Raw genomic sequence first — 115,343 nt, 5'->3', positions numbered from 1 at the left:
CTCGTCGATGCCCAGCAGAGGCATGGACCGGCCGCCGGCCCCGACCAGGTCGGCCTGCAGCAGTGCCGCGAAGGCGAGCCGGATCGCGCTGGCCGGCCAGTCGGCCAGTCCGGCCAGCGGCTGCAGACCGTGCTTGCCGGCCAGGGCCAGCGCCTCGAAGAACGAGTCTCCGCCCGGCTTGGTCCACAGCGCCGCGCGGCCCTGACCAGCCAGCACCCGCTTCTGGAAACCGGTGAGCCGGTTGGGGTCGCCCGAGCGCGGGTGCACCTTGATCAGCTCGTCCGGGGTCGCGGAGGGCGGCACCTGCCGGCCGGCGTCCCGCTGGGTCCGCTCGAGCACCGGGGCCAGCCCGACGGCCGGCGCCTTGCCCTTGACGGTGGTGGTCCCGGTCAGCACCTGCCGCCACTGGCCGACCAGGTTCTCGGCGGCCTCCTGATCGAACCCCTCGACCTCCCCGGCACCGGTGACGGCCTGCAGGAAGCGGTGCAGGATGCCGAAGGCGGCCGCGTCGGAGGTCATTCCCCCGACGGTGGACATCGCCCCGGCCCGCAGCACGCCGGACCGACCGAACGGCAACAGGGCCGGCACCGCGGTCTGCGGCACCGTGGCCAGCAGCACCCCCGACCCGTCCTGCACCAGCACCAGGTCCGGCCGGTCGCTGTCGACCGGGAACCGGTGGCTCCCACCGGTGGCCGTGATCACCCGGATCGGGTGGTCCAGGAGCTTCGCGGTCAACTGCAGCACGGCCTGGACGCCGGGGTCCGGCTCGTCCTTCAGCCGCAGGCCGTCGACGACGGCCCGCGGCACCTCGTCCACCGGGAAGTCGTCGTCGATCCACCGGTTGACGTCGGCGGCGATCTCGTCGGTCAGGGTCCGGATCCCCAGGGCCGGCCAGGACTCCCCCGCCCGCCGGTCGTCCAGCAGCATGCCGGCCAGCCGGATCGGCCAGGCCAGCGGGCTGACGTCGGTGGTCAGCAGGTCGGCCGAGGAACGGTAGAGGCCCGCGGCCACGGCCGCGCCGAGCGGGCCGGCCAGAGGCGAGCGGACCGGAAGAAGACCCAGCCCGTCCAGCAGGGTCCGGGCCGCCGAGGTGATCGTGGCCGGGCCCGGCTCGACGTCCCAGGACAGCGTGCCGATGAATTCCTTCATCGCGGCCGCGGCCGCCTCCGGATCCGGCCGGGGAGCCCGGAAGTCCCGGTACTCGCCGACCGCACCGTCGATCGCTTCGCTGTCCAGGTCGTTCGCGGCCCGGGGCGCCGGGACCAGCTCGGTGCTGCTCGGGTCGGCCTGCTCCGGCTCCTGCTCCGGTTCCTGGGTCACCGTCTCGCGGGCCGGAAGGGCGCCCCGCATCATGGGCTCGTCCTCGGCCGGGGCCGGCTCCGGTTCCGCCGTCTCCTTGGGCCAGGGCAGCGGGCGGGAGAGCAGGTACTCCTCGACGAAGTACCCGGCGAAGTCCCGGCTGCTGAGAACCCGCCAGTCCCGGGTCTGCGTGAGGTGCAGGACGTCGGCGATCCGGCTGAGCACCTCCGGCCGGTAGCCCTTGATCAGCCGGTCCCAGCCGTGCTCGGAGGTCCCCGGCACGTACTGGTGCTCCTCGATCACCGCCTCGGCCTGCTTCATCAGCTTCTGCCGGCGACGGCTCGAAAGCTGCTGCAGGCGTTGCTCGACCGACGGCAGGTCCATCGGCAGCGCGCGCAACTGAGCCGGGGTCTGCGGCGTGCCCTCGCCCCGCCGGTCCCAGTCCAGGTCCGCCGGCGGGTTGTCGAGCTTGGCCTCGTTGGGCAGGTTACGCGGCGGCACCCCGCGGTAGCTGCTGGACGGACGGGACGGCTGCGCGGCGGAGACCCTCGGCGGCAGTGCGAGCAGGACCTCACCGGCCTGGAAGGTCGGCATCCCGTCCCGGTCGAAGGCCAGGTGCATGGGGGCCGTGGACTCCGACTCCGAGGCCGACGAGAACACCTGACTGCCGATCTCGCGGGTGGAGAGCCCACCCACCAGCCGGGGCTGGTGCTTGCTCCGGATCACCAGCTTGGTCGGCTCGTCACTGGAGGTGATCGTCAGGCCCTTGTCCGGATGCCGGTTCAGCTCGACGGTGACCCACTTCTTGGACACCATCTGGGCCAGCTTGCGCGGCTCCAGCGGCTCGCTGGTGATCGAGGTCTCCTGCGTTCCCCACAGCCTGGCCAGGTTCTCCGGGTCGGTCAGGTTGACCAGGGCCTCCAGGTTGCCGCGGGCCCGGCGGGACATGTTGGTGGCCGTCACGTCGACCGTGGTGCTGGTTCCCTTGCCCTTGGCGGCGCTGCGGGTAGGCGCCACGATCGGCAGGAGGTCGGAGAAGGCACTGGTGCGCAGCAGATTGTGCACCGCGGACAGGACGTCCTTCTGAAGTTGCGCGAGTTCGCTGCGGGACGGCGGCTTCGGCGACTTCACCATCGCGGTGGCGATCGTGCCGGACACGGTGTTGGTCACCTGCAGGACCTCGAGGTCCGGCTCAGGCACTTCCTCCCCGGCCTCGCTCTCGGACTCCTCCTGAACGTCCGGTTCGATGGGGGCCTGGTCCGGGCGCGCCCCGCCGAAGCCGCGACCCCGGGAGACGCCGAGACCGTCCACCATCGTGCGGATCATCTGCTGCAGTGCCAGAGCGGTCACGGACCCGGAGTGCAGCTCGCTCGCCGGGCTGACCGCCAAAGCCAGCCCGACGATGTCGGTCAGCCGCTCCAGCCGGACCATCCCGGCGGTCGCGTCCCGGCTCGGTTCCTCACCGGTGCCGGCCTTCAGGATGGACCGGACCAGCCCGAAGTTGTCCCGGACCTTCTCGGGAGCGAAACTGCCCAGCGTGGCCGAGGCGTTCTGGGCCAGGTCCACCAGCAGGGCGTCGAGACTCGGCACCGCCTGGTACGCGGTCCACAAGGTTACGATCGCTTCCCGCACCTGCTGGTCGTCGATCTGCCGCGCCTCCAGCCGGGCGAGCTGGTTCTTATTGCCCGGGCGCAGCGGCTTCTCCCCGTTCAGGGGCTCGGGCACGCCCTCGCGGATCATCCGGTTGATCTTGCGCAGGGCGGCGTGCCCGTCCGTGACCTGCTGGTTCAGCCGGGCGGTGTGGGCGTCCACCCGGTCCAGCACGGCCTGTACCGACGGCGAGACCAGACTGGAGACCAGCCGGTTCGCCTGATCAGCGATGAACTGCGGCTGGACTGCGGAGACGCCGTCGACGACGAAGACCCGCGCGAGGCCGGTCGAGGCCGGCAGCGTGTCCAGATGCTCCGCCGGAGAACCACTTTCGGACCGGGGGTCGGACCAGACCGTGGGGTCCCGGTCCTGACCCCAGAGGTTGATCAGCCGCTGCTGGGGCAGGCCGTGGTCGAGGAAGACCCAGGCCACCGATCGGCCACCGAGGTACTGGAGGACCTTGGCCACCGCCGGGAGCCATTCGGCCGGCACCTCGGACAGGGTGTGGACGCCGGCCCCGAACACCTGCGGCAGCTGGTGCAGTCCCGCTTCCCCGGCCGGGTGGCCGCTGTCCGGCAGGGACGCGTTCGTGCGGATCGTGCGGGCCAGCTCCAGACCCAGGTCGAGATCGCTGGGGTCCGGTACCGGCTGCGGCTCCAACTGCGGCTGCGGCTGCGGCCCGGGTTCCGGTTCCGTCACCAGGGCCGGGGGTTCGAAGCGTCCCTCCGCCTCGGGGTGCACCGAGGGCCGCCAGCTCTTGATGGAGCTGGGCTCGTTCTGCGCGGCGCGCGAATCGAAACCGAGTGTGACCGGCGCTGTCGCACGCCGGTCGATCGCGGCCTGGACCTGCTGGCTGAAGTCCCGGTACCGCTGAAGTTCGACCCACTCCTCGTACAGTTCGTCCAGCGGCAACCGCCTCGCATCGGCCTGATCGGCGAGTTCGGCGTTGTCCAGCCGCCACTGCTCCACGGCCGCCGCGGCGTCCGCACCGTTGTTCGCCAGCACGCCCCGGCCGAGATTCAGGTCCTGCAGCTGGGCCAGCTCGTCCGCCACCACCTGAACGTCCGGGTCGACTCTCGCCGGCCGCTTGCCCGCGCGGTTGACGAAGCCACGGACGTAGGCGGCGAAGTCGGCGTGCTCAGCGGCCAGGTCCTGGGTGAACCAGTTGACTGCCAGGGGACGGATGTCGACCCCGAAAATGCCCGCCTCGCGGCGCAGCCGACTGGGCAGACCGGCCTCGGCCGTGGCCAGAACGTCCTCGGGGAGAACGGTATCCGGTTCGGCCGGAGCCTGCCGGGTCTCCCCGACGGCGGGCTGCGGGGCGGGCTGGGGAGTGGTCTGGTTGAGGAGCTGAAGGGTGTCCTCGTCCTCCCCCGCCTCCGCGGCCTGCTCGGCGATCTGGACCAGCTGACGGATCGAGTCCTCGAAGTCCGCCTCGGCCCCGGCCTGGACCGCTTCGTCGAACCGGGTCTGCAGATCCATTCCCAGCGCGCCGGCCCGGTGGATCAGGTCGGTGGGCAGCTTCAGGTCGTCCAGCTGCGGGACCAGGGCCGGCAGGCCCTGCTCGACCCGGCGGACGGCATCCTGGACCAGGCCCGCGTAAATCGTCGTGAAGGTCTCGTCGACGGCAAGCCTCTTGGCCTTCCGATAGAGGAAGTCCAGCGGCACCTCGTGGTCGACGGCCTCGGCGATCAGCTCGGACGGCAGACCGTGGTCTGCCGTGGCCCCCGGCACCAGGACCGACGTCCGTTGTGCCTCCCGGCGCAGCTGCCGGACCATCGCGGGGTCACCCGCCAGCGTTTCGTCGACCCAGCTTTCGAAGTCCTGTCCGGAGGCCTGGGCCCGTTCGAGCATCCAGTCGATCGGGAGGTGAGCCTGAACCGCCCGCACGGACTTCATCCGGCCGAGAGCGACCGAAGCCCTGGCCCGGGCCGGCCGGGCGGCCGGAGGGACCGCTGGGACGGGCGCCGCCGAGTACAACGGCAGCCCGCTCAGGGCCAGGACGATCTCCTTCAGGTGCTCCTGGGTCCTCCTCGCCAGATAGTCCCACTTCCATTGCTGGATGCTGCGCTCGACCTCTTGGTGCGCGGCCGCGGCCTGGTCCAGGGCGCCGGCCATCAGCGCGTCCGAGAGGAGGGCCGGCTCGAGCACCTGCTGGGCGTGCGCCTCGAGGTCCGCCGGCCGGCCGAGACGGCGCAGCCGCCGGGCCATCTCGAGCAGGCTCACGTCGAGCAAGCCGGCCGCGCGCTGGATCGGCGACGGCAGCTGGTTCACGGCCGCTTCGTCGACGAAGCGCTCAGCGCCCTCCCAGGCGTACACGCGCGGCCCGCGGGAGTGGCCGGCCCGGGTGTCTCTCGGGAACAGGATGACCATCTCGCGTCGGGGCCGGGCGTCCAGCTTCGCCCGGAAGAAGTTGCCGATCCGGCCGTCAGAGAGAACTTGCCGGCTCCAGAGGAGCGTGACGGTGTCCCGGTGGTCCTTGGCCGCGCGAGACGGCAAGGACAGGGACACCTCCTTGCCGATCGGTGGCGGGTTGTGCAGCCAGCTCCAGAGTTTCTGATGTGTCTGCATCCGCAGATCGGCGCTGAACTGCGGATGCTTACCCGTCCCGAGCGCCGTCAACTCGCCGGACAGGGCGCCCGGGCCGGCGAACCGGAAATTGCTCCAGTGCCGGCCGGTGGCCAGCACGGGGTAATTCAGGTCGGTAAGGGCACGCTGGATCACGTCCAGACCGGCCTGAACCGCGTTCACCGCCGGGGCTTCACGCACCGGGCTGTTCCAGTGCGGCTGACCCTCGATCAGGGTGACCGTGTCGTCGCGGACCACGTTGATGAAGCCGTTGTGCTCGCGGCTGACGATCCGGCGCCAGCCGTCCGGACGGGACCCCCCGTGGACGTTGTAGACCAGGTCGACGGCCCCGCGCGAGGCGAGGGCCCGGGCCTGCTCCGACGTCATCGCGATGTGCGGCGTTATTCGAATGCGGCGGGCCCGGGTCCCGTCCCGGGCGACGAAGCGGGTACTCGCCTGCTGAATCCGGTCCGGGTCGTAGTTGCGTGGGTCCAGTGACCACACCAGCCACACCCTCTCGCCGGGGCCGGTCCCGCCTGCCCCGGCGAGGCCCTGCTGGTCGAGGAACCAGGTGATGTCGCGCACAGCCTCGCGCAGCGCGTGGGCCGTCGCCGAGCCGGCCTTCAGCTCGGATTCCGGAACCTGGCTCAGGACCGTGCGCACCAGCGCGTTCAGCTGCCGGCGGAGCACGTCCCCACCGGTGAAGACCGAGCCGTAGTCGCCGGTTCCACCGCGCACCAGGGCCTGGGCCAGATCGCTGACCAAGCCGGACCGGTCCGGGCCGGCGATCGCGACGGTCCCCGGAGTGCCCAGCGCCTCGACCCACTCCTGCCACCACGGCGGGAAGATCTGGCCCGGCGCCGGGCGCTCAGGAAGCAGTTCGTCGGACTCGGGATCGATCAGCAGCACCCGTCGGCCGTGCAGAGACCTCTGGACCGCCTCCACGGTCCACTCCCGCGGCGTCCCGGCGTCCCGCTCGGCGACCTCCTGGAACAGGTCCTCCAAGTCCCAGCTCAGTTTCCCGGGCAGGTCGTAGGCGGTGGGCCGATGGTCCAGAGGGGTGGCTGACAGCAGATCCGCGAGCTCCTCGAGCCGGACCTCGCCGCCCAGCCGGGTCGGCGGCAGGACGTGCAGCGTCCACCCCGGTTCGGTGGGATCGGCGTTGTGGTCGGCCTCTTCCTGATCGGTGGCGTCCGGATAGACGTCAGCCGGGTGCACCCAGGCACCGTCCCGGGTCGGGCTGAGCTCCAGCGTGGGCGCGGCCGTCTCGCGCACCGCATCGAACCGGCCGACCTGCTCCGCGATCCGCGGGTCGGGGGCCGGGACGGTGTCCCGGACCGGCTCGAAGTCCTCGGACAGGTCGATCGGGGTCGCCGGCAGAATCCGGGGCGCCTCCTCGAGGTCCTCCACCGGGCCGAAGGCGATCTCGTCGACCAGCGGCAGCCTGTTCGCCCCCGGAGCGGTCACCACCACGGACGGGATGTCCTGGCCGAACGGGACCTCGTCGATCTGTACCGGGGAACCGGGCATCGGCCGGGCCACCCGCGAACCCGGCACGACCTCGACGATCGGGGTCGAGGTCGGGCTGGTCACCATGATCGTCGGAATGCCGGAGCCGTCGGAGTGCAACGACTGCACCGTCCCAGGCGCGGCGACGGCGCCCTCAGGCTCCTCCGACCCGGTTTCGCTGCCCTCCGAGCCCGGGTGCAGCTCGACCACGTGCAGCCCGGACGGTTCTTCCTCGGCCGTCGGCCGGTTCGGGGCGGACGGGCGCCGCAGCGCCGTCACCGGTTCCCGGGTCTGCGGCCGGTACGGGCCGACCGCGGTCTCGTCCTCCTCCGAGACCTGCCCGTCATCGGCGTCCAGCAACTGCCGGGCGCTGATCAGCTCCCGGCTGGAGACCGTGGCCTGGTTCGATCCGGTCTGGGTGGCCGGCTCGCTGTCGAACGACTCGGTCTCGAACTGCGCGTCGGTGTCGGAGGTTCGAGGCGGCTGCGAGCCGATGGCTTGCGGGTTGCCGCCCGACATCCGCATCCGGCCGCCGTTCAGCATCCGGGTGACCAGCGAAACCGCCTGCTGCACAGTGCGTGCGGTGTCCGAGGAGAAGTTCTGCTCCGCAGCGGGAGCGACGGCGAGGTGCTGCACGGGTAGGACGAGAAGCTCCGGCCGGAGCATCGAGCCGGCGGCCGACATGTGCTGGTTGCTGCCGCCAGTGGCCTCCGTCACTACCCGTTCACTGACGTCCCGGACCGCGTCGGCCTGATCGGCAGGCACGCCGGCCAGCAGACCCCGGCTGCGGTTCAGCCAATTCGTCCACCAGGCCGCAGTGGCGGCGTCCTTCGCAGGTTCCGGCAGGCGCACCTCGAGGTCCTGAGTCAGCACCGAGAGGGCGTGCGCGGCCGAGATCGCCCGCTGCTCCTGCTGCGCCGGGGTGAAGTCGGAGGTCGGGACGTTCACCTGGTCGAGGACGTCCAGGATGAGCTGGTACCGCCGGTCCGGGTCGGCCGACGTGAGTTCCCCGGCCTGGGAACCGAATCCGTGCTCGGTCAGGATCCGGGTGGCCGTGTCGAGCCCGGCCTGCCACTGCTCCCGGCCGGACCGGTCGGCCCGGATCGCCACCGCGCTGTCCAGCTCCGGCAGGGCAATGTCGCTGAGCACCTGATCGGTGTGCAGGACCGGCGACGCACCCGGGTCCGCGGACGCCACCAGGGCGATGATCTGGCCGGCCCAGACCGGTGCCGAGTCCTCGGCCCCGGTCCGTACCAGGACCGTGAAGACGGCCCACTGCGGCGTCCCGGAGGTGACCGCGACCTTCCGGCTGATCTCGACCACGACGGCAGGGTCGGACCCGAACCGCTGGGTCCGCACCTCGAGGGTGGCCAGCGAGCCGATCCCGGTCAGCGGGTCCGGAGAACGCTGCCCGGCCGCGGCCATCCCGTCCCGGACCATCTGACGGACCTGCTGCTCCAGACCCGCGTCGAGGTCCAGGTGCTGACTGGTCACCAAAAGGTCCGGATCGACGTCGATCTGAGTCTCGACGTCCGGATTCAGCTCGCTGAAGATCTGGTCGATCACCGAAGCCGGCGCCGGGCTCGGGAGCGCCGGACCCTCGATGGGCGACCAGACGTACAGATCCTTGGTCATCATGCCGGGCCGGTTGGGAGCCACCTGTCCACCGCCCCCGAGCCGGCGGGGCAACTGGTGGATCAGGGCGTGCCCGAGGTCGGCGCCGAGCCTGATGACCTCACCGCCGCCGCGGGGCACGTAGAACCAGTTGCCTTCCTGCCCGTCGACGGTCTTGGCGAGAAGCCTCTCCTGCTGGTGAATCTGATCTGAGGTGAAGACGAAGGCGCGGTCGTCCAGCCGGGCCAGTTCCTGGACGTAGGCCTCGTCCATCCCGGCCATCACGAGATACGCCGGCCGCTTCTCCAGCCGGCGCAACTGAGACATCCGTTGCTGCAGCGCCGCAGCGGACAGGTTCTCGTCCACCACCTCGCCCCTCCCGCCGGGCCGGCCCGAGGTAAGGACGACCTCCTGCGTACTGGGCCGGTAAGAACCGGCCAGGGGGGAGAAGTCGCCGTACCGCTGGAGCGCGGCCGCGGCCCGCCACTGCTGCACCTCCTGCGAAGCCTGGACGCTGTCGGGTGCGAGCACGTGGTGACTTACATGCGGCAGGAACGCACCGTGAGTGATCGGGACGCCCTCGGACGGATGCAGCATCCGCAGGGCGACGGCGAGTTCGGGGTCGAGCAGCGGCTCACCGGCATGGGGCATGTGCCAGGAGGTCGTCCACTCCCCTTCGCCGTAGCCGAGTTCGCTGTCCAGGCGGCCGTTCCTGCCCTTGATCGACAGCGTGACGATCACACCGGTCAGCAGCTGGGCATAGTCGTGCGGCCCCCGGGTCACCACCGGGTCGACCAGGCGCTCAGCCGCGTTCGTGCCGTAGTCCCAGCTCCGGCCGGAAGTCACGTACGGCGTCACCGCGAAGGTGCTGTTCCTCACGTCCTTCGGAGCATCGGCAGCCGGCTTGTCCCGGGCCGAGATCTCAGGCCCACCACCGGTGTTCAGCGAGCTGCTGCTGCCGAAGCCCTGGCCGATCCCGTTCTCGTTCATCGCGATCAGTTCGCTGGTGTGGTTCATCACGTCCAGCCACTGCGTCATCACCGCGTCGGTGAACTCGACCTTGATCGTCAGATCGCCGAGACCGGTCGTCAGCTGGCCGTTCTCGCGCACCACGGGCGGGAACTCGTGCCCGTCCGCGGCCAGGGTGCGATGCAGGTTGGCTTCCATGTGCCCGTTCGAGAACATCACGAACAGGGACTCGAACGGCATGCCGGTCGCGGTCATCAGCGATCGGATCGCGCTGGGCACGCCGGTGCCCCGGGCCAGCGCCGCCAGGACCTGATCGGTCAGGCTCTGCAGGGCCCGGTTGTCGACCGCACCCATACGCAGCAGCCCGGACAGGACATGACGGGGCTGGAGCGGGAGCACCTGAGGGGCAGCAGCAGAGGCCGCAGGCCAGTTGATCTTCTGCGCCCAGGGGCCGGTGAGCGGTTTGCGGGCGGGCAGGACCGAGCCGCCGCGCGGCAGCAGCACATCCGCGACCTGGACGCGGTGGCTGATCACGGTGTGGTTGCCCACCCCGGCCGGCAACTTGGTGTTCGGGTCCAGGTACAGCTTCAGGCCCAGGTCCAGCAGGTTGCCGGTGAGCGCGTTGAGCAGCTGGTCGGGCTTGGACAGCTCGACGTCCCGGAAGAAGTAGACCGACCAGCGCACCTTCGGGTTGGTGAAGAAGTGCGCCTCTCCCCCGAGCACCAGGACATCGCGGGTCCGGAAGATGTCGGCGCGGGTCATGATCTCGGAGACGTAATGGTCGCCCTCGGACCCGGCCTGCCAGTAGGCGCCCCGCACGTGCTCGGCCCGGTCCGGGAAGTCACCGGTGCCGACCCAAGGAGTGACGGCGGCGTTGTGGGTGTCGGTGAACCGGCTCACGTTCCGGTGAGTGCTGAGGAAATATTTTGCTACGGTCGTCTTTTCGGTATGCGTGTAGGTGAAACCGGGGTTGCGCGCCTCGCCCGGCGGCACCCATTCCTCGTCGGCGCGGATCAGCATGGTGACGTGCTTCATCGCGTCGCCCACGGTCCGGGCCAAGTGGGCGATCAGGCCGGGCCCGCGGGCGGCAGTGATGTGCGCGAGCACCGAACTCGGCCGGCTGATGCTCAGCAGTTCCTGCGGCAGGGCCGAGCGCTTCAGGGTGCGCTTGCCGTCGGCGACCTTCCACTCGCGGTTCAGGAGGTCCTTGTCGAACGCGGTCAGCGCGTCCTGAAGCATGGTCATGACCTTGCCGAACTCGGTCTCGTTCAGCGGGCCGAGATCACCCACCTGGTCCCGTGCGGCCAGCAGCGGGACCTGGTCGATGGTGTAGGTGGGCTGCACGTGCGGCGGCGGCTGCATCTGCGGGATCTGCGCCGGGTGCCAATTCAGCGCGCCACCGGGGATGAAGGTCTGAAGCCGGTCCACCGTGACCTTGGCCAGGAATTCGGGGGTCAGCCAGTCCGGGATCTGCTCGGTCAGCAGGTTGGCGTAAGAGTTGATGGCAATCGTGTCCGCGACCAGGTGCGCCCGCCGGGGGCGGTGCTCGCGGGCTCCATGGGTGAGCCAGACGCCGGTGAGGAACTCCTGCGAACGGATGTCGGTGCGGGTGATGTTGCGGATCGCCTTGGACCCGGTCACGCCACCGTAGGCCTCCTCACCGGCCAGGTCGGTGATGCCACCCATCCCGGTGTGGGCCGCCGAGTGGAACTCCGTCCCGATCACCGTCGGCTCGGTGTCGGCCATCATGCTGTGCATGATCGGGGCGCGCCCGGTCTCGCCGTGCCACTGGTACGGCCGGATGATCTGGATCAGGACGCCGGAGTTGCGGCCGAACGCGGTGCCGTCGATGACCGTGACGATCTGCAGGACGCCCGGGCCCACCATGCTCGCGCCGAGCATCCGTTCCTCGGTGATGTGGGCGTCCAGGACCTCGAGATAGTCCTCCGGCGAGATGCCGACCTTGTCCAGCGCGTCCTTGGCCGCCTGGTAGATGTGCGGGACACCGAGAACCTCCAGGCTGCTGTCGGCCGCCGGGTAGCTGCCTGCCTGGACGTCCTTCAGCAGGTCGAACTGCGCCCCCTCGGCGCCCAGGTCGACACGCCGGGTGAAACCCTTCCCCAGAACGGGTTTGGCCAGCTGAATGATCATTGCCGCGTCGGGGCCGGCCGGGCGGGTCTGCCCTTCCGGGACCTGGTAGCGGGTGAGAGCCGCCTCGCTGCCGGTACGGCTGACCGTCTGCGGCAACGACATCGGCTGAAACTGGGCCAGGTTGGCCAGCTGCAGCGCGCCGTGCCGCAGGAAGGTGGACAGCAGGCCACCGGTCGACGCCGAGGCCACGGACGGGACGAAGGTCAGTTCCTCACGGTGGTGCCACTTGCCGGTGAAGGTGTATGAGCGGCCCGGACCCTCGTAGGTCATCCCGCGGTCGGAGATCCACGCCCCCATGCCGACGTACATGGCCCGCCCGGACGTCCGTGCGTAGTTGTAGCCGCCGGTCACCTCGGCGTCGGTCAACGAGAAGTTCTCCGGCGGCGTCACCCCGAAGATCCCCCGCCCCTGCCCCCGCCAGCGCTGTGAGACGGTCTGCCGGGCGCCTAATGCGTCGTACTTGATCGGGTAGTGGTCGATCCGCACCCAGGGCAGCTTGGTCGCGGTCCAGTCCTCACCCTGCTCCAGCCACACCACGGTCCGGGCCCGCACATGGCCGCCCAGGACCGGCACCCGCCGGGTCACCGCGAAGTGATGGCTGAGCATGTGGATGGTGTGCGAGATGCCGGTCGGAATCGAGAACTGCTGCCCGATCCAGCGTTTGAACTCGTGCCACTCCTGGCTGTTCTGGCTCATCCGGGTACCGAGGGCCGGATCCGTGGCGGCGTCCTGGTACCCGGCCAGGACAGCGCCCACGATCCGCTCGAAACCACCGATCAGGCTGGGCATCGAGCCGCCCCGACTGAGACCGAACAGGATGCCCAGCGGGGGCAGCCGGTCGGCCACGTTCTCGCCGTCGACCGGGACGACCTCGGTGCCGTCCTCCCGCAACTGCTGGGGCGGCAGCCCGGCGGACACCCGCCGCAGCTCCCGCTCGTGCCGGGCGGACTGCTCCTTCGTCACGTTGACGTGGGTCTGCAGCCCGTAGTCCAGCGTGCCGTCGGCCGCCCTGCGGGACGAGCGGAGCTCCACCTTCAGCCCAGAATCCCAGCGGTAGACCGTGCTGTCGGCCGGACGGCCCTCGTACCGCCAGGAGCCATCGCCGTCCGAGGTCGAGATGCTCAGGTTCACCGAGCCGATCCCGGCGCCGGACAAGTCGCCGCCGAAGCGGAGCGCCGAGTCCTCGCCGACCGGGATCGACTTCCCCGTCAAGGTGGTCCGGGCGCCGATCGCAACGGCCGAGGCGAACGCCACCGTCCCACCCGCCCAGACCAGCCGCCGGGCGTCCAGCTGGTGGTATCCCTTGCTGGCGTCGATCCGCTGGACCGAGTCCGGCAGGACGCTCAAGTCCAGCTCCACCCAGTCGTCGGAATCCTGGCGGATCCGCAGCGCCGGGCTTTGATAGCCCGAGCTCATCAGCTGCAGCTTGAGCAGGAACAGCGTCTTGTCCTCGAACAGCCGCTCCACGTCCTGCCGGAACGTCTCGTCCGCATCCGGGAAGCGCGCAAGGATCTGAGCGACTGGGCCCTGCGGCGTCCCCAGTTCGGTCACGCCGATCTGCTCGATCACCGAGTCGACCCGCCACAACGGGCCCAGGAGGTTCTGACGCATGGTCGCGTCGGCATCCTCGGGCAGGCTGATCGTGCGCTCCGGGACCGGGTCGGTCAGTGCCTCCGGATCGGTCACCAGCGGCGAGTCGTCCTCGGCGAACCCGAGCAGGACGTCGACCGGCCAGTTCCAGGTCACCGGCTCGGTTCCATCGGCCGGGGTGAACTGCACGGACCAGTGCGAACCGGCGGTCGGTTCGGTGTCGGCCGACTGCGGCACCTCGAAGTAGGCCATCCGGTCGCGCCAGCGCTGCCAGGCGGTCTGCAGCACCCCGCCCCCGAAGACGCTGTACCCCTTGTGCTGCTGCAGGTCCAGGGTGGGTCCGAGCTTCACCCCGAGCAGCCCGGGCAGCTTGGAGATCAGGCGCACCGGCCCGACCGGCGGGTCGAGGTACCGGTCCTCGGTGAAACCGCCGAACCAGGACGGGGTGATCAGCTGCGGCAGGTCCAGAGCCTGCGCGGGGCGGGCCCCGACCTGGACCGACTGCGCCTGCTCGGGCGTCTTGTAGCCGGCCAGCGACCGGGTCAGGGCCGGGTTCAGGCGGATCACCACGGAGCCGAGGCCCGGCACGGCCACCGTCAGACCACCGGGCAGGGCCAGTCGGCGGGCCAACTCGTGCCGTGGGTCGATCAGGTCGTTCCGGCCGAACTCCTTCATCAGGGCCTGTGCGATAGCGGCCCGGATCGCGGGGGAATCCGGGAAATCCAACGGGACCGCCTCGGCCGCCAGGAAGCTCACATCCCGGTCGAGGTCGGCCGCCGCCCCGGGCGGAAGCCGGTTTTCCTCCTTCTTGTTCGGAAGCCAATGCGTGCCGATCTGGCTGATCTCACCCCACTCGCCGAACGGGATGCGCAGCTGAGGCGCGGCCGGCGGGGTCTGGCCCTCGGCCAGGTTCGCGACCGCCGTGGCGTGCTTGCGCACCGCCCGGTCATAGCGGGCCATCTCGGCCAGCACCCGGCCCGGCATCCGGCGGGCCACCGCGGGCGGTTCGACAGCCGGCTCGGTCAGCGACTCGGGCTCGGCGTGCGGGTCCGGGACGTCCTGGCTCAGGACGACTTCCGGCTCTCCCGGCGGCAACTGCCCGATCAGTTCCAGCTCGGCCTCGAGCAGGTCCCGCAGGTCCACCAGGTCGTCGACCGCCTGGGCATCCATCGGCACCTGGCCGAGCTCGTCCAGCTGCTGCGCGAACAGGGCGACCGTCTCCTGGTCGAGCCCGGCCCGGGCCAGGCCGGCCAGGTCCGCGCGCAACTGGTCCAGGACGGCCAGCGACGTGGTCCGGACGTGGTCCGCGGCCGCCGTGTACATCTCCCCGACCACTCGGTCGACCTCGGCCAGAGCGTCGCGCACCTGGTCCAGGCGGTGGTCCTGCCCGGGCCGCCAGAAGTCCGCGAGCAGCGTGTCCGCCGCCCGCAGCGCCGCCGCGACTGCCAGCGCCTGCTGGTTGCGGATGTTCTCCGGCAGAACCTGGACGGCGGTGGACAGGTCGGCCACGGCCAGCGCCCGGTCCGAGGTCAGCGATTGCGCCGAGGCGTGCAGCGACTGCCCCGCGTCTCGCCACTTGTCCCGCAAGTCGCTCAGCGACAGCGGCCCCTGAACCGGTGTGGTCTCTCCCGTCGGCAGGGCGGTCGCCAGCTCCACCAGCAGCCGGATGTCGTCAATGGTGACCGCGGTTGGGTCGGCCGAGTCGCGGATCTCGTCCTTGAACAGCCGGAGAAGGTCGGCCGTCGACACCTCGGCGCCCGCCGCTGGACGCCCCTTTCCGCTCGACAACTGACGGACCGCTTCATGCAGCCAGCTCAGCCCCCGCAGTTCGGTGGTACCGAAACTGTCCTCGCCGAAGACATCCAGAGCCAGGCGGCTCAGGGTCAGCAGAGTCGGCAGGGCGTTGCGGGCCCGGCCCTGACTCGTGCTGGTGAACATCTCGCTGATCGTGCTTGCGCTGCGACCCAGACCGATCTGGGCCGACAGCCTCTCCGGCCAGTTCGACGCCAGCGCCTGGCCGCCTCGCAAGGGCTCGGCCACGCGGCTCAATTCGGTGAACGCCTGGTCGTGCTGCTCGGTCTGGACGTAGGTGGCCGGCAGACGCATCAGCGTCCGGGCCAGACCGCGCGTGGCGTTCACCGGTCCGGCCGGCGCAGTTTGCGTAGCAGTGACCGATCCGGCGCCGGTCTCACGCAGGACTGCCTCGATGCTCATCGGAGCGATCCGCTCCGGCTGGGTCGTCACCAGCGGAACGGAATCCGTTCTTACGTTGGACGATTCGGATCCGGCTGTCCGGGAGGTCACTGACGGGTTCAGCAACTGCGCGGCGTAGGCCCGGGACGGGCCGCTGAACGGCAGAGTCAGAGTATGGTCGGCAAAGGCCTTCAGGCTCGCGTTGGCGCTGACCATGACCTGAGCGTCGACCAGGTCGCTCAGATCGAAGTGGGCCGCCGCCAATTCCTCGGCCTGGGTGATCCACTGCTCCGGGTCGGCCTGGGCGTCCGGTCGGGCCAGTGCGGCGAAACCGTTTCGGGCCGCCGTCATCGCGGTGGTGAACCGTGGGCGGACCCGGTCGGTGGGGGCCGTCCGCAGCAGGGCGTCGATCAGGGGGACGGCGGCCAGATCACCGGCCAATGTACGGTACTCGGCCAGCAGGCCGTCGTCGGTCACCGCGCGCTGGTCACCGGCCGTCGACAGCCGCCGGTTGTATTCGTCCACCAGGCTGATGGCCTGCTGGATGTTCTCGCCGATGTTCTCGCCGATCGACCCGTTGCGCGCGGAGATCTGGTCGAGGGTGGCCAGGGAGGCGGTCGCGGCCACGTCGCCCTCCAGGGCCTGCCGGACCAGCGTCATCACCTTCGCCCGGGCGGCGACCGGGTCGGCCACGACCGTCCCCAGGTTTTCCGGCAGTTCCCGATGGGCCTGGATCAGGGCGTCCATGGCAGCGCGGGCCTGATCCAGGCGCCCAGTGGTGGCAGCCGGGGTGTCGGCCGGGCCGGTGAGCTGGAGCGGCTGGAGACGGGAACGGGCCGACTGCAGCTCGTTGCCGTCGGTCCCGACGGTCGGGTCGGTGTACTCGTCCCGCATCGTCAGCAAGTGCGCGAACTCGTGCACGTACGCGCTGCGGGGCTGGCCTACGACCCAGGCGAATTGATCCATCCGGATGTCCGGCCCGGGACGGACCACAGAGATCGGCCGGGGCGCCGGCAGATCCTGCGTCGGCCGTATCGCCGTCACCTCCAGCCGGTCGCCCACCGGACCGGTCCGGAACCGGAACTGCGGGTCGTTGAACGTCTCCTGGATACCCGCTGCCAACTCGTCACGGATCTGCTCGAGCTCCTGCACGCTCACGCCCGGACCGGCCGTTAGTACCACCGGGACCAGCACGCGGGTCGTGGGGGCCTCGGCACCCGGCAGGAGGTATCGCTGCACACCGAAAGCCGACATGACCGTTTCGCCGGTTGCCGGATTCGTCCAGTTGATGCTCCTCGGCACCACCGGCACGGACTCGACCTGCCCGGCATCGGCCAGCTCGATCGGTGCGGGGAGGTCGCCGGTCACCTGACCGAGCAGGTCCAGGTAGCGCGAGCGATAGCCGCCGGACGGCAGGCCCGCCGCCTCCCCAGCGATGTCGGTCATGGCCAGGCCGGTGGCCTTGTCCACCACGGTGGGCGCAACGACCCGGCCGCCCTGCGTTCCGGTGAGCTGCTCGTAATGAGTCCCCGCCAGAGCGCCGGGGATACCCGTCGAGATCCCCGGACGGGGCCCACGGGCCGGTGGCGAAACGAGGGGCGTGTTCAGGCCTCGCCCCCCTCGGGCCCCGCCTCGCGGTGGCCGGGGCGGGGGCCGCCGGCGCGGCGTGGTCGAACTTTCCGGGCGAATCCGCCCGGTCTGGCCGCCGAGAGCGACCTGAGCAAGCTGGGTCAGCATCCACCACGCGGACTGGTTGTGAACGTCCAGATGGAGGGTGTGGGTGGCGGCGTCCACCCGGCCGGCACCGTGGGTGGCCCGGACCGTCCAGCCCGCGTCCTGCAGCTGCCGCAGCAGATCGTGCCCTTCGTCGTTCTGCTCTGCGAACTCGTCCAGGCGTAGCGCCCGCCGCGCTGCGATTACGCGGCCCTCATCGTCCAGCATCGCCCGGACCAGAACACTCCGGTTTCCCTGACGCAGGCGATAAAGGGTGTAGCCGGCAAGCATCAGGTCGGGCCGAAGAGCCTTGCCGACTCGGACGCCATCTGCGACGAAGGCTTCGGCTGCGCCCTCGCCCGCGAAACCCCACTGCGCCGCAAGCTGTCCGAAGTACCGCCGGTCGCTGGTGGTCAGCGGGCCGGCCATCCACCGGGTCCCGCCACCGGGTGCGGCCGTGGGCCGTAGCCGGCGCACCTCGAGACCGTTCCCCGGATCGACCACCTCGAATTCGCCGGTGTTGGTGAACCGGCCCGAAACTGTTCGCTCGGCCCCGCCTTCGAGGATTTCGGTGGCGATCGCCAGCGGCTCGCCGTTCGGCGTCACCGGGCTCCACTGCGGATCCGAGCTCACCCAGGGCTGGAAGGTCACCGGGGTCTCCTGCGAGGCCAGAGACCAGCCTTGCCGCTCGAGACGCCCCTGCGCAGTTGCCCGCATCTCCTCCCGCGGCTGACGGTAGTCGCGGCGCGCCGCGGACGAACCCGGCAGGGGAATCAGGCCGTATTCGTTTTCCTGAATCTGCTGAACCCTGGGGTTGACAGCGTTCATCGTCTGCAAGTACGGCTGAGTCGACTGTTCCGCCGTGTAATAGGCGAGGAGGTCGAGAGCGCCGGGCACCGGGGACTGGTTCTCCCGTTCATCCAAGAAGACGAAGTCCTCGCCCTGCCCGATCTGGACGCGCATCGTCCCCCGCGGCCGCCCGTCGGGACCGAACACATCAAACCTACGCAGGCTTGCCGGCTGCTCGGTCTCCGGTGTCCGGGCAACCACATATGAACCGTCGACCGCCACGCCGACGGTGCGCGGCGGGAACGTGCCGGTTACCGGCCGCATGACCGCTTCCAAGGTCGGCAGCACCGTTGGACCGGTCAGCGCGGAGTGAACTCGTTGATCGGCGAGGTCGTAGGCCCTCAGCAGATCGGCGAGCAGCCCCTGCTGCTGATCGGCCGGAGCCGCCGACGAGGCGGACAGACGCACCAGCGCCGACGTAACCCCGGAAAGTGCCGCCCGGGCCGCTCCCACCGACTCCCCCTGGGCGGCGGGCCGGCTGTTCAAGGCATCGATCGCGGTCTGCAGCAGGTCCGGCCAGTGCCGCCCGAGGTGGTCGGCAGCCGCCGCCACATCCGGCACGGCCCGGAGAAGAGACCCAATGGTGTCGACGGACTGCGCAGTCGTAGCCGGAGTCCCCTCCGGCGGCAGATAATGCAGGCCTCCCAGAGCCCCGGTGATGCCTTCGGAAACTCCCGGCTGCGGAGCCCGGGCCGGACGGAACTGCTCCGATTCCGGTTCGTAGGAGAACCACTCGGCATCCTGGCCCGATCCGGCCGACATGGTGTCCGCGTCCGTCGGAGCGTAGGAGTCCAAGGCCGTCTGCGCAGCAGCCTGTTCCATGGGCCAGACGGCATCCTGGCCGCCGGCCAGGCGCCCGGCCAGTTCATCCAGGGTGACGGTGCCGTTGAAGTCGTCATTCATGTACAGCCAGCGCACCGGCTTGTACCCGTGGTCCATCAGCAGTTTCGGCAATGACAGGAGGATGCCGACCCGGGAGTTCCCGTCCGGGAACAGGTGTGCGATGTGCAGGTTGCGCACGCCCCGCGCGATCGCCCGCAACACCTGGGGCGTCTGCCCGTTGGCGGCCGCGATCTCCGCGTACATCGTGTCCAGGATGGCGTCCGCGATGAGCGGGGCTTCTTCCTGGGTGTACTGCGTCACGTAGATCCGGTCCTTGAACCGGCCGGTCCGGGTATAGCTGAACTGACCGCCATCATCGGCGTAGGCGGTGAAGACGATCGGCCGGTTCTCGGGGGCGGTCGTTGCGGCCCGCGAGCCGCTCATCACCAGGGGGCGTCCGTTGACCCGCTCGTTCCTCAGCTCCGGAACCAGCTCGGCGTCGTCGGGCAGCGGTGCCGTGGTAGGTACCTGCGGGCTCGCCGGCGACCACTGCGAGACGAACGGTGTCTGATCGCCGTCGTCGCGGGTGCTCACGCCCTGGGTCGCGACCTCGTGCATGAACTTCAGGTAGTCCGCGGTGATGCGCGCGCCCGGGGCCTGATTCAGGAACATCTCGACTGCACGCTGCATCGCGGCCTGGAATCCGGGCTGCTCGTCGTGATCGTAGTAGGACCCCGGGTTCTGCGGGTAGTCCTCGGCCGCGAACTCCTGGTCGTGGTCCCAGAGATAGATCTTCCAGTGTTCCTCCGGGTCCAGGAACTCCGACAAGGTCCTCGGCTGCGGAACGAACTGACTCGACGACTCTCCCGGGGTGAACGCGGCCCCCTGGAAGGACATTGGCCAGTCCGAGGCACGGCCACTACCGCCCGCAAGACCCGAACGCCGACTCGTCCCCAGATCCTGGGCCAGGGTGATGGACAGGGCCTCGGCCGCGTCCCAGCCCTCCCGGTGGTACTCGGCCGCGACCGCCCGGACCATGTCGTCGTAGACCCGCGGACGGGCCGTCTCGATCGCGATCGGCAGGTGGCTGTCGGTGGTGACGATCTCGGTGGCGATCTCCAGTATCACCTGAGCGGCCGCGGCGGGCAGCTTGCCCAGCGTGGTCTCCGCCTGATCGAAACGTGCCTGCACCGGCGGGGGTACGACGATCCCGCCCGGCATCTCGGGGCCGGTCAGCCCCATCGCGTTCCAGAGGCTCTGCGCGAACCGGGCCGCGTAGATCACCGGTGGCCGCCCGACCGGCCAGGTGGTCAGCGGGTTCTGGCCGGCCAGACCTGCGCCGGGCCGGACCAGGTCGAGCACCAGGTGCGGGTCGGCGTCCCAGATGCTTCCCGGTTCGGGCACCCACTGGATGTCGACCTCCAGTCGGTCGCCGTCCAGCGGACCCTCCGTGAAACGCAGGTCCGGCTGGTCGTTCAGGTATTCCCGGAGGCCGGTGCGTAGATCGTCCAGGGTCTGCAGGACATCCTCGGTGGAGACGTGGGAGCCCGGGGTGAAGCCGGTCCGGACGATCAGACGGGTGGTCGGGCCGTCACCGGCGTCGTACCGCTGGACGGCGAACGGCTTTCCGTCGAGGTCGTGCACCGGGACGCTGGTCAGGTCGTGCAGGTCGTCGATCCGGGTGACCGCGATGCCCGGGTCGATCAGGGAACCCAGCTCGCTCAGATGGGCCGGGGCCAGGTTGAGCGGGTTGGCCCAGGAAGCCGGGGCCGCCGGGGCGGTGGTCGGGGCAGTGGTGGGTACGAGGAGCTGGAGCGTGTCGATCAGCAACTGTGAGCGGGCCCGCACCAGGTCGCTGAACGCGGCCATCGCGTCGGCGCCGTCGGTGGTCAGGATGGGTGCGTCGCCCAGCTCGACCCATTGACGGACGAAATCGGCCCGGATCCCGTCGATCGGGGCGACCGGGTCACGCAGGTCGATCAGGTTCCCGGTCTCGGCGAAGTCGCCGGGGAGCGGCTGCGGCTCGAGAAGAGGCGATCCCTGCGGAATTCCGGCCGTGAGGTCGGCGAAGGCAATGGCGGCCTGCTGCGGCAGTGACTGCGGGACGTCCGCCTGCGGCATGGGCAGGGGCGTCAGGCCGGCCCGGCCGAACTGCTGCTGCATCGAGGTGATCAGCGCATCGCCCATCGCGACCCGGATGGCGTTGCGGTCCAGCCAGGCCTGAAGGTTGTTGCCAGCCGCCGGGATCTGCTTGTCCAGGGTGGACCACTGCTGGGTGAACGCGTTCTTCAGCGCGTCCAGGGAAACCCCGGAAGCGTCCGGATAGGAGCTGCGGGCCTGGAATTCGGCCAGCGCGAAGGCTGCGTCGGGGGTCAGCCCGCCCGGAGGTGGCCGGGGCATGCCGTCGCCGGGCAAGTCGACGGTCTTGGGCGCCGAGTCCGGAGCCGGCCCGCCGTTGAGCGGATGGCTCTGCGGAGTGACGGCGGTGGGCTGATAGTCGGGGTGGTTGGGCTGCAACTGAGGCACCCACTCACGCAGGGCCGCCTCCTGATGGGCCAGGTCGGCCTGGGCTTCGGTGAGGTCGACCTGGGACTTGGCCTGCGCGGCCGGGTCCTGGATGGTCTGGGCCTGGTCGTGGGCCTGCTGGGCCTGCTCGACGGTGGCGTGGGCGTTGCGGTACTGGATGACGGCGGTCCGCACGCGGGGGTCGGTGAACAAATCGTCGCCGGCACTGTTGTACATCGTGTAGTCACCCGGTGCGCCACTTCGCCCGGCCCGCTTGATGGCCTGCACGTCCACGTCGTGCGAGACCGCCGAACGCCCGGTCCCGGACATGTGCAGCCCACCCAGCTCCAGAGCGGCCTGACTGGGCTGGATATCGGTGCCGCGGCCTCCCTGCATATTGACCACCAGGACCTTGCCCACGGCGCCGGCCTCGTCGGTGATCCGCTTGAACTCCGCCTCCGCCTTACCGCCCTGCGTGGCCATCCACCGCGCATCCACCGCCACGTGCGGCACATCATTGCCCAGCAACGCCGAGATCTTCGCGACCTCACTGTTCTTCGTTGCCACGATCAACTGCGGCCGGCCCTCACCACCGGCCCACGTGGTGCGGATGTCCTCGGCCAGAGTTTCGAGTTTGGCCTGCTCGTCGGCGAAGAACTTGTCCTGACCCTGGAGCTGCGAGGTGTAGTACTCCGCGATCTCCCGTACCGCCACATCGTCACCGCGGCTGGAGAACTTACCGAACACGTCCTCGTGCCCGCGGGCGGTACCGGAGGCACCGGTGATGTGGTCGTAGCTGCCACCGGTGTGCTCGGGCTGGAACAACTCAACCGTGCTGACCCGTGCGTTGCTGTCGATGTCGGCACGGATCTCCAGACCGTGCTCGGCCTCCAGAGCCTGGGCCAGGCTCGCCCGGTTCTCCGCCTCGTTGCCGTGCCAGCGTGATTCGGACGACTTCTCCGCATCGAACATCACCTTGTGGGTGGACTGATCGATGATCAGGACCTTGCCGTCGAAGACCAGGTAGTGGTCCTCCGCCCGGTAGTCCCACCTGGCCACCGCGGCCATCTCTATCCGCGAGATCTCGATCGGCGTGAGGTCCCGCCCGGCCAGGTCCCGGACCGTGGCCTGCCCCTGCGCGGTCAGCTGCAGCGGTGCCTTCGGCGTGTCCTCGCTCCGGCCGAACTTCTCCGGGTTCAGGCTCCCGTCCTCCAACGCGGAGTCCAGCAGCGACTTGGCCCACCGCACATTCTCGACCACTTCCGGCCGGGCCTTCAGACCCGCGCCCTCGGCCAGGATGAACTCACCGGTGGTGAAGACCAGTGCCTCGTCCACCTCGTCGACGAACGCCCGGTCCCCCGGAACCTGGTTGCCCTTCAGCTGCGCGAAGGCCAGGTTCCCCACCGTCCCGATGAATACCGTCGGCGCCGGCTCCCCGTCCGCGGTCAGCGGCTGCGGGTTCGGCTCGTCCTCCTTCATCAGGCGCACGTTGATCCCGTGTGGTTCCAGCAGCTGGACGTACTCCTGGAACTCGCGCCCGGCCAGCGAGTCACGAGTGGTCACCACCTGCACCGCCTTGCCCGGGGTGTGCAGCGACGCGACCACCGCATGGGCGAAGAACACCCACGACTTGCCCTCGCCGGCCGACATCTGGACGAAATCACGTGCCCCGAAAGCCTCCACGGCGTCCAACTGCGTCCACCGCAACGACTTACCCGTCCCCCGACGGATCATCTCGTACACCGCCGCCTGCGAGTCCTCCTTGCTGCCGTTGTGCAGCAGATCCGTCAGCTCCGGTGCGGTCACCTGATCCAGACCGCGATCCGCGATCCCGCTCAGCGCCTCCGCGAGCTCCGGGCGGTCGTTCAGCGCGGCCAGCTCCGCCTCGAACCGGACGGCGGACTGCGGCTCCTCCTGCCACACTCCCGTCTCGTCCGGTCGCCAGGTCACATCCCCGTCCCGGCTGCGTACGTGGTACGCCATGACTGCCCCGTCACCACCCGGCCGGTGGTCCATCACCGCCTCGGCGCCCGGCTTGAGCACGAACTCGAACCCGTCCGGTCCCTCCAGCGTCACCGCATGCAGCTCGCGGACCAGCTGGACGCCCTCGGGCTTCTTCGCGCCCACTCCCGCTGCCCCACGGCCACCTTCGGTCTCCACCGGGGGGACGGTCAGTTCGGTGAGCTGCGGCTGCGGTTCCTGGTTCGTGGACAGGTCCTTGGCCTGGTCCGGGCCGCCGGACGTGCGGATCTGCTCCTGCAGCGCTGTCATCCGCTCCGAGAACGTCACCGGGTCGTACAGATCGGTGGACGTGCGCAGCAGGCGGTTGCGGTCCACCGGGCCGGTCGCGACGTCGACCTCCCGCAAGATGCTCTCGAGCTCGGTCCGCTGGGTCCGGGACAACCCGCTGCCCGCGTTCTCCGGGACCAGGATGTCGGCAGCCCGGTCCTGTCGGACGAACGAGCGGTAATCACCCAGTGCGGTGACGATCTCGTCGAGGTTCCTGCTGGCGCGGGCATTCTGGACGTCCTGCACCCGCCCGGACCATTCGGCGCGTTCGACCCCGAGCGGCGCGAGCCGGTCGAACCCCTGCTCGACGTGCGCGTCGAAGGCGGTGAGCTGTTCGTGCAGCTGCTGCACCTCGGTGAACGAGCGGAAGTCCTGCAGGCCGCCGGCGGCACCCTCCCAGTCCTGCCGACTCAGTGCGTCGTTGACGATGTCGACGAAGGCCGAGCGCTGCTGGCGGTCGGCCTGCAGGTCCCGCGCGGCCTGGTCGAGCTGCCTGACCTGCTGCTGGAGCTGCGCCACCTCGATCTGTACCGGATCGGTGAGGGTCTCCGGACGCGGCGGGGCCTGGGCGATGTCGCTGCGCACCTGGGCCTGGAAGCTCGGGTGCTCGCCGTAGCGCACGTAATCGTGGAAGGACGTCTCCACGTCGACCTGGGCGGTGCGAGCACTGTCCAGAAGGTCTGGTGGGAGCAGAATTTCGGCGCCGGAACGTTCGTGCAGGGGCGCGCCCGTGGCGCTCAGTCCGGAGAGCTGGTCCTGCAGCCCCTGGACCAGCGCCGTCTCGGCCCGCTCAAGCGCGGCCGGGTCCAGTTCGGGGGCACGGTGCAGCCCGCCGGGCCGGACAACATCCGGGAAGTGCTGGATGCCGGTGTTGAGGAACTCGTGCTCGAGAGTGGTCAGGGCCAGGTCCGGGTTCGGGCCCAGCTGGTCCAGATCGACGATCCGGGTTTCCTGCTGAAGCGTCTCCTGCAGCTGGCCGGTCCACGCGTCGCCCCGCTCGGCGAGGTCGAGCCACTGATCCGGGTGCGACTGGAGCATCTGCTGGTAATCCGTGGCCCATTTCGCGGCGCCCTCGCTCTCGCCGGTGAACTGCGAGTTGTCCAGGTGCACCGCGGCCCGCTGCTCGACCGTGTCGAGGAAGGCGTTCTTGGCGACGTCGACGGTCTTCTCGGGGACGCCGCGGTCGGCCCACACCTGGACCTGCGTCTGGAGGTCGTGCTCGGCCTGGGGACGCGGGTCGGTGAGCATCTGCTCGGGGGTGCGGATCGGGGGCGCCGACTCCGGCCGGTGAGTCTCGACCGGCGGGCGCTCCATCGTCAGCTGGACGTCGCCGATGCTCTCGGAACCGGTGCGCACGTTCTCGTCGGGGACCGACGTGGTGGCCGACGAACCGGGACGCTCGCCAGTGGTGCTCGTCGCGTCCGCGAGGTCGATCAGGTCGCTCTGTGACGCCGAGTCGGACAGCCGCACGTCCGTGTCCCCGGACTCCGTCCGTAGGTAGGGACGCGGATCGCTGAACGGGTTGCCGTCGAAGTCGTCCGGCCGGAAATCGGGGCCGGTGTCGTTCAGCGCCTCGCCGAAGGCATCCCCGGCGGCCTTCTCGTCGTTCAGCCAGCGATTGACATTGACGTCCCGGGTCCACATCTGGCTGTAGTCGAACGCCGCGTCCCGCCGGTAGTCCTGGGCCAGCCGGTCACTCACCGACTCGGACAGGATGTACCCGTTGAACTCTTCTCCCCGCAGGCCCTTCCATTCGCCGGCGGCAGTCTCCAGGGCCTGCTGCAGTCCACGCTCGTCCGCCAGCGAGGACCGCAACTGCTCGTCCAGGCCGGTCAGGCTCCGGTCGAACTCGTTGACCCGGTTCTGCCAGGCCGTCTCGTCGTTCTGGCGGCTCTTGAACGCGTCCGTCCCGGGTGCGGGCTCGGTGCGGCGGGCCTCCTGCTGGATGACTTCGCTCTCGAACTCACCCGGGCGGTCCCAGGTTTTCGCGGCCGCGTCCCGCAGCCGATCGACGGCGACCTTGCGAACCCGGTCCAGGGCCTCCGGGGTCAGCCGGGTGCCCTCGTTCGCCCAGCTGTCGTGGACCCGCGTCACCTGGTCCTCGGCGAGCTGACGGAACGCGAGTTCGTCCTTCAGCTTGTCCATCCGCGCCGGGTCGGAGGCGCTCAGGAAGTCCTCGTTGGAGCGCCAGTCAGCCGGCACCGCCCGGAAGTCGTTACGCAGGTCGGCCATCGAGGCGTCACTCAGGTTCTGGTAGCGCACCGGCTCGGGGGCCGGGGCCGCGCGCCCACTTTGGTCACCGAACAGGGCCTCCCGTGCGGGGTCGCTCGCCGGCGGCCCGGACCGCCCGTTCAGCTCGCCGAGAGTCCGGTCGAACAGGTCGTTCAGGTACTGCGAGACCTCGCGCGTCTCGTGCTCGGCGGCCATCCCGTCGCGGATGTCGGAGACCAGCCGGTCCCGGGTGCTGGACGGCACGTCGAAGGTGTTGTTCTCCAGCGATCGGCGCACCGTGGCCGGGTCGCCGGCCGAGGTCCTGATCGCGTCCTGGAAAGCATCCCGGTAGGACGCCTCCGCGTTGTTCCACGCCGCGTCCCGGGCCGGGTCACGCGGCGTTTCGGCCAGGGCGGCCGGAGTTCCGTCCGATTCGGTACTGATCCGGTCGGTGCCTCGATGGCCGAACAGCTCGGGCAGGTCGATCGCGTGATCGAAGTCGGCCCGGAAGGCATCGACGGCGCGGTCCTCGGACACCGCCGCGGTGAACTGGTCCGGCAGGTCCGCCACCCGCGCGTCGACGATCGTCTTCCAGGCATTGTCGCGCCACTGCGGGGACAGCGTGCCCCCGGAGTCGTTCAACGCCTCGAAATACTCCTGCCGCAGGTCCGTCTCGACCCGGTCCCACAGGCTCTGCTGGGTCTTCTCCGCCGGAGCGTTCTCGTGGTTCTGCCCGAACGTTTCCGCGGCGCGGTCGAAGCGCGCCCGCACGTCCCGCATCTCCAGGCCGAAGCCTTCCTCGGCCACCAGCTTGGCCTCGGCCTGCGTCATCCGCGCGTTCCGGACCACGGCATAGTCGGCGTTGGCGTCGTACCGGTCCGGGCGGTTCTGGTACGTGCGGCTCTGCTCGGGCTGACTGTGCGGCGTCTGGAACGGGTTCTCCATCGGCGCCATCACGCCGGCATCGTCCGGGCGGTCGTGACCGGAGGGCCCGTTCGAGCCGTTCAGGTCATGAGAACCGTTGGAGCCGTTCAGGTCGTGCAAACCGTTCGACCCGTTCAGGTCGTGCAAACCGTTCGAGCCGTTCAGGTCGTGCAAACCGTTCGAGCCGTTCAGGTCATGGGAACCGTTCGAGCCGTTCGAGCCGCTGTCGGTCGGGGTCCGAAGGCCGTCCAGACCGCCCTCGGTGCTGGGACGATCGGCGAACCCGGTACCGGTGTGGCTGTCGGGACCGGCCTGAACCGGGGCGGATTCGTTGAACCCCCGGTCGCCCAGCAGGTCGCGCGACACGACCGGAGGCGGTGCGGCCTGGTCGAGCTGGAACTCCGAGCCGGACTCGAAGGATTCGAAGGAGACCGGTGACCGGCCGCGGTCGATGTTCCCGCCCAGCAGCGGGGCAGAATCGTTGTCGAGGTCCAGCAAACGCTCATCGAAACGGTCATTCGAGGGGGACGGTTCCGAACTGGTCCGCGGACGATCGTGGACGCCGATGTCCGGACGTGACCCCGAAGAACCCGATCCACCGAACAAGTCCGTGTTCGGTGGCTTCTCGGTGAACGACAACCCGAACTCCGCGTCCGGGGAGAACACGGACGACTTCTCGTTGAAGCCCTCGTCCAGGCTGAAGGAGTCACCCTCCGGGGACTTCTCCAGCAGCGGCGTCGTGTCATCACCGAGGTCACGGTTGTCGAAGTTTCGGTCCGTCGACGACGTGGCCGGACGATTCCCGGTCACCGGATCCGGATCCGGCCGCGCGGCCGACGGCGGCTCGGCACCTCGAACCTCCGCCGGGCGAACCGTCGGCCCACCCACTTCGCCGCCCCCGGGGCGATCCACGAATTCGCGCATCCCGGCGAAGAACTCCGGGTTGGGCAGGTTCGCGAAGTTGCGGTTCAGCTTGATCGGCTCGATCACGAACGTCCGGCCGCCATGACTGATGATGCCCATCAGCGCGCCCGCACCGAACGCCGCCGGACCGGTCTCGAACTTGTGGTCCGGTCCGAAGATGAGGTTGTAGAAACCCATCGTCAGCGTCATGTTGATACCGCCGGAGACCGCCGAGGTGGCCATCCCGGCCAGCTTGAACGGCAGGTTCCCGCCCAGGTTCTTCTGCAGGTTGCGCGACAGCACCATCGGCAGGTCCCGCGACAGGGCCTTGACCATGTTCGCGCCGAGCACGTCCTTGTACGGGGCCAGCACATGATCGAGCTCTCTGAACATGGCCTTCGGCTCGGTGCGGACCCAGTTCTGCATGAACGCCTTGGCGAAGTCCTCGCCCAGATTCCGGGCGATCGCCTTGTCCACGAACAGGTGCGAGAACTCGTTGTCGAACGCCTTGCCCATGTTCGCGATGAACGACGCCCGCGGACCGGTCTCGATCGGCGCCTTCACGTCGTTGCCGAACGCCTTGCCGTAATTCGACTCGTACCGACCGGTGAACGTCTCCCCCAGATCCTTGTTCACCTGGTTCCGGAACACCGTCGGCAGCTCCTGCGACCCGAACTTGCCGGCCGAGCCACCCAGGTCTCCCAGGCCCTTGCCCCCGGCCGACGTCAGCGGCTTCACCACCGGCGGTGCATCGACCCCCTTGCCCACCACCGGTTTCGGCTCCGGCTTGGGGAACCCCTTCAGCAGGTCCGGGGTATGCGCAACGAAGTTGTCGGCGATGTCCTTACTGAACAGCGACGCCCCGGCCGCACCGATCTTCGGCTCCGGCTTCGGGATCGGCTTCGGCAGCGTCTTGGTCAGATCATTGCCGAACAACTTCGCGAAGTCCTTGCCCACGAACTTGCCCAGGATGCCCCCCAGAGCACCCGCCGCCGGACCCAGCAGACCACCGATGATCCCACCGATCGCCCCGAACTCCACCGCCTGCAACGTCAAGCTGGTGTCCCAGTTGTGCCGGTTGCCCTGGCCCATCTGGATCAGCTGGATGATCGCGTCCATCGCCAGGCCCATCGCGATCCCGAACGCGACCTGCATGATGATCGACGCCAGAACTCGCGCCACGATCTGCTTCAACGCGAAGTTCGCCATCATTCGCGCCAGCGCCATCTCCAGCGGCGCACTCCAGTTGAACCACGCCGTCGCCGCCAGGAACGCCAGCTCCGCGGCCAGCCAGGCCACGACCGCGATCATCATCCACTTCATGTACTCGACCTGAAGCGCGACCTTACGCGCGAACTGCGCCAGTTCCTGGGCCCCCTGGGCAGCCGCGCCCAGGAAGTCGTCCCCACTGATGAACTGCTTCATGTTCGCGACGAACTGATCCGCCGCCTCACCCTCGAAATTCGTGGTGATCTCGTTCACCACATCGGTGAACAACGACTTCAGCTCCAGCAGATCCGCCGAAGCCTGGTCGTACAGATCACCCACCGCCCGCAACGAATCCTCGTTCGCCTCGGGCGGCTCCATCCCGCTGATCGCCTTCATCAGCCCGGACAGCTCGGGGGGAAAAACTATTGCCATGAGTCGCTTTACCTATTACTTCTTCTCGGCGTCGTCGACGTTCCAGGTCTGGCCGTGTTCGGCCGCCTCCTTGACCCCGTGGTCCAGGTAGTCCGACGCCTCCTCGCCACGGGTCCCGGTCACGCCGAACAGCTCGGCGATCTTGCCGACCAGGTCGGTGATGTCCTGCGTGGGCTTGTCGACCTGCTTGTGGTAAGCCTGCGCGGTCTTGTCCTTCTCGCCGGCCGCTTCCTTGTTGGCCTCGTTGATCCTCTCGATCCGCTCCTGCAGCCGCTGGGTCACGTTCGCGATCGAATCGAACTGGGAGAAGCGGGCCTTCAGGTTGTCCGGGGTGGAGAGTACGTCAGCCACGGTCGCCCTCCTTCTTCCCGGCGGTCTTCGCCGCGGCGGTGGGATCGGCGTTGAGCAGGCCGAAGATCTCGTCCAGGTCGGAGCCACCAGCCAGCGAATCACGCAGCTCGGAACCGAATCCGGACATCTCACTGAACGCCGCCTGGGCCTTGGCGGCCGCCTTGTCCCGGGCCTTGTTGAACGTCTCGACCAGGATCGAGGCCAGCTCGGCGGGGGCCATCGAGCCGTAGTCGTTGCGGTGGAACTTGATTCCCTTCACTTCCCCGTCGATGCCCATCGTCACGGTCAGCAAGTGGTCCTTCGGCTCGGCCGTGACCGTGACCTTCTGCAGATCCTGTTGCGTCTGCTGGAGTTTCGCACGCTGTTCGGTGAACTGAGCCATGACCTGCTCGATCTGCTCGTTGAAGGGTGAGCTCATCGTCCCAGCACTCCTGACGTAGTCGACGAATCCGTGCCCCAGGTGTCCTCGTCCTCCGTCACCCAGGTCTTCTTGCCGCCCTGCCCTTGCCCCTGCCCGCCACCGGCCCCGCCGCCACCGCCGCCGGACATCGGCGGCATCATCTGGCCCTCACCGGTTCCCGTGCCACCGCCGGTGGTGGCGACCCGGTTCATCAGCTGGCTCTGCTCGGCCGCCATCTCGGCAGCCGGCAACCCGACCTTCTCCCCGGTCGCGCTCGTGGACGTCATGGGCCCGGTTCCCTTGACCGTGCTCGGTGTGGTGGCCGGCCCCAGTCCCTTGCCGGAGCCGAGACCACCGAAGCCGCCTCCACCACCGTCGGCCCCGCCGCCCCCACCACCGGCGGAGGAGTCCAGGCCGGACAGCCCGGTGTGGCCGGAGGAGAGCGGGTTCTGCTGGAAGACCGGTGCGTCCAGGCCACCACCCTTGCCGCCGGGGACGGATCCGGTCGTGCCGGTGAGAGAGCCGCTTCCGCCGGCCAGGGAGTGCCCGCCGGTACTACCGGAAGCGCCGGAGCCCCCGGACCCACCGGAGGGCAGGTTGCCGGACGGCAGGCCCCCCAGCGAACCGCTGCCGGCGGTCGAGCCGGTCGGGCGCGACCCGGTCGGAACCGTGATCGGCTTGCCGTCGCTCCCGGTCAGGGTCTGCCCGCCCGGGCCGGTGACGGTGCCGTTCGGGTTGACCAGCGAACCTTCCGGTACGGTGACCGGCCGGCCGTCCGGCCCGGTCACGATTGATCCGTCCGGACCGGTGATGGTGGTCGGCAGCTCGGGGATGTCGGGGATCTGCGGCGTGGCGACCGCGCTGCCGGCGGTGCCGCCGCTGTTCGGGTTGGTCAGGCTGGACCCGCCGGGAACGGTGACCGGCGTGCCCCCGGGTCCGGTGATCGGCTCGCCCTCGGGACCGGTGATCGAGCCGTCCGCGTTGATCGTCGAGCCCTGCGGCACGGTGACCGGCTGCCCGCTGGTGTCGGTGACCACCTGACCGGTGGGAGCGGTGACGGTCGTGGTGGGCTCCAGGCTGGAGCCGTCCGGCACCTGGATCGGCTGCCCGTCCGACCCGAGCACCGGCTGACCGTCCGGCCCGGTGATGGTCCCGTCGGAGTTCACCACGGACCCGTCCGGGACCAGAACCGGCTGACCGTTCGAACCGGTCACCACGTGACCGTCGGGACCGACGATCTGCTCGGGCGAGCTGCCCGCCGGCGTGTTCGGGACGTTCGCGGTCACCGTCGAGCCGTCCGGCACGTGCACCGGCTGGCCGTCCGCGTCCAGGATCGGCTGCCCCTTGGGACCGGTGACGGTCCCGTCGGAGTTGACCTTCGACCCTTCCGGCACGGTGATCGGCTGACCGTCGGCGTCCCGCACCACCTGCCCGTCCGGGCCGGTCACGGTGGTGGTCGGCACCAGGGACGAACCCCGCGGCACGGTGATCGGCTGGCCGTCAGCGCCGGTGATCGCGTGCCCGTCCGGACCGGTGATGGTCCCGTTGGCATTGATCTTCGAGCCGTCCGGGACCCGGATCGGCTGTCCGTTGGCCCCGGTGACCACCTTGCCGTCCGGGCCGATCACCTCTTCCGGGGATCCCGCCTGAGCACCCGAGGAGGTGGTCGGGTTCCCCGCCAGGGCGCTGCTCGGGACCAGACTGGAGCCGGTGGGCACGGTCACCGGCTTGCCGTCGGCGCCGGTGACCAGCTGACCGTCGGGGCCGGTGATCGTCCCGTTCGGGTTCAGGGTGGAGCCGGAGGGCACGGAGATCGGCAGGCCGTTGGCGCCGGTGACGATCTGCCCGTTCGGGCCCACCACCTCTTCCTGGCCGGTCTGGCCCATGGTCGGCGGGCCGACCACGCCCCCGGTCCCGCTCGTGATCGGGGATCCGTTGCTGCTGATGAGATTTCCGTTCGGGTCGATCGTGGTTCCCGGCGGCACGGTGATCGGCAGGCCGTTGGCGCCGGTCACGGTCTGCCCGCTGGGACCGGTGACGGTCCCGTCCGGGTTGACCGACGATCCGGGCGGGACCGCGATCTCGTGGCCCAGGCTGAGCGTGCCGGTCGCCAGGGCGTCCGGGGCCTGGGTGCTCTGGATCCGGTCGAGCATCTGCTGCGCCGACCCGTTCGCTCCACCGGCCTGGTCGGCCTGCTTCTTGGCCTGGTCGATCTGCTTCTGCGCCTCGTCGGTGGCCTGGGTCGTGGCCTGCTCGGCCTGCTCCTGGGCCTTCTTGATCTGGTCGTCGGCCTTCTGATTGGCCTGGGCGATCGCCTCGTCGGCCCGTTTGTTGGCCTCGTCCGCCTGCTTCTGCGCATCGTCGGCCTGCTTCTGGGCCTTGTCCTGGGCGTCCTGGGCGGCCTTCTCGGCGCGCTGGTTGGCGTCATCCATCTTCTTGGAGTCGTCCTGGGCCTGCTGGTCCGCTTTTTCAGTGGCCTGCTTGATCGCCTTGTCGGCCCGGTCGTTCGCCTCCTGCGCCGCCTTCTCGGCGTCCGCCTGGGCCTTCTTGGCCACCTCCTCGGCCTTGGCGATCGCCTTGTCCCGCTCCTCGTTCGCCTTGTCGATCGCCTTCTGGGCGTCGTCCTGGGCCTTGGCGATCGCCTTGTCCCGGTCGTCGTTGGCCTTCTGGATCGCCTCGTCGGCCTTCTTCTTGTACTTGTCGATCTGCTCCTGGGCGTCGTCGGCTCCACCAGCGCCCTTGCCCTTACCCCCACCCGGCGGCCTCGGAACGGTGAAGTCCTTCTTCGGCATCTGGTTGATGGTGTTCAGATACGACTCGTCCAGCGGGGGCAGCAGGTCCTTGAGCGTCTTGTCCAGGTCCTTCACCGCGTTCAGCCACTCGTCGTGCGCGGTGTTCATGAACTTGCCCCAGAACTCCGGGGTACCCGGCTCCGGATAGCCGGTACCGGACCAGTCGACCATGATCTTCTTCCAGCCGCTGTCCTTGAACACCTTGTACTCGGTCTCACCCATGGTCTTGGGCGTCGGGATCTTGTCCAGGATGTCCCGCTTGAAGACCTTGTTCAGCGCCGCCGTGGGGCTGTTGCTGATGGCCCACAACGAGATGGCGCTGGAGACCTGCCGGGCCGTGCTCGCCAGCTTGTTCGCGTTGGCCAGCAGGTCCCGGTCCACGTGCTTGTCGGCCAGACCCTTGTAGACGATGTCCATCTGGTCGGCGAAGTACTTCACGTTCTGCTTGAGCACACCGGCGGCGGTGCCCTGCAGATCCGCCCCCTTGGCGTTGAGTTCGTTGGCCCATCGGGCGAACTGAGCCGACCAGTCCCTCATCAGGTTCATCACGCCGGTCACCGCGTAGGAGGCCGCCTCCAGGCTCTTGGCGCTCGTGGAGTCGGTATCACCCCAGTTGGCGATGGTGTCCAGGTACTCGACCGGGCCGCCGGTGAAATTCTGCCATTCGGCGTGCTTGTCGTTGAAGTACTCGTGGTTCGCCCGGTACCCGAGGCCGTAGTAGAACCAGTAGTACTGCGACGGGGTGTGCGTCGTGTAGGTGCTGGTGTACTGGTTGTAGTAGCCGTACGTGTAGGTGGTGGTGGTCGTCGTCCCGGGGATGATGAAGAACAGCGGAAAGAACTTCCAGGAGTCCATTTCCGCGCTCCAGTTACCCTCGACGATGTTCTGCGAGTATCCCTGGCCGTCCTTCATCCACTTGTTCTTGTCCTTGCCCCCGTCCACCACCGCCTGACGGTCCGGAACGGCGTCCGTGCTGCCGGCGAAGATCTTCAGGATCTCCTCATACTTGTTCAAGGCCACGACGCACCTCCACACCTTGCACGGGCCGGCCCGGCCAGAAGTTCATCGCCCCAGCACCCCGGCCGTCTTGTCCTTCGTCCCCCAGGCGTCCTCCTCCTCGGTGACGTGAGCCTTGCTGGCCCGCGCGCCGCCCTGAGAACCGCCGGCCCCGCCGCCACCACCGGACATCGGCGGCATCATCTGGCCCTCGCCCGAACCGGCCGAACCACCGCTGGTGGCAACCCGATTCATCAGCTGGCTCTGCTCGGCCGCCACCTCGGCGGCACCGAGACCGGGTCGTTCGGCCGGGGTCGCGCCCATCGTCGAGGTCGCCGTGGCGGTCCGGGTGCTTGCGCCCACCCCGCCGGGCAGACCGCGGCCGGTATTGCCCAGACCGCCCAGGCCACCGAGTCCTCCGGGACCACCGATGGCGGCCGAACCGCCGCCCCCACCGCCGCCCGGACCGGACATCGAGGTGTGCCCGGAGGAGAGCGGAGACTGCTGAAAGGACGGCTGGTCCAGGCCGTTATGGGCACCCAGGGCGGAACTCGGGGCGCTGGGGGTGAGGCCGGGTGCGATACCGGCGAACGCGCCGCTGCCCAGGCTACTGATCGAGGTACTGGTGGTCGCGGTCGGGTGCGAGCCGGTCGGTACGGTGATCGGCTTGCCGTCGATGCCGGTCAGGGGCTGTCCGCCGGGACCGGTGACGGTACCGTTGGCATTCACCACCGACCCCTCGGGGACGGTGATCGGCTGCCCGTTCGGCCCGGTCACGATGGACCCGTCGGGGCCGGTGATCGTCGTCGGCGGGGTGAAGCCGGCCCCGGTGTCCACCGAGGTCGAGGTGAAACTCTGCGGGATCTGCGGGGTCTGCGGGTTCGCCGCGGTGTTGCTGACGCTGGTGCTGGTGAGGTTGGAGCCGCCGGGTACGGTGACCGGGGTGCCGCCGGGCCCGGTGATGGCCTCGCCCTCCGGGCCGATGATCGAGCCGTCCGCGTTGATCGTCGAGCCCTGCGGCACCGTGATCGGCTGACCGTTGGTATCGGTGACCACCTGCCCGGTGGGTGCGGTCACCGTCGAGGTGGACTGCAGGTGCGAGCCTCCCGGCACCTGCAGCGGCTGCCCGTTCGCCCCCAGCACCGGCTGGCCGTCGGGCCCGGTCACGGTTCCGTCGGCGTTCACCACCGAACCGTCCGGGACCAGGACGGGATTGCCGTTCACCCCGGTCACCACGTGGCCGTCCGGGCCGACGATCTGCTCCGGGGCGCTGCCCTCGGGGGTGTTCGGCACGTTCGCCGTCACCGTCGAGCCCTCCGGCACGTGCAGCGGCCGGCCGTCCGAACCCGTGATCGTCTGGCCCTTGGGGCCGGTGATGGTGCCGTCGCTGTTCACGTGCGAACCCTCGGGCACGGTGACCGGCTGCCCGTTGGGGTCGGTCACCACCTGCCCGTCCGGACCGGTCACCGTCGTCGTGGAAACCAGCGACGAGCCCGGCGGGACGGTGATCGGGTTACCGTTCGCGTCAGTGACCGCCTGCCCGTTGGGACCGGTGATCGTACCGTTGGCATTGATCTTCGAGCCGTCCGGGACCCGGATCGGCTGACCGTTGGCCCCGTTCACCACCTGGCCGTTCGGCCCGATCACCTCGTCCGGGGAGCCGGCGTCCACCCCGGACGACGTAGTCACCTGGCCGCCGATGCCGGGGACCAGGGACGAGCCCGGCGGGACCTTGAGCGGTTGGCCGTCGGCACCGGTCAGCAACTGACCGTCGGGACCGGTGATGGTCCCGTCCGGGTTCACCGTCGAGCCCGGCGGGACCGAGATCGCCAGCCCGTCGGCACCCGTCACCGCCCTGCCGTCCGGGCCGACCACGCGGTCATTGTCCGGGTCGGTGGTGGTCGTGGTGGACACCCGGACCGGGGCCCCGGTGGCGTTGTTGACCAGGTTGCCGTTCGGACCGACGGCCGTGCTCGGCGGCACGGTGACGGGCTGACCGTTGGCCCCGGTCAGGATCTGCCCGTCCGGGCCGGTGATGGTGCCGTCCGGGTTCACGGTCGATCCCGGCGGGACGCTGGTCGCACCGAGCGCGTCCGGGTTCACCGACGTACTCAGGAACGCATTCTGCTTGTTCTCGAAATCCTTCTGGACATCGTCGATCTGCTTCTGGGCCTGCTCGGTGGCCGCATCGTTGGCCTGAGTGGCCCGGCTCTGGATCTGCGTGATCTGGGCCTGGACCTTGTCGTTGGCCTGCGAGATGGCCAGATCGGCGCGCTGGTTCGCAGCGTCCGACTGTTTCTGTGCGGCGTCGGCCGCGGCCTGGGCCTTGGCCTGCGCCTGCTCGGCGGCCTGCTCGGCCTTCTTCTGAGACGCTTCCTGCGCGTCCGCGTTGGCCTGGCTGTGCTGGTAGGCCTTGTCGTTGGCGGCCTTGATCGCCGCATCCGCCCTCTCCTGCGCCGCCTGCTGCGCGTTGTAGGCGTCGTCCTGCGCCTTCTTGGCCACCGCCTCGGCCGCGGCCTGAGCCTTCTCGCGCTCCGCGTTCGCCGCGTCGATCGCCGCCTGGGCCCGGTCCTGGGCCTCCTGAATCGCCTTGTCCCGAGCCGCGTTCGCCGCCTCGATCGCGGCCTGCGCCTGGGCCTGGATCTTGTCGATCTCGTCCTGGACCTTGTCCGAGTCCACCCCGTCGTGGTTGGGGGCCGGCGTGATCGGCCGCGGAGTGGCGAAGTCCTTTTTCGGCAGCTGCCTCGTGGTGTCCTGGTACGCCGTGTCCAGGGCCGGCAGAGCAGCCTTCACGGTGGCGTCCAGGCTCTTCACCCGGCTCAGCCACTCGTTGTGCGCGTTGGTCAGCAGCTGCCCCCAGAATTCCGGGGTGTTCGGATCCGGATAACCGGTGACCGCGTAATCCACCATGGTTTTCTTGTAGTTGCTGGTCTGGAACGCCGCGAACTCGGTGTGCCCCATCTCCTTGGGGTCGGGAATCTTGTCGAGGATGTCCCGCTGGAAGACGGTGGCCAGGGCGTCCTGGGGAGTGTTGGTGGCGGCCCAGGTCCCGATGTCGCGGGCCACCTGGATCGCCGTGGTGGCCAGGGTGCTGGCGTTGCTCAGCAGGTTCGCCTGGGCCTTGGAGTCCACCAGACCCTCGTGCACGATCTTCATCTGAGCGGCGAAGTGGTTCAGTTGCTGCTTCAGCACGCCCGCGGCCGTGCCCTGCAGATCGGCGCCCTTGACGTTGAGTTCACCGGCCCACTTGGCGAACTGACTCTGCCAGGTCTCCATCAGCGCGGTGATGCCGGCTACCGCGACCGAAGCCGCCTGAAGGCTTTTCGAGCTCGTGGTGTCAGTGTCGCCCCAGGCCCCGACGGTGTCCAGGTACTCGATGGGCGAGCTGGAGAACTTCAGCCACTCCCCGGCCTTGTCGTTGAACCAGTCGTGGTTCACCCGGTAGCCGAGCACGTAGGCGAAGTTGTAGAAGGTGGTCTGCGTCCCCTTGGTGGTGATCGGGATGTTGTTGTAGTACCCGCCGTACGTGGTGCTCGAGGTGTCCGCGACGTCCTTGAACGGGATCGAGTAGACCTTCCACTTGTCCGCGGTGAAGTTCCAGGTGCCTTCGCTCAGCAGGACGTTGTGGTGGATCCCGTCCCCGTCCTTGATCCACTTGTTCTTGTTCTGGCCACCATCGACGACGGCCTGACGGTCCACGATCGTGTCGCCGGTCCCGGCGAAGATCTTCAGGATCTCCTCGTACTTGTCCAAGGGCATGATCGCTCCTCACCCATATTCTCTGCGTTGCAGGCGAGGCCCGCCGGAAGCACCGGACCGCCGGCCGCCACCGATGACTGTGGTTACGTGGTGGCCGGAGGGGCCGTCGTCGTCGAACCGTTGACGTCACTCAGATCGGTGCGCATCTGTTCGGCGGTCAGGCCGGCCTCCTGGTCCACCGAGTCGATGATGTCCGACACCGTCAGCAGGTCGGTCTGCATCTTCTCGGCGTTGTCCTGAAGACTCAGGACCACCTTGTTCACGTACCCGGCCACGTTCGTGAAGTGCGAGCGCAGGGTTCCGGCACTGGCCAGCTGCGTGCCGTTGCCGGGGAGAACCGTAGTGAAGTGCCGGGACGGGCTGAGCGTCGGTCCGCTTCCGGCTCCCTCGCTGAAATCCGCCATCTGCTGGACGTGAACGTTCGAGTTGAGCTCGTCCAGGAAACCCTTGAGGTTCATCGTGGCGAAGTTCTTCAGCAGATCAGTATTGATCTTGACGATTCCGCCAGAGGCAAAGGCGTCCTCTGCCATGGTCAATCACCACCTTTCGTGCTTCGGTCGGCCGGTGAACGGGTCCACCGTCAGCTCATGATGTTGGCGCCCTGGGTGTCACCGCGGTTGATGGCCTCGATCATCTTGGACAGGATCGTCGTTCCGCTGCCGAAGTTCGCGCCCATCTGGCCGGAGGCCGTGGACAGCCACTTGAGCTTGTCGGCGGTCCGCTCACGGGTCTGACCGGAGAGCAGATTGAGGTTGGCGGTCGCGATCCGGACGAAATCGTCGACGGCAGTGTCCATGTCGCGGGTCGCCTGGGCCATCGTGTCGATGTCGGCCTGCACGCCGGGGTTGAGGAGCTTGATGTCAGCCATGGTCAGTTCCTTCTTCGTGAATGAGGCCGCGGTGGGCGGGGATCAGGAGCCGGACAGGGTGGTGAAGGTCAGGTCGCTGGTCGGGGTCCAGCCGCCACCCTGCTGACCCGCGTCCGAGACCGCAGTGTTGATGGTCTGATTCGCGTGGGTCAGGTGCTCCTCGATCTCCGTCGCGGTGTTGGAGATCTTGTGGTAGTTCTCCTGCCACTCGTTGATCCGGTTCAGGAACGGCGTGGCCGCCACGTCGGACTGGAAGTGCGAGGAGATGTCCTGCCGGATGCCCTCGACCGTGGAGCTGGCCTTGGACATGTTGCCGATCTGCTCGTTCAGGGCCTGGAAGAGTCCGGCCATCCCCGCGTCATTGTTCTCGAAAATCTGTGCGCTCATAGCGGATTCCTCCATCGGTGGACGATCGTGGCTGGTTCGGCCGGCAGGTCGCCGGCCTGGACACGTTAGGCCGGTGGTACCGGCGAGGTCATCGCTGCCGGAGCACTTTGCCTGTTTGTTTCCGGGCTTCGACCCGGAATTGCGTCCCCACCCGGGCCGGCGCCCGAGGGTGGCTTGGTGGAGTCGGCCAGGCAGCCCGCCCCGGGCGGCCCGGACTCGACGGCGGCAGCCCCGGCCGTGACCGCGCTCGGCGTCAGGACCGGCCCGGTCGGCAGCAGGTTCAGCCAGCTGGTCGGCAGCCGGGCCGGATCGATCGCGCCGTAGCCGAGCGCCTCCAGCGAATCGTTGTCCGGGACCGGGTACTTGACCCCGGAGTCGGTGACCAGGAAGTAGGCCGAGCCGCTCCCGCCGCCGGCCAGCGTGGCATTGACCAGGGCACCGCCGCCGGGGCGGACCGCGATCGATTCGGCCGGAAGACAACTGGCGGTCACGCCCGGCTCGTTGTCCGGAGTTCCCCCGGCCAGCCGGTCCACGTCCACGATCAGCAGCGTGCCCGCGCCCTGGGTGGTACCCGGCCGAACCTGCTGGCAGACGGCCTGGTTCAGGTCAACCTGACGGGCGACCGGCACCGCGTCCGGCAGTGCGCCCTGGTGGGTCAGCGCCGCGGTCGCCGAGGGGGGCGCCAGGTGACCGGCCAGATCGTCCGGCCCCAGCGCCACCGGGACGATATCACCCCCGGCATAGGCCTTGGACTGAGTCACCGGGTCCGCCTTCAACAGTGCGGCCAGGGTCGGGGTGAGCGCGACCAGACCCTGCTCGGTGAGGAGGTACTGGTTGCGCGAGGCGTCGGTGAAGAGCTGGCCCAGCCGGGTCGGCCGGCCAGCCAGTTCCGGCCCCGGTGAACCGGTTCCGGCCGTCGTCGGGACGGTCAGGTCCGGGCCGGCCGGGACCACGTCGAGGAAGGACGTGGTCACCTCGGGCAGGTCGGACCCGGCCGAGCCGACCGCCTGAATGACGTTGTCGGTCTGGTCGATGCGCAACCGCTGCCCGTTCCAGAGCAGATAGTCGTGGCCGTCCGGGCCGGCCACCGGCACCGCGTCGCCGCGGCCGAGTACCCGCCCGCCCGGGGCCGATCCGATGAACAGGGCCAGCCGGCTGGTCACCGTGCCGGTGTCGTCCCGGCTGCGGACGTTGCAGGCCATCCACGGGTCGCCGGACAGGTCGTCGGTGGCCGGCAGCGAGTCCGGAGCACCGACCAGACCGATCGGGACGCCGCGGGGCGCCTCTCGCAGCGATTTGGCGTTCGCGTTGACCACCGACATCTGACTGCCCGCGAGCAGTTTCGCCGAAGCAAGATTGAGAACCGGGTGCAGCGTGCCGTTCATGCTGAGGAACCGGGCACCGGAGTCCTTCTCCATCACCAGCGCGCCGGCCTTCTGCCAGCTGGTGTTACCGCCGGGCACGATGAAACCGAAAAGCGTTATCACCACGCCGATCAGGCCGGCCACGATCAGCCCGCCGAAAATGCCCCTGGTGGTGCGCGACACCGGCTGGTCGAGGCCGTCCGGTTCGAGCCGGAGCACGCCGGTGGTCAGCCGGCCCATCACGAAGGTGTGGGCCTGTACCTGGTCACGCCGGGACTGCACGGCACCTCCCAGAGAGACGGGGGTTCAGGGTTCGGTCAGCCACCGAGACCTCGCATCCGGTGGTAGAAGCCGAGCGTCACGAACAGCAGCGGCAGCAGGCTGACCGCGACCAGGGTGTGGGCGATTTCGCCGGCCCGGGCCCAGTGCGGGATCATCCGCCGGCCCGGGATGGTGCGGGCCGCCAGCGTCAGGCCGCCTCCGGCCGCGAGCAGGACGACCACCAGCAGGATTCGCCGCAGGTCAGTCCCCACCCAGGCGTAACGGACGACCAGCAGGCCGATACCGAGCGCCCCAGGCACCACCACGGCCAGACGCTGCCAGGTCGCCCCCAGGGTGCGGCCGTGCAGGATGGCCAGGATGCTGAGCGCCGCGCCGAGGGTGAGGTCCCAGCGGCTGGAGGCCATCGGGACGAGGACGCTCAGGCAGCCGGTGTAGACCACGCCGAGGGCGGACAGCAGGGCGGTCAGGTAACCGTCCGCATAGGCGGTGCGCTGCAGCACGTACGGGCTGGGGTGCGGGTCGATGCCTTCCTGCAACTGCTCCGCGGTGGCCGGCAACGGGGGCAGGCGCAGGCCGGAGAGCCAGAAAGACCATCCGGGCACGAAGATCCCGGCCAGGACCACGATCAGCGCGGTGACCTCGGCGGTGTGCTCGGTGGTGGCGGAGTAGAACATGCCGGCGATCGAGGTGAGAACGCCGACGGCGCCGCAGAAGAGGAAGAGAGGGGCCGAGGCGCCGACCGCGGCGTAACCCAGGGCGGCGGTGCCGACGGCCACCATGCCGGCCGCGAGCAGCCGCGCGTGCAGGGCGGTCGGGCCGTCGCCCTCGGGCACCAGGACCGCCATCGGGACCAGGTAGAACAGGGCGGCCGTGGCCAGCAGCGTGCCGATCACCGCGTCACCGAGGGCCCGGGAGACCGAGAGCGCTCCACCGAGCAGGCCGACCGCCGCCAGGACGGCCACCGTGTTGCGGGCCACCTGCGGCCCGGGCAGCGCCAGCACGCCCGCCCCGAGGACCAGCGTCGCCAGCATCACGCCGAGCAGCAGGCGCCGGGACAGCTCCGGCCGCCAGGAGTCCGCGCGGGTCTTCAGGCTGCTCATCACACCGTCGACCAGATCGTCGAAATGCACCGCGGGCATGGCTTCCCGTTGCGGGCGCAGGTACAGCACCTCGCCGTCGTGCAGCCCGTGCGCGTCGGCCGTACCGGTCGGGGCGAGCGGCTCCTCACCGAGCCGCTGCAGCACCCAGCCGCCGTGCTTGAGGCCGCTCTCGTCCAGATCCGCCCCGGCGTAGCTGACCACCGCGGGCAGCAGGTCGGCGAGCTGGATGTCAGTGGGGACGGCCAGGTCGAAGGCGGTCTCGGGAGCCCGGATCGAGAGCCGGCAGAGACCGGCCAGGGTGTTACCCCCGAGGCCCACCTCCGAGACGGGCTCACTGGTAACCGACACAGCAACCTCCGGACTGCTCGTACGGATCCGTACCGGCTGAGGACCGGCTTTCAACGTGCTCACGGGCAAATAAGGATGAAGAGATCGATAACCGACGGCGAAATGTGCGTCTGTCCGGAGATCGCTGCCCATCCGTACGCCACCGGTGCCTGTGGTGAGGAACCCACCCCGGCTCGCCCGAGAATGCACATATCGGGCCGTCGCAGAACGACCGCGCGCCCGCCCCCGGTCAGGAAGGCTCCCATCACCGTGAGCGTAATTCTCTTCAAACGCCCGCCCCGGCGGCAGGGCCCGCGCATGCCCGGCGGTGAACTGCAGTTGCAAGAACCCCCGGCGCTGCCGGAGGAGAACAGCGGTCTCTCCTCGATGATGTATTACGCCCCGACCGCGCTCGGCTCCATGGGCATGGTGCTGATCTTCATCCGGCCCGGTCAGAGTGGACCGCTGATCTACATCGCGCTGGGCCTGATGGGTCTGTCCGCCGTCGCGATGATGTTCACCCAGCTGATGAAGGGCGCCAGCGACCGCAAGCGGAAAATGCGGGACGAGCGCCGGGACTACCTGCGGTACCTGTCCCGGATGCGCCGCCAGGTCCGCAAGGCAATCGACCAGCAACGTGAGTCGCAGGCCTGGGGGCACCCGGACCCGGACTCGCTCAGCTCGGTGGCCCGCACCTCCCGGCTCTGGGAGCGCCGCCCGGTGCACCCGGACTTCGGTGAGGCCCGGATCGGCATCGGCCCGCAACGACTCGGCCTGACCCTGGCCCCGATGCAGACCAAGCTGATCGAGGACCTGGAACCGCTCAGCGCGCACGCCCTGCGGCGCTTCATCCACGCCTACGGCACCGTGGCCGACCAGCCGATCGCCGCCTACCTGCGGGCCTACGCCCGGCTGGTGCTGCGCTGGGACGACCCCACCGACCTCGCCGTCTCCCGGGCCATGGTGCGGGCCCTGCTCTGTCAGCTCGCGGTCGCCCACTCCCCCGACGACCTGCAGATCGTCGTCATCGCCGGGGACGACCGGCGGGACGAGTGGGAATGGACCAAGTGGCTGCCGCACTCGCTGCACCTGCACGAGACCGACGCGGCCGGTCCGGTCCGGCTGATGATCGACAACTCCGGGCGGCTGGAGAACCTGCTCGGGGCGGACTTCGCCGGCCGGGCCCCGTTCGACCCGGACGTGCCGCCCAGCCCGGACGAGCCGTACACCGTGATCGTCCTGGACAGCGACGAGATGCTGCACTCCAGCCACCGGCTGATCGTCCAGGGCTACCGGAACGCAGTGCTGATCGACATGTCCCGGACGGTCGCCCCGAAGACGGCCCGGCGCTCGCTGGTGCTGAAGGTCAAGCCGGGCCGGCTGCACATGGTCGACACCGATCCGGCCGGCACCGAGACGCTGACCGACCTGGGGTCCCCGGACAGCCTGGCGATCGGGCCGGCCACCACCGTGGCCCGGACCCTGGCACCGTTCCGGATCAGCACCTCCACCGAGATCGCCGAGCCGATGTCCAGCGACCTGGAACTCACCACGCTGCTGGGCATCCCGGACCTGTTCAGCCTCGATCTGGCCCAGCTGTGGGCCAGGCGCCGGTCCGGTCCGGGACGGCTGCGGGTACCGCTCGGCATCACCGCCGACGGCACGCCGATGGAACTCGACATCAAAGAGGCCTCGCAGGGCGGGATGGGACCGCACGGCCTGCTGATCGGCGCCACCGGCTCGGGCAAGTCCGAGCTGCTGCGCACCCTGGTGCTGGCCCTGGCCCTGACCCACTCGTCGGAGACGCTCAACTTCGTCCTGGTCGACTTCAAGGGCGGTGCGACCTTCCTCGGCCTGGACCGGTTGCCGCACACCTCGGCCGTGATCACCAACCTGGCCGACGAGGCCGGGCTGGTCGACCGGATGAAGGACTCGCTCGAGGGCGAGCTGATGCGCCGGCAGGAGCTCCTGCGCTCGGCCGGCAACTACAGCTCGGTGTTCGACTACGAGGCGGCCCGCGCCTCCGGCGCCTCCCTGGAACCGCTACCCAGTCTGTTCCTGGTGGTGGACGAGTTCAGTGAGTTGCTGGCTGCCAACCGGGAGTTCATGGACGTCTTCGTGATGATCGGCCGGCTCGGACGCAGCCTCGGGGTGCACCTCCTGCTTGCCTCCCAGCGACTGGACGAGGGTCGTACCAGCCAGCTGGAGTCGCACCTGTCGTACCGGATCGGTCTGCGGACGTTCTCGGCGATGGAGAGTCGCGGCGTGCTCGGCGTGCCCGACGCCTACCAGCTGCCGTCGCAGCCCGGCAACGGTTTCATCCGCACCGACGTCACCACCCTGACCCGGTTCCGGGCCGCGTACGTCTCCGGTGCGTACCAGCTGCAGGCACGCGTCGAGGCGGCCGTCGTGGCGGCCAAGGTGATGGCCTACGGCGTCGACTACGTGACGCCGGCCGCACCTCCCACCCCACCGCCCGGGGCCACCCCGGTCAAACCTGAGGTCCAGGCCAATCTGCGCAGCCTGCTCGAGGTCGCGGCGCAACGCCTGCTCGACTCCGGTCCACCGGCCCACCAGGTGTGGCTGCCGCCGCTGACCGTGCCACCGACCCTGGACGAGCTGCTGCCACCGCTGGCCCCGGACCCCGAACGCGGCCTGAGCACGGTGGAACGGCCGGGCCAGGGACGGCTGAAGGTACCGGTCGGGTTGATCGACCGGCCCTTCGAGCAGGTCCGCGACCTGCTGATGGCAGATCTGTCTAGCAGCGGCGGGCACGTCGGCATCGCCGGGGGCCCGCAGAGCGGCAAGAGCACCCTGGTCCGGACGATGATCGCCGGCCTCGCGCTCACCCACTCCCCGCGCGAGGTGCAGTTCTACTGCCTGGACTTCGGCGGCGGCACCCTGACCGGACTGGCCGGCCTGCCACACGTCGGCGGGGTGACCGGCCGGCACGACATCGAGCGGGTCCAGCGCACGATGAACGAGATCACCTCGCTGATCACCCGCCGCGAGCACCTTTTCGCCCAGCACGGCATCGATTCGATGACCGACTTCCGGCGCCGCCGGGCCGAGGGGCAACTGCCCGACGAGCCTCACGGGGACGTCTTCCTGGTGGTCGACGGCTGGAACACGATCAAGCAGGACTTCGACGCCCTGGTGCCGACGTTCACCCTGATCGCCGGGCGTGGCCTGAACTACGGCGTGCACCTGATCGTCTCCGCCGGCCGGTGGAGCGAGGTCGTCACCTCGCTGCGCGACCAGCTCGGTACCCGGTTCGAGCTGCGGCTCGGTGACCCGGTGGACTCGCTGATCAACATGCGCGCGGCTCGGACCGTCCCGAAGCGGCCGGGTGCGGGGATCACCGAGGAACTACTGCACTTCATGATCGGTCTGCCCCGGATCGACGGGAACCCGGGCGTGGACGACCTCAGCCAGGGAGTGGCCGGGCTGGTCGACAGCGTCCGGGAATGGTGGTCCGGCCCGCCCGCGCCGCCCGTGCGGATGCTGCCGTTCCAGGTCGAGGCGGCCACTCTGCCGATGCCGACCGGGGACATGAGGATCGCGATCGGGCTGGAGGAGAACGAGCTCGCACCGTTCTGGCACGACTTCGAGCTCTCCCCGCACCTGATCGTGATCGGCGACGCCGAGACCGGGAAGACCAACCTGCTCAAGCTGATCGCGGCCGGTATCTCCCAGCGCTACGACCCCGCCCAGGCCCGGGTGGCGGTGGTGGACCTGCGGCGCGAGCTGTACGACGCGGTGGACGAGGGGCACCGGCTCGGGTACGCGGTGTCCGGTGACATGGTCCGCCAGATCGTCGAGGGGACGGCCCGGGCGCTCGCCACCCGCGTGCCCGGACCCGAGATCACCCCCGCCCAGCTGCGCCGGCGGGACTGGTGGAAGGGCCCGCAGATGTTCTTCGTCGTGGACGACTACGAGCTCATCTCCGGCGGTCTGGACAGCCCGTTCGCCCCGCTCCTGGACTATCTGTCGCAGGCCACCGAGATCGGGTTGCACCTGGTCGTCGCTCGCAGCGCGAACGGGGCGGCCCGGGCGATGAGTGACCCGCTGATGCGGCGTCTGCTCGAGGTCAACACGCCCACCCTCCAGCTGTCCTGCCCGCCGTCCGAGGGTTACATCGTCGGCAGCGTCCGGCCCCGTCAGCTGCCGGTCGGCCGGGCCTTGCACATCACCCGGCGAGGGACCATTCAGGTTCAGACGGCGGTGGCCACGCCGAGGGAACCGGAAGAGGAACTGGACGACAGAGCGGTGCGGCCGAACAGCGAATCGTCGCAGTAATCATGGAAACCGGCCCCCGGTCCCGCACCGGGGGCCGGTTTCCCTGATGACCGATCAGATCGATCGATGGACGGGCGGCGAGGCCGCTCGGGGACGCCAGCCACGGGCCCGCCCACGGGTCACCGTGATCACCGCGCCCAGGGCCGCCAGCGCGGCGATGGTGGCAATGGCGGCCATGGTCAGGCTCGGGTACCAGACCGGATCGATGTCCGGCGCCGGAAGCGGCGCCACCTGAGTGGTGGGAACCTTCGGCGGTAGAGCTGTTGCTCCCTCACCCGGCAGGATCTGCGAGAGCGCCGCGTACGGGTCGACCACCGGGTCACCCGGCGAAGCCGGGTACGCCGTGGTGATCAGCCGACGGGTGCGCTGAGCCAGGGTGAGACCCGGGTGATACGCGTCCATCAATGCCGCTGCACCCGCGACCAGGGCGGTCGCGTAGGCCGTCCCGCTCCCCACGAAAGCCCCGCCACCGGGTCCGACGCTCAGCACGACATCACCGGGTGCGGCCAGGACGGCGTCCACCATCGGCTTGGTGGTGCTACTGGAGTCGGACGCGGCCTGGGTGGTGGAGTTCGCCACCGAGATCACGCCCGGCAGCGATCCCGGGTAGACCGGGCCGTCCAGGTTCTGGTCGTCCGCCGCGGCTGGAGCGAAAACCATTGCGTCATGCTCAATCGCGTTCTTGACCGCGGTTCTCAGCTTGGCGCTGGAGCGGGCCGAGACCACCGAGACGTCGATGATCTGGGCCTTCGCCCTGACCGCCGCGTCGATCCCCTTGGCCAGCACGTCCGGGCTGGTGGCACCGTTGTCGTCGGTCACCGTGACGGAGTAGACATGGGCCTGGGGGGCGATCCCGACGACCGTGGTGCCTCGCTGCGGACGAGCCGCGATCAGGCCGGCCACGAAAGTGCCGTGCCCGATGCAGTCCCTGCGGGTCTTCCCGCCGCGAACGATGTCCTCGCCCGGCGTCACCTGTCCGTCCAGCTGGGGCAGGGATCCCTTGCTGAGGCCGGTGTCGAGCACCGCCACGGTCACGCCCTCGCCCTGGCTGAGCTGCCAGGCCTGGGACGGCATCAGAATCTTCTGCGCCGCCGAGGCGACCGTGACCGCGTCCTTCGACGACTTGGCGCAGCCGGCCTGCGGATCGAGCACCGCGGAGATCCGCGGGGGCAGGCCGTCCGGGGTGGTCGCGGATCCGGCCGCCATCGCCGGCCCGGTCGCGGTGAGGAGCAGCCCGGCAGCCGCCGCCAGCCCGAGACCGGTGTGCGCCGACCGCGACCTCACGAGACCAGCACGTTCAGGTCGGACGCCTCCAGACGACGCAACTCGTCCATGCTCGGGGCCGAGATCCGGTTCAGCCGCGCCGCCTGGCGGGTGATCATGTTCTCCAGCACCTGCCGGGCGTACCGGGCGTTGCCGAACGTCGGGCTGTTCGCGACCCCGGCGAAGTGCGCGGTCAACTGCCCGCGGGCGGAGTCGGCCAGCTCGTACCCGGCCGCCTGGGCGTGCCGGGCGACGATCTCCGTCAGCTCGTCCGCGGTGTAGTTCTCGAACACCACGTACCGCGAGAACCGGGACGAAAGGCCAGGGTTCGAGGCCAGGAACTGCCCCATCTCCGCGGAGTACCCGGCGACGATCACCACCACCTCGTCACGGAAGTCCTCCATCAGCTTGACCAGCGTGTCCACCGCCTCGCGACCGAAGTCGCTGGAGCTGTTCGACTGGGTCAGGGTGTAGGCCTCGTCGATGAACAGGACACCGCCCCGGGCCCGGTCGAACGCGTCCCGGGTGAGCTGCGCGGTCTGCCCGACGAACCGGCCGACCAGGTCGCTGCGGCTGACCTCGACCAGCTGACCGCGCGGCAGCACGCCCATCGCGGCCAGTAGCCCGGCATAAAGCCGCGCCACAGTGGTCTTTCCGGTACCGGGCGGCCCGGTGAAGACCAGGTGGTGACTCATCAGCGGGGCGGGCAGGCCGGCCTGGGTGCGGCGGCGCACCGCCTGCAGCAGCTCGACCAGGCCCTCCACCTCGGTCTTGACCCGGGCCAGGCCGATCATGTTGCGCAGCCCGGCGAGCAGGTCCGGCAGGGCACTGTTGGCGTCTCCGAGTTCGCCCTTGGCCAGCGGGATCCCGACGTCCTGGGGCAGCATCAGGGGCAGGTCCTCCTCGGTGACCGACTCCTGCTCGGCCAGCCGGGTCGCCTGCCGGTCGATCATCTCCTCGAAGGTCTTCCGGGCGGCCCGGCCGTTACCGAACGACTCGTCCTTGACCATCCGCGAGAACGCCTGCGCCAGCGCCTGCGGGACACCCTCGGCGAGCTGGTAGTCGTGCGCCCGGCAGAACGACTCGACGATCGTCACCAGTTCGGCGTCGGAGTAGTTCTCGAACTCGATGGTGCGGCTGAACCGGGACGCCAGACCGGGGTTGGACTGCAGGAAGGCACGCATCTCGGTGGAGTACCCGGCAGCGATCACCACCACGTCGTCCCGGTGGTCCTCCATCAGCTTGACCAGCGTGTCCACCGCCTCGCGGCCGAAGTCCGGGCCGCTGCCACGCTCGGCCGGGCTGAGTGAGTACGCCTCGTCCACGAAAAGCACCCCGCCGAGCGCCCTGTTGAACACCTCAGTGGTCTTGATCGCCGTACCGCCGACGATCTGGGCGACCAGGTCGGCCCGGGCCACCTCGACCAGGTGCCCGCTGCGCAGGGCGCCCAGCTCGGCCAGGATCGCGCCGTAGAGCCGGGCCACCGTGGTCTTACCGGTACCGGGCGGCCCGGCGAAGATCAGGTGCCGGCTCATCGGCAGGGCCGCCATGTTCGCCTGGGCCCGGCGGCGGGCCAGCCGGTTCAGGTTCACCAGCGACGAGACCTGCTGCTTCACCCCGGCCAGCCCGACCAGTGCCTGTAGCTGAGCCATCGGGCCCTCCAGGTCCGGCCGGGCCGGTGCCTGCCCGGCCAGGTCCAGCCCACCGGCGTCCGCGGTGACCGTGCCGTACGCGTCCGGGACCCGGTTGTCCCGGCTGGTCAGGTTCTCGATCGACTGCCGCTCACTCGGAATGGTTTGCCGCACACCGCTTCCACGGTTGCCGGTGACCGTGGTATCGGTCACCGAGACGGTCTCGGCCGACTCCAGCCGGACGCCGTCCCCGCCGTTGTCGGTGACCTCGCAGCCACCCACCGCGGCCCGGGCGCCGGAAGACACCAGCACCCCGTGACGCCGGCTGCGCCGGATCCGGGAACGGGACAGGGAGAGATCCCCGCCCGGCTCGACCACGGCGCCGTCCTCGACCGATCCGGTGATGTCGCAGTCGCGCAGCACCGCCAGCCCACCCTCGCCGACCAGGACTCCGCTCTTGGCCGCGTCCCGGATGGCCATCTGCCCGACGTGCGGGCTGCCCCCCTCGGCGATCCGCAGCCCGGCCCCGCCGGCGTTCTCGATCTCCAGGGTCTGCAGCCGTCCGCGGCTGTTCTCCACCACCTCGACACCGTGCCCGGCGGTCTGGGTGACGTCGGTCCGGCGGATCATCGGGTTCGAGCCCCCGCGCACCCGGATCCCGACCCCCGCGACGTCATTGACCCGCAGGCGGTCGAACTCGGCCACGCACTCCTCGTCCAGGAGCACCCCGGTGTCCGACCCGTCCTTCACCACCAGCCGGGTGAACGTCGGGCCGGACGACCCGCCGACCCACACCCCGGCCTTCTTCGAGCCGCTGACCTCGCACTCCTCGAACGTCCCGCGAGACTTCGCGCTGACGTGAATGCCGAAGCCACCGGACAGTTCACTGCGGCAGCGCCGCAACAGCGGATCGGTGCCGTTGGTGAGCGCGATGCCGGTCCCCCGGCTCCGCGAGACCACGCAGTCTTCCAACACCACGCGGGCCTCGCTGCCGAGGTAGATCCCGACCGAGGCGTCACTCACCCGGGTCCGCAGGATCCGCGTGCTGCTGGACTGCTCCATCGCGATCCCGGGCTTGTCGGTGGCGGAGATCTCGCAGTCCTCGATCGTCCCCCGGCCGGCCCCGTTCACACACACCCCGTTGCCGCGGGCGTCCCGCATCACCGAGTGCCGGACCGTGGTCTTGGCGTTCTCGGCGATCACCACCGCCGAGGTGTCCAGGTGCTCGATCACGCAGTCCTCAATCACGCTGCCCGCGTCCGAGGTGTCCACGATGCCCGCGCCCTGCGCATTCGTCACCCGGCAGCCGCGCATCGCGACCGAACCCTGCGGCCGCGCCACCACCGCTGCCCAGGAGCCGCCGATCACCTCGCAGTCGTCCATCGCGGTCTGGCCCCGGGTGATCTCCACCGCGGCCACCTCCGGGTCCTGGCCCTGCATGACCAGCCCACTGAGCTTGACCGCCTCGGCCACCACCCGGACCACCACGCCCCGCCGGGGCGAGATCCGCACACTGCCGCGCGCGTCGTCCGCCGCGATCGTGACGATCTTGGAGATCACGAGGTTCTCCTCGTACCGCCCGGCCCGCACCGAGATCACGGCTCCCGGACGGGCGCTCTGCAGTGCCGCGCCGATCGTCCGGTAGGCATCCGCCTGGTCCGTCGAGACCACCAGAACCTGAGTCGTCACACCGTAGCCTTCCTCGAAACGGCGCAAGGGCGGCCGTAATACGCGATGTTGGGGAAGCCGGGGCCGACCCGGGCAACCAGAACTCCCCGACCTTGGACGGCGCTCACAGGATGCCTGCCCGCAGGGCGTAGGCGACCGCGTGCGACCGGTTCTTCAGGTGCAGCCGGGACATCAGGCCGTAGAGGATGCCCTTCACCGTCCGCTCCGAATACAGCATTTTCCGCGCGATCTCGGCGGTGTCGCGACCGTCGGCGATCCAACGCAGCACGTCGACCTCACGCCGACTCAGGCCCCCGGGGGTCAGGCCGAGCGGCGCCAGCAGTTCCCGCTGCAGCTCGGCCACGTCCGTCACCAGCCGGGCCTGGACATCCGGGGGCAGTTCGCTGCCGCCCCGCCCGGCCGTGACGACGGCCTGGGCGAACCGGTCGGACGTGGCCTCCGCCCACCACAGCACCGAGACGGCGCCGATCTCGACGGCCGCCAGCAGGTCGAGATCGCCGAACCGCTCGAGGACCAGGACGAACCTCGGGTCGCCATCGCCGGCCGCCCGGCGCATCTGCTCCATCACCCGGGGAGTGACGGTGGTCGCGACGACCGCGACGACATCCGCGTCCGCCAGCCGGTCGGTCGGCAGCAGCTCGATGTCCGGGCGCCGGGCCACGTGCTGCGACAGGCCCGCGTAGGTCAGCGGATCGGAGGCCTGGATCACCAGGTGGACGCGACTGATCGACGGCACGACGAAGGCCGAGTCGGGTCGGGCCGGGCGGACCGCCCGAGGAGCCAGGGCGTCCTTCACCGGCGCCTCGCAGGTCCGTGCATCACCGTGTGGATCGCCGTGCTCAGCACTGAGCACGTCGGTGAACACCACTTCGGCATCGAGTATCGTCTCCCTTCGCACACGTGGGTCAATCGCTGTCTCGACATGTGCACGCGCGGGAAGCCGTCCAAGGTTCAATCGGCTCGGCCGGGCGTGACACCGATCAGGCCGGAACCGCCGATCTCCCCGGGCCGGCGGTCTCCGGGACCAGCCAGACCCCCTCGCTCTCATCCGATTGCTGCAGGAAGCTCAGGACCCGGTGCAGGGCGACGTCGGAGACCGGCGGCGGAAGCTCCCCGGAAGCCCGGACATGCTCGAGCAGATCCGGTTCGGGGGCCAGCCCGTACCACTCCAGGTAGTAGCTCACGGTGTCGGTCCAGACCCAGTGGCCGTCGGTGCGGAAGGTCAGGGGAACCACCGACGGACGCTCCGGATCGAGGATGTCGGCCATCGTGGCGCTGCTGGTCAGGACCGGGAGTGCGGCGTCGAGGTACTCCAGCAGGCGCTCCAGCTCAGGGATGTCCTCGATCAGCGGGTGGTCGGCGTCGAACGCCGGCCCGGTCTCCGGGTCGACCGTGTCGAAGACCCGGGCCAGCTGGATCGGGTGCGCGGCCTCGGCCGCCCACAGCAGGGCGGCGTGGGCGCAGGCGGCGGTCTGGTAGACCGGGACCGGCCGGTCCTCCTGGCAGACCTCCACCTGCGGGGCGTCCTCGCCCGCGGCCAGCAGGGCAAGCTGGATCCGGGCGGCCAGTCGGGGCAGCTCGTCCGGATCGGCGTCGGCCACCACGCTGACGACGAACACCCGCCGGGGGGCCGGCCAGGGTGCGTCGTCGATCGGGGCGCGCCAGGCCCGCCACAGGCCCGCAGCCGTCGTCTCGGCCGCGACCGCCACGACCGCGGCCGCATCGATCTGGTCATGAACGACCTCGGCCGGTTCAGTGGTCAGGTCGAGCGTCACCGGAACGAGCTGGGGCGGGTCGTCGGGAATGATCCGTACGGGCGAGAACACCCAGGGCAGTGGGCGGGTATCGTCCGGGCCGACCAGCTCCAGGTCGGCCAGCGCCTCGAACTCCTGGCCGTCGGCGATCAGCTCGTTCATCATCAGGGCGGCGTCCGCCGCAGTCATGGGTACCTGGCCGGTCAGGGCGAAGAATCCCAGGGCCTGGGCGACATCCGCCGACTGTCCCTCGGCCAGCCAGCCCCGGGCCTCGCTGATCAGGTCGTCCGAAACGGTCCCGGCCACCCGCAGCAGCAGTTCGTGCCAGGCTTGGGCAGTCGCCCGACCGGTCCCGGCCGGCGGCCCCCCGGGTTTCTCCTCAGGCATACCCATCCCCAACGTCGGTCAGCCTCTTCACCGTGAGCACGGCCACAGCTCGCCGGGAGTTCACCGTGCGGATCCGGGACCGTGCGATGGACGACCCGATACGTTTCGCGACGCCCCGTCAACTCTGGAGATCAAGCCTTCGATGCGAATCCTCTTCACGTTCGCAGGCGGCCCCGGCCACTTCCTGCCGATGCTCCCGATCGTCCGCGCGGCCCGGCGCCGCGGCCATCACCTGGTCGTGGCCCACCGCGACGACCCCCTGGTCATCGACGCGGTGCAGGCCGAGGGCTTCACCTCGGTCCCGATCGATGCCGCCCGCGTCCTCTACCCGGGCATCGTCCCCATCCTGGAAGTCACCCGGGATGTGGCCGAGTCCTACGCCCGGGACAGCTTCGGCGGTCCCATCGCTCGCGAGCGGGTACCAGGGCTGCTGGAGCTGATCCGTTCCTGGAAGCCAGATCTGGTGGTCCGGGACGAGATGGACTACGGCAGCGCGATCGCCGCCGAGGTGGCCGGGCTGCCCCTCTCCACCGTGCTGGTGATCGCCGCCGGCGGACTGGTCCGGGCCGATCTCCTGGCCGGGCCGCTGAACGTCCTGCGCGCCGAGTACGGGCTGGCACCGGACCCGGACCTCAGCCGGCTGCACGGCGACCTGGTCTTCTCCCTATCCCCGCCACGGTACCGCGACCCCGCCAATCCCCTTCCCGGAAAAACTCTCTCGCTGCGCGCAAGCACGCCGCCCCCGCCCGCCGGAACCGACCTGAACGATCCCCCCACTCGTTCCGCCGGCCGTCCAACCGTCTACTTCACCCTCGGCACGGAGTTCAACACCCAGTCCGGGGACCTGTTCCCGCGGGTTCTGAGCGCTTTGCAGAACCTGGACATCCACCTCATCGTCACCGTCGGGCGACAGCTCGATCCAGACCGTTTCGGCCCTCAGCCGCCCAATGTTCATATCCGTCAGTATGTTCCGCAGTCTCTCCTGCTGCCGAGCTGCGACCTGGTGGTCTCGCACGGCGGGTCCGGCAGCGTCATCGGGGCCCTTGAGCACGGGGTACCGCTGGTGCTACTGCCGTTGGGCGCCGACCAGATTCATAACGCTCACCGCTGCGAGGACCTCGGAGTGGGCCTGTCCGTGGACGCCATCCGCGCCGACCCGGCACAGATCCGGTCGGCCGTCGAATCCGTACTGGCCGAACCCGGCTACCGCGAGGCGGCCCAGCAGTTCCGTGCCGAGAACGAGCTGCTACCGGACGCGGACGAAGCGGTGCGCGCAATGGAGGACCTGGTGCAGACCTACCGAAACAGCTGACAGGTTTTCGGTTCTCCGCGCGAGCGCACGACTCATGGCACTTCGCCGGGCTGTTACCAGGACTGGGCGCCGCTCTCGCCCAGGAGGAGCGAATGCGTGACGTCTTTGACGATCGCGGCCCAATCCGCTGCCCCCGGTTCGACCCCTTCAAGCCCCGACGAGCTCCCCCAAGACCGTCTGGTCCAGACTCACGAACCTGGGTGTCAGGATGCGCGACAGCGACAGCCGAGACCGATGACCACATGCCCGGCCGCGGTCGCCGGGTCAGCTCATCCATTCTCGCGGATGCGCGTGCCAGCGAAGGATCCCGCTCTCGTTCAGGAGCAGCGGATCGGAGAAGTTTCCTACGCTATCGACCAGCGTAGGAAACTTCTCCGGCCGGCTGGCGGAGTCCTGGCCAAGACGACGCCGCCACATCTCGTAGGTGCCCCGGCGATCTCGACGACCCGGGCCAGGACCTCGGCGATGTCGTTGCTCAGGTGTGTGGCCATCAGATCGGCATCCACGGTGGGGCGCCGGGCATTGAGCGCGGCCAGCAGCAGACCGCCTTTGAGGACGAACCGGTCCCGATGCGCGCTCGTGGCCAGCCGAGCGAGTACCGGAGGAAAGGCGATCTGAGGGGAACGGGCTCCCCGAGGGACGGCGATACTCACGGCTGCGGGCAGTTCGCCGGTGAGGTCCCAGACCGACGCTGCCGAGACCAAGCAGATCGTGGCGCCCGGAGCCCGACGAGCCACAGCGAGAAAGTCGGGGCAGGACGGCGCAGGGCGTCAGCTTGCCGGAAGACACCCCTGGAGAGTTCCAGGATCTGCCCAGCATCGCGCCACTGGTACACATCGCGCTGGTGGATGCCGGCCGGGCGAGCGTCAGCCGGCGTGAAGGTCGCCGGCAGCGCACCTCGACCCCCCCATGGACCTAAACCAAGCCACCTGAGGTCGAGGTGGCAAGGATCATGTCCAGCGCGAACCTCGTCCACCCCGAGCGCACCAAACAAGTCCCCCCAAACGAGACAGAGGGACCGTCATTGACGGTCCCTCTGTTGCCTTCTCCCTTGGCCGCATGGAGCACGGCACAAGTTCGAACAAGGTTTCTCTGGTGGAGCTGAGGGGATTCGAACCCCTGACCCCCTCCATGCCATGGAGGTGCGCTACCAGCTGCGCTACAGCCCCGCCCCTGAATCGGTTGCCCTGCTCAGGAAGCTCCATGAGCATATCCCACTCCGGGGACCACCCATGACCACCCCCTGAGCAGGGGCCGGTTCAGTAGCTCAGATCACTTCGCGTAGGTCTCGAACTCGGCGATCTTCGGGGTGCTCGAGGAGGAGACGATCTCGAAGGTCAGCTTCTTGGTCGAGATCGGGGTGAAGGTCTTGGTGCCCGAGTTGGTGCCCGTGGAGATCGTCTTGCCGTTGGTCTCGTCGATCAGCTTCCACGAGGTGATCTTGCTGCCCGAGGCTTCCTTGATGACGATCGAGCCGACGGTCCTGGCGCTCGACCACTTCACCGAGACGTCGCCGGTGCTGCCGCTGGGCGACCAGTAGGTGCTCGTGTTGCCGTCGATGACGTTGCCGAAGCTGGAGCCCGAGGCCTTGCTGCTGCCGTCGGCGCCCGCACCGATCGAGAGGTTGGTGCCCGACGGGGCGGTCGTGGCGGTGACCGGCGGCGTGGTGCTCGTCACCGGGGGCGTGGTGCTGGTGACCGGCGGGGTGGTGGAGCCCGCGGCGCTGGTGGTGGGAACGCTGGTCGGCGTGCAGGTGCCGTCCGAGACCTTCAGGCCCGTGCCGGCCCCGGCAGTGGCCTTGACCACGGCGGGGACGCAGGAACCGGCGTCGAGCGTCGCCGTGTAGGGCACGGTGACGGTGCCGGTGGACGCCATCGAGGCGCCGGCCGGCTTGTTCTCGCTGTCGGCCGCGGTCCAGGTGACGTTGTCGAGCACGTTGCCCGAGGTCTGCCACGTACCACCGAGATCGGTGTAGAACGTGCCCAGAACGTTCTTCGAGTCCTTGAAGTAGTTGTTCTGGACGAGTGCCTTGCCGCCGTTACGGGGGTTGATCCCGGACTTGGTCAGGCCCTCGTAGTAGTTGTTGTAGATGTGCGCGGTGGCGGCGCGCAGCAGCGGCGTGCGGGAATCGATGTTCTGGTAGTAGTTGTGGTGATACGTGATCGGGCCGTTGCCCGTGTCCGTGTCACTCGAACCCACCAGACCGGCCCGGCCGGAGTTCTTCAGGATGCTGTAAGACAGCGTCACGTACTTGGTTCCGGCCTTCATGTCGAAAAGGCCGTCGTAGCCCTCGTCCTCACCGCCGGAGGCCTCGAGGGTGAGGTGGTCGGCCCAGACGTTGGACACGGTGGACTCCATACCGACCGCGTCACCGCCGTTGGAGGTCGGCGAGCCGGACTTCTTCACGTTCTTCACGTGCAGGTTCTGCAGGATGATGTTCTTGGAACCACGGATGTGGATACCGATCTGGTCGAACACCGCGCTGCTGCCGACACCGACGAGAGTGACGTTGCTGATGTCTTTCAGCTCGATCACACCGGCCGCCGTGCTGCAGCCGCTGCCGGAGACCTTCGCCGTGTTGGCCACGGTGATCGTGCCCGCGACCTGGATGGTGATCGGCGTGCTGGTGCTGGCGCGGCCACACAGCGCCTCGTGAATCTGCGTGCCCGTGGTGGCCTTCACCGTGGTGCCGCCCGCCCCACCGGTGGTGCCGCCGTTCTGTGCCGCGAAGCCGGTCGCGCCGCTGGGCTCCGCCGCCGTGGCGCCCTGCAGGTTCACGACCGCGACGGTCGCCCCCGCAGCCACTGCAATGGCAGCCGCGCCGCCAACACCCAGTACGCGCTTGCCCCGTCGCTTCATCGTGGTGATCCAGCCCTTCGTCGCCGTCCGGTCCCGCCGCCTGCGGGTTCCTGTCGACGACTCAGACGGGCCACCGGGCGCGAAAGTTGCCCGATCAGGTGAGATTTCCGAGAACTTGTTGCGAACGCCGAAAACCCGAGGCCGGCCCCCACCTAACCTTTTGCGTGAGTAAAGCAGACGTCAACATGAGCATGATCGCGAGCTCTCCTTCATCGAGAGCATGCTCTCGGAAAAGGAGAGCTTCAGGTGGCCGGGCCGCCCCAGGCCCAGCTCCCGTCGGGGACGGGTTCGCGGCTGATCTCCTCGGGGTCCTCCTCGAAACTCACCTCGGGGCTCTCGTCCACCTCCTCGATGCTGGTCGGCCGGATGACCTCCGGCGTTACCCGGGGCGGGCGCAGGTGCACCGGAAGCTCGGTGGAACGCAGGAGGATCGGGCTGAGCAGCCACCGTTCGCCGTGCGGGCCGCGCACCCGGACCAGGGCCCCGGCGCTCATCCGGAAGCTGGGGTGCCCCTCGCCGCCGACCGTCATCGCCGTGCCGAACCGCAGCAGTTCCCGGCGCTGGCTGTTGAGCACCCAGGTGTCGCCGACGGACGACGTCTCCCCCAGCAGTGGCATCGTGAAACCGGCGTGGTCGGCGCTGCTGAAGCCGAAGATCCCGGAGAACGAGAGGTTCTCGTTACGGAAGCGGCTGACCTGGTCGACCGCGCCGTCGTTATTGACCTCGATGTGGTCGATCGCCACGTTCAGGCTGTCTCGCACCGGGACCGCGCCGTACATCACCAGGTCGATCGAGACGCCCGAGACTCCCCGCCCGGACAGGAAGGGAGCCGTGGCGGGGTGGCGGACGAGGGTCAGGTCACCGGCGTGGACGAACTGGTTCAGCCGCAGGAACATGCCCTCGCTGGAGTCGTTCGTCTCCGGCAGCGAATTGCGCAGCCGGGTGCCGCCCACCTCGACCAGGACCTGGCGCAGTTCCGCGATGCCGTCGAACCGGTAAATCTGCACCGGCCGGGTCGGCTGCCACACCGGCTGGTTGAGCAGAGACCGCCAGGGCGCCGGCACCGGATCGAGATTGATGACCACGTCACCATTTCCGGGGGACGGGGGTTGCTGGACCGCCGGGATCGCGCTCAGCGGATCGGTGTCCAGCAGCAGGGGGGCGGGGACGTTCGGGGTCACCGGGTCGGGAGCGGTCTCCTGGTTGCTGAACCGGATCGTCACGTCGGCGCCGACCGTCTCCCGGTCCGACATCGTCCTCAGCAGGTCGAGCACCGGCGAGGTGAACGTGACCAGGTTGCCGTCGGTGACCCGCCACGCGGCCGACAGCACGATGGCCTCGGCCGCCACCCGCAGCACCCGTCCGACCAGGTGCGGCATCCCGAGCAGGGTCAGTGTGACCGCGAGCTGGGTGGCCACGGTGAGCACGGCCCGCCACCGCATCTCGCTCGTGACGCTCACGTCGAAGTCGTAGGGCACCTCGAACTCGCTGGAGTCGTGCATGCTCCGCTGCCAGGTCCGGGTCTCCCGGTTGGAGCGTTGCAGGTGGGTGAGGTCGACACGACGGCTGGCGTTCGCCGACGGCGTCAGCGAGTGCTCACCCCGGAGGATGCCGCCGCGGAGACTGAACGCGTGGGACCGGGACGATGTGGTCCCCACCTGAGTCGGGCCGGAGTCGCGCAGAGCGGTTCCGGAACCGGTGATGTGCGAGAACACGTTGTCCATGCCTCCGACAGCCACCGCGCGGCCTCGGAGGCTCCCCAGGCCGGCCGGGTTCCGGGGACGTGCCGTCAGGGTGATCGTGACCGTCCGCGGGCCGGACCACGAACGGTAGGTCTCGTGGAACTGGACCTTCCCGTTCGGCCCGGCGTTCACCAGGGTGCGCTGCCCGAGGGACGAGGCGTGCTCGTTGATCCGGGTGAGCAGACCGGGCGCATAGGTGGAAGTACCAGGACGGGTGATACCCGGCGCCACCCGCAGCAGCCGCCGCAGGATCGCCTTCTCCAGGGCCCGGCGCCCACCGGCCGGCTTCGTCTCGGTGACCGTGCCGTACCCGATCTCCCCGCCGCTCGCGACGTACCAGGTGGGCAGCTGCTGCGTCATCGCCGGCGCCGGGGTCAGGGCCGGACGGGCCCCGGGCAGCCGGCCCAGGTCCGGGTAGTTCTGCAGGTCGTTCTCGACCAGGTAGAACTCCACCGCCTCGTCCAGGTCGACGGCCCGGCTCCGGGCCGCGGGCGCGGTGAGCCCGGGCACCTGCGAGCCGATCAGGTTCCGGAACCCGGTGCGCACCGTGACCACGTACGTCACCCGGGCCAGGAAGCGCTGGCTGACCACGTCGTCCTCCACCGTCACCCGCATCACGGAGGTGCTGTCGCTGTGCACCTCGCTGCGCCGGCCGATCCGCCCCGCCTGGTACTGCCCGGTCAGCAGCACCGGGTCGTCCGGGTACCCCGACATCGACGGGCCGGTGTGCCCGGCCCGGGAAACGGTTTTCGCCTCGGAATGGGTGACGATCGACTGGAGCCAGCGCTCGCCGTCGAGTTTCGGGGGTTCGGGCAGGGCCCGCCCCTGGGTGAGGTAACCGCTGATCTCGATCTGGACGTCCTGGCCCAGCGCCCAGCCGGCCGTGGCCACGCCCTCGACCACCAGCGTGTCCCGGAACAACCGGAACTCCCCGGCCAGCAGGTGTTCCGGGGACAGAGCGGTCTGGATCACCTCCTGGGCCACGGAGTCCTCGCGGGTCAGGCTCTCCCCCACCACCGAGCGGCGGATCCAGCGGCCGGTGCCGCCGACCCCGTCCAGCACCGATGACAGCCAGTTGGGGGTGACAGAGGACGAGGTGGTGGACGAAGTGACTGGGTTGGTGGACGAGGTGGCTGGGTTGGTGGACGAGGTGGCTGGGTTGGTGGACGAGGTGGCTGGGTTGGTGGAGCTGGCCGGGCTGTTCAGGGGGACGCCCGGGGTGCCGTCCGGTACGCCGAGCAGGGAGCGGACGGTGCGTTGCAGGGCTCCGGCTCCCTCGACGCGGTCCACCAGCGCGGTCTCGGGCAGGATCAGCACCCCGGCGGCGCGGGCCTGGGCCGGGGTCGTGGCATCGAGCCGGGTCCGGTCCTGGGCCGTGACCGCGCGGGGCGTCGGCGCCACCGGCCGGGGAGCGCCCGAGGGCGTGGTCGTGGTCCGGAACGTCGGCACGCCGAGTTTCGCGACGCCGTGGTGCGGCCCGGTCCGGCGTGGGCTGCCGTAGCCGTACGAGATGGTCATCCGGTGCGTGACCGGCACCTCGTACCGTTCCGTGCCCTGCGAGGTGGGCGAGAGCAGGTAGTACTCGTGTCCGGTGCCGGCGGCCGAGTTCCGCGCGGTGGCCCGGCTCCCGCTGTGCGTGTAGTTCCAGCTGAAGTTCGTGCCGGTACCGGAGGCGGCCGAACCCCCGGTGCCGCCGAGCCCGTCGCCGGCCTCCCCTCCCTCCCCCGCGTGACCGGGGGCGATGACCTGTACGTCGTGGCCGGCGTCCGCCACCGTGCCCTGGGCCGAGACCCCGACGTTCCAGTCCGACGGGGTCTGGCTGAACGACTCCTCCCCCGGCACCGTCGAGCCGACGAAGTTCAGGGTCTGGGCCTTCGGCATCGGAAGCCCCTGCCGCACGCCCACCTCCGGATCGGCCGGGTCGAGGTACCGGCGTCGGGTGTGCAGGGTGACGGAGATCCGGTAGCTGTCGAAGGTCCCCGGCATCTCGAACACCGTCAGAGCGCCGCCGTCGATGGCGTCGTCCAGCCCGGCCCGCCGGCCGGCCCGCCCGCGCGCCTGGTCGAGCTTCTTCTGGTTCTGCAACCGCGCCGCCGCGACCGGGTCCGGGCCGACCACCGTGCGCACCGCCGCATTGTCGGTCAGGTGCTCGCCCAGGGCCCGCAGGGCACTGATCTCCGGACCGCCCGGAAGGAAACCCTTCTCCCGCAGAAACGTCTCCACTTCGTCCCACAAGGTCTCGGTGCCCGTCACGTCGAGCGGCGTGGTCGACATGCCCAGCGACCGCAGATGCAGCAGTTCCGGCGGCAGGTAACGGGTCTCGCGGGGTCCGGTGAGTGCGGCCCGCGGCGGGACCTGCAGGGTGGCCGGGTAGGCGGTGCCGCCGTCCAGCCGGGAACCGGCCGGCGGAGGCAGCGCGGGTCCCTCCGGACGCATCAGGGTCACGGTGAAACTCAGCCGGGTGACGCCCCGCGGGATCACCCCGGCGATCCGCAGCGAGCGCACCACCCGGGCGCTGCCTCCGGAGGTCAGGGTGTGTACGTAGTCGTAGTCGGTGCCGCCGCCGACGGAGAACTGGCCGACCGGCGTCTGCTGTCCCTCGGGGGCGAACAGGAACCCGACGTTGACGGTCAGGCCCGAGGCGTTCGTGGTGGTGGTCGCCAGCTGACTGCGCAGGGACCGCACGACGTACGACTCCAGGATGCCGTTGCCGACCGGCGGCCCGGCCGGGGTCAGCTCGTCCAGCAGGCGCACGGCGATCCGGAAGTAGCCCACGACGGTGCCCGCCCGGGTGTACAGCAGGGGCGTACCCGCGGTGTTGCCCTCGAGCATGAGCGGGACGAGGCCGGGCAGCTGGTCCTCGGCGACGAAGAAGTTGCGCAGGTCTTCCCAGGAGGTGTCGGACAGCGACGCGAGCTGGTCGCTGAACGAGTCGGCCAGGTCGTCGAAGAAGACGCCGACGTTCGGCAGTCCTTCCACCCCGAGCACCGGGGTGTCCTCGAGCATCGTCAGCTCCGGCATCGGTGGCGTCGGGTCGAGCGTGTCCGGCGATACCGCGAGGTGTTTCGGGAACCAGACCGACATCCGCGGGTCGGAGGTCAGCTCGTTCGCCGCCGGAGTCAGCGCCTGCCAGTCCGCCTCGGGCAGCGACTGCCCCGAGACCAGTTCCGGCAAGCCGCTGTTCAGGATCTGCAGCTGCCACTGCATGCGGTAACTGTACTTCCACGACCGTTCGCGGCTGCGCATGATCGTGTAGGCCTGCACGCTCACCGACGTGGTGATCTGCCGGGTCTGCTGGTTCATCACCACGGTGAACTGCGGGGTGAGCACGATCCGGCGCAGGTGCGGGAACCCGTCCACGGTGAACGAGTGCGAGTACTGGTACCGGCCGCCGCGCATGTTGCCCGACGACGACACACTGCCCAGCTCGGGCTGCCCGAACATCCAGCGCTGCACCCCGACCGGCGGGCCGTCCGGCAGGTCGTTCAGACCGGACTCCTCCAGCCGCGGGTCGCTGGTCACGAAACGCAGCACCGCCGGGTACTTGCGGCCCCGGTGGGTCACCGGCAGCGGCATGCCCGCCCGCGACGCCAGCGGCCCGGCCTTGCGCTGGAACCAGGCGTCGGTCAGCACCTCGCTCACGGACTTCCGGAATTCCGCACTGAATCCCCGGTTCCGCTCGACCTCGGTGACGACCTGGTCGCGCAGCCAGGCCGCCATCTCCGGTGGTACCGAGGCGAACGAGAGCGGGCGGGCCCCGTCGCGATTCTGGCCGAACGAGATCACCGTCGGGCTCAGTACGGGCTGCGGCATCTCGGTGATCTTCGGGCCCTCGGGAGAAGACGGCGGGGCGGTCCCGGAGTCGGATTCGGGCAGCTCCTCGATCCGGAGGTCGTCCCGGCCGTCCTGGACATACACCCGCCCGGCCTCGGAACCGGTGTCGTCGAGACCCGCGTTCAGAGTCTCCAGACCGGCGACGGCCGCCTCCAGCTCGGCGACCCGGTGGGCGAGGTCGGTGATCACGCCGGTCGCTTCGCTACCCAGGACCCCGCCGGCCTCGCGCCGGGCCTGGAGCAGATCGGCGGAACGCTCGATCGCGGTGACGGCCCTCCCGATCCGGGAAACGGCCTGCCCGGTGACCGAACCGGCGATGCTGACAACATCGTCCTTAATGGATTCCTCACCGATGCTCTCGGTTCCGTCCGGGTCCAGGCCGAAACTGGCTGCCAGCTCCGGCGGCAGGATCGGTTCCGGTGAGATCTCGCTGTCCTGGCCGGTCTCCAGGGACCGGACGACGTCTTCCAGCTCGCTCACGGCCAGTTCCAGCTCGGCCAGGCCACGCTCAGCCCCGGGACCATCGATGTTACCGGAGGCCGGATGCGTCCCCCATTCTTCGATCGCCAGCTCGACCGCACCGACCGCCCCCGCCAGCCGGCTCAGTGTCGGCCCGGACACCACCGGACCCGACGGACCCGAACCCGACTGCCCCGAACCTGAAGCCACCGGCCCGGACTCCACCGAGGTAGCCGTCACCCGCGTGGCCGGTGCCCCACCCCGCAGCCGCTGCGGCCAGCCCAGCCGGTCCAGGATCTGCTTCGCCTTCTCGATGCTCGACGAAACCCCCGGCACCGGCGCGTTCTGAAGGTCCAGCAGGTGCTGGGCCACCAATTCGGGCGTCGGCTTCCGGCGAGTGATGCCGTCAGGAATTGCCGGGGCGCTTCGATCGCGGGTGCGCCCGACCAGGTAGTCGTACTGACTGTTGACCTCGGCGAGCACGTCACCGAAGCCGGGGATCGCGAAGCCCGGACCGGGGGCAGGAACGAAAGGCGTCTCGGTGGAACGCAACAGGATGTTGGACAGGACGAACCGGGTGCCCTTCGGGCCGACCACCCGGAACAGCACCGCGGACTTCAGCCGGTTGCCCCGCAGCCCACCCACAGACATCTCCATCGGCGTCCCGAAACGAATCATTTCGCGGCGCTGGGTGTTCGAGGTGCTGACGTCTCCGGCGCCGCTGGTGCCCCCGAGGATCGAGAGGGTCGGGCCCGTCCGTTCGGCGTTCTTCTTGATCCCCGTCGCCGTCGTGAGACTGGTGACATTGGACAGCGTCGTGGTGTTCGTGACCCCGTCGTTGGACACCTCGATCCGGTCGACCGCGACGTCGCGGCTGCTCCGCTCGACCTCGGGCGAGTACAGCAGCATCTGGATCTGGGTACCCCGGGCCCCCGGCGCGGACAGGAACGAGGCCGTCGACGCCGGGTCGGTCGTGATCAGACTGCCGGAATCGACGAACTGGTTGAGCCGGATGTACATGCCCTCGCTGGAGGAGGAGGCACCCGGCACGTGCGTGCGCGTCCAGGACGGGTCCACCTCCACGAGAGCCTGCTCCAGCAGGGCGATGTCGTCGACGTGATAGATCTGCACCGGCCGCCGGGGCCGCCAGAGCCGTTCCGGGGCGAGCAGTCCGGAGAAGTCCTGCATCTGGATGACCGCGTCGCCGGGATTGCCCGTGACCACCACCGGCGCCGGGCGGGGATCGGTGCTCAACAGCGCCGGGGTGGTGATGAGCGGGGTGGAGACCTCACCTTCCGGTGAACTTTCGGCGTTCGAGATGCGGAGCACCGCGTCAGCGCGGATCACCGGCGGGGTCGCGGGGGCGGTCACGGTGGACGTCCGGTTCGCCTCCAGGTCCCGGAGCCGGCTGACGGCCGTCAGGGTACGGACGAACCCGCGGGCCGCCAGGTAGGCGATGTCGGCCGCCCAGCCGAAGCCGGTGAGGGTGGCGATGGCCCCCATCTGGACCGCGAGGGTGAGCAGGGCATGCATCATCTGCTCGTTCCGGGCCTCGACCGTGATGTCGTAACCGACCACGAACTCGCCGGTGTTGACCATCGTGCGGGTCCAGGTGCGGTTCTCCCGGGTCGAGTTCTGGATGCGCGCCACGTCCAGCCGCCGCTGGCCGGTGGCCGACGGGGTGAACGTGTGCCCACCGATGTTGGCGCCCGGCTTGAAATTCAGCTCCTGGGTGCGGGTCTGGATATCAGTGATCCGGGTGCGCCGTGGGGCAGTGGTATTGGTGCCGGGCGATCCGATGTGCGAGATGACGGTGTCCACCCCACCGCTGGTCTTCATCACCGGAGGCGCCGAGAGCAGGTGACCGGCCTTGCTCATGTCGACGACGTTGACCGGACGGCCGATCACGTTCCCCAGCGGCAGCCGGGGCCGCGCGTTCAGGGTCACGACTACCATCTGTGGGCCCCGCCACGAGCGGTAGACGAAGCGCAACTGCACCTTTCCCTGCGGCCCGTGGTGGATGAGGGTGCGCGCGCCCAGGGAGGTGGCGTACTCGTTGATCCGGGTCAGCACCCCGGGCGTGTAGTACGGCCCACCCGGCTGCGTCACTCCCGGCGCGACGCTCTCGGCCACGGCGACGACCTGGTCGTACAGCGCCCGGCTCCCGCCGGCCATCCGGACCTCGGTGACCGTGCCCGGACCCAGCTGACCGCCGGTGTTCACGAACCAGGACGAGGGCAGCCGCAGGTTCGAGGTGGTCGCGACCGGCAGGGGGCGCGCGACCTTGCCGGCGTCGCGCTGACGCACCAGGTCGGCCAGTTGCGGGTAGTTCACCAGGTCGTTGTCGACCAGGAAGAACTGCGCCCCGCCGGGCACGTCGATCGCTCCCTGGAAACGCGAGCCGCGCACCTGTCCCTGGGGTCGCACCGCTTCGGGAAGGAACGAGGCGAGTGAGACCAGCGCCTTCGATCCCAGCTCGGTCAGCGTCGTCACCGGCACGTTCCACAGACCGCTGTGCATCGTCACCACGTAGGTGGCGTGGGCCCGGAACCAGTGCGCGTCCACCGTGTCCTCGGTGGTCACGCGCATCGTGCTGGTGTTGTCGTTCGTCAGCTCACCGTGCTGCCCGCCCCGCCCGAACTGGTAGCCGCCCCCGGGACGGAAGACCCCGGTCGAGCGGACGCCGGTGGGGCCGCCCCGGGTGAGCCCGGTCTTCGTGAACCCCCGGGAGTTCGCGGTGGTCGACTGCAGCCAGCGCTCGCCGTCCAGAGGTGGCGGGGCGTCGAGCGCCTCGCCCTGACTCAGGTACCCCTCGATCACGAAGGTGACCTCGGTACCGGCCAGGAGGCCGGAACTGAAGACGCCCTCCACCACGTACGCGTCGCGGAAGATCCGCAGGGGGTTGGCGTGGAAGTGCTCGGACGAGGTCGCCGTCTGCAGCATCAGGTTCGGGTCGGACGCCTGGCCGGTGAGCGACTCGCCGGTCAGGGACTGCTTCGTCCACGCGCCCGGACCGGTGTGGGAGACCCAGCGGGCGGTGCCCTTCACGAGGCCGGAGAGCCAGCTCCCCGGTTCCGAAAGGGCCTGCGGCTGTTCCAGTCCGTTGCGGATCAGCTTCTGCACCGCCCCGCTGCCCGCCACCACGTCGGTCAGGGCGCTCTCCGGGATCACCATCAGGGTGAGGGCGTCGCGCTGGAGCTGGTTGAACGTGGTCAGGTCGATCGCGGTGAGCTGGGCGACGCTGAGGGCGGCCAGGTTGAGAGTGCCCAGTTCCGCCGGGGTGAGCCGCACCAGATTCAGCCGGCCCAGCTCGGCCGGGGTCAGGGCGGCCAGGTTCAGCTCGGCGATCTGCGCGGCCGGCATCGTGGCCAGGTCGGGCAGGCCGGGCTGCGGTAGAGCCCCGGTGATCAGACTGAGGGAGAGCGCCTGGTCCACCGGCAGCCCCGCCAGGTTCACCCGGACCAGCTGGGCCGGTGTGACCCCGAGATCCAGCAGCTGCCGGTTCTGTTCGGCGTTCGTCCCGGGAGCGGCGTCGAATTCTTCTCCGGTGAGGCCGATCCCGGTGAGCCCGGTGAGCTGCGACGGCAGCAGCCCGTCCAGGCGCAGGCCGTCGAGGTGTCCTGAGGTCAGCCAGCCCAGGTCGAGCTGCGCCACCTGGTCCAGCGTGATGCCGTCCAGACCCGATTCCGTGACCTCGTCCGGCGCGATCAGCCCCTGGTCCAGCGCCACCCGGGCGAGCGTCACGTCGCCCAGCCCCTGCTGCCGGATCCGGTCCGGGGTGAACCCGAGCTGGTTGAGACCGGCGACATCGGCGAGCGGCAGGCCCAGCGCGTCGAGGGAGTCCCACTGCTCCGGCTTCAGTTTCACCAGGTCCAGCGCCCGGGCCTGGCCGTCGGTCAGCTCGATGTCGTGCAGCCCGGCCAGCTGGTCCCGGCTCAGTCCCGCCGTCTTCAGCGAAACTAGCTGCGCGGGAGTGACCTTGACCCGGTGAGGGGGTGCGGGCAGTTTCGGCACCCGCAGTTCCAGCACTGTGCGGTCAAGAGGTCGAACCCCCCGGGGCACCACCGGCACCGGACGGGCTCCCACCGACGGCTGGGTGGTGGTGCGGAAGGTCGGAACGACGAGCTTGACCTCGCCGTTCACCGTCCGGGTGTCCGGCGATCCGCCCCAGGAGAACTCCATCGACATCGTGTGCGTGGCCGGGACCTGGAACAACTCACTGCCCTGGGCGGCCGGGCTCAGCAGGTAGTACTCGTGCCCGGTACCGAGACTCGATCCGGTGACGTCGGACGTGCTCTGCTGGTGCTGGATCTGGCCCCCGGCCTCGGCCCCCTCGTCCCATTGCCTCTGTCCCGGTGCCGCTGTACCCGTGTGCCCGCTACCGGACGCGTGAGCGTTCCACGACAACGGCGTCCGGCTGAACTGCTCGTCGCCGGGCATGGTCGACCCGACGAAGTTCAGCGTCTGGATGCGGGGGGCGGACCGCTGGTGCTCCACTCCGAGGTGGTCGCCCCCGGGCAGGTAGCGGCGCACCGTCTCGAGCGTGACCGAGATCTTCTGCATCCCGGCCGGTCCCGGAAGTTCGAACACCGTCATCGCACCGCCCTCGATGGCGTCGTCCAGGCTGCTGCGCAGTCCCGCCCGGCCACCGAGCTGGTCGAGTTTCTGCTGGTTGCGCAGCCGGGCCGTGGCCACCGGGTCGGGCCCCAGGACCGCCCGCGACACCGGGTTGTCGGCGATCCACTCACCCGCCTGGCGCAGGGTGCCCACCTCACCCGTCCCCGGCAGGAAACCGTGCTTACGCAGGGCGCTCTCGACCCAGGTGACCAGTCCGGCCGTCCCGTTCACCGCGACCGGTGTGGTGGAGATGCCCAGCGTGCGCAGGTGCAGAAGGTCTTGCGGCAGATACCGGTCGCCGGTCGTGGCCGGGTTGTTCGCCCCGGGGGCGGCCGGCTGCATCGCGCTGCGCTCGGGCACCTGGAGCACGACCTCGTAGGTGCGGGTCCCGTCCGCCAGCCGGGACCCCGGATCCGGCCGCTTCGGTGAGCCCTCCGGCGTCACCAGTTCCACGTCCAGATGAAAACTGGCCGTGACCCGGGGAATCAGGTTCGCCGTCCTCAGCGAGCGCACCAGCCGGTTGCTCGAGCCACCGGAGTTGGTGCTGTACGAGAACTGGTACTGCCCGTTGGCCCCGACCGTGACCTGCCCGATCGCCGGCCCGTTCTTCGGGCCGATGGTGAAGGTGAGGTCGGCCCCCAGCCCCGAGGCGTTGGTGGTCGTGGTGCTCAGCAGGGCCCTCAGCGAACGGACGATGTAAGCCTCCAGCACTCCGTTCTGCAGTGGCGCTTCGGTCGGGTTGAACTCGAACGCCAGGCGCGCCCCGACGCGCAGGTACCCCACCGCCGTACCGGCCTGCGTGGTCAGGATCGGCGAGGGAGCCTTGCCTCCCCACAGCATCAGCGGGAAGTTGCTGCGCAGGTCGCCGTCGCCGAGGAAGTTCCGCAGATCGGTCCAGGAGGTCTCCGACAGACCGCCGAGCCGGCTCCGGAAACCCTCGGCGACGTCCTGGAAGATCATCTCGGCCCGGGGGAAGTTCTCCGCGCCGAACAGCGGGAGGTCTTCGAGCATGCTGATCGTCGGCAGTTGCCCGCGGGTCACGGTGACCGGCTGCGTGAGGTGTTTCGGGAACCAGACGGAGATGTCGCTGTCGGCGTGCGGGGCGACGGCGACGTCTTCCCACCGGCCGTCCGGCAGTGGCTGCCCGCTGGTCAGGTCCGACAGCCGGTCCAGCATCTGGATCTGCCACTTGCTCGAGAACTGGTAGTGCCAGGTGCGTTCGCGGCTGCGCAGGATGCTGAACGCCTGCACGCTGGTGCCGGTCGTGGCCGTGCGCGTGGTCTGGTTCATCGTCAGCATCGGCTGCAGGGAGAGCGTGATCTCCTGGAGCATCGGCGCCCGTTCGCTGTCGATCCCGAAGGTGTGCGCGTGAGGGTAGCTGTACGAGCGCAGGGTCGAGGCGGTCTGGGTGTTCCCCAGCTCGGGAGTGCTGAACTGCCACCGCTGCACCGACACCGGAGGACCGTCCGTCAGCTCGTCCATCCCCGGATCGACCAGGTGCCCGTTCTCCAGCTCCCCCCGCACCATCGCGTACCGCACCTGGCCCTGGTGCTCGATCGCGACCAGGAAACCGGTGCCCGACAGCCACTGTTCCTGCCCGGTCTGGAACCAGCGCGCCGACACCACCGTGCGCACGTCCTGCGTCAGCGAGGCGTCCGGACCCCGGCTCCCGCCGATCTTCGCGATCACGGCGTCCTGCACCGCCGTCACCACGGCCGGCGGGGGCGGCTGGATGTGCACCATGCCGCGGGTGCCGTCACGGCCGGAGCCGAAGGTCTGGACGGCCGGCGGGAGAGCGGCGGGGTCGGGCGCCACCCCCTTGCCCTTGGTGTCCACCGGTACCGGCGGGGGGTCGAGGGCGAAGTCGCGGACCTTGACCTCGGGCTGCTCCAGGTCGGCCGGCGCCTCCGGCTGAGGGTCGAGGGCAAAGTCACGGACCCTGACCTCGGGCTGCTCCAGGTCGGCCGGCGCCTCCGGCTGAGGGTCGAGGGCAAAGTCACGGACCCTGACCTCAGGCTGCTCCAGGTCGGCCGGCGCCTCCGGCTGAGGGTCGAAGGCGAAGTCACGGACCCTGACCTCGGGTGGCTGGAGGTCGGCCGGGATCGGTGGCACGGGCGTCTTCTGGGTGGAGGACTCACCGGTCCGGGGGACGGCGGCGGGGTCGAGGGGCGCCCCGCCCTTGAGGCCCTGCTCGTATCCGAGCCGACGCAGGATCTCGCGGCCCAGGTCCGGGGTGGAGCGGATACCGGACACCTCGCCGAGCCGGATGTCCTTCTGGGTCTGGTACAGCTGCGTCCGGACCTCTTCGACGGTCGGTGGGGCGGCCGGGAGGTTGACCAGATCCTTGAACTGGCTCACCACCTGGGAGTGCACATGGCCGAGAACGTCATCGCCGACCTGGATCTCGGGCAGGGCGGACGGCGCCACGGGGATGCCTCCCGGCACCGCGAGACCCGGGGTCAGAGGCAGGAAGTGGAGGGGCCCGGCGATTTCCGGGATGCGGGGAAGGCCGCCCCGCGTGCCGTCGAGAAAGCGCACGCCCTGGCTGTCCACCACCACGTTCACGGCGTGGGCGGCCGGATCACCCGGAACCTGGAACACCACAGTCCCCTGCGACCCGACCGGCGCCGCGGCCATCGCCTGCTGGACGAACGTCAGGTTTTCCCCGCGGAACACCGGCACGGACTGACCGGCATCCAGGCCGAGCTGTTGCTGCTGCCAGGTGAGCAGGTTCTGGGTGGTGGCCGCGGCGTGGACGGGGGCGGCCGTCGTGATCGACGGCGGCGCAGTCAGCGTGGACGGGACCTGACCGCCGTTCTCGGCCAGCGACCGGCTGATCGTGATCACCGAGTCGACGCTGCCGATCCGGGGCACACGACGGTCGAGGAGACCGGGGTCGACCGTCCGCACGCCCGGGTAGTCCTGAAGCAGGAGCGGATCGGCCGGGGTGACGGAACCGGCTGGGGGAATCCGGGTCTCGAGGTCAGCCGCGGCCCAGCCGAACGAGGTGTCCACGTCGTAGGCGACCGGGCGCAACGGCGGTGGAACGTCCTGGAGCATCTGGACGGCCTGGTCGAGGGTGAACACCGAACCGTCCGGCGCGGGACGCAGATACAGGGTGCGGGCGGAACGGTCGCCCGGATCGGGGGTTCCGTCGACGGACACGCTGTCGAACGAGGTGACGGACGATGAGTCACTGAAGACCGGGTCGGTGGTGGTCAGGACTGTCTCGAAGGTGCCGGACCGGCCCGGCACCGTGAAGTCGGGTGCCGTGAAGTCGGGTGCCGTGAAGTCGGGTGCCGTGAAGTCCTGCTCACCGGGGAGATCGACGGTGACCGCCGGTCGTGCTACTGCGCCGACAGCCAGCGGGACGACGTCCACACCGATCTCCGGCCCCGTGATCGCGAACTGGCCGGAGAACGCCTGACCCCAGGTGAACGTCCCCTGTTCGATCTGGTCCAGTGTGAGCTGGAGATCAAGGTTGGGCGCAACGAAGGCGTCACCCGGACCACCCGCGCCGTTCAGACCACCCGCGCCGTTCAGACCACTGGCACTGTTCGGACCGCTGCCCCAACCGCCGTTCCAGCCACCGTTCGGGCTTCCGGTCTGGCTTTCGTCCTGACTGCCGGTCTGGCTTCCCTTCCGGCCCGGCCCTCCCCCGGAACCCTTGAGGCCGCCGGCCGGATCGGTATTCTTCCCGGCTCCCGCGCCCGGTGTCGGTACCGTGATGTTGTCGAGATCGGGCAGGTCCGGGTTCAGGCCCTTGTCGCCGAAGGAATTCCGGGCGCCCTTACCAATCTTGTTGCCCGTCAGCTCGTTCGCGGTCTCGGACGCACCGGCGGCCGCGTCCCACGGGGACAGCTCGATCGGGCCGCCCGAGGCCGCCGCACCACCGATCCCGCCGCCGAGGGTCTCCCCCGCCACCGAGATGCCCAGCGCCGACAGGATACCTGACCACTTCTTCACCGAGGCCTGGTCGAATCCGGCCTTGATCAGGGCATTCTCGATGCTCCCGAAAGCTCCGCGGACGGCGGGGATGACCGCACCGGCGACGAAGGCGCCGGCCGCCACCCCCATGATCGCGGAGTCCCGGGTCGAGCCGGTGTCCCACTCGTAGTCGTCCGGGTGCTCGAGCATCGACCACAGCTGGGAGGCGACGTCGAGACCTACCTGGAAGACCGTCATGTGCGCGATGAGTTTCATCGCGTTGAGCAGCTTCTGGAGGAGGAGCTCGATCACCGTCCGGGCCGCGGCCCGCGCCGCGGCCGCCTCCGCCGCCGACGCCCCTCCGGTGAAGAATGCTGTGATGGCGGCCTTGATCAGCTCGATCATCAGGTAGACGAGCGTGAGCACGGCCATGTGCTTCATGTACTCGACCTTGTAGGCCATCTGCCGCAGGCCCTTGGCATTGCCCCGGAAGAGTTGCTCCCCGACCTCGATGTAGCGCGGGTTGTCGACGATGAACTGCCTCATCGCCCGCTCGATCGCCCGGCCGGTCTTTCCCCGGGTGGCAGCCTGCAGGGCCCGCAGGGCCGAGGCCATGTCACCGGCAATCGGACCGGACAGCTGGGAGGCCATCTTCTCCGACTCCAGCGACTGAGCCAGCATCACCTTCTCGTCCGCCGCCGGCCAGGGCACCCCGGTCAGAGCGAGGAAGAGATACTTCACCCAGGTGGGGATCGGATCCATCCTCGCCCTTCCTTCCTCAGCCCCTCAGTACCGGCCGCCGGAGGTGTTCCAGCTGCCGGCGGTCTGGGTGTTGGAGTCCTCGGCACTAGCCTGTACGGCGTCCACCACCCCGAGCCGGTCGCCCTGCAACCCAACCGAGAGGCCCAGTAGCTGACCAAATTTCAGCATCATCTCGTTCTGCTCGCCGAAGCTCCGGTCCAGCTCCCGGGTGATGTCCCCGCTGATCATCTCCCCGCGATAGATGCGGCCCCGGGTCTTCACCAGGTCCGAGACCCCGAGCACCTCGTCCTGCAGGGTCGCGATGATCGGCATCCGGTCGCGGATCTGACCGCTGTCCCAGGCGGTGCTGTCGTCGTACCCCACGTCGTACGTCATTTTTCGCCCTTCCAGCTCTTCCGCAGCGTCGCGATCTCCTCGTCGGAGAACTCGTACTCGGCGATCCGGCAGAACCCGGCCACCAGCTCCTCGAGGTTGGACGCCGCATTGAAGACGTCGAAATCACCGACGGCCTCGGGAAAGACCTCCTCGACCACCTTGGATGCCTTCTGCCGCGCGCCGTCCTGGGCCTCGTTCACCGTCTCGACGATGAGACTCGCGAATTCCGACGGCGCCAGCGCGCGGTAGCCCACCCCGTTGAAGGTCAGGTTCTGCAGGTCGCCGGCCAGCCCGACCGTCGCGCTCAGGATCCGGCGCCGGGACTCCTGGGTGTGCGTGGTCTCGGTGAGAGCATCATGGGTCTGCGTCGCCGCGTCCCGGATCTCGCTGAGCCGGTTCAACGCTGCGGCGGTCTCTTCGTCCAGTGCCATCCGTGGTCTCTTCTCGATAGGCCGAATCAAGCAGGATCAAGTGAGATCAGGCGGACGTGGACGGCCGGGTCGGCCCGCGAAGATCAAACGGCTTCGGCTCGAGTTTGAGTAACTTGATAGAAAAGGTCAAGATTTCTTCGAGGTAAAGATTGGGCAAAGTCGGACGGTTGATCCGGGCAAAATAGCCCTCAGTGCAGGAAACATTTCGATTAGTGATGGCCAGTCATCACACTTTGCCCGGGCCGGGAAGGCCCCTCACGGCCTGTCTCGGAGCGTTCATCTCGCCGCGGTGGCGTCACGCGGGAGGTATGGCCGTAGGCAGAAAGGGGCCGAGCACGGTCCCCGGTCGATTCGGCGGTGGTGGGGCTCCGCCGCACTCGGCCGTCACGCTACGGCGAGCGTCCTCCGGACTGGCAACCATCAGCTCAGTCGTGGCTCAGACCATCGGACCGGGCCCGCTTGATCTCGAAGAAGTGCGGGTTGCGGGCCAGCGCCGGCGCCGCGTCGAAGACCTCGACGGCTTCCTCGCCCCGCGGGATCGCGTTGAGCACCGGCCCGAAGAACCCGACGCCGTCGATGTGGATGGACAGTGCGCCGAGGTCTTCACCGACCAGGTCGAGGGCCTTGCGATGGCTGCGCCGCAGTTTCCTCGTCGTGGTCGGTGCTGCCGGCCGCGGCGGCCGACCTCAGCCAGCGCCTGGGCGATCACCTCGGCGTAGTCCTTGTTCCGCCGTGTGGATGCGGGTGCCCAGCGCCGTGCACAGGTCACGCAGTACCTCGTCACCGTGGGTCTGGGCCGACGCGATACAGAAACGCGCCGGACCCCAGGCGCGGTCACAGAAGATGCGTTACCAGTCTTCGATCTCGCGGTGTTCGTTGAGCACCGACAGGCTCATAACCCGGAAACTCAGGTCGATGTCGCGCTTGCTCTCGACCTCGAGGATCCACCGGGACGCGGTTTAGGCGAAGGAGCACGCGGGACCGAAGAAGGAGTCGACCTTCGGAAGTCCCCATCAAACCATCAGAAGGTAGCTACACCAGTCGTCTGCCCGATCGGGCACCGGCGTCGCGTTCTTGCCCGGCCAGCCGCCCAGCGAAGCCGATCCGTTCGTACGGGCTGAGTTACGGCTACCAGCGCGGAAGGCCTGCCGACATCGTCCGGACGGGGGCGCCGTGAGGATCGTTGTCCAGCGTAGCGATCCTTTCCATGTCATCAGCATTGATCCGGAAGTCGAAGATGGCGGCGTTCTCCCGGATCCGCGAGGGCGTGGCCGATTTGCCGATGGGAATGTTGCCGAGCTGGACCTGCCAGCGCAGGATCAGCTGCGCCGGAGTCTTTCCATACTTCTTCGCGAGCGCCTGGAGTGTGGGATCTTTCAGCGCTTCTCCCCAGGCCAGCGGACCCCAAGCCTGGGTGATGATCCCCCGCGAGCGGTGATACTGACGCAGTTCACCTTGCTGGAAGCTCGGATGAAGTTCCACCTGGTTGACCGCCGGTGCGGTCTGCGACTGTCCGGCCAGCCAGACCAGATCGGGGACGGTGAGGTTCGATACGCCGATCGAACGGACTTTGCCCTCGGCCAGCAGGTTTTCACATGCTCGCCAGCTCTCCAGGTACTGGTCCTTACCCGGTGAGGGCCAGTGCAGGAGGTAGAGGTCGACGTACGAGGTCCGGAGTTTCCTCAAGCTTTCCTCGAGTTCCCGGCCGGTCGAGACGTATCCGTGGCGCTGTGGATTCAGCTTGGTCGTGATGAAGACGTCCTCGCGCGGCAGGCCGGATTCTGCGATCGCGGTGCCCACCTCGGCCTCGTTGCCGTACACCTGCGCGGTATCGATGTGCCGGTAACCAGCGTCGAGGGCCACGCGCACCATCTCGGTCGTTCGCGAGGCCGGAATCTGGTAGACGCCGAAGCCTGCCTGCGGAATGTCGATGCCGTTGTTCGTTCTCATCGCTGGAGGCATGGGGTATTCAGCCTGAGATTTCATCGGTGGTCTTCGCCTCATCCAGTGGTGGTGATTCCGGTGCCGACGGCAAGTTCGGCACGTGCTTGCGCAGAACAGTGACCACGAGGATCAGCGCCAGCACGAGCGCACCGGCTCCGAACTCGTAGGCACGGTGGTAGCCGCCGACCAAGGAGGCGTCGACACCCTGCCCGGCCCGGGACAGGCCGGCTGAACGGCTGGTGGCGATCGTCGTCAGCAGCGCCAGTCCGAGCGCGCCCGCGACCTGCTGGGAGACGTTGACGATGCCCGACGCCAGCCCCGCGTCCCGATGGGGAACCTCGGCCATCGCGATCATCGTCAGCGGGCTGAAGGCGGTGCCCATGCCCAGGCCCATGCCGAGGAACGCCAGGAACAGAAAGGGGAAGTACCCGGCGTGGGTTCCGCCCAGCAGGAGCATGAGCATCCCGGCCGCGGCGACGGCCACGCCCACGGCGATGACCGGGACCGACCCGAAGCGGGTCACCAGCCGGCGGGTGAGTCCCAGCGACAGGATCGCCACGGACACCGCGTAGGGCAGGAACGCCAGGCCGGTCTCCAGGGCGCCGTACCCGAGAACCTGCTCCTGATAAAGACTGCCGAGGAAGAACATTCCGAGCACACCGGAGACCATCAGGCCGCGGATCGCACTGGAGAGGATCAGGCCGTGCAGCTTGAGGATGCGCAGCGGGAAAATCGGATTGGGGTGGCGGTTCTCGACCGCCACGAAGGCAGCCAGCAGCACCAGCGCAAGGGCGAGAGGTACGAGGGTGTGCGGTGAGCCCCAGCCGTAGGTGGCCGGTTCGACGATCCCGTACACCGCGGCGGCCAGTGCCACCGTGATGAGCAGGGAGCCGAGCCAGTCGATGCCCTCCGAGAAGCCGATGCCACGATCGTCGGGGATGAGCACCCAGCCGGCCAGACCGGCGGCGAGGCCGACCGGGATGTTCACGAAGAAGGCCCAGTGCCAGCTGAGCAGTTGGGTAAGCACACCGCCGGCGAGCAGACCGAGTGACGCGCCGGCCACCGCGGTGAACACCCAGGCACTCATCGCCCGGGCGCGCTCCTGCGGCACGGGGAACTCGATGACGATGATGGCCAGGATCACCGAGGACTGCACGGCCGCGCCGATCCCCTGGAGGAACCGGGCGCCGATCAGCAGCGCCGGCGTCTGCGCCAGCCCGCACAGCAGCGAGGCGACGGTGAACACGGCCAGGCCGGCGAGGAAAACCCGCTTGCGCCCGGCGAGATCGCCGAGCCGACCGGCCGGCAGAAGGAAACAGCCGAAGGTGACCAGGAAGGCGTTGACGACCCAGGTCAGGCTGCTCTGGCTGAGGTCCAGGTCGCGCTGGATCTGCGGGAGAGCCACATTCACGATGGTGGTGTCCAGGGCGATCATCAGCTGCGCCAGACAGACCGTGATCAGCGCCAGCCACCGGCGCCGGTCGTGGGAAACCTGTTGCCTTGACACGATACTCCTCATTCCAGGATGCAGCTGCACTACTATGTAAGTGGGCTATTACAAGCTAGAGTAAGAGGGCTATCACGTCAATCCAGCGAGAACAGTGAGCGGAGCGGCCGGTGCCCGGAAAAGCTCAGAACCAGCATGGTCGTTACCACCACGGCGAGCTGCGTCCGGCGCTGATCGAGGCGAGTTTCGGTCTGCTCGCGGAATCCGGCCTGGCCGGCTTTTCGGTCGCTCAGGTGGCGCGCAGGCTCGGGGTCAGCACGGCGGCGCCCTACCGGCATTTCCCCGATCGCGACCACCTGATGGTCGCGGTGGCGACGCAGGCCGCCATCGAGCTGGCCGAGCAGTTCGGCCGGGCCGTGGCGGGCGCGGGCAGCGACCCGGCCGAGCGCTTCGTGGTCACAGCCGGTGCCTACGTGCGGTTCGTGGGTACCCGGGGCGCTGGTTTCGATGTCATCTTCGCGGGCGATCTGGGGCGGTTGCAGAACGCTGCGCTGATCGACGCTGGTCGGCGACTGATGGATCTGCTCCGGGAACTGGCCGAGCAGGCCACCGGGCAGGATCACGGAACGTGCCTGACGCTGGTCGGGCAGCACCTGGTAGCCGCCCACGGGTACGTCCGGCTGTATGCGGACGGGTTCTTCCGCAATCAGGAAACCATCGACGAGATCGCCGATCTGGCCGTGTCCGCCAGCCGGACCTTACTGCGCGGCACCCCGGCGGGATGAGTGGCCGCCGCCGATCCGACGCCGAGCGACCACGGCTTCACCGGGCAGAAGGCCCTGCCGTTGCTGAACGACCCGTACCTGGGCCAATGAACTCGGTGATCGGCTCGGCGTCGATCCCAGGACCGTCTGGTCCAGGCTCAGGAATCCGGCATCCACCGACGAACCGTCTCCGCACATCTCCACGGCAGCGGAGTCACGATGCGCCGCAAGGATCTCGACGACTTCGACGCGGTTGAGGCGGCACGCCTCTCCGAGGACGGCTGGCTCCTGACCCTCATCGGCGATCGGCTCGGCACGGACCCCAAACCCGTCTGGTCCAGGTTCCGGAACCTGGGTGTGAGGATGCGCGACAGCCACGGCCAAGACCGATGATCTGCGGCCCTGGCCCGGTTGCCGGGTTAGCCGATCCACGCCCGAGGGTGAAACCGATCGTGAACGACGCGAGGGACCGGCCCCGCCGAGCGATCAGCAAAACCAGCTCGCTGACCGCATCGGTGAAGGCATCGTGATGCCCGACGCGTGCATCGTTCCCCTCACGTCACCCGACGACAGCCAGAACAGTCTTCCCAATCGCGGTGCGCTGCTCCAGTGCCATGTGCGCCTTCGCCGCGTCGGCGAGGGGCACGTGGGTGAGCAGAGGGGCGGCTTCCCCGGATGCGGCGGCGTCCAAAGCCTTTACCAGCAGGCGGATCCGGTCTGGCGGGGTGACGGTGGGCAGGTCCATGAGGTTGGTGATGCTGATGCCGCGGCGGTGCGCGTCGCCGGTGTCGAACTGGGCGAATATTCCTGCGCTGGTGCCGTAACTGACGATCCGGCCCCGGTCGGCCAGCAGCGTGAAGGCCTCGCCTCCGAGAGCGGCTCCAGCGCCGTCGAGGACGATCGTGGGGCCGTCCTGAAAGATGGACGCGATCTGCGCGGTCCAGTCCTGGCTGGAGTAGTCGACGACGTGGGTGATGCCGAGGTCACGCAGTGCGGCCGTCTTCTGCGCACCTCCGGCGGCCGCGACCACCGGAACGCCCCTGGCCTGGAGCAACTGCACCAGCAGCGTCCCCGCCGCACCGGCGGCCGCGAGAACGAGGACGCGGTCGTCAAGAGTGGGGGCGGCGACCTCGAGCAGCAACTGGCTCGTCGTTCCGTCGTTGAGTAGCGACGTCGCAACGTCAACACCGATGCCGGCGGGTACGGCGATGAGGGCGTCCGCCGTCAGCACTGCTTGTTCGGCGTATCCGCCGGTGGGTCCGTCGGTTCCGGTGCCGCCGATGACCGACTGCCCGATCCAGTTCTCGTCGACGCCGACTCCGACCGCACGGACGGTTCCGCCCACGCCGCTGCCCGGCACGTAGGGCGGTTCGAAACCGAAGATCTCGCCGAACCGCCCGGCGCGGATCAGCCGGTCGAGGGTCCCGACGTCGGCGAACGCGACGTCGACCACGACCTCACCAGGGCCCGGGGTGAGATCGGCCTGGTCCTCCAGTCGGAGCACCTCGGCACCGCCGAACGTCCGCACCACGATTGCCCGCATCACAGCTCCTCATATTGCTATCGTTTGATAACTAATGAGGAATGGTAGCAAGCCCTACGCAGACCTTCCGCCGGGGCGGTCGGCGTTCCAGGCAGCGAGGCACTGCTCGAGCGCGCGAAGAGTCTCGATGACGACGGCGAGCTCGGCGGTGTCGGGGATCTGGTTGTCGAAGGCGACGACCGAGGCGTCCCGGAAGCGGTCGCGGTAGCCCCGGGCCTGCTCGGAGGGGAACAAACGGACGGCCCGGCCATCGTGCGCGTCGGGTTCCCGCACGACGAAGCCCTTGGCCTCCAACCCACGCAAGGCGCGGCTGAAGTTGCTCGGTGGCAGTTTGGCCGCCGCGGCGGCGGCGCGAGCCGACATGCCAGGTTCGCGAAACAGCACCCGCAGCACCGTGGTCTCCAGGGGCGTGCAGGCTGCGAAAACCTCGTCGAGGAACGGCTGGAGCTGCTGCGTGAACGCAAAGGCGAGATCGCCGATCTCGAACAACTGGTCCTCACGATCTGCACCCATCACACCAGTCTTCACCTGACAGGATGAAGTGACCAGTTCGCGGATGCCGGCCGCAGACCGTCAACGGAGCTCAGGTTAGGCAACCAAGGGGGTGCGGCGCAGACTCCAGGCTGCGCCGCATGCCCTTGTATCCCCTCGCAGCGCGCCCCTTCCCCGTGGAGGGCGTCCTCGTGGAGGGCGGGTGAAAGGAAGCACCCCGTATCTCACGTCGTCGCCTACCCCGGGCGATCGCAGCCACGGCCGCGCTACCGCTGACCGCCTGTGGTGGCGGTTCTGACTCCGACGCCGAGAGCTCCTCCGGCTCCGAGACGTCTACCGCGTTCTCGTTTCCGATCACCGCCAGGCATGCCCTGGGTACGACGACGATCGAGGCCACACCCGAGCACATCGCTACTGTGCAGGCCCTCCAGCTCACGTCGAGGAGTCAGCTCATCCCGGCTCCGCAGACAACCAAAAACCAAGTTTGTCAGGCCAACAGACGAGCGGATTTCTCGCAGTAACCCAGACAGGACCGCACGGGCGGAACCATGAAACGGGACCGGATTCTGAATCCGTTCGACGTCTGACGGAATCAAACACCGCGAGACGGAACCCAATTACCGGGTTGGAATAAGGCACCTAAGGTGTCCCTCAAGTGGAGCTGAGGGGATTCGAACCCCTGACCCCCTCCATGCCATGGAGGTGCGCTACCAGCTGCGCTACAGCCCCGCCACGCGAGGAGGTTCCGCGTGAAGCGGCCCCTCGTTCGGCGTCGCCAAACTTTATCGCAAGAGTGGGGGGCAACTACAAATCGAGACCTTCGCCCCCCGTCCGCGACCACGTCGACCGCTCCAAAGTTCTAGAACGCCGGGGAGGTTTTGCATGATCACGGAGGAGGGGGTGGGGTTCAGGCCATCGCGATCGCCCGGCCGCCGTCACCTCGTGCCCCCGCTGCGCCGGCGAAGCTGCCACCACGCGTCCTACGCGGCACCTCGTGCGCCCAGAGCCAAGGCCTTCATCGCATTTTCCAAACGTTCAGTTGGAAATCGGGGCGTAGGTCTCCCCCCGGAAAAACTGCAACTAATTGTTGGGATTTACGCTGGTGACTATGGCGTGGGACACGGAGGCGACCCGGCAGAAGCTTTTGGACGCGGGGGTGCGGCAGTTCGCGGCCCACGGGTTCGCGGGGGCGCGGATGGACGCGATCGGGCGGGACGCCGGCGTCAACAAGGAGCGCGTGTACAAGTACTTCGGCGGGCAAGCCGCCGTGCTGACGTACGAGCTGACGGGGCTGCTCGAGGGCATCGACATCACCCGAGTGGGTGCCGAGGTGGTCGGCGAATTCACGGCCGCGCTCTTCGACCGGTACCGGGCGCGGCCGGAACTACCGCGCCTGCTGGCCTGGGAGAGCCTCGAACTGGACCAGGCGGTGGCGCTGGAGCGGCGCCGGCCGATCTGCGCGGGGCCGGTGGAGTGCTTCCAGACGGCCGGGCCCGGCCTGGACCGGAGAGCGCCGAGCACCTGCTGCTCACGGCCGTCACACTGGTCACGGCGTGCTGGTCGCTGGGAAAGGTGAGTGAGGCGGCGCTGGACGCCGATCTGGATCTCTCCCGTCGCCGGGATCAGATCGTGCGGCAGATGACCGCGCTCACCCGAGCACTTCAGGAGACGTTGTAGCGGCTCAGCCGCCAGCCCCGGTTACCGTTCTGGAGCTCGGCCCAGTGCGCGTTGCGCAGACCCTCGAGAGCGTTCCAGGGCCAGTCCGGGGTGCCGAGCAGGGAGAAGATGGCCCCGCGCAGAGCACCGCCGTGGCCCACACAGATCAGCGTGCCCTCGTCCATCGCCTTCTCGTGCTCGATGATCGCGGAGGCGCAGCGCTCGGCGGCCTCGCTACGGGTCTCCCCGTTGCCACCCAGCCGCACGTCGCGGCCCAGCCGCCAGGCCTCGAAGTCTTCCGGCCAGCCCTCGGTGATCTCGTCGCGGGTGCGGCCCTCCCACTCGCCGGCCGAGATCTCCCGGAGGCGGGGGTCGAGGTCGACCTCGACGTGCAGCTTCGTGGCCAGGGCACGGGCAGTCTGCGCGGCGCGCGACAGGTCGGACGAGACCATGCGCACCTGCGTGCCGACCAGCTGGTCGTACAGCGCGTCGGCCGTACGCCGGGCCTGGCCCACGCCCACGTCGTCCAGGGCGATGTCGGTCTGACCCTGGAAGCGCGCGGTGGCGTTCCAGGTGGTGCGGCCGTGACGGACCAGGATCACCCGGTCAGCGGTCACGCCTCGTCCTTCTGCGCGTCGTCCTCGTCGTCCAGGGCCCAGCTCTGGGAGATCGAACCGGACGAGGCCTCGTCGTTCGAGCGCTTGACCTCTTCGGGGAGCTCGATCACCGGGCAGTCCTTCCAGAGGCGCTCGAGGGAGTAGAACTCCCGCTCCTCCTCGTGCTGCACGTGCACGACCACGTCGCCGAAGTCGAGCAGCACCCAGCGGCCGTCGCGCTCGCCCTCCCGGCGGATCGGCTTGGCACCGACCTTCAGGAGCGCTTCCTCGACACCGTCGACGACACCCTTCACCTGGCGGTCGTTCGCCGCCGAGGCCACCAGGAAGGTGTCGGTGATCACCAGGTGGTCACTGACGTCGATGGCGACGATGTCGGTGGCGAGCTTCTCCGACGCCGCCAGGGCGGCGCGGGTCGCGAGGTCGATGGCACGGTCAGACGCTGTCACGCCCAAACCCTCTCATGAACGCGAGGGTTGTTTTCACGGCCGGTAGAGGCGGTGCTTGGCGATGTACTGCACAACGCCGTCCGGCACCAGGTACCAGACGGGTTGTCCGGCGGCGACGCGGTCGCGGCAGTCGGTGGACGAGATGGCCAGCGCGGGCACCTCGAGCAGACTGATGCGGTCGGCGGGCAGACCGGAGCCGTCGAGCCGGTGGCCGGGCCGGGTGACCCCGATGAAGTAGGCCAGCTGGAACAGTTCGTCCGGATTCTTCCAGGACAGGATCTGCGTCAGGGCGTCGGCGCCGGTGATGAAGTAGAGATCGGCGTCCGGGTACAGCGCGGCCAGGTCGCGCAGCGTGTCCGTGGTGTAGGTGGCGCCGCCGCGGTCGATGTCGACCCGGCTGACCGTGAAGCGCGGGTTCGAGGCGGTCGCGATCACCGTCATCAGATAGCGATGCTCCGCCGGGCTGACCTGGTGGTCCGCGACCTTCTGCCAGGGCTGGCCGGTGGGCACGAAGACCACCTCGTCCAGCCCGAACCGGCTGCCCACCTCGGACGCCGCGACCAGGTGACCGTGGTGGACCGGGTCGAAGGTGCCGCCCATCACGCCGATGCGCCGCCGCGGGGCGACGTCACCGGCCGGCTCACTCATGTGGGGTCAGTGCTTGCGCGCGACGTTCCGGAACGAGTACGTGAGCAGGAAGAGCGTGAAGAAGAGGGCACCGGCGATCAGCGGGTAGACCCACGCGTCCAGCGGCAGGTCGATGTGCTCCTCAGCGGCCTCAGTGGCAGCTGAGACGAACGCGGCGGGGACGGTCATCGTCGGAACCTCTCATCGAACGGGTGCTCCGGGTCGATCTCCCCGAGCCAGGGCCGAGTCTGCCATGCCGCCCCACGGGCGGCACGCACACCCCTCCGGTCCGGACAGCTCCTTCACAGCGGCCGGCCGACCGCGTCACCTGCTCGGGCCACTACGCTGACCGGGATGAAACCGGGAGCCGGCACCGACGCAGACCTCGTTCAGCCACCGGAGCTGAGCGTGGTCGTGCCGATGTTCGACGAGGAGGCCGTGATCGGCCTGTTCGTCGAGCGCCTGCGCCCGGTCCTCGACGACCTCGGCCAGGCCTACGAGGTGCTGGTGGTCGACGACGGCAGCCGCGACACCACCCCCGCACTGCTGGAGAAGGCCCGCCGCGACTGGGAGCAGCTACGGGTGGTGCGCCTGCGCGCCAACGCCGGGCACCAGGCCGCGCTGTCGGCCGGGCTGGTGCGGGCCCGGGGCGCCTGGATCGCCACCATCGACGCCGACCTGCAGGACCCGCCCGAGACCATCGCCGACATGCTCACCGCCGCCCGCGAGCAGAGCGCCGACGTCGTCTACGGCGTGCGCAACGACCGCACCACCGACTCGGCCTTCAAACGGCACACGGCCGGTGTCTACTACCGGATGATCCGGCGGCTGGTCGGCCAGCACGTGCCCGCCGACGCCGGTGACTTCCGGCTGATGTCACGCGCCATGGTGGACGCGGTGAACCGGCTGCCCGAGCAGAACCGGGTGCTGCGGCTGGTGGTCCCGGCCCTCGGCTTCCCCAGCGCCCAGGTCGAGTACCGGCGTGAGGAGCGGGCCGCCGGCACCACGAAATACCCGCTGTCGCGGATGATCCGGCTGACGGTGGACAGCCTCACCGGCTTCTCGATCGCTCCCCTGCGCCTGGCCACCTGGTTCGGCCTGGGCGGTGCGGCGGTCACCTTCCTGCTGCTGGCCTTCGCCCTGCTCGCCTTCGTCACCGATCACACGGTGCCCGGCTGGACCTCGACGTTCGTCGCGGTCGCGGCCGTCGGCGCGGTGCAGTTGCTGTGCCTGGGCCTGCTCGGCGAGTACGTGGGCCGGCTCTACACCCAGTTGCAGGGCCGGCCCACGTACCACATCGCCTACGACTCCGAAGACGACACCAACCGATAGAGGCTGCTACAGCGGGCGTTCGGCCCGCACCAGCAGCGTGACGCCGGGCAGCTGCTTAACCGGCAGGTAGCGCTCCAGCGTGATGACCGCCCGCAGCGCGTTGTTGAGCAGCGCCGGCGGGTCGTCCAGGTCGCTGCCGGTGCTGCTGCGGCGGCGCAGGCTCACCAGCGGACGCATCAGGACATTCCAGCTGGTCATCGGTTCCAGCTGGAAACCCGCGCCCTGCAACAGATCGGTGAGCGTGGGCCGGGTGTAACGGCGCACGTGGCCGACCGCGTCGTCGTGTGCCGACCACAGCTTCGGGTCGCACGGCACGGCCACCAGGAAACTGCCACCCGGCTTCAGGGCGTCGAAAACACCACTGGCGGCTGCCTTGTCGTCGTCCAGGTGCTCGAGCACATCGAACGCGACCACCAGGTCGAGACTGCCCGGGGCCAACGGTAGTGCGGTCGCGTCGCCGCGCAGCACCGGAATGCCCCGGGCCGCACACACTTCCGCACCGGTCGGACCGTATTCCAGGGCCGACGCCTGCCAGCCCAAAGACTGCAGCACGCGGGTGTTACCGCCACCCGCAGCGCCAACGTCCAGTGCCCGGCCCGGCTTCAGGTCGGCAACGGCCTTGGCTAGCAGGTGCCTGCGCTCGCGGTACCACCAGTGCCGTTCCTCGAGCTCGGTGAGCTTGCGGACCTCGGTCGCCTCCATGCGATCAATACTCCTCTAGGGACGTGTCTGGCCGTCACCGGTGACGATCCACTTGGTGGACGTCAGCTCGGCGAGACCCATCGGGCCGCGGGCATGGAGCTTCTGGGTGGAGATGCCGACCTCGGCGCCGAGCCCGAACTGGGCCCCGTCGGTGAACGCGGTGGACGCGTTCACCGCCACCACGGCCGAGTCGACCTCGGCCGTGAAGCGGTTGGCCGAGCGCAGGTCGGAGGTCAGGATCGCCTCGGTGTGGCCGCTGGAGTAGGTGCGGATGTGCGCGATCGCCTCGTCGAGGTTCTCCACCACCCGCACCGCGATCTCGGCGGCCAGGTACTCGGTGTACCAGTCGTCTTCGGTGGCGGCTTCGGCTGCGATGCCCTGCTGCCCGGCCGACTCCAGGGCTCGCGGGTCGGCGTGGATCTTCGCGCCGGCCGCGTCGAGAGCCTTCAGGGCCGCCGGCAGGAAGTCAGCGGCCACGTCGGCGTGCACGAGCAGGGTCTCCGCGGCATTGCAGACGCTGGTGCGCCGCATCTTGGAGTTCATCAGGACCTCGATGGCCATCGCCTGGTCGGCGGACGCATCGACGTAGACGTGGCAGTTACCGGTGCCGGTCTCGATCACCGGCACGGTGGAGTTCTCCACCACGGTGCGGATCAGCCCGGCGCCACCGCGCGGCACCAGCAGGTCGACCAGACCCCGGGCGCGCATCAGGTGCTGCACACCCTCACGGCCCCAGGGGTCGATCGTGGCCACGGCGCCGGCCGGCAGACCGACACTCTCCAGCGCCCCGCGGATCAGCCCGACCAGCACGGTGTTGGTGCTCTCGGCCGCCGAGCCACCCCGCAGCACGGCCGCGTTACCGCTCTTCAGCGCCAGGCTCGCGGCGTCGATCGTGACGTTGGGCCGGGCCTCGTAGACCATGCCGATGACGCCCATCGGCACCCGCACCTGCCGCAGCTGGAGCCCGTTCGGCAGCGTGGAACCGCGCACCACCTCACCGACCGGGTCGGGCAGGCGCACGATGTCGTGCACCGCCTGGGCGATCGCGGCGATGCGCGGGCCGTCGAGCCGCAGCCGGTCGGCCAGGTTCGGGGCCAGGCCGGTGCGCTCGCCACGCTCCAGGTCTTCGGTGTTCGCCGCGATGATGCGCTCGGTGTTCGCCACCAGTGCCTCGGCCAGGGCGGTCAGCGCCCCGTCCTTCTGCTGACGCGGTGCGGTAGCCAGGTCGCGCGCGGCCTCGCGGGCGCGGCCCGCGACCTCGCGGACGGCGTCGCGCACAGGGTCTGCGCCGGCGCCCGGGCCGTCGTCGGGCGACGTCGCGGCGGCGGGCTCGATGGTCGTGCTCACCAGGCCACTCTAATGGGCTCCGCACAGGCGCCCGACCGGATCCGGCCAACATCGGGCCCACCCAGTCCACGGACGGACCGCACCGGTGACCGACAGAACCGGTGCGGTGACACGTCCTCAAGCACTGCCTGGCCCGCCCCGAACCTTCGTGATCATGGAGAGAGGGGCGGGTCAGTCGTCGAAGGGGACGATCTCGCCGAGTGCGTAGACGCGGGGATGGGTGTCGTGGTCCCACTGCTGCTGGGCGGTGATCAGGTCGACGACCTCCAGGCCGCTCACCCGCCAGCCGGGCAGCTCGGTGAAGACCTCGTCGCCGCCCCACAGGGACAGCGCCTGACGCGTGGCCTCGGCGGCGTCACCGCACTCGTCCCAATAGCGCACCTGGGCGTGGTTGCGGTCGTAGCGGATGCTGACGACGAAGGCCCGCTCCACGCTCAGCCGTTCCAGCGCGTCACGAACCTCGTCCTGAGCGAGGGCGCCGCCGCCGACCGTGACCGTGACGAACCACAGGTCGCGGGCACTTTCGGCGTCCTCGGCGCGGGCGATGTACGGCTGCTGCTCGAGAGCGGCCCGCCGCACGCACGACGTGGAGGGGACGTCGCGACGTGATCCGATTGACACCCCTCTAGTTGAGCAGATGCCGACCCGAACGTCTTGGGAATCGGCCACGAACCGCGGAATTCGTAGGATCAGCACACCTGCGCGGCCTGATTGGGTGGTGTGCGCGAATAGCCGCGGGGCAGATGATCTGCCCTTTATCAGCTGCGCGGATAACGGTCAGCGACGACCGAGCAGCACGATGTCGTCACGATGCACGATCTCCCGGGCATAGTCGGGCCCCATCTCGGCGGCCAGGTCCCGGGTCGACCGCCCGAGCAGGGCCGGTAGCTCAGCGGAGTCGAAATTGACCAGGCCCCGAGCCACGGCGGTGCCGTGCGGGTTCACCAGATCGACCGCGTCACCCGCGGTGAAGCGGCCGTCGATCTTCACCACCCCGGCCGGCAACAGCGACATCCGGCGCTGCACCACGGCCGCCACGGCGCCGTCGTCGAGCATCAGGCGGCCCGTGGGCTTGGCTGCGTGCCGCAGCCAGAGCAGCCGGCTCGCGGTCCGGCCGCCGCGCGCCTCGAACCAGGTGCCGACGTCCTTGCCCGCCAGAGCCTCCCCCGCGTTCGCCGCGGAGGTGAGCAGGGTGGAGATGCCCGCCGCGCTGGCGATGCGGGCGGCGTCCACCTTCGTCACCATGCCACCGGTGCCGACGCTGCTGCCGACGCTGCCGATCTCGACGTCTTCCAGGTCGGCCGGTCCGCCGACGTACTCGATGCGCCGGGCCCCCGGTCGGCTCGGCGGGCCGTCGTAGAGCGCGTCGACGTCGGAGAGCAGCAGCAGGGCGTCGGCCCGCACCAGGTGGGCGACCAGGGCGGCGAGCCGGTCGTTGTCACCGAACCGGATCTCGTCGGTCGCCACCGTGTCGTTCTCGTTGACCACGGGCACCACACCCAGGCCGAGCAGACGGGAGAGGGTGCGGCGGGCGTTCGCGTAGTGCGTGCGCCGGATCACGTCCTCGGCCGTCAGCAGCACCTGGCCGACGGTCAGGTCACGGCGCGCGAAGGCGGCGGTGTACTGCGCCATCAGCAGACCCTGGCCCACGCTCGCGGCGGCCTGCTGGGTGGCCAGGTCTTTCGGCCGCTTCGCCAGGGTGAGGGGTGCCAGCCCGGCGGCGATGGCGCCGGAGGAGACCAGCACGATCTCCTGCCCGGACAGCCGGTGCCGGGCCAGCACATCCACCAGCTGCTCGATGCGCCCGGTGTCGATACCGCCGTCCACCGAGGTCAGCGACGACGACCCGATCTTGACCACGATGCGCCCGGCCGCGGTGATCCGCTGCCGGCGCTCTTCCAGACCGTCCACGAACTCAGTCCTACTACCTCGGTCAAACCAGTTTTTTTAGTCCGTGATCATGCAAACCTTCCCCGGCTGCGGGGAAGGTTTGCATGATCAGGAGAATGACTAGGCGTCTTTTTCCGACGTGTCCTCGAGCTGGGCCGGGTCGACCCAGTGACCCGCACGACGTTCCTGCGCGAGTTCCTCGCGCGCGTCCTGCTTTGCCGTACGCGCCATCTCGTACTCCTCGCGCTTGATCGACCGGGTGGGCCGATCGGTGCCCGAGAGGCGGATGTCGGTACCGCGCGGCGAGGCCGCGCTGGCGGCCGCGATCATCGTCGGTTCCCAGTCGAAGATCACGCCGTCGTCGCCACCGATGACCACCGTGGCGCCGGCGACCGCACCGGCCGAGGCCAGAGCGTCTTCCACACCGAGACGGGCGAGCCGGTCGGCCAGGTAGCCGACGGCCTCGTCGTTGGCGAAGTCGGTCTGGCGCACCCAGCGCTCCGGCTTGGAACCGCGCACCCGGAAGAACGGGCCGTCGGCGCTGTTCTCGCGGGTGACGTCGAAGGCGTCCTTCTCGGCGACCGGGACCGGGCGGATGACGACGCGGGGCGCCTCCACCGGGCCGGCGTCGGCGCGGGCCTGGGCCACCAGGTCGGCCATCGCGAAGGTGAGCTGCCGCAGACCCTCGTGCGCGATCGTCGAGACGATGAACACCTTCAGGCCGCGGGCCTCGAGGTCGGGCTTGACCATCTCGGCCAGCTCCCGGGCCTCGGGCACGTCGACCTTGTTCAGTACCACCAGGCGCGGGCGCTCCTTGAGCGGCAGCGTGCCCGGCTCGACCGGGTAGGCGTCCAGCTCGGCCTCGATCACGTCGAGGTCGGTGAGCGGGTCGCGGCCGGGCTCCAGGGTGGCGCAGTCCAGCACCTGCACCAGGGCGGCGCAGCGCTCGACGTGGCGCAGGAACTCCAGGCCCAGGCCCTTGCCCTCGCTGGCGCCGGGAATCAGGCCCGGCACGTCGGCGACGGTGTAGCGCACGTCACCGGCCTCGATCACGCCCAGGTTCGGTACCAGGGTGGTGAACGGGTAGTCCGCGATCTTCGGCCGGGCCGCGGAGATGGCCGCGATCAGGCTGGACTTGCCCGCGCTGGGGAAACCGATGAGGCCGACGTCGGCCACGGTCTTCAGCTCGAGCACGACGTCGCCGCCGCCACCGGGCTCACCCAGCAGGGCGAAGCCGGGGGCCTTGCGCCGGGCCGAGGCCAGCGAGGCGTTGCCCAGGCCTCCGCGGCCGCCCTCGGCGACCACGAAGGTGGCGCCGTTGCCGACCAGGTCGGCGATCACCCGGCCGTCGGCGTCCTTGACCATGGTGCCGTCGGGGACGCCCAGCACCATGTCGTTGCCGTTGGCCCCGTTGCGATGGTCTCCCTCGCCCGGCTTGCCGTTGGTCGCCTTCCGGTGCGGTGACCGGTGGTAGTCGAGCAACGTGGTGGTCTGCGGATCGACGACGAGGGTGACGTCGCCGCCCTTACCCCCGTTGCCGCCGTCGGGCCCACCCAGGGGCTTGAACTTCTCGCGGTGCACGGATGCGCACCCGTGCCCGCCATTACCCGCCGCAACGTGCAGCGTGACCCTGTCGACGAAGGTCACCATGCCGGCCTCTGCTCTCTTCGGTGGTACCCCGCCCGTAGTGAATGTGGTCAGTTCGGGGTACCAGCGCGAACTGACTGCTCGCTGAGAGCTCAAGTGACGGACACCGGTCTGGCCCGGGGACGTCATCGGCCCTGCGCGATTCCTGATCCGTGCAACGTTGTCGTATTACCCACCGGTCAGGTGGGTTCAGGACATCTCCCGGGCAGCGTGTGGAGCTGTTGAGGACGACATGCTGAACTGCTTTTCCGCCGGAAGAACAGCGAAGGGCGAGCCGGGAGACCCCGGCCCGCCCTTCGCGAAAAGCTCGTGTGTGCCGCAGCCTTACTCGGCGCCGACGATGCTGACGATCCGACGACCGCGACGCTGGCCGAACTCGACCGCGCCCGGGGTCAGGGCGAACAGGGTGTCGTCCTTGCCCCGGCCGACGTTCTCACCCGGGTGGAAGTGGGTGCCGCGCTGGCGCACGATGATCTCACCGGCGTTGACCTGCTGGCCACCGAACCGCTTGACCCCGAGACGCTGGGCGTTCGAGTCGCGGCCGTTCCGGGAGGAGCTTGCGCCCTTCTTGTGTGCCATGTCTGTCTGCCTGCCTTCTGCTCAGCCGTTGACTACTTGGTGATACCGGTGATCTTGATGGTCGTCAGCGGCTGGCGGTGGCCCTGGCGCTTCTTGTACCCGGTCTTGTTCTTGTACTTCTGGATGATGATCTTCGGGCCCTTGGTGGCCTCGACGATCTCAGCGGCGATGCTGACCTTGGCCAGGGCGTCGGCGGCGCTGGTCACGTCGGTGCCGTCAACCAGCAGCAGGGGAACCAGGTCCACCGCGTCGCCGGGCGCACCAGCGACCTTGTCAACGATGAGGACGTCGCCAACGGCAACCTTCTCCTGGCGGCCACCAGCGCGGACGATCGCGTACACGTGAAATCACTCTCCGGTCGGTTCAAGGGGGTGCGAGTCTCTCCCCGACACCCTGGAGGGTGAGGGCTCAACGCAGGCATATCGATGCCACGCGGCGCACCGCAGTAAAGACTACGGATAGCGAGGCCCAGGAGCAAACCCGCTCCTCGGTAGACCTGATCGCGCACCGTACTGCGGCCCCATCATGTCAGGTCGACGGGGGTTTCTGCCGACCTCTCCCGGAGACGGGGCGAGGGGGACGGGAATGAGTGAGCGCCGACAGGGCCTGATCGAGCAATGGGGAGCCCGGGTGGGAGCCTGGGAAGCTCCCGAGGCGAACCCCGCCGCGATCGGGATGATGCTGGCCGCGGGTACCGCGATGGTCATCGACGGGGCGATCACGCCGTACACCGGGGCAGCCCGGCTCTGGAATCTCCTCTTCCCGATCTTCCTCCTGGCTTTTCCTCTGGTACTGATCCGCTACGGCCATCGCCTGCCGGTCGTCACCTTCTTCCTTCTGTCCCTGACCTGTGGGGCTCTCCTGACCGGAATGGCCCTGGCCAAACGCGATGCCGGTGCCGCCACGCTCCTGACCTCCACCCTGCCGGTGATCTACGGTGGCGCGGTCCTGAGACCGGCCGGCTCCTATCTGTCCCTGCTGTACGCCGTGGGCAGTGACGCGGCCCTGCTCTTCGCCCTGACCCCGGCCGCCGGTGCGGTCCGGATTCTCAGCTACCTGACGATCACTCAGGTCATCTGTTCCGCCGTCCTCACCCGCAACGGCACCGCCCGCCGGCGCATGGCCGCCCGCCTGGCCGCCCTGGCCGGCGTGGACCCACTGACGGGTCTGGTCACCCGGCGAGTACTGGACGAGGCCGCGCAGGGAGCCATCTCCGCCGGGCAGCACGCGGTGGGCACCGCGCTGCTGCTCATCGACGTGGACCGGTTCAAGAGCATCAACGACACCCACGGCCACCCGGTGGGCGATGCGGCCCTGCAGCATCTGGCCGCCGTGATCGCGGCGAACACCCGCCCGGACTCGGTGATCGGCCGGCTCGGGGGCGACGAGCTGGCCGTGCTGCTGCCCGGCTGCGACCACGACGTGGCGGTGCGCCGGGCCGAGCAACTGGTGAGCGCCGTGCGTGACTCCCCGCTGGAGCTGAGCGACGGAACGATGCTGCCCATCAGCGTCAGCATCGGTGTCGCGCACGCCCCGACCGAGGCCGGTGACCTGCCACAGCTGTACGCCTCGGCCGACGAGGCGCTGTACGAGGCGAAGAGGGGTGGACGCGACCAGGTCGGCGTGCGTGCCTGAAGCGGTACACCTGTCGGACAGAGCCTAGGCTGACGACCGTGGCCGCCTCGAATTCCTGGATCAACCAGCACATACCGGATCAGCACGGCCGGGTCGTGGTGGTGACCGGCGGGAACGGCGGCATCGGGGCGATCGCCGCCGGGGCCCTGGCCGCACGGGGCGCGAGCGTGGTGCTGGCCTGCCGGGACGTGGCCCGGGGCGAGAGCGCGGCCGGGACGATGACCGGTGACGTGCGGGTGCTGCCCCTCGACCTGGCCGACCTGGACTCGGTGCGGGCGTTTCCCGAGCGGGTGGGCCGCCTCGATGTGCTTGTCAACAACGCCGGCGTGATGGCCGTGCCGCAGGGCACCACGAAAGACGGGTTCGAGCTGCACCTGGGCACGAACTTCCTCGGGCCCTTCGCTCTCACCGGCCTGCTGCTGCCGCAGATCACGCAGCGGGTGGTGACGCTCTCCAGCGTGATGCACCGGCGAGGCCGCATCGATCTGGACGACCTGAACTGGGAACAGCGCCGGTACGCCCGCTGGGGCGCCTACGCGCAGTCCAAGCTGGCCGACCTGATGTTCGCCCGCGAGCTGCAGCGCCGGCTGGCCGCGCAGGGATCGGACGTGCTGTCGGTCGCGGCCCATCCGGGCATCGCGAAGACCGGGCTCACCACGCACACCGGCTCCCGCGTGCAGGGCGCCGTGCTGTCGCTGAGTTCCCGGGTGGCCGGGCACTCCGCCGAGATGGGCGCCCTGGCCCTGCTCCTCGCGGCGGCCGGCCCGGACGTCTCCCCCGGCGGCTACTACGGCCCGACCGGACCGGGTGAGGTGCGTGGCTACCCCGGGCCGGCGGCATCGAGCACCGCCTCCCACGACGAGAAGATCTCGGCGAGACTGTGGGAGAGAGCCGAGGAACTGACCGGAGTGAGGTACCCGTGAACAGCACCGCCACGTCCCTGTCGATCTTCCTGGCCGCGGCCGGCGCCAGCCATTTCGCCCGGCCGAAGTTCTTCGAGCAGGTCGTGCCGCCACAGTTGCCCGGTGGTCGCGCGGCCTGGATCGCGGGCTCCGGCGCGGCCGAGCTCGCGGTGGCCGCGGCGATCGCCGTGCCCCGCACCCGGCAGGCCGGATGTCTCGCCGCCGCAGCGCTCTTCGTGGGTGTCTTCCCGGGCAACGTCTACATGGCCGCCCGGGCCCTGCGCTCCCCGCGGGCCAGTTCCGCGAAGAAGGCCGCGACCGTGGCCCGGCTCCCGTTGCAGGCGCCCCTGGTGCTCTGGGCCCTGCGGGCCTCACGCCAGCGTTAGGGCGATCTCCGACGAGGAGCCCGGTACCAGCCGCAGCGGTACCTCCCAGCGCTGCCGGTGCAGGTGACACACCGCGCCCGGCCCTTGCTCGACGTCGCAGGACGCCGCCCGGGCCTCGACGAGCAGCCAGCCGTTGACCCGCCCGCCGGACAGGTCACCCCCGAAGGTCAGATCACGGGTGAGGTCGGTTGCCGCACCGGCACCTTCGGTCAGCAGCGCGGGCGGGTAGGGGGTGACGCGCAGCCAGGCCTGGTCGCCCTCGCGCAGATCCACCTCCTCCCCCGGCGGAGGGTCGAAGGCCACTGCCAGACGAACCTTTCCGGGGCTCACGTCGGTGACGGGAACCCGGGTGGGCGATGGGAGGTGTTCCTCGTCCATCATTGTCAAGAAGCGCAACCGATGGTGCCCCGCATCGGCAACCACCAATTGCTGATGGACGACCGCCAGCCCCGAGGGCTCTCCCAGATCCGTCTGCAGGGTGGTCACCTGGTCGGTGTGCGGGTCGTAGCGCCGCACCGATCCGTTGTAGGTGTCGGCGATCGCCACCGCCCCGCCGGGCAGCACCTGCACGCCGAGAGGATGCTGCAGGCGGGCGTCCCAGCCGTCGCCGTCCTGCCGTCCGAACTCGAAAAGCCCTTGTCCCACGGCCGTTCTGACCTGCAGACCGACCTCGGTGAGGTAGAGCAGACGCAGCGCCGAGCTCTCCGCATCGGCGATCCACAGTCCACCGGCCCCCACGCAGAGCCCCGAGGGCTGGGCGAACCAGGCCGTCGCGGCCGGTCCGTCCACCAGCCCTTCCTTGCCGGTCCCGGCGAGAACCCCGGTGGATCCGTCGAACGGGTTCACCGCCCAGAGCTGGTGCCGCCCGGTGACCGCCACGACGATCCGGCCGTCGAACCAGGCGACGTCGCCGGGCGTCGAAATGCCGGTGGCCACCGTGGTGGTCGAGAGATCGTCGAGGCGCAGGCCCCGGATCGCGTCGTTGCCGCTGTCGGCGATCACGACGTCGTAGCCGACCCGCCCGGCCACCTCGGGCGGCAGGAGAGCCAGGCCGAGAGGGTCGGCGAAACGGGCCTTTCCGGATGGTCCGTCGACCAGACCCCGGTCACCGGAGCCCACCCGCGCGGCACCGACCACGAGACTCTGGTGGCCGGTGTCGGAGACCAGGACGCGGTTGTCGGGCAGGGCGAGAAGGCCACCGGGGAAGCGCAGATCGGTCGGGCTTTCGCTGTGAACCACCGTCCCCTGGAGACTTTCGGTGACCACGACGTCCGTACGCCGTTCCTCGACCAGCCCGGCCAGCTCCGCGACGTGCCCCTCCCCCGCCACCTGGGCCACCACGTAGCCCTGCGGGTCGATGAGAACCAGGGTGGGCCAGGCCTTCACGGCGTAGGCGTCCCAGGTGATCAGATCCGCGTCGTCGAGCACCGGATGCCGCACCCGGTAGCGCTCCACTGCCCGTTCGACCGCCGAAGGGGTTGCCTCATAGGGGAACTTGGGCGAATGAACGCCGATCACGGTGAGCCGGCCCTCCAGGGGCCGCAGTTCTTCCAGCACGTGCACGCAGTTCACGCAGGCGCCGGTCCAGAAATCGAGCAGCACGTACTGGCCCCGGAGTTCCTCCAGGGTGAGCGCGGGCGAGTTCAGCCAGCCCCGACCACGAAGACGGGGCGCCCGGATTCGCATCCCGACGCCCCGTCCTCGGGAAAGAATCAGTGGTGGTGGTTGTTACGGCCCTTACGGCCGCCACCGCCGCCGCCACTGTTGCCGTTCTCCTGCTGCTTCTTCTCGACCGGCTCGTCGTGCATGATCAGCCCGCGCCCGCCGCAGTGCTCACAGGTCTCGCTGAACACCTCGAGCAGGCCCTGACCCACGCGCTTACGGGTCATCTGCACCAGGCCGAGCGAGGTGACCTCGGCGACCTGGTGACGCGTACGGTCGCGGCCCAGGCACTCCATCAGGCGGCGCAGCACCAGGTCACGGTTGCTCTCGAGCACCATGTCGATGAAGTCGACCACGATGATGCCGCCGATGTCACGCAGCCTCAGCTGGTGCACGACCTCCTCGGCCGCCTCGAGGTTGTTCTTGGTGACCGTCTCCTCGAGGTTTCCGCCGGCACCGGTGAACTTGCCGGTGTTGACGTCGACGACGGTCATCGCCTCGGTGCGGTCGATCACCAGCGAACCGCCGGAGGGCAGCCAGACCTTGCGGTCGAGGCCTTTCGCGAGCTGCTCGTCGATGCGGAACTTGGCGAAGACGTCCTTGTCCTCGGTCCAGTGCTCGAGGCGCTGGGCCAGGTCGGGAGCCACGTGCGAGATGTACCCCTGGAGCGTGCCCCAGGCCTCGTCGCCGGAGATGATCAGGCGGTTGAAGTCCTCGTTGAAGACGTCGCGCACGACCTTGATCGCCAGGTCCGGCTCGCCGTAGAGCATGGCCGGGGCGCTGGCCGTGGAGACCTTCTCGGAGATGTCCTCCCACTGCGCCTGCAGCCGGATGACGTCGCGCTCGAGCTCGTCGTCGCTGGCGCCCTCGGCGGCCGTGCGCACGATCACACCGGCGTTGTCCGGCACCACCTCGCGCAGGATCTTCTTCAGGCGGGTGCGCTCGGTGTCGGGCAGCTTGCGGCTGATGCCGGTCATCGAACCGTCCGGCACGTACACCAGGTAACGGCCGGGCATCGAGATCTGGCTGGTCAGGCGGGCGCCCTTGTGGCCGATCGGGTCTTTCGTGACCTGCACGAGCACGGCGTCGCCGGCCTTCAGCGCGTGCTCGATGCGGCGCGGCTGTCCTTCCATGCCGGCGGCGTCCCAGTTCACCTCACCGGCGTAGAGCACGGCGTTACGGCCCTTGCCGATGTCGACGAACGCGGCCTCCATGCTCGGGAGCACATTCTGCACCCGGCCGAGGTAGACGTTGCCGACCGTGGAGGTCTGGGTCTTGCGGGCCACGTAGTGCTCGACCAGCACGCCGTCTTCCAGCACGCCGATCTGGGTGCGGCCGTCGCGCTCGCGCACGACCATGGTGCGCTCGACGCTCTCGCGCCGGGCCAGGAACTCGGCCTCGGTCAGGATCTGACGGCGGCGACCGGCTTCACGGCCCTCGCGGCGGCGCTGCTTCTTCGCCTCCAGGCGGGTCGAGCCCCGCACCGAGGTGACGTCGTCACTGCTGGTGCCCCCGCTGCTGCGGCGGCTCTCACGGACCCGGGTGGTGACGGTCGTGCCCTCGTCGACGGTGACCTCACCGTCGCTGCCACCAGCGCCACGACGGCGGCGACGACGACGACGGCGGCTGCCCGTCGTCTCACCGGACTCCTCGCCGTCCTCGTCCTCGGCCGCCTCCTCGTCGGGGGCCTCGGCGTCTTCGGTGACCGGCTCGTCCTGAGCGGTCGAGGGGATCTGAGCGGTCTGGGCCGCAGCGGCTGCGGGCTGCTCGGACGGCTCCGGGGAGTCGCCCCGGCTGCGGCCCCGGCGGCCACGTCCACCGCGGCGGCGACGACGGCGGGGGGCGGTGGCCTCTTCCTGGTCGTCGCCCTCCTCGTCGCTGTCCTCGTCGGCCTCGGTGTCATCGGCCTCGTCGGCCGCATCGTCCTCGGCCTCCTCGGCGGTCAGGTCGTCGTTCTCGTCGGCGTCCGCGACCGCGTCGTCGAGCAGGCCGATGGCCTCCTCGACGGCTTCCTGAAGGTTCGACCCGGCGACGATCTGCTCGTCCTCGGCGGGCTCGTCCTGGGGGGCGGGCTCCTCGACGCTCTTCGGCGGACCGGCCGGGCGGGAGGCCGCCCGGCGCGGACGCGAGGTGACCGGTTCCGGTGCCTGGAAGATCGGCATGATCGCCGGGCGGGAGGTGGCGGGCGGAGCTTCCGCGGAAGCGGCCTCGGCGACGGCCTGCTCGTCCCGGGCCGCCTGCGCGGCCTCTTCGGCAGCGGCGTCGGCGGCGCGCTCGGCGGCCGAGCGCACCCGGGTACGCGGCCGGGTCCGGGTCACGGTGAAGGACGCCGGCTCGGGGGCCGAGGCCTGGGCGCTCTCGGTCTGCCCGGCTTCCAGGGCCGGCGGGGCCTCAAGGCTCTCGGCCTCAGCAGAGGACGACGTGGTCACCGGGGTCTCGGCGGTCACGTTCTCCTCGACCTCAAGGGTCTCGGGGGCCGCGGTACTGGTCACCGGGGCGGATGCCTTGCGGGTGCTGCGGCGTCGGGTCGTCTTCTTGACCGGGGCGGCCGGCTCGGCGAACAGCGCGTCGGGGGCGGCGGGGGCCACCTCGGTACCGGCGACGCTCGCGATCGCGGCGGCGGTCTCCGCCTCGGCGGCCGGGGTGGTGCCGTCGGGTGTGGTGCCGGTCGTCGTGGTGCCGGTCGTCGCGGTGCCGGTGGTTGTCGGGTCGGTCGTCGCGGTACCGGTGGTTGTCGGGTCGGTCGTGTCCACCGCGGGGTCGGCGGCGGCCACCCGCTTGGAGGCGGCACGCTTACGGGGGGCGCGGACCCGCTTCACCGGGGCCGGAGTCTCGTTCGCGGCGTCGGTGCCGGTCTCAGTGCCGGTCCCAGTCTCAGTGCCGGTGCCGGTCTCAGTGCCGGTCCCGGTCTCACCGTTGATCTCGGCGCCGGTCTCGTCCGTAGTCCGGGAGGCGGCCTTCTTCGTCGCGCGCACCCGGGTGCGGCGGGCGCGAGGCGCGGCGGACGGAGCCTGCGGGTCGGGGGGCGTGCCGGCGTCGGAAGTTGCGCCGGTTTCAGAGGTCGTGCCCGTGCCAGAGGTCGTGCCCGTGCCAGAGGTCGTGCCGGTGCCAGCCCCCGGGGCGGCAGCGTCGGGCCCGGCGACCGCATCGCCACTGGCCACGGTGACCGGCTGGACCGAAGTCGTGGTCTGCGTCTCGGTCCGGGCCTGAGTCCCGGTCCGGGCCGAGGTCTCGGTCTTCTTCTCGTTCTCGTCGTTCGCGGAGCTGGAGCGGTCGGCCGCGGTGGGGTCGCCGACCGGCGCGGTGCTCGCGCCGGAGTCGGGAACCGGGGCCTGCTCTGCCGTGCTGCCGGCCGACGTGGTGCCGGCCTGCGCTGCGGTGTCCGCAACGGCGACACGCGGAGCGGACGATGTCAGTCCTGAGACCGTCTCACCGCCGCGTTCTTCGCCGTCCGTCGCCGCGGGTGTTTCTTCGTTGCTCGCCACGGGCGTTCTCCCGTCGCCCCGGGCGCCGATCACACCGACTCGGCGCCGCTCGGGGCACTCGTGTAGGTCGCCGCGCCAAATTGGTCGCGGCGGAAGTCAAGGCCTTACGCCGTACCGATGCGCGCTGAGCCGGTCAGGGCTGGGGCGCGGCACCTGTCAGGCGCCGCCGCCGTCCCGATCGGGGACCAGTGGGTCGGTCACCGATCCGTCTGCCTCGTCGAGCAGCCCCTGCGCCAGACGCGTCACTCGGGGAGGTGACGGAGGCGCGAAGTCGGCTACCGCGCGGAAAGCGGAAAGGACGTCGTCGGGTCGAACAGCCGGTGTGTTGTGCCGCACGACCAAGCTTAGTATCGCACAACCGTTACCGGGTCTTGATGTGACACTAGGCTCCACTTCGATCCGGAGAACAGCCTCACGGGCGTCAAAAGTCCGCAGACCGTTCTTCGTCATGCGCTGAACCTCGACCCGTTCGGCCGCCAGGAAGCGTTCGACCACGCTCCGGACCCGGGCATCATTCGCCTGCGCAGCCTCTTCCCCGGGCGTGTCGGTGAACAGCTCGATCTGCCAGACCGAGGCCTGCAACCGGTCGGCCAGCACCCCTGGAGCCGTCACCTCGACCACGTCGACGATGTCCAGCCCGTCGGGCAGTGCGGAGTCCAGCGCGGTGCGCAGCGCCTCCGGGTCACAGCGCGCGGCCAGGGCGATCTCGATGTACTCGGCCTCGCTGGCCGTGCCGGTGGGCGCGGCGTTGGCGTAGGAGATGCGCGGGTGCGGGTGGAAACCGGCCGAGTAGGCCATCGGGATCGAGGCCCGGCGCACAGCCCGCTCCAGCGCCCGCTGGAAATCGCGGTGGCTGGAGAAGCGCAGGCGGCCGCGCTTGGCGTACTGGAGCCGGAGCTTCTGCACAACCGGGGGCGGGGGCGGGCCCTCGGGCTGACGCGCCATCAGGCGACCGGCCCGGCGGCGGCGACCTGACCGGCCGCCGGCGCGGCGGTCGGCCCGGTGATCGGCGTGTGGGTGTGCGTGTGGGTCTGGATGCCGGCCGGCCCCTGACCCGGCACCACGGCGAGCGGGAGCAGCGAGCGCCCGGTCGGCCCGATCTGGATCTCGGTGTTCATCTGCGGGCAGACGCCGCAGTCGAAGCACGGGGTCCAGCGGCAGTCCTCGACCTCGTCCTCGGACAGCGAGTCCTGCCAGTCCTCCCAGAGCCATTCCTTGTCCAGGCCGGACTCGAGGTGGTCCCAGGGCAGGACCTCCTCCTCCGTGCGCTCCCGGGTGGTGTACCAGTTCACGTCCACCACACTGTCGGCCAGGACCTGGTCGGCGCAGGCCATCCAGCGGTCGTAGGAGAAGTGCTCGCTCCAGCCGTCGAAGCGGCCGCCGTCTTCCCAGACCGCGCGGATGACCTGACCGACCCGGCGGTCGCCGCGGGACAGCAGTCCCTCGACCTGGCCGGGCTTGCCGTCGTGGTAGCGGAATCCGATGGCCTTGCCGTAGCGCTTGTCCGAGCGGATGGCGTCGCGGAGCTTGGCCAGCCGGGCGTCGACGACCTCGGGAGCGGTCTGGCCGACCCACTGGAACGGCGTGTGCGGCTTGGGCACGAAGCCGCCGATGCTGACGGTGCAGCGGATGTCCTTGGTGCCGGACACCTCGCGGCCGGTCTGGATCACGCGCTTGGCCAGCTCGGCGATCTGCAGCACGTCTTCGTCGGTCTCGGTGGGCAGACCGCACATGAAGTACAGCTTCACCTGGCGCCAGCCCGCCCCGTAGGCGGCGGCGACCGTGCGCACCAGGTCGTCTTCGGTGACCATCTTGTTGATCACCTTGCGGATGCGCTCGCTGCCGCCCTCGGGGGCGAAGGTCAGGCCGGAGCGGCGACCACCCCGGGAGAGCTCCTGGGCGAGGTCGATGTTGAACGCGTCGACCCGGGTGCTCGGCAGCGACAGGCCGGTGTTGGTGCCCTCGTAGCGGTCGGCCAGCTGCTTGGTCACCTCGGCGATCTCGGAGTGGTCGGCCGAGCTCAGGCTGAGCAGGCCCACCTCCTCGAAACCGGTGGCCTTCAGGCCCGCGTCGACCATGGAGCCGATGCCCTCGATCGTGCGCTCGCGCACCGGGCGGGTGATCATCCCGGCCTGGCAGAACCGGCAGCCCCGGGTGCAGCCGCGGAAGATCTCCACGCTCATCCGCTCGTGCACACTCTCGGCCACGGGGACCAGCGGCTTCTTCGGGTAGGGCCACTCGTCGAGGTCCATGACGGTGTGCTTGCTGACCCGCCGCGGCACGCCGTCGCGGTTCGGCACGACCCGCTGGATGCGGCCGTCGGGCAGGTAGTCGACGTCGTAGAGGGAGGGCACGTAGACGCCACCGGTGCCGGAGAGGCGGAACAGCACCTCTTCGCGGCCGCCCGGGCAGCCTTCCTGCTTCCACTCCCGGATGACGTCGGTGATGATCCCGACGGCCTGCTCACCGTCACCGAGGACGGCGGCATCGATGAAGTCGGCGATCGGCTCGGGATTGAACGCCGCGTGGCCGCCGGCCAGAACGATCGGGTGGTCGATCGTGCGCTCGGCGGCGCTCAGCGGGATCCCGGCCAGGTCGAGCGCCGTGAGCATGTTGGTGTATCCGAGCTCGGTGGAGAACGACAGGCCGAGCACGTCGAACTCGCCGACCGGGCGGTGCGCGTCGACCGTGAACTGGGGCACCTGGTGCTCGCGCATCAGCTTCTCCAGGTCGGGCCACACCGCGTAGGTGCGCTCGGCCAGGGCGTCGGAGCGCTCGTTCAGGACTTCGTAGAGGATCATCGTGCCCTGGTTGGGCAGCCCGACCTCGTACGCGTCCGGATACATGAGTGCCCAGCGCACCGTCGACGGGCCGGCGAAGTCCCACTCCTTGATCGTGGAGTTGAGCTCGCCGCCCACGTACTGGATGGGCTTGGAGACGAAGGGCAGCAGAGATTCGAGCCGGTCGAAGACCGACTCCACTGCGCTGGTGTCCGTACGCATCCGGCCAGTTTAGGCGGGACCAAGGACTCTGGACGACGCGGCGGCCCCCGCGGCCGGGCGCGACGCGATCGCCTGCCGCAAGCGCCGGGCCTGAACCACCGTCGCGGACGAGCCCTTCCGGTCCGCCGTCGCGGCCAGCCCGGGAATCTCCGAGCCGTCCGAGAACTGGGTGGCCAGGCCCGTGGCCAGGGCCAGAAGATCGGGCAGCCCGGCCGGCTTCCCGTTCAGCACGTACGGCAACATCGCCGCGACCACCTCCCAGACCTCGGCCCGGGCCCCCGCCCGGGCCGCCTCCGCCAGTTCCGGATAGACCCGCCGCCCCAGGAACGCCCGCTCGTAGACCTGCCGCCCGATCTGCTCGCCGTCGGCGATCAGGGCACCCAACTGCTCACCGAGCGCCCCCGGATTCAGACACCCCGCCGCGGACAACTGCAGAATCGCGTCCACCCCCGCTGCCCGCGCCGCCGGGGCGTCGGACTCCAGGTGATAGGCGATCAGCAGACCGGTGGCGACTCCTGGTCGTTCGGCCACACCCCGGACGGTGCGGGGCCGGTCGGCACCGGCGCCATCGGGCCCGACGTCGTCGGCTCCGGACCGGTCGGCACCGGGTTGGCTGCTCTCTACTCGGCCGATTCCTCCCCGGTCGATCTCTGCCCGGTCAATCTCTGCCCGGTCAATCTCTGCCCGGTCCCCTACCGCCTGGTCACTGCTCGCCTGGCCGGCCTCTGCTCGGCCTGTCCCCACCTGACTGGTTTCTGATCGGTCTGTCGACACCTGACTAGTTCTTGATCGGTCTGACCCTGCCGGGCCGGCCCTCACCGGAACCGGTCGCCCTCCGGGGACGCGGGACACCGGAGCCAGGAGCGCTTCCGTGGCTCCGCCGTTGCGCACCGTGCTGATCTCGGTCAGCGCCCAGGCCGAGATCACCTCGCGATGGTCCGGGAGCACATTCACCGGAGGCATCGCGCCGTTGAAGTTCTGGGTTCCCGGGGGCCGATCGCCCCTCAGGCCGAAAAGAGCCTCGTGCAGTCCGGACACCGGCGCCCCGGGCAGGTGCAGGTCGACCGAGCGCAGTCCCCCGGGTCGTCCCTCGTCCGCCCGGTAAGAGCCCTCCGCCGGAGGCAGGCTGCCCCGCACGATCGATCCGGGTGTGACCAGGCCACCCGTCTCCACCACCGCGACGAACCGGCGTCCAGCCGACGATGTCAGTGTCGTTCCGGCCGTCAGCTCAGGATCGATCTGTCGGGGCAGGCGCAGAAGAGCCTGCTCGAGATCGAGCGGCCAGGGCTGCCGGCCCTCCTCCTCCGCCCGCTGCAATCGCTGGAGCAGGACCTCGGGAGCAATGCGACCCGTGACGTCGGTGGGCGTGGCCATCAGCTCCCGCGGAGCGGGACCTTCATGCCCCGGCAGTTCCCCGCTCAATCCGAACCCAACCTCGGCCATCCGCAGAACCACCAGCATGTGCGGGAACTGCGACCAAGTCTGCAGGAACGGTGTCGGCTCGCCCTTCAGCAGAGCGTCGCGGGCCTGCACGAACATCTCGCGCCGGTCGCTCCGGCCGGCATGGCCGATCCGGAGCGGGTTATGGGGCCAGGCACACTCGATCAGGAACCGGGTCTGGCAGAACTCCCTGGCCGGCACCGGCCAGCGCCAGTCGCCGGCACTCAGCAGAGCGTCCACCGCCTGGCGATCCTGCGCCCCCACCGTGACGAGACCAGCCATCACCTGCTCGAGACCGGTCCACCCGCTCAGTCCCAGTTGCCCGTCGAGAGCAGATTTCAGCCCGGCCAGGTCGGTGATCGACCCGGGCCAGGGCTGGGCCTCGCCCGCCGGGTGGCTCTCCGAGACCGGTCCTGCGGCCGGACCGGCAACCGTGGCCAAGCCGGCACCGGTGGCCAAGCCGGCACCGGTGGCGGAACCGGCGACCAGATCGGCGTCAACAGCCAAACCCGTGGACGGGTCCGCGGGCAAACCCATGGCCGGGTTCGTGGCCTGGTTCATGTCCGGGGCCGGTAGCCCGGCCCGCGCCCTCTCCTCCAGATCGAGCGGGAGAGCGGTGGACGACCGGGTCACCAGGTCGAGCAGGCCGGGCTCGAACGTGCTCGCCCGGGCGAGCACCAGGGTCAGAGCCCGGTCAGCGACGTCGTGGACCGGCGCAGAGAATGCCTGGACGAGCACGCCCACGATGTCGCCCGTGCGATCCGGGTACCGGCGAAGGGCTCGGTCGAGTACCGCGATCATGCCCCGCGCCAGCACCTTCTCCGGCCGCTCCAGCACGGTCGGCGCCGCGAGCAGCAGCACATCGAGATCGAGGAGCCCCGCGTCGAGCAGCGTGCGCAGGCACTTCACGGCGATCCCCGCGACCGGTGACGGCGCGACCGCGGCCAGGTCCGCGTACTCGGGGGCCCGCTCGGCCAGTTCCTCCGGCGTCGGCCCGAGCAGTTCGTGCAGCCGGGTGAAGAACCGCAACGCGGCCGGCCGGTCCGGCTGCCGCAGCCGGGTCAGGCAGCCGTCAATCAGAGCGGCTCGATCGACCGGCTCCGTACTCGCCGGCTCTGCACCGGCCTGTTCCCCGCCGGCCGGCTCACCTTTCACCAGTTCCCCGCCGCCCGGCATCCCCCTCGCCAGGCCCGCGCTCACCGCCAGGACTCCACTGGCCCGGCCTCCGCTCGCCAGGACTCCGCTCACCGCCAGGACTCCACTGGCCCGGCCTCCGCTCGCCAGGACTCCGCTCGCCGAGTCCGCGCCGGCCGGGCCCCTGCTCACCGGGCCCGCACTCGTCAGCTCCGCGCTCACCGGCTGCGCACCCCCCGACGCCGCACTCGTCAACGCCACCAGCGATACGGCGAGCGTCGTCGGGTCTATCGCGCTCATCAGCCCGCCGGCGCCGCTCACCTCGAACGTGCGGGGCAGCAGCACTTTCAGGAACGGGCCCGGTTGCAACCGGCCTCTCATGATCTCGACCCGCTCGGCCTCGGCCTCCGGCCAGCGGCGTTGCCCTTCCGGGGCTGTCCACAGCCAGGCGAGCCAGCCGTTGACGAAGGCGTCATGATCCGGAATCGGCTCCCCGGTGACGACGATCAGGTCGGCGATCGGTCTCCAGCTCCCGTCCCACGGATTACGGGACAGCTTCACGGCCATCCGGGAGGCCAGGGCTCCGAGCCAGGAGATGCCGCGCCGCTGCACGGTCCGGTGCATCGCATCGACCGGGAGAAAGCGCCAGTCTGCGCGTAACCCCGTCCGGCACAGCAGGGTGGCCGCCGCCGCGGCGGACGGCATCAGTCCCACCGCCGCGACCGCGACCGCGGGCAACGGCGAGCTACCGGCTTCGTTCGCCCAGCTCTGGGCCCCGATCTCGGAACGGGCGTAATCGTTGAGCTGCCGGGCCAGCGGCCCTCGCTCGGCGTCTTCAAGGTCGGCCACGTACTGCTCGACCTGTTCCACCCGGTGCCCCGCCAGATACCCGCGCAGGGTCTCCCAGCTCACGGTCTCCACGCCCACAGACCTCACTTCGGGACCCCTCCCACGAGATCGCCGGCCGGCACCCGGCCCCGGATCGCTTCTTCCAGTCGCCGGGCCTGAACCACGGCCTTCCCCGAACCCTTTCGGCCGGCCAGGACGGCGAGACCGGGAATTGCCTGACCGTCGCAGAACCGGCCGGCCAGGTCGGCGGCCAGTGTCAGCAGGTCGGGCAGACCCGTCGGCCGGCCATCGAGCACGTACGGCAGCATCGCCGCGATCACCTGCCAGACCACTTCCCCGGCACCGGCTCCCGCCGCCTCGGCCAGTTCCGGGTAGATCCGGCTACCGACGATCGGGCCGTCCGCGATCAGAGCGCCGAGATGTTCGCCGAGCACGGAACCGTCAAGCCGGCCGGCCGCGGCCAGGCTGATCACGGCATCCACCCCGGCGGCGCGACCCCCGGCCCGATCGGCGCCCAGGTGGTAGGCGATCAGCAGAGCGGTCGCGTGGCCGGCCGGTTCGCCGGTGTCGCCGCCCGACGGCAGACAGGTGGCGGCGTCACCGTCGCGGACCTGGCCGATCGAGGTCAGGGCCCAGGCCGAGATGACCTCGCGGTGATCGGGGAAGACGTCGAAGGGGGGCAGCGATCCGTACCCGGTCTCCATGCCCGGATGCTGGTTCCGGTCGATATGGAAGAGCGACCCGTGCAGTCCGGACCGCGGTTTGCTCTCCAGTTCCGCGACGACGACACGGACACCGCCGGGCCGCCTCTCCTCCGCCCGGTAGGTACCTTCCCGGGCTCGCAGCCCGCCGCGCACGCGCAGCACCGGAAGCGGTGCCGCCCCGGCCCCGAGCCAGTCGGCGAAACGCCGCCCGGCCGGTGAGGTCAGTTCCGCCGCCGCCTGGTTCAGGTCCGGGGAAACCCTCCGGGGCAACCGCAGCAGGGCCTGCTCCAGGTCGAGGGGCCAGGGCTGCCAGCCCTCCCGCTCGGCCTGCCGCAAGCGCTCCAGCAGCACCTCGGCGGACACCCGGCCGGAGAGGTCGGTCGGTGTCGCCATCAGCAGACGTGGCGTCGGGCCCTCGAAGTCGGGCAGCTGCCCGCCGAGCCCCAGACCGATCTCCGCCATCCGCAGCACCACCACCATGTGCGGGTAGTGCGACCAGGTGTTCACGTGCGGGATGCGCTCGCCGTGCAGCAAGGCATCGCGTGCCGTCACGAATTTCTCGACGCGGTGGGGACGTTCGGAGTGGGTGAGCAGCAGCGGATCGTACGGCCACTGCGCGTCCCGCAGGAAGCCCGCCTGGCCGGGCTCCCAGTCGATCGACCAGTACCCGTTCTTGCCCCCGTACCCGTGCACCCCGTTGGCCAGGGCCCAGAGCCGCTGCTGCAGATCCCGCACCGCATCGAAGTGATCGATGCTGACGGTCACCAGGGCGGCCATGACCTGCTCGCGCCCCATCCAGCCGGTCAGCCCGAGGCGACCGTCGACCGCGGCCTCGAACTCGGCCAGACCGGTGATCGGCGCCGGCCAGGGTTCGTACCCGGCCACGGGAACCGGGGACGGCTCCGGAGGGGCCGGGGGTTCACCCGCCCCGGGCAGACCACCTTCCAGAGCCCGGCGCCGGAGGTCGGTGGGCAGGCCAACGGCCTGACCGCCGAGCCGCTGGAGTACCTCCGGCCCCAGCTTCCCGACCCGGCCCAGTACGAGGCCCAGGGCTTTCTCCGCCACGTCGTAGACGGGTGAGGCGAAGCCCGCCGCCAGCAGCGTGACGATCTCGCCGGTGCGGTCCGGGTGCCGGCGTGCGGCCTTGTCGAGCAGCGTCAGCATGCTGCGCACGTGCCCCTTCTCGGGTCGCTCCAGGACGGCCGGAGCCACCCCCAGCAGCACGTCCACGTCGAGCCGGCCCTGATCGAGCAGCGTGCGCAGGTGCCGCAGGGCGAACGAGGAGACCGGCGAGGGCGAGGACGCCGCCAGATCACCGTAATCCTCTACCCGGTCGGCAAGTTCGTCGGGCGTAGGCTCCAGCAGGTCGTGCAGGCCGGTGAAGAACCGCAGGGCGCCCGGTCGGTCGGGCTGACGCAGTCGCATCAGGCAGCCGTCGAGAAGCTGGGCCCGATCGATGCGCTCAGCCTTGGTCAGGGCCACTAGCGACGGCGCCACGGCGGCTTCGGACGTGCCCAGAACCAGACCCAGGCCGTTGATCTCGAAGATCCGGGGCAGGAGCACGGACAGGAAGGGGCCGTCGAGCAGACGACCGGCCATCTGGGTGATCCGTTCACCCTCGACCTCCGGCCAGCCACGGGTCCAGACCGGGTCACGGAGCCATCCGGCCCAGCCGTTGACGAAAGCCTCGTGCTCCGGCACCGCGGCTCCGGTCGCCACGATCAGGTCGGCCACCCCGCGCCAGCCCTGCTCGTCCGAATCTCTCGGCATCTTCGCGGCCATCCGGGTGGCGAGGTCGGGCAGCCAGTCGACCCCTCTGGTCCCGGCCACGGCCGTCATCCGGGGCACCGGCAGGAAGCGCCAGTGCATGCGCAGCGTCGCACGACACAGCAGGGTGGCGGCAGCCGCCGATGACGGCAGCAGCCCGACCGCCGCCACCGCGACCGACGGCAACGAGGACGCGCCCGGGTCGTCCGACCACCTCGGCTCGGGCATCTCCGAGCGCACGTACGTGGTGAGCTGTTTCGCCAGATCGGCCCGCTGCTTCTCGTCCAGCCCGGTGACGAACAGCCCGATCTGCTCCACCCGGCGCTCGTTCAGATACTCCCGCAGAGCCTCCCAGTCGCCGGTCATCGGGCCACGCCCTCACGGGATGCCGCTGCGGACGGCGCCTCTCGCTGCCCGTCCAGGAGCCCGGCCGCCAGCACGTGAGCACACGGGCCACGATCACCGTGGTGATCTTCCCACCAGGTACAGCCGCAGGTCATCGCGCCGCTGACCTCGCGCACCAGGTAGGTGCGACCCGATGACCCGACCACCTGGGTGCCCTGCTCGACCCGGGTGACCGCCCCCTCGGCCACCAATCGCCGGGCCCGGCGCAGACGGGGGTTGAGCTGCTCGACACCCGGCCCCTGCGGCAGCGAACGGTGGAAGTACCCGGCCTCGGCCACGTCGTAACCGACACGACCGGCGGTGGCGAGCACCGTGAGCGCGGCACGCACCCGGTCGGGAGACAACCCGGACGACGCGGCCAGGTCGGTCACGTCGATGCTCGTGTCCCAGGCCAGGAGGGTGCTGACCAGGTCGGCGTCGGCCTCGCCGTCGGAACCGGCGAGCTGGGTCAGTGCTGCTCCCTCCCCGGAGAAGCCACGATTGGCCTGCGGCGACAGGGTCAGCGAAAGGCGCAGGCCCGGCGCGGAGAGCTCCCAGGTGCCGACGGCGGAGGAACCGGCCGCCGGCCCGTAGACCCGTAACGTCTTGGCGTACCGTAGGAACGGCGTGAGCAGCTGCAGCCGATGGGCACCGCCCAGACCGACCGCACCGGCGCCCGCCCGCGCCGTGAGCCGTAGCCCGCGCCCGGCGGGAACCACCCAGAGCTGCTCCTGACCGCCGCCTTTCGGCAGCCGGGCGAGGAACCCGGTGGCCGTGGCCCGGTCGGTCTCCGCCCGAACGTCGAAACCCGCGGTGATGACCTGGGTCTCGGTGAAGCCCCGGAGCCAGGCGCTGGACAGCGGGACCTTGCGCTCGACCACCCGCTCGGTGGCCGTGGTGACGGCGACGTCGTCCGGGCCGACGTCGAGATGCAGCCGACCCTCGCGGACCCGGGTGAGAGCCTTGCGCAGCGGCGGGTTGATGTCGATGTTCGTGGTGCCGTGCCGCAGAAAACCGTTGCCGTCGAGTGCCCCGGGCAGCAGGTCGAGCCGGGCGTGCACGCCGGTACAGCCCGAGAACGCCTCGAACCGCAGCTTGCTCTCCCCCGCCGTCACCACCGGGTCGAGCAGGCCCAGCCGGGTCTGCTGGCGCCGGAAGTCGGCTGCCGCCACGGCCGAGATGACCAGCAGACCGGATGCGGCCGCCGCCGGCAGGGTCACGTCACCGCTGAAGAACCGCGGGTTCAGCTCGGGCCCACCGCTCGTCTGCAGCCGCAGGCCGCCGGGCCCGGTGAGCACGGAAGGGCTCAGGAAGGAATACGTCGCCAGCGTCGTCACGATCAGTCCACGTCCCCTGGAGGTCTACAAGTTCATTCATTCGAACAAGCGTTCGACGCGAACCGTAGTGGCCACCACCGACAAAATGGACGAAGGACGCCACCGGGCCACCCCATCCATGGACGGGGCCCCGGCAACGTCCTCCAGTTCAGGCGAGCCGGACGGGTACTACCGGGCCCCTACCGGCCGGGGAACCAGAGCCCGATCTCCCGCTCGGCCGACTCCGGGGAGTCCGAGCCGTGCACGACGTTCTGCTGCACGGCCGTGCCCCAGTCGCGGGCCAGGTCGCCACGGATCGAGCCCGGGGCGGCCTTGATCGGGTCGGTCGCGCCGGCCAGCGAGCGGAAGGCCGCGATGACCTGCTCGCCCTCGGCGACGGCGGCCACCACGGGGCCGGACATCATGAACTCGACCAGGTTGCTGTAGAAGGACTTGCCGACGTGCTCCTCGTAGTGCTTCTCGAGCAGTTCGGCGGTGGGCACCAGCAGGTTCAGGGCGACGACGTCATACCCCTTCGCCTCGATCCGGCGCAGCACCTCGCCGATCTGGCGGTGGCGCACGCCGTCCGGCTTGACAAGAACGAGCGTCCGCTCCGAGGCCATGGTCATTGTCCCTCTCGATGATGTTGACACGGGCGGAGCAGAGCCTAACGAACACCACTCGATGTCCGGTGCGCCGGATGCGCGAAGGTCACCCTGAAGGCCTCAAGACTCCGCTGACACCAAGCGATGGAATCAGCGACGTGACGCTGCGGTTGCGTACTGTCACCGAACCATTTGCTGGAGGAAGTCATGGACCGGCCCCCGCTGTCCACCGTGCTGACATCAGTTCTGTCCGCCGCCGTCGAGAACACCAACCGGCTCACCCTGCTGGCCACTTTTCGTCCACCCCTGCGCGACGAGGGCCAGGATCTACCGGCAACGGACGAGGAACCGACCGGTTCCCGGGTGATCCCGATGCCACGCCGCGCCCCCGAGAACGCCGAGCAGCACGACCCCACCCCGGCGGCCTGAGACTCAGGCCCGGCGGACCGCCGCGGCGATCTCGGTGTTGCCGCCGACCAGTTCCAGCACCTTCTTCGCGGTGCCGGGCGCGTCGAGCAGCTCCACGATCACGGCGGCCACGTCGGCCCGGGGTACCGAGCCGCGGTTCACACTCGGCGCCAGCCGCACCTGACCGGTGCCCGGCCCGTCGATGAGCGCTCCGGGACGCAGGATGGTCCAGCCCAGGTCACGGGGACGCAGGTCGTCCTCGGCGGCGAGCTTGGCCAGCAGGTAGGCGTGGAACACGTCGTCGATGCCGTCGGGCCGGGCTCCGTCGGCCACCGCGTCGGCACCGATGCTCGAAACCTGCACGAACCGTGGCACACCGGCCTTCTCGGCGGCGTCGGCAAGCAGCACGGACGAAGCCCGGTCGACCGAGTCCTTGCGCGCGGCACCGCTTCCCGGCCCGGCCCCGGCCGCGAAGACGGTCGCGTCGGCACCCGCCAGGAGCCGGGTCACCGCCTCGACGTCCGCGGTCTCCAGGTTCAGCACGGCGGGGGTGACCCCGATCCCGCGCAGGTCGTCCGCGTGAGCCGGGTTACGGATGATGCCGACCACGTCGTCCCCGCGGTCGTGGAGCATCCGTCCCAGGATCAGAGCGATCTTTCCGTGCCCTCCGGCGATCACGATGCGCATGGCCAGGACGCTAACCCAGGTTTCCCGGGCTGTCCCGGGCCGAAGGTGAGGGAATCTCCGGGCGGGTCGGACCGGGCGCCGGACGGGCGCCGGGCGAAGACGTCAGGCGGGCTCGGTGAATTCCCCGTCGCGCTCCTGTTTCGCCTGCTCCGCCTCGTGCAGGGCCCACCGCTGCGCCCCCTCGCGCTCCAGCCGGGAGCCGATGACGAGTGACGCGATCCACAGCGCGCCGAAGAGCACACCGAGGAACAGCATCGTGTGCACCCAGATACCGACAGCGAAGATCGCCAGCTGCAGCACCGACCCGAGCACGTACCCGGCGCGGCTGCGCAGCAGTCCGGCGGTCACGAAGCAGACCACGGCGAGGCCACAGGTGATGCCCAGCGCGGTGCCGGTGGACAGTGAGGAGAGGTCCTTCGCCACCAGGCCGGCGAAGAACATCACCAGTGCCTCACTGATGAGGGTGGTCGCGGCCATCATCCGCATCGGGTTACGCACCCCACCATCCTGTCAAACCCGAACCGGTGTTCAGGTCACCGGGCGCTCGCGGAGCCCGTCGAGCACCAGATCCAGCAGGTGCGCCGTGCGCCGTTCCCAGTCCTCGTTCGGCACCCGCCAGAGAAAACCGACCAGCAGCAGCACCTCTTCAGCGTCCACGTCCGGCCGCAGCAGCCCCGCCTCCTGCCCGGCGGCCAGCAGCGTGCCGATCACCCCGACCGTCTCGGCGTAGTACTCCGCCGACAGGTCGGCCCGGGTCGCCGCCCGCACCGCGGCCGCCGCCCCGTGCTTGATGCGCCCGTAGGCGGCCAGCCGCTCCAGCCACCGCCGCAGCGCGACGTCCGGAGCATTCCCCTCCAGCAGCCCGGGAGCCGCGTCCAGCAGGTCTCGCAGGTCGACCCGGTAGACCTCGACCAGCAGAGCCTCCCGGGTCGGGAAATGGCGGTACAGCGTGCCCTGCCCGACGCCGGCCTCCTTCGCGATCGAATTCAGCGTGGCGTCACTGGAACGCGTCAGCGCCGCGCGCGCCACCTCGAGCAGACGGGCGCGGTTCTGCTCGGCGTCCGCCCTGCGCACCGATGTGGCCATGCCACCCACCCTACCGAGCGCGGCACTTGCAAGCGGACACGCGTCCGTTTATCGTCAATCAAACGGACACCTGTCCACTTAGCCCGGGAGAAACGTATGTCCAAGGTCATCGCCATCACCGGCGCCAGCAGCGGCATCGGTGAGGCCACCGCCGAGCTGCTGGCCGCGAGAGGTGCCACCGTGCTGCTCACCGCGCGGCGGGCCGATCGTCTCCAGGCCCTGACCGACAAGATCCGATCGAATGGTGGACGCGCGGACTGGGTGACCACGGACGTCACCAGTTGGGAGGACGCACAGAAGCTGGTCCGTACCGCGAAAGAGCGCTTCGGGCGTCTGGACGTGCTGGTCAGTAATGCGGGGGTGGCCACCGTGCGTCCCTTCGAGACCCTGAGCACCGCCGAGATCGACGCCATGATCGACGTCAATCTGCGTGGCGTGCTGTACGGCGTCAGCGCGGCCCTGCCGCTGTTCCGCGAGCAGGGCAGCGGGCACTTCGTACAGACCGTCTCGACCTCCGGCCTGCGGATCGTGCCCGGTCAGGTGGTGTACGCCGGGGTGAAGAACGCCGTGCGCACGATCGCCGAAGGACTGCGGCAGGAGATGGGCGACAGCATCCGGGTCACGGCGGTCTCCCCCGGGATGACCCGCACCGAGTTCACCGACGCGGCCTCTCCCGAGCTGCGCGACCAGGTGGAGCGGGTGGCGATGGGCCCGGACGCGATCGCCCGGGCCATCGCCTTCGCCGTCGAGCAGCCGGCCGACATCGACGTCAATGAGATCGTCGTCCGGCCGACCGCCCAGGGCTGAGCTATCTGCTGCTGAAGGCGGCGTCGAACGACGCGGCCGGTGGGTCGAACAACTGCGTACGGACGAACTCCAGGGCCTGGGGGGCTCCGACCAGCCGGTCCATCCCCGCGTCCTCCCACTCCACCGAGATCGGCCCGGCGTAACCGATCGCGTTCAGCATGCGAAAACAGGCCTCCCAGGGCACGTCTCCGTGGCCGGTGGAGACGAAGTCCCAGCCCCGGCGCGGATCGGCCCAGGCCAGGTGCGACCCCAGGCGCCCGTTGCGGCCGTTGCCGACCTGACGCTTGGCGTCCTTGCAGTCCACGTGATAAATCCGGTCCCGGAAGTCCCACAGGAATCCCACCGGATCGAGGTCCTGCCAGACGAAATGGCTCGGGTCCCAGTTCAGCCCGAACGCCGGCCGGTGCCCGACAGCCTCAAGAGCACGCCGTGCCGTCCAGTAGTCGTAAGCGATCTCGGACGGGTGCACCTCGTGGGCGAACCTCACCCCGACCTCGTCGAAGACGTCGAGAATCGGGTTCCAGCGATCGGCGAAGTCCTGGTACCCGGCGTCGATCAGCTCCTGGGAGACCGGCGGGAACATCGCCACGTACTTCCAGATGGCCGAGCCGGTGAAGCCGACCACGGTGTCGACCCCCAGACGCGCGGCCGCCCGGGCGGTGTAGGTCATCTCCTCGGCGGCCCTTCGCCGCACGCCCTCGGGGGAACCCTCACCCCACACCCGGTCGGTGAGGATGTCGCGGTGGCGGGTGTCGATCGGGTCGTCGCAGACCGCCTGCCCGGTCAGATGGTTGGAGATCGCCCAGACCTTGAGGCCGTACCGGGCCAGGATGTCCTGGCGGTCCTGGAGGTAGGCATCGTCCTCGACGGCCCGCACGACGTCGAGATGATCGCCCCAGCAGGCGATCTCCAGACCGTCGAAGCCCCAGCCGGAGGCCAGCCGGCAGACCTCCGCGAACGGCAGATCGGCCCACTGGCCGGTGAAAAGAGTGATCGGTCGTGCCATCTGGCCTCCCACGTCGAGATGCCCGGGCCCCTGTGGGAGGGGCCCGGGCACCGGCGGCTACTTCTTCTGCACCTGCTTGATCAGATCGGCCGCGTCACGCTTCAGCACCTGGCGGGCATCGGCGTCCTTCACCACGGTCCTGGTCAGTGAGGCGTCGAAGATCTTCAGCGCCGCCACCGCCTTGACCGTCTTCTTGCCCACGGCCAGCTGTCGCGACGCCTCCAGCTCGGCCTGGAGCAGTACCGCCCCGGCCTTCGTCACCTTGCCGTCCTTGCGGAAGGCGGTGATCAGGGCCTTGACGTCGGCGAACGAGGTGACCGTGGTGAACTCCACGGTCTTCGTCGCCGTGTTCCCGGCCTGGTCCGTGGCCTTCACACTCAGCGTGTGCTTCCCCAGGGGCAGGGTCCACAGCTCGATCGCGCCGCCCGAGGTGACCGCCGCCCCGTCCAGGGTGCCGGTGACGGTGTCGATGCCACCGTCGTCGGTCGCCTTCCAGACCGGGGTCAGGGTTTTCGAGTCGCCGACGGACGAACCGGTCTCCACACCGGTGACGGTCACCTCCGGCGGGGTGGAGTCGGCCGGCCCCTCCTGCGGGGAGAAGGTCAGCTGATCCAGCACCACGCCACCGGACGAGGTCACGTAGAGCTTCCCCGTGCCCTCCGGCTTACCGCTGCCCAGTCCGAGCACCTTCTCGGTGATCTGCTCACTCTTCACCGTGACCTTCGCGAACGGCGTCGCGTCGGGGGCACCCCAGCGGAAGGACAGCGTCCCGGAGCCGGACGAGGCCACCGCGATCGAGTTGACCCCGGCCAGGTTCACCGGGTCCCAGCCCAGGTGGTCGCCCACGTCGAACGAGGTGACCTTCCGCAGACCACCGGCGCCCGCATCGTCCACAATCTCGACACCCTGCTGTTCGTCGGCCCATTCTGCCTGCTGCACGCGGGGGTTGAGGATCATCGAGACCTCACCGGTCGCAGCCGGCACCCCGTTCGCCCCGGCATCGGTGTAGCGGATCACCACCACCCCGAAGATGTTCTCCGTGACCCCGTGCTCCTGGGCGTCGGCCGGCGTGGGAATGGTGAACGTGCAGCCCGTGCCCTGACTCAGTGGGTGCGCGTGCCGGTCGTGACCCAGCCCGAACGTCCACGAGACCCGCGAGCACACCGTCGCCGCCCCGTCCTCGGGATCGCTGGTGGTGACGGTGAACGGCACTCCGTCGCCCCAGGTGAAGAACGACCCGTCGGCCGGTGTGGTGACCGTGACGATCGGGGCCACGTTGCCCACGCTGATGTTGGTGGAGGTCAGCCCGTACTTGCCCTCCGGATCGGTGACCCGCAGGCGGGGCGTGTACTTACCCAGCTCCTGGTAGGTGTGCGACGCGGTCACGCCGGTGGCGTCGAACGTGCCGTCCGCGTTGAAGTCCCACTCGTAGGTGAGGTCTTCACCCTCCGGGTCGACCGACTCGGCGCCGGAGAACTCGACCGTCAGCGGCGCCGTGCTGCTGCTGATCGGGTCGGCGGTGATGTGGGCCTGCGGCGACTTGTTGCCCGGGGCCCAGTCGATGCGGTAGAGCCCGGCGTCCGGATTGGCCCGGAAGAAGCCGTCCCCGTAGTCGAGCACGTAGAGCGAACCGTCCGGCCCGAACTCGATGTCGATCGGGCTGTCGGTGATCGGCTGC

Annotated in this window: 59 protein-coding genes, 2 tRNA genes and 1 pseudogene (2 of these 62 cut by a window edge); 11 read left to right on the top strand and 51 right to left on the bottom strand. The window is 69.7% G+C overall.

The window, feature by feature from the left end; all coding sequences use genetic code 11:
* From LR393_RS02470 to eccD, 10 genes are all read right to left on the bottom strand, one after another.
* On the bottom strand, nt 1–29,400 hold the 5' portion of the coding sequence (locus LR393_RS02470) for a WXG100-like domain-containing protein (protein ID WP_231481306.1). Its footprint begins 21,363 nt before the window's first position; 29,400 of the gene's 50,763 nt are visible here — the first part of the coding sequence; it begins with the start codon at nt 29,398–29,400; its stop codon lies off the left edge, out of view.
* 15 nt (nt 29,401–29,415) lie between these two features.
* On the bottom strand, nt 29,416–29,751 hold the full coding sequence (locus tag LR393_RS02465; protein ID WP_231481298.1) for a hypothetical protein: 336 nt from the start codon (nt 29,749–29,751) through the stop codon (nt 29,416–29,418).
* Nucleotides 29,744–30,169 (bottom strand): YbaB/EbfC family nucleoid-associated protein, encoded by a 426-nt coding sequence (locus LR393_RS02460; RefSeq protein ID WP_231481296.1) that lies wholly within the window; start codon nt 30,167–30,169, stop codon nt 29,744–29,746. The genes LR393_RS02465 and LR393_RS02460 overlap by 8 nt, the downstream gene beginning before the upstream one ends.
* Nucleotides 30,166–33,963 carry a hypothetical protein gene (locus LR393_RS02455; protein WP_231481294.1) on the bottom strand — a complete coding sequence of 1,266 codons (3,798 nt, stop codon included), beginning with the start codon at nt 33,961–33,963 and terminating at the stop codon, nt 30,166–30,168. Before LR393_RS02455 ends, LR393_RS02460 begins: the two co-directional genes overlap by 4 nt.
* A gap of 42 nt (nt 33,964–34,005) precedes the next feature.
* Nucleotides 34,006–37,698: a hypothetical protein gene (locus LR393_RS02450; RefSeq protein WP_231481292.1), complete on the bottom strand. Its 3,693-nt coding sequence runs from the start codon at nt 37,696–37,698 to the stop codon at nt 34,006–34,008.
* Between the two features lie 83 nt (nt 37,699–37,781).
* Nucleotides 37,782–38,228, bottom strand: coding sequence for a hypothetical protein (locus LR393_RS02445; RefSeq protein WP_231481290.1), 447 nt, complete (start codon nt 38,226–38,228; stop codon nt 37,782–37,784).
* A gap of 50 nt (nt 38,229–38,278) precedes the next feature.
* Nucleotides 38,279–38,566 (bottom strand): hypothetical protein, encoded by a 288-nt coding sequence (locus LR393_RS02440; protein WP_231481288.1) that lies wholly within the window; start codon nt 38,564–38,566, stop codon nt 38,279–38,281.
* 42 nt (nt 38,567–38,608) lie between these two features.
* On the bottom strand, nt 38,609–38,953 hold the full coding sequence (locus LR393_RS02435) for a hypothetical protein (RefSeq protein WP_231481286.1): 345 nt from the start codon (nt 38,951–38,953) through the stop codon (nt 38,609–38,611).
* 65 nt (nt 38,954–39,018) lie between these two features.
* The gene (eccB, locus tag LR393_RS02430) at nt 39,019–40,599 is read right to left on the bottom strand and encodes a type VII secretion protein EccB (protein ID WP_231481284.1); all 1,581 of its coding nucleotides are present in this window, start codon (nt 40,597–40,599) and stop codon (nt 39,019–39,021) included.
* A gap of 35 nt (nt 40,600–40,634) precedes the next feature.
* Complete coding sequence (gene eccD / locus LR393_RS02425) at nt 40,635–42,047, bottom strand: type VII secretion integral membrane protein EccD (protein WP_231481282.1); 1,413 nt, start codon at nt 42,045–42,047, stop codon at nt 40,635–40,637.
* 297 nt (nt 42,048–42,344) lie between these two features.
* Between eccD and eccCa the strand changes: the two genes are divergently transcribed.
* Nucleotides 42,345–46,325 carry a type VII secretion protein EccCa gene (gene eccCa, locus LR393_RS02420; protein ID WP_231481280.1) on the top strand — a complete coding sequence of 1,327 codons (3,981 nt, stop codon included), beginning with the start codon at nt 42,345–42,347 and terminating at the stop codon, nt 46,323–46,325.
* A 54-nt stretch (nt 46,326–46,379) separates the two neighbouring features.
* Here the strand turns inward: eccCa and LR393_RS02415 are convergent, their stop codons facing one another.
* The 4 genes from LR393_RS02415 to LR393_RS02400 form a co-directional block, all read right to left on the bottom strand.
* A complete protein-coding gene (locus LR393_RS02415) occupies nt 46,380–47,609 on the bottom strand; it encodes a S8 family serine peptidase (RefSeq protein WP_231481278.1) in 1,230 nt (409 codons plus the stop codon).
* On the bottom strand, nt 47,606–50,908 hold the full coding sequence (locus LR393_RS02410) for a right-handed parallel beta-helix repeat-containing protein (protein ID WP_231481276.1): 3,303 nt from the start codon (nt 50,906–50,908) through the stop codon (nt 47,606–47,608). The genes LR393_RS02415 and LR393_RS02410 overlap by 4 nt, the downstream gene beginning before the upstream one ends.
* 103 nt (nt 50,909–51,011) lie before the next feature.
* Nucleotides 51,012–51,806, bottom strand: a complete 795-nt coding sequence (locus LR393_RS36110; RefSeq protein WP_231481274.1) for a helix-turn-helix transcriptional regulator — start codon at nt 51,804–51,806, stop codon at nt 51,012–51,014.
* 82 nt (nt 51,807–51,888) lie between these two features.
* On the bottom strand, nt 51,889–53,049 hold the full coding sequence (locus tag LR393_RS02400) for a hypothetical protein (protein ID WP_231481272.1): 1,161 nt from the start codon (nt 53,047–53,049) through the stop codon (nt 51,889–51,891).
* 142 nt (nt 53,050–53,191) lie between these two features.
* Between LR393_RS02400 and LR393_RS02395 the strand changes: the two genes are divergently transcribed.
* A complete protein-coding gene (locus LR393_RS02395) occupies nt 53,192–54,361 on the top strand; it encodes a glycosyltransferase (protein ID WP_231481270.1) in 1,170 nt (389 codons plus the stop codon).
* A 344-nt stretch (nt 54,362–54,705) separates the two neighbouring features.
* On the opposite strand, the gene LR393_RS02390 is transcribed toward LR393_RS02395, so the two are convergent.
* The 10 genes and pseudogenes from LR393_RS02390 to LR393_RS02355 all read right to left on the bottom strand — a co-directional run bounded on the left by LR393_RS02390 (nt 54,706) and on the right by LR393_RS02355 (nt 76,818).
* A complete protein-coding gene (locus LR393_RS02390) occupies nt 54,706–55,098 on the bottom strand; it encodes a nucleotidyl transferase AbiEii/AbiGii toxin family protein (RefSeq protein ID WP_231481268.1) in 393 nt (130 codons plus the stop codon).
* Nucleotides 55,011–55,337 carry a type IV toxin-antitoxin system AbiEi family antitoxin domain-containing protein gene (locus tag LR393_RS36880; RefSeq protein WP_407937282.1) on the bottom strand — a complete coding sequence of 109 codons (327 nt, stop codon included), beginning with the start codon at nt 55,335–55,337 and terminating at the stop codon, nt 55,011–55,013. Before LR393_RS36880 ends, LR393_RS02390 begins: the two co-directional genes overlap by 88 nt.
* A gap of 117 nt (nt 55,338–55,454) precedes the next feature.
* Nucleotides 55,455–55,530 (bottom strand) — tRNA-Ala (locus LR393_RS02385).
* A 103-nt stretch (nt 55,531–55,633) separates the two neighbouring features.
* Nucleotides 55,634–57,220, bottom strand: a complete 1,587-nt coding sequence (locus tag LR393_RS02380) for a pectate lyase family protein (RefSeq protein ID WP_231481267.1) — start codon at nt 57,218–57,220, stop codon at nt 55,634–55,636.
* 242 nt (nt 57,221–57,462) lie between these two features.
* Complete coding sequence (locus LR393_RS02375) at nt 57,463–72,561, bottom strand: WXG100-like domain-containing protein (RefSeq protein WP_231481265.1); 15,099 nt, start codon at nt 72,559–72,561, stop codon at nt 57,463–57,465.
* A gap of 24 nt (nt 72,562–72,585) precedes the next feature.
* Nucleotides 72,586–72,936 (bottom strand): hypothetical protein, encoded by a 351-nt coding sequence (locus tag LR393_RS02370; protein WP_231481263.1) that lies wholly within the window; start codon nt 72,934–72,936, stop codon nt 72,586–72,588.
* Nucleotides 72,933–73,367 (bottom strand): hypothetical protein, encoded by a 435-nt coding sequence (locus tag LR393_RS02365; protein ID WP_231481261.1) that lies wholly within the window; start codon nt 73,365–73,367, stop codon nt 72,933–72,935. Before LR393_RS02365 ends, LR393_RS02370 begins: the two co-directional genes overlap by 4 nt.
* A gap of 425 nt (nt 73,368–73,792) precedes the next feature.
* A pseudogene (locus LR393_RS36875) lies at nt 73,793–74,311 on the bottom strand (mycothiol-dependent nitroreductase Rv2466c family protein).
* 184 nt (nt 74,312–74,495) lie between these two features.
* Nucleotides 74,496–75,317, bottom strand: coding sequence for an aldo/keto reductase (locus LR393_RS02360; RefSeq protein ID WP_231481259.1), 822 nt, complete (start codon nt 75,315–75,317; stop codon nt 74,496–74,498).
* Between the two features lie 19 nt (nt 75,318–75,336).
* Nucleotides 75,337–76,818 carry an MFS transporter gene (locus LR393_RS02355; protein ID WP_231481257.1) on the bottom strand — a complete coding sequence of 494 codons (1,482 nt, stop codon included), beginning with the start codon at nt 76,816–76,818 and terminating at the stop codon, nt 75,337–75,339.
* 110 nt (nt 76,819–76,928) lie between these two features.
* On the opposite strand from LR393_RS02355, the gene LR393_RS02350 reads away from it, so the two are divergent.
* Both LR393_RS02350 and LR393_RS02345 read left to right on the top strand, forming a co-directional pair.
* Entirely contained in the window at nt 76,929–77,543 is a 615-nt protein-coding gene (locus tag LR393_RS02350; RefSeq protein ID WP_231481255.1) for a TetR/AcrR family transcriptional regulator, read from the top strand.
* Nucleotides 77,544–77,741: 198 nt separating this feature from the next.
* Complete coding sequence (locus LR393_RS02345) at nt 77,742–77,915, top strand: hypothetical protein (protein ID WP_231481253.1); 174 nt, start codon at nt 77,742–77,744, stop codon at nt 77,913–77,915.
* 166 nt (nt 77,916–78,081) lie between these two features.
* Here the strand turns inward: LR393_RS02345 and LR393_RS02340 are convergent, their stop codons facing one another.
* The 3 genes from LR393_RS02340 to LR393_RS02330 form a co-directional block, all read right to left on the bottom strand.
* Nucleotides 78,082–79,065 (bottom strand): zinc-binding dehydrogenase, encoded by a 984-nt coding sequence (locus LR393_RS02340; RefSeq protein ID WP_231481251.1) that lies wholly within the window; start codon nt 79,063–79,065, stop codon nt 78,082–78,084.
* 54 nt (nt 79,066–79,119) lie between these two features.
* Nucleotides 79,120–79,578, bottom strand: coding sequence for a MarR family winged helix-turn-helix transcriptional regulator (locus LR393_RS02335; protein WP_231481249.1), 459 nt, complete (start codon nt 79,576–79,578; stop codon nt 79,120–79,122).
* Between the two features lie 635 nt (nt 79,579–80,213).
* Nucleotides 80,214–80,286, bottom strand: a tRNA-Ala gene (locus LR393_RS02330).
* A gap of 379 nt (nt 80,287–80,665) precedes the next feature.
* On the opposite strand from LR393_RS02330, the gene LR393_RS02325 reads away from it, so the two are divergent.
* Nucleotides 80,666–81,133 (top strand): TetR/AcrR family transcriptional regulator, encoded by a 468-nt coding sequence (locus LR393_RS02325; RefSeq protein ID WP_231481247.1) that lies wholly within the window; start codon nt 80,666–80,668, stop codon nt 81,131–81,133.
* A gap of 85 nt (nt 81,134–81,218) precedes the next feature.
* Here the strand turns inward: LR393_RS02325 and LR393_RS02320 are convergent, their stop codons facing one another.
* The 4 genes from LR393_RS02320 to LR393_RS02305 are packed head-to-tail and all read right to left on the bottom strand — an operon-like array spanning nt 81,219 to nt 83,092.
* Nucleotides 81,219–81,830, bottom strand: a complete 612-nt coding sequence (locus tag LR393_RS02320) for a histidine phosphatase family protein (RefSeq protein WP_231481245.1) — start codon at nt 81,828–81,830, stop codon at nt 81,219–81,221.
* On the bottom strand, nt 81,827–82,276 hold the full coding sequence (gene rsfS, locus LR393_RS02315; protein ID WP_231481242.1) for a ribosome silencing factor: 450 nt from the start codon (nt 82,274–82,276) through the stop codon (nt 81,827–81,829). The genes LR393_RS02320 and rsfS overlap by 4 nt, the downstream gene beginning before the upstream one ends.
* A 33-nt stretch (nt 82,277–82,309) precedes the next feature.
* Nucleotides 82,310–82,924, bottom strand: coding sequence for a nicotinate-nucleotide adenylyltransferase (gene nadD / locus LR393_RS02310; protein WP_231481234.1), 615 nt, complete (start codon nt 82,922–82,924; stop codon nt 82,310–82,312).
* Between the two features lie 6 nt (nt 82,925–82,930).
* On the bottom strand, nt 82,931–83,092 hold the full coding sequence (locus LR393_RS02305; RefSeq protein WP_231481232.1) for a hypothetical protein: 162 nt from the start codon (nt 83,090–83,092) through the stop codon (nt 82,931–82,933).
* A gap of 165 nt (nt 83,093–83,257) precedes the next feature.
* Here LR393_RS02305 and LR393_RS02300 point away from each other — a divergent pair, with 165 nt between their 5' ends.
* Complete coding sequence (locus LR393_RS02300) at nt 83,258–84,235, top strand: glycosyltransferase family 2 protein (protein ID WP_231481230.1); 978 nt, start codon at nt 83,258–83,260, stop codon at nt 84,233–84,235.
* Nucleotides 84,236–84,241: 6 nt separating this feature from the next.
* On the opposite strand, the gene LR393_RS02295 is transcribed toward LR393_RS02300, so the two are convergent.
* The 7 genes from LR393_RS02295 to rplU all read right to left on the bottom strand — a co-directional run bounded on the left by LR393_RS02295 (nt 84,242) and on the right by rplU (nt 90,741).
* Nucleotides 84,242–84,937: a class I SAM-dependent methyltransferase gene (locus LR393_RS02295; RefSeq protein ID WP_231481228.1), complete on the bottom strand. Its 696-nt coding sequence runs from the start codon at nt 84,935–84,937 to the stop codon at nt 84,242–84,244.
* Nucleotides 84,938–84,952: 15 nt separating this feature from the next.
* The gene (locus tag LR393_RS02290) at nt 84,953–86,284 is read right to left on the bottom strand and encodes a glutamate-5-semialdehyde dehydrogenase (RefSeq protein ID WP_231481226.1); all 1,332 of its coding nucleotides are present in this window, start codon (nt 86,282–86,284) and stop codon (nt 84,953–84,955) included.
* Between the two features lie 171 nt (nt 86,285–86,455).
* Entirely contained in the window at nt 86,456–86,905 is a 450-nt protein-coding gene (locus tag LR393_RS02285; RefSeq protein WP_231481224.1) for a hypothetical protein, read from the bottom strand.
* Between the two features lie 156 nt (nt 86,906–87,061).
* Nucleotides 87,062–88,186, bottom strand: coding sequence for a glutamate 5-kinase (gene proB, locus LR393_RS02280; RefSeq protein ID WP_269326571.1), 1,125 nt, complete (start codon nt 88,184–88,186; stop codon nt 87,062–87,064).
* A 108-nt stretch (nt 88,187–88,294) separates the two neighbouring features.
* Entirely contained in the window at nt 88,295–89,824 is a 1,530-nt protein-coding gene (gene obgE, locus LR393_RS02275) for a GTPase ObgE (RefSeq protein WP_231481220.1), read from the bottom strand.
* A 321-nt stretch (nt 89,825–90,145) separates the two neighbouring features.
* Nucleotides 90,146–90,400, bottom strand: coding sequence for a 50S ribosomal protein L27 (rpmA, locus tag LR393_RS02270; protein ID WP_231481218.1), 255 nt, complete (start codon nt 90,398–90,400; stop codon nt 90,146–90,148).
* 32 nt (nt 90,401–90,432) lie between these two features.
* The gene (gene rplU, locus LR393_RS02265) at nt 90,433–90,741 is read right to left on the bottom strand and encodes a 50S ribosomal protein L21 (RefSeq protein ID WP_231481216.1); all 309 of its coding nucleotides are present in this window, start codon (nt 90,739–90,741) and stop codon (nt 90,433–90,435) included.
* 244 nt (nt 90,742–90,985) lie between these two features.
* On the opposite strand from rplU, the gene LR393_RS02260 reads away from it, so the two are divergent.
* Genes LR393_RS02260 through LR393_RS02250 form a run of 3 tightly spaced genes read left to right on the top strand, consistent with a single transcriptional unit; the run spans nt 90,986 to nt 93,323 of the window.
* Nucleotides 90,986–92,035 (top strand): GGDEF domain-containing protein, encoded by a 1,050-nt coding sequence (locus LR393_RS02260; protein ID WP_231481214.1) that lies wholly within the window; start codon nt 90,986–90,988, stop codon nt 92,033–92,035.
* A gap of 38 nt (nt 92,036–92,073) precedes the next feature.
* Nucleotides 92,074–92,958 (top strand): oxidoreductase, encoded by an 885-nt coding sequence (locus LR393_RS02255; protein ID WP_231481212.1) that lies wholly within the window; start codon nt 92,074–92,076, stop codon nt 92,956–92,958.
* Nucleotides 92,955–93,323, top strand: coding sequence for a DoxX family protein (locus LR393_RS02250; RefSeq protein ID WP_231481210.1), 369 nt, complete (start codon nt 92,955–92,957; stop codon nt 93,321–93,323). The genes LR393_RS02255 and LR393_RS02250 overlap by 4 nt, the downstream gene beginning before the upstream one ends.
* On the opposite strand, the gene LR393_RS02245 is transcribed toward LR393_RS02250, so the two are convergent.
* The 8 genes from LR393_RS02245 to ndk all read right to left on the bottom strand — a co-directional run bounded on the left by LR393_RS02245 (nt 93,309) and on the right by ndk (nt 109,689).
* Nucleotides 93,309–95,009 (bottom strand): thioredoxin-like domain-containing protein, encoded by a 1,701-nt coding sequence (locus tag LR393_RS02245; protein ID WP_231481208.1) that lies wholly within the window; start codon nt 95,007–95,009, stop codon nt 93,309–93,311. The genes LR393_RS02250 and LR393_RS02245 overlap by 15 nt on opposite strands.
* 26 nt (nt 95,010–95,035) lie before the next feature.
* On the bottom strand, nt 95,036–98,470 hold the full coding sequence (locus LR393_RS36105; protein ID WP_231481206.1) for an Rne/Rng family ribonuclease: 3,435 nt from the start codon (nt 98,468–98,470) through the stop codon (nt 95,036–95,038).
* A 156-nt stretch (nt 98,471–98,626) separates the two neighbouring features.
* Nucleotides 98,627–99,376 carry a TIGR03936 family radical SAM-associated protein gene (locus LR393_RS02235; RefSeq protein WP_345718789.1) on the bottom strand — a complete coding sequence of 250 codons (750 nt, stop codon included), beginning with the start codon at nt 99,374–99,376 and terminating at the stop codon, nt 98,627–98,629.
* Between the two features lie 38 nt (nt 99,377–99,414).
* Entirely contained in the window at nt 99,415–101,472 is a 2,058-nt protein-coding gene (locus LR393_RS02230) for a TIGR03960 family B12-binding radical SAM protein (protein ID WP_231481202.1), read from the bottom strand.
* Nucleotides 101,473–101,481: 9 nt separating this feature from the next.
* Nucleotides 101,482–104,967: a hypothetical protein gene (locus LR393_RS02225; RefSeq protein WP_231481200.1), complete on the bottom strand. Its 3,486-nt coding sequence runs from the start codon at nt 104,965–104,967 to the stop codon at nt 101,482–101,484.
* An 11-nt stretch (nt 104,968–104,978) separates the two neighbouring features.
* A complete protein-coding gene (locus tag LR393_RS02220) occupies nt 104,979–107,732 on the bottom strand; it encodes a DUF6493 family protein (RefSeq protein ID WP_231481199.1) in 2,754 nt (917 codons plus the stop codon).
* On the bottom strand, nt 107,729–109,087 hold the full coding sequence (locus LR393_RS02215; RefSeq protein WP_231481197.1) for a hypothetical protein: 1,359 nt from the start codon (nt 109,085–109,087) through the stop codon (nt 107,729–107,731). The genes LR393_RS02220 and LR393_RS02215 overlap by 4 nt, the downstream gene beginning before the upstream one ends.
* A gap of 179 nt (nt 109,088–109,266) precedes the next feature.
* Entirely contained in the window at nt 109,267–109,689 is a 423-nt protein-coding gene (gene ndk, locus LR393_RS02210) for a nucleoside-diphosphate kinase (protein WP_345718780.1), read from the bottom strand.
* Nucleotides 109,690–109,878: 189 nt separating this feature from the next.
* Between ndk and LR393_RS02205 the strand changes: the two genes are divergently transcribed.
* On the top strand, nt 109,879–110,100 hold the full coding sequence (locus LR393_RS02205) for a hypothetical protein (RefSeq protein ID WP_231481193.1): 222 nt from the start codon (nt 109,879–109,881) through the stop codon (nt 110,098–110,100).
* Between the two features lie 3 nt (nt 110,101–110,103).
* Here the strand turns inward: LR393_RS02205 and LR393_RS02200 are convergent, their stop codons facing one another.
* The 3 genes from LR393_RS02200 to LR393_RS02190 form a co-directional block, all read right to left on the bottom strand.
* Nucleotides 110,104–110,766, bottom strand: coding sequence for an NAD(P)H-binding protein (locus LR393_RS02200; RefSeq protein ID WP_231481191.1), 663 nt, complete (start codon nt 110,764–110,766; stop codon nt 110,104–110,106).
* A gap of 102 nt (nt 110,767–110,868) precedes the next feature.
* A complete protein-coding gene (locus LR393_RS02195; protein WP_231481189.1) occupies nt 110,869–111,264 on the bottom strand; it encodes a DUF4233 domain-containing protein in 396 nt (131 codons plus the stop codon).
* Between the two features lie 30 nt (nt 111,265–111,294).
* Nucleotides 111,295–111,852 (bottom strand): TetR/AcrR family transcriptional regulator, encoded by a 558-nt coding sequence (locus tag LR393_RS02190; RefSeq protein WP_231481180.1) that lies wholly within the window; start codon nt 111,850–111,852, stop codon nt 111,295–111,297.
* A gap of 96 nt (nt 111,853–111,948) precedes the next feature.
* On the opposite strand from LR393_RS02190, the gene LR393_RS02185 reads away from it, so the two are divergent.
* A complete protein-coding gene (locus tag LR393_RS02185) occupies nt 111,949–112,659 on the top strand; it encodes an SDR family oxidoreductase (RefSeq protein WP_231481178.1) in 711 nt (236 codons plus the stop codon).
* A gap of 1 nt (nt 112,660) precedes the next feature.
* On the opposite strand, the gene LR393_RS02180 is transcribed toward LR393_RS02185, so the two are convergent.
* Nucleotides 112,661–113,665 carry a sugar phosphate isomerase/epimerase family protein gene (locus tag LR393_RS02180; RefSeq protein ID WP_231481176.1) on the bottom strand — a complete coding sequence of 335 codons (1,005 nt, stop codon included), beginning with the start codon at nt 113,663–113,665 and terminating at the stop codon, nt 112,661–112,663.
* Between the two features lie 57 nt (nt 113,666–113,722).
* On the bottom strand, nt 113,723–115,343 hold the 3' portion of the coding sequence (locus LR393_RS02175; protein WP_231481174.1) for a PQQ-dependent sugar dehydrogenase. 1,427 nt of this gene lie beyond the right edge of the window; the window shows 1,621 of its 3,048 coding nt (coding positions 1,428–3,048); its start codon lies off the right edge, out of view; it ends in the stop codon at nt 113,723–113,725.

This window comes from Kineosporia mesophila (assembly GCF_021129235.1).
Classification (GTDB): domain Bacteria; phylum Actinomycetota; class Actinomycetes; order Actinomycetales; family Kineosporiaceae; genus Kineosporia; species Kineosporia mesophila.
This window is presented reverse-complemented; position numbering and strand designations above follow the sequence as displayed.

What these genes read in the sequence shown, in the direction of transcription:
- LR393_RS02460 (WP_231481296.1), bottom strand. Translation starts at nt 30,169, where the DNA reads ATGAGCTCACCCTTCAACGAGCAGATCGAGCAGGTCATGGCTCAGTTC.
- LR393_RS02450 (WP_231481292.1), bottom strand. Translation starts at nt 37,698, where the DNA reads ATGCCCTTGGACAAGTACGAGGAGATCCTGAAGATCTTCGCCGGGACC.
- LR393_RS02445 (WP_231481290.1), bottom strand. Translation starts at nt 38,228, where the DNA reads ATGGCAGAGGACGCCTTTGCCTCTGGCGGAATCGTCAAGATCAATACT.
- LR393_RS02440 (WP_231481288.1), bottom strand. Translation starts at nt 38,566, where the DNA reads ATGGCTGACATCAAGCTCCTCAACCCCGGCGTGCAGGCCGACATCGAC.
- LR393_RS02435 (WP_231481286.1), bottom strand. Translation starts at nt 38,953, where the DNA reads ATGAGCGCACAGATTTTCGAGAACAATGACGCGGGGATGGCCGGACTC.
- eccCa (WP_231481280.1), top strand. Translation starts at nt 42,345, where the DNA reads ATGCCCGGCGGTGAACTGCAGTTGCAAGAACCCCCGGCGCTGCCGGAG.
- LR393_RS02400 (WP_231481272.1), bottom strand. Translation starts at nt 53,049, where the DNA reads ATGCCTGAGGAGAAACCCGGGGGGCCGCCGGCCGGGACCGGTCGGGCG.
- LR393_RS02395 (WP_231481270.1), top strand. Translation starts at nt 53,192, where the DNA reads ATGCGAATCCTCTTCACGTTCGCAGGCGGCCCCGGCCACTTCCTGCCG.
- LR393_RS02380 (WP_231481267.1), bottom strand. Translation starts at nt 57,220, where the DNA reads ATGAAGCGACGGGGCAAGCGCGTACTGGGTGTTGGCGGCGCGGCTGCC.
- LR393_RS02375 (WP_231481265.1), bottom strand. Translation starts at nt 72,561, where the DNA reads ATGGATCCGATCCCCACCTGGGTGAAGTATCTCTTCCTCGCTCTGACC.
- LR393_RS02370 (WP_231481263.1), bottom strand. Translation starts at nt 72,936, where the DNA reads ATGACGTACGACGTGGGGTACGACGACAGCACCGCCTGGGACAGCGGT.
- LR393_RS02365 (WP_231481261.1), bottom strand. Translation starts at nt 73,367, where the DNA reads ATGGCACTGGACGAAGAGACCGCCGCAGCGTTGAACCGGCTCAGCGAG.
- LR393_RS02360 (WP_231481259.1), bottom strand. Translation starts at nt 75,317, where the DNA reads ATGAGAACGAACAACGGCATCGACATTCCGCAGGCAGGCTTCGGCGTC.
- LR393_RS02345 (WP_231481253.1), top strand. Translation starts at nt 77,742, where the DNA reads ATGCGCCGCAAGGATCTCGACGACTTCGACGCGGTTGAGGCGGCACGC.
- LR393_RS02340 (WP_231481251.1), bottom strand. Translation starts at nt 79,065, where the DNA reads ATGCGGGCAATCGTGGTGCGGACGTTCGGCGGTGCCGAGGTGCTCCGA.
- LR393_RS02335 (WP_231481249.1), bottom strand. Translation starts at nt 79,578, where the DNA reads ATGGGTGCAGATCGTGAGGACCAGTTGTTCGAGATCGGCGATCTCGCC.
- LR393_RS02325 (WP_231481247.1), top strand. Translation starts at nt 80,666, where the DNA reads ATGGCGTGGGACACGGAGGCGACCCGGCAGAAGCTTTTGGACGCGGGG.
- nadD (WP_231481234.1), bottom strand. Translation starts at nt 82,924, where the DNA reads ATGAGTGAGCCGGCCGGTGACGTCGCCCCGCGGCGGCGCATCGGCGTG.
- LR393_RS02305 (WP_231481232.1), bottom strand. Translation starts at nt 83,092, where the DNA reads ATGACCGTCCCCGCCGCGTTCGTCTCAGCTGCCACTGAGGCCGCTGAG.
- LR393_RS02300 (WP_231481230.1), top strand. Translation starts at nt 83,258, where the DNA reads ATGAAACCGGGAGCCGGCACCGACGCAGACCTCGTTCAGCCACCGGAG.
- LR393_RS02295 (WP_231481228.1), bottom strand. Translation starts at nt 84,937, where the DNA reads ATGGAGGCGACCGAGGTCCGCAAGCTCACCGAGCTCGAGGAACGGCAC.
- obgE (WP_231481220.1), bottom strand. Translation starts at nt 89,824, where the DNA reads ATGGTGACCTTCGTCGACAGGGTCACGCTGCACGTTGCGGCGGGTAAT.
- rpmA (WP_231481218.1), bottom strand. Translation starts at nt 90,400, where the DNA reads ATGGCACACAAGAAGGGCGCAAGCTCCTCCCGGAACGGCCGCGACTCG.
- LR393_RS02260 (WP_231481214.1), top strand. Translation starts at nt 90,986, where the DNA reads ATGAGTGAGCGCCGACAGGGCCTGATCGAGCAATGGGGAGCCCGGGTG.
- LR393_RS02245 (WP_231481208.1), bottom strand. Translation starts at nt 95,009, where the DNA reads ATGCGAATCCGGGCGCCCCGTCTTCGTGGTCGGGGCTGGCTGAACTCG.
- LR393_RS02230 (WP_231481202.1), bottom strand. Translation starts at nt 101,472, where the DNA reads ATGCGTACGGACACCAGCGCAGTGGAGTCGGTCTTCGACCGGCTCGAA.
- LR393_RS02220 (WP_231481199.1), bottom strand. Translation starts at nt 107,732, where the DNA reads ATGACCGGCGACTGGGAGGCTCTGCGGGAGTATCTGAACGAGCGCCGG.
- ndk (WP_345718780.1), bottom strand. Translation starts at nt 109,689, where the DNA reads ATGGCCTCGGAGCGGACGCTCGTTCTTGTCAAGCCGGACGGCGTGCGC.
- LR393_RS02205 (WP_231481193.1), top strand. Translation starts at nt 109,879, where the DNA reads ATGGACCGGCCCCCGCTGTCCACCGTGCTGACATCAGTTCTGTCCGCC.
- LR393_RS02200 (WP_231481191.1), bottom strand. Translation starts at nt 110,766, where the DNA reads ATGCGCATCGTGATCGCCGGAGGGCACGGAAAGATCGCTCTGATCCTG.
- LR393_RS02190 (WP_231481180.1), bottom strand. Translation starts at nt 111,852, where the DNA reads ATGGCCACATCGGTGCGCAGGGCGGACGCCGAGCAGAACCGCGCCCGT.
- LR393_RS02185 (WP_231481178.1), top strand. Translation starts at nt 111,949, where the DNA reads ATGTCCAAGGTCATCGCCATCACCGGCGCCAGCAGCGGCATCGGTGAG.
- LR393_RS02180 (WP_231481176.1), bottom strand. Translation starts at nt 113,665, where the DNA reads ATGGCACGACCGATCACTCTTTTCACCGGCCAGTGGGCCGATCTGCCG.